This window comes from Catenuloplanes indicus, assembly GCF_030813715.1.
Lineage (GTDB): Bacteria > Actinomycetota > Actinomycetes > Mycobacteriales > Micromonosporaceae > Catenuloplanes > Catenuloplanes indicus.
In genome coordinates, this window is sequence record NZ_JAUSUZ010000001.1 from 1,470,208 (window position 1) to 1,585,550 (window position 115,343).

A 115,343-nucleotide genomic window follows, 5' to 3' on the forward strand; every position below is an offset into this window, starting at 1 on the left:
TTCAGCGTGTCCGCCGCGACGATCTCGCCCTGGGTGAGCAGATTCGTGACCTCGGTCGAGGAGCTGTAGAACTGGAGCACGCCGGGCTTCCACTCGGCGAGCTTCCGGTAGGCGGCGTCCACGTCGTACGGGCCGGAGCCGTAGCTGGCCGCCACGCCGGAGATCATCAGCTGGCCGGCGGTGACCGAGATGTCCGGCAGCGCGACCTTTCCCTTGTGCGCGCCCGCGAAGACGTCCCACGTCGCGGCCTCGTCGGCGTTCATCGCCTCGGTGCTGTAGACGATGCCGTTGAGCTGGTAGCTGTAGGCCGGGCCCTGGTAGGCGGCCTCCTTCGCGAACTCGGCCACGTCCGCCAGGTTCGGCACCTTCTCCGCGGGCACCGGCTGGAACAGCCTGTCCTGCTGGCCCAGCGCGGCGTAGTAGTCGGAGATCAGCATGACGTCCGCGCCGGGCTTGTCGCCGGCCACCTGGAGCTGGGACAGGCGGTCCGCGTTCGAGCCGGTCTCCACCTCGACCTCGATGCCGGTCGCCTTCGTGAACGGGTCGATGACCGCCTCGGTGAACTCCTCCACGCCGAACGGGAACGTGCTGAGGACCAGCGTGCCGGCGTCGGCGGAGTCGTCACCGCCTCCGGAACAGCCGGCCGCGGCCGCGACGACCGCGGCGGTGGCGGCCGCGATCAGCGCGTGGCGAAACGAGCGCATCAGTTATTCCTTTCCAGAATCATGCAGGGGTACGAGGTGGGCCGCGCCGGCCGAGACCGTGGTGCGCGTGCCGGGTGTGAGGCCGGCGCCGTCACCGGCCCGGACGTCGGCGAGCAGCCGGACCGTCTCGCCGGCGCCGTCGACCGCGTCCAGCGTGACCAGCAGGTCCACGCCCCGGAACGCGGTGGCGACCACGGTCGCGTCCAGGCCGAGTGCTCCGTCAGCAGCGGCTGAGCCGACGCTCAGGTGCTCCGGCCGTACCGTGACGAAGGTTTTCGACCGGTCGGTCAGGAAGTTCTCGTAGCCGAGGAAGTCGGCCACGAAACGGTTCGCCGGGCGGGCGAAGACCTCGCGCGGTGAGCCGGTCTGCATGATCTTCCCGCCGCGCATCAGCACCATCAGGTCGGACATCTCCAGCGCCTCGTCCTGGTCGTGCGTGACCAGGACGACGGTCAGGCCGGTCTCGGCCTGGATGCGGCGCAGCTCCGCGCGCATCTGCACGCGCAGCCGGGCGTCCAGGTTGGACAGCGGCTCGTCGAGCAGCAGCAGCCGCGGGCGGATCGCGATCGCGCGGGCCAGCGCGACGCGCTGCTGCTGGCCGCCGGACAGCTTCTTCGGCTTGCTGGCGGCGAGATGCGCGAGGCCGACCAGGTCCAGCGTCTCCCGCACCCGCCGGGCGATCTCGGCCTTGGCCGGCTTGCGCAGCTTGAGGCCGTAGGCCACGTTCTCGGCCACGGTCAGGTGCGGGAAGAGCGCGTACGACTGGAAGACCATGCCGAGGCCGCGCTTCTCCGGCGGCAGCGTCGTGCTGTCCACGCCGTGGATCCGGATCGTGCCGGCGGTGGGCCGGGCGTAGCCGGCGAGCATGCGCAGCGACGTGGTCTTGCCGCAGCCGGACGGGCCGAGCAGCGTGGTCAGCTTCCCCTCGGGGATCCGCAGGTCGATCGCGTCCACGGCGGTGAAGGAGCCGAACCGCTGGGTGACGCCGGCGAACTCGGCCGCCGGGGTCGCGCCGTCCGCCCGTACCGCCGGATTGTCGTTGCTCATCGGTTGATGCCTCCGAAGATCTTGGCGAAGCCGACCGTGCGCTCCGCGATGACGGCGACGACGACGGTCGCGGCGAGGATGAGCGTGGCCATCGCGGCGATCCGCGGGTTGTAGCTCTGCTGGACGTAGTCGAGCATCGTCACCGGCAGCGTGCGGAACTCGCGGTCCTGCAGCAGCAGCGACAGCGGCACGTTGTTGAACGAGGTGACGAAGCCGAGCAGCGCGGCGGAGAAGATGCCGGGGCGCAGCAGCGGCAGCGTGACCGTGACGAACGCGCGGACCGGTCCGGCGCCGAGGCCGCGGGCCGCCTCCTCCACGGCCGGGTCGGCGAGCGCGAGCGACGCGCCGGTGACCCGGACCGCGTACGGCAGCAGCAGCGCGGTGTGACCGAGCAGCAGCGTGGTCAGGTTGTCCAGGCCGAGCCCGATCATCAGCTGCTGGTAGAGCGCGAGCCCGACGACCAGCTCCGGCACGATCAACGGGCTCAGGAACAGCCCTTCCAGCAGCCCTTTACCGGGGATCCGGCCGCGGTGGATCGCGATCGTGGCCGGCACGCCGAGCAACAGCGCCAGCGCGGTCGCGCCGAGCGCCAGCCACAGGCTGGAGACCAGCGACTCCATGAACGGGTCGTAGGTGACCGCGGCCTCGAACCAGCGCAGCGAGAAGCCCTCGGGCGGGAACCGGAGGGTACGGCCGGCGCTGAACGCGGTCGCGACCACGAACAGGATCGGGACGATCATGATGAGGTAGCCGAGGACCGCGAGCGAGGCGGCGACCGGGCGCCTCACGTCGTCGCTCCCCGGCGGCCGGCCAGCGACGAGACGCCGGACACCGCGAACACCAGGATCGTCATGATCAGGGCGGTGGCGCTGGCCGCGGCCCAGTCCACGGAGACGGACGCGTAGCTGAACAGCTGGGTGGCGAGCATGCGCTGGCTCGAGCCGCCGAGCAGGTACGGCGTGGTGTACGCGGTCACCGAGCCGGCGAAGACCAGCGTGGCCGCGACCACGATGCCGGGGCCGGACAGCGGCACCACCACGCTCCAGAACGTCCGGGTGCGGCTCGCGCCGAGCCCGCGCGCCGCGTCGTCCAGCCCCGGGTCGACCTGCGCCACCGCGGAGTAGCACGAGATGATCGCGAGCGGCAGGAACAGCTGGGTCAGGCCGAGCACGATCGCCAGCGGCGTGTAGAGCAGCTGCGGCGGGTCGTCGGTCAGCCCGGTCGAGGTGAGCAGCCGGCCGATCGCGCCGTTCGCGCCGAGCAGCACCAGCCAGCCGAACGTGCGGACCACGTTGCTGAGCAACAACGGGAAGATCGCGAGCGCGAGCAGGATGCCGCCCCAGCGGCTCCGGCTGCGCGCCAGCAGGTACGCGATCGGGAAGCCGAGGCCGACGCAGAGGCCGGTCACGATCAGGCCGAGCGTGACCGTGCGGCCGATGATCCGCAACTCGTACGGGTCGGTGAGCATGGCGCCGAACCGGGCCAGGACCGCCGTGGGCTCCTCGCCCGGCGGCGCGACCAGCATCGCCACCGCGGGCACCAGGAACCCGGCGGCGAGGAACGCGAGCCCCGGCAGCAGAAGCAGGGCGGTTTTTCTGGACATTCTTCCGTTTCTTCGTTTTAAGCCGGATGCAACCGGTTGCACAACCGGTTGCACGCAGACTACGACGCCGAGGATGATGTAGCGGCATCAGCTTCGGTAAACAGCGTGTAACGAACCTGGAGGCCCCACATCGTGGCGACCCTGGCCGACGTAGCGGCACTGGCCGGTTACAACAAGTCGACGGTCTCCCGCGCGCTGACCCGCCCGGAGATGGTCGCCCCGGAGACGCTGACCCGCATCCTGACCGCGGCGGACCAGCTCGGATACGTGCTCAACCGGACCGCCAGCCAGCTCGCCCGCGGCCGTACCGGGCTCGCGGCGTTCGTCGTACCGACGCTGGAGAACGCGTTCTTCGCCCCGATCATCGGCGGCGCCCAGGCCCACGCGGCCGCCTCCGACCTTCACCTCACGGTGACGGTCGCGCCGCTGACGTCGGCCTCCGAGGTGGCCGCGCTGAGCCGGCTCGCCTCCCAGGTCGACGGGCTGATCCTGGCCGCGCCGCGCGGCGACGACACCCATGTGCGGGCGATCGGCGCGGTCAAGCCGGTGGTGCTGGTCGACCGGGAGATCCCCGGGCTGCCGTCCGTGGTCGCGGACACGGCGACCGCGATCGGTGCGGTGGTCTCCGGGCTGGCCGCCCGCGGGCACCGGCGAATCGCCTACCTGGGTGGGCCGAACGGGTCGTGGCAGGATCCCGGCCGGGCGGCGGCGGCGCTGTCCGCCGCGTCGCGCGCCGGAGCTGAGGTGAGCGTGCACGGCCCGTTCCCGGCCACGTTCGCGGCCGGCGTGGCGAGCGCCGAGGAGGTGCTGGCGGCCGGCGCCACCGCGGTCGTACCGTACGCGACCGCCCTTGCCCTGGGCTTGATGCTCGCGCTGCGCGGCCGCGGCGTGCACGTCCCGGACGACGTCGTGGTCAGCGCGGAGGCCACGGTCACCGACGCACTCGGCGCCCCCGGCATCCCCGCCATCGACGTGGACGGCGAGTCCCTCGGCCGCGCCGCCATGGACCTGCTCACCTCCGGCGGCCAGGACACCCTGCGCCTCCCGGTCCGCGTCACCTGGTCCGGCTGACCACCGCGACCTCGGCCGCGGCCCGGACGGGTGATTCGTCGGTGTACGGGTGTCCTTGCCCGGCGTGGGATCTGTCGTGGGTGGGACAGTCGGAACGGGGACGGTGGCGTGTGTCCGGCGCCTCGATGCTGACGGGCGACCGGGCCGGAATTTGCCATGGTACGGACCGTAGCGCCGGATTCGGCACGTTCGGCGGACGTACCGGGCGTGGGTACCTTGATCACGATGCTGAGGATCGACGTGCCCCGCCTGCGCCGTGGCGTGCTCGCCACCGGCCTGCTCGCCGCGCTGGCCGGGTGCACCGCGCCGCCCGCCGGGCACGCACCGGTCGGCCCACCGGCGCCGGGCGCGTCGTCCGCGCCGCCGGGGTTCGAGGCCGGGCTCGGCACCGGGCCGCCCGCTCCCCCGCCGTCACCGGCACCGTCCACCGCCGTGCCCCCGCGACCCTCGGACGGCGAATCCGTGCTGGTCACGGACTTCGAGCGGGCCGCGGCCGGCACCGCCTACGGCACGGAGCAGTGGCGGAGCGACGGCTGGGGCACGCCGTGGGAACTCGGGATGAGCGGCCGGACCGCTACGAGCGGCGCGGTGGCGCACTCGGGCGGGACGTCACTGCGGGTGAGCTATCCGGCCGGGAAGATCGGGCCGGCGGACTCGGGGGCGCAGGCGCCGTTCGCGCTGGAGCCGCGGCCGGAGTACCACGTGTCGCAGTGGATCCGGTTCGGCGAGGGGTTCAGCTTCGGGACCACGAGCTTCGCCGGGAAGGTCGGGCTCGGGCTGGCCGGTGGCGACTCGTGCTCCGGCGGGCAGGTCTGCGACGGGACCAACGGGTTCAGCTCGCGGCTGATCTGGGGGCGGGACGGCAAGGCCGCGGTCTACTACTACTCGATGGGCCACGCCGGTGCGTACGGCGACGCGGCGGACCTGGTCACGGACGGCGAGCAGGTGTTCTGGCCGGCCGACCGGTGGGTCAACGTGGTGCAGCGGCTGCGGGTCAACACGGTCACCGGCGGGCGGGCGAACCCGGACGGCGAGATCGAGGTCTGGGTCGACGGCGTGCGGGCCGCGCACGTGACCGGGCTGCGGTTCGTCAGCAACGGCGACCGGGTGGACACTGCGTACTTCTCGTCGTTCGCCGGTGGTGGGGACGCCTCGTTCGCGCCCCGCACCGACAGCGAGATCTTCTACGACGACCTGGAGGTCGCCACGGGCTGGCCCGGCACGGCCGCGCCAGCCCGGTGAGCGGGTGTTACAGGCGGGCGGCACCGGCGGCCGCGGCCTCGTCGACCGCGGCGTCGTGGCGCGCGTCCGTCCGGTCCTGGGCCGTGGCGTCCCGGTCGGCCGCGGCCGCGCGGGCCGCCTGACGCTGCGCGGACGGTGCCGCCGGGTCGCCGGCCACGCCGCCACGGATCCGGTTGTTCGCCGCGACCCGGGCCGCGGGCGTGTTGCGCTGCACGGTCAGCGCGCCGTTGATGATGGTGTCGTCGACCGTGACGCCGCCGGTGGTGTTGGTGATGCTGACGTCCGCGCCGAAATAGCCGCCGGACGCGCAGCTGTCCAGCGTGCCGTTCGGGCCGACCTGGACGCCGCCGACGTTGCCGGCGAACGTGCTGCGGCCGGCGACCGCGCTGCCGCAGATCACGCTGCCGGAGCCGCTGTTCAGCACGGAGAGCGCGCCGTCGACGAACGAGTCGTGCAGGTCGGTGTAGTAGCTGCCGTTCGTGCTGAGCGAGCCGGTGACCGTGGTGCCCCGGTCCAGGCGCACGTCGCCGGCGCTGGCGTTGACCGAGCCGGTGATGGTCGAGGCGTCCGCGAACAGGAACGTGTTGATCGTCGAGGAGCCCTTGGCCCGCACGGTGACCGAGCCGCTGTCCGTGTCCTGCAGGTAGACGCCGTAGCCGCCGGACGCGACCACCACGTCGCCGCGGACCGTGCTGTTCCGCGCGTCCAGGTAGCCGTCGGACGCGATCTCGACCAGGCCGTCGACCCGGCCGCCGTCGACGACCAGGTTCGCTCCGGCCGCGACGGCCACGTTGCCGGTGATGATCGTGCCGGTGAGCGCGCAGGACTCACCCGGCGGTACGTAGAGGTCGTTCGGGACGGTGACCGCGCCGCCGGTGCCGACGCAGTAGGTGGTCAGTCCGGCGCTGGCGCTCGGGGCGGCGCCGAGCACGGCGGCGGTGACGGCCGCGGCGGTGGCGGCGGCCAGGGTGACGGTTCGTCTCATCCTCGGTCTCCTGTCTATGCGCCGATGGCGGACCGCGCGGCGGCGCGCACGATCGTCCCGGCCTGTCGGGTGGTCAGGGTGCCGGCCGCGACGAGCCCGCTGGTCACGTTCTCGACGTGGCGGACGAACGCGGCGTGGGTGGGATATCCGGCGCGCTCGGCGATCCGGTCGTTGATCGTGCAGCCGTTGCCGGTGTCGGAGTTCGGGACCTTGGTGTCGTCACCGTCGATGATCACGGTGTCCCGCAGGTCGGAGTCGGCGCAGTCGTCGGTGCCGTCCGCGACCACGGTGAAGCTGGTGCTCTGCGCGGCCGCGGTGTTCCCGGACGTGTCCGTGGCCCGGAAGCCGACCGCGTGCACGCCGGGCGCGGTGATCCGCAGCGGCGCGGTGTACGGGGTCCACCCGCCACCGTCGAGCTGCGTCTCGATCGTGGCCACGCCGCCGTCGTCGGTCGCGGTGACCGTGACCGTGGCGGTGCCGACGTAGGCGCCCTCCGGGTTCCGGGTGCCGGTGACGGCCGCGGTCACCACCGGTGGCGTGGTGTCCTCCACCGGTGGATCGACGATGGTGAAGTGCGACATCTGCTCCGCCGAGACGTTCCCGGCGTTGTCGCTGGCCCGGTGGTGCAGCATGTGCGTGCCGACGCCGGAGACCACGACCGGCGTGGTGTAGATCGTCCAGGTGCCGCCGTCGAGCTGGTACTCGATCGTCGCCACGCCGGAGTCGTCGTCGGTCGCGCTGAGCGTGGCGGTGACCGGGCCGATGTAGTTGCCGGCACCGTCCCGGTCCCCGGCCAGCGCGATGCCGGCGACCGGCGGGGTGACGTCCTCGTCCGGCTCCGGGGCCACGACGGTGAACTGCACCGAGCCGGTGGCAGAGACGTTGCCGGACGTGTCGGTGGCGCGGAACTGCACCGAGTGGTCGCCGGGCGCGGTCACCGTGACCGGGGCCGAGTACGGCGTCCAGCTGGTGTCGTCGACCTGGTACTCGATACCGGCCACGCCCTGGTTGTCGGCCGCGGTGACGGTGACGGTGGCGCTGCCGACGTAGTCACCGGCCGGGTCCTGCGTGCCGGAGAGCGTGCCGGTGACCGTGGGCGGCGTGGTGTCCGGGTCGCCCGGCCCGTCCGTGACGGTGAGCTCGCCGGTCATCGTGCCGTGCCCCGGGATCGTGCAGAAGTAGCGGTACGTGCCGGGGGTCAGCGTCACGGTCGCGGTGTGCCGGCCGCCGGTCGCGTCGAACGGGTTGGCCAGGATGTTGAGGTTGACGTCGTGGTTGTAGCCGGGCGTGCTGGTGTCGAACGTCAGCGTGTGCGGCATCCCGACGTTGTTGCCGGTCGCGGTGCTGTTCTCGAACACGATGGTGGTCTCACCGGCGGCCGCGGTCGCCGGTGCGGTCTTGTACCGCGTGACGTCACCGTCCGCGGTCCAGGTGAGCGTCTGTGCTGCCTGAAAAGCGGACGCGGGCATCGGGGCGAGCACCAGCAGCAGCGCCGCCAGCCCCACCCCGGCACGCCGGAGCATCTTCCGTACGGACATGGCACCTTCCTGGATGAGCGGTGCGGGGCCGGCCACCCGGGCCGGCCCCGCGTCCGGTCAGAGCGACCGCACCCGGATGTTGCGGAACTCGATCACGTCGGCGTTGCCGTGGTTCTGCAGGCCGATGTGTCCGGTGAGGAACTGCCGCAGGTCGGTCGGTGGGTCACCGGCCCGCGACGACTGGATGCCCGGCGCGTTCTCGAACTCGTTGATCACGACGCCGTTGCGGATGATGGTGTAGTGCTGGCCGACCACCCTGACCTCGTAGTCGTTCCAGACGTTCTTCGGCGTGACCCCGGCGTCCGCCAGCGGCCGCGGGTCGAAGTTGTAGATCGACCCGGTCTTCTGCGGCTCGCCGGCCGTACCGTCGTAGATCTGGATCTCGTGCCCGCAGTAGATCGCCACCCAGGCCGGTGACGTCGCCGCCGAGCCGGTCCGGCCGCACTCCGGCCGTTGCGCGACCGGCGTGCGCGGGTCCGGGAACCGGGCGAACACGCCGCTGTTCGCGCGGGTGTCGCCGGTGCCGAGATCCCGGAACTGCAACCGGAGCGAGAAGTCGCCCAGTTCCTTGGTGTGCCACAGCATGCCCAGGCCGCCGGCGGAGCGCAGGTTGCCGTCCGGCTGGATGGTGAACTCGCCCGACGGCGCCATCTCCCAGCCGGCCAGCGACTCCGGCGTGCCGTCGAACAGCGGCTCGTACCCGGTCTGCCCGGGGCGCCCGATCGTCGACGACGCGGCCGCGCGGGTCAGCGCGCCCGCCTGCCGGCTGGTGATCGTGCCGTCCTTGACCAGCCGGTTCGTGATCGCGGTGACGTCCCGGACGAACGTGTCGTGGTCCGGCCAGACGCCCTCGTCGTCGATCAGGTCGTTGATCGTGCAGGCGCCGGTGGCCGTCCTGTTCGGCACGCCGGTGTCCGTGTCGCCGATGACCACGTTCGCGCGGGTGTCCGGTGCGGCGCAGTCCACGGTCACGGCCGACTGCGCGGTGACCACCTCACCGTCGGCGTACGTGACCGTGTGCGTGACCGGGTAGGTGCCGGCCTTCGCGTACGTGTGCCGCGGGTTCGTCTCGGTGGAGCTGGTCCCGTCGCCGAAGTCCCAGCGGTGGCCGACGCCGCCGGACCGGGTGCCGTCGAACGCGTACGCCAGCGCCTTGTTCTGGATCGCGACGGACGACGCCGCCGGCACCGGGGTGGCCGGCCCACCGGTGTACGACACCTTGATCAGCTTCTGCACCGGGCTGAGGCTGAAGAAGCCGGTGCCGTAGTCGAGCAGGTAGAGCGCGCCGTCCTGGCCGAACTTCGCGTCCATCCAGGAGTACAGCTGGTTGTCACCGGCGCCGGTCGGCAGGATCGCGCGCAGCGTCTCCGCGAACGGCGGCGGCGACTGCGCCGGCACCCCGGCCGGGTCCACGGTCACCGCGATCCGGTTGGCGCCGTTGGACTGGTCACCGATGAACCACTTGTCGTCCCAATACTTCGGCCAGGCCACGCCGCTGTTCGTGTTCACCCGGTCGTAGTGGTAGGTCGGCCCGGACATGACCGCCTGGCCGCCGCCCTTCAGGTACGGCTGGGTGTACGTGGCCTGACCGGCCACATAGGACGGCACGCCGTTGTCGCGCAGCGGGAAGACCGGGCCGCCGCCGTCCGGCGAGTACCAGATCATGTTGTCCCGGGCCGGCGGGATGTCCACCAGGCCGGTGTTGCGCGGCGACGTGTTCTTCAGGTTGTCGCAGTCGTACCAGCCGGTCAGCTGGGTGGCGTCGGTGTTGCTGCGGTCCCGGTACGGCTGCCGGTTGCCCATGCAGTACGGCCAGCCCTGGTTGCCCGCGGAGGTGAGGATGGTGGCCGTCTCGTACTTGGCCGGGCCCAGCTCCGGGCTCGGCGCGGACGCGTCCGGCCCGACCCAGCCCGCGGTCAGCCACTGCCGTTCCTCGTCGATCTGCAGCCGCGCGATGTTCCGCACGCCCATCACGTAGATCTCCGGGCGGGTCTGCGCGGTGCCGGGCGGGAACAGGTTGCCCGGCGGGATCGTGTACGTCCCGTCCGCCTCCGGGTGGATGCGGATGATCTTCCCGGCCAGGTCGTTGGTGTTGCCCGAGGTGCGCCGCGCGTCCTGGAACGAGATGCCCGCGTACTCCTGCGTCCAGTTGTTGCCGGAGTAGCCGCCGGAGCCGCCGGAGGAGTTGCTGTCGCCGGAGCCGACGTACAGGTTGCCCTGCGCGTCGAACGCCATGCCGCCGCCCGCGTGGCAGCAGCTGTGGATCTGCACGGTGAATTTCAGCAGGTCCTTGCGGGAGGCCATGTCCCACGTGCCGTTCTTGAAGGTGAACCGGCTGATCGTGCGCTCGCCGGTCCGCTTCTCCCGGTCGATCGACGCGTGCGGCATCCAGTACACGTAGACCCAGCCGTTCTCGGTGTACTTCGGGTCGGTGACGATGCCGAGCAGGCCCTCCTCGTTCTTGACCAGCTCGTCGCCGCTGCCCCGGTTGCCCATCACCGGCAGCGTGGTCACCAGCTTCACCGCCTCGGTCGACGGCGTGTACGTGTGGATCGTGCCGCAGCCCAGGCCCACGTTCGGGTTCGACCACTCGACGACCGGCCCGCTCGGGCAGGCCGCCTTGCCGACGTAGAAGATCGTCCCGTCCGGCGCCACCGTCATGCCGTGCGGCTCGCCGATCTGGTCGAGCTGGCCGGGCTGGTTCGGTGCGGTGATCCGCTCGATCTTGTAATTCGACGCGATCGTCGCCTGGCAGTCGCCGCGCACCCGGCCGGACGCCCAGTTCAGCGCGCCCGCGAGGTGCTTGCGGAACACGTCCTCGCCGTAGCTGGCCTCGGTGTGCCCCATGCCGGTGTAGAAGGACCGGCCGCCGTCGTAGTCGCGGCACCAGGAGATCGGGTGGAACGGCCCGTTCGGATTCGCGCCCGGGTTGTAGTGCCGCTCCTCGACCTGCGCGACCGTGTGCACGGTGCCGACCGGGTTCGGCTCCCAGTTGTACCAGCGGTCCGAACGCTTCACGGTCAGTGGCAGGCCCTCGGTCGACGGGTGGTCCCGGTCCAGAATGTTGATCACGGATTCGGCCACGGCCGGTGCGGGCGGGAACGCGGACGCACTGGAGAACAACTTCCAGTCGGCGAGCTGGGTGAGCGGCTCACCGCTGTTCGCCGTGATGTTCAACCGCCAGAACCGGTACGTGGCCGCGGTGGCCAGCTCGTACCGCTTCGGCAGGAACCGGCCGGCGAAGTCCTCGTCGGTGCGGCGGTCCACGTCGGTCCAGGCCTGGCCGTCCGCGGAACCCTGCAGCGTCCAGTCCCGCGGGTCGCGGCCCTCGAAGTCGTTGGCCGAGGTCAGCGCGTACGACTTGATGGTCCTCGCCGCGGCCAGCTCGTAGGTGACCGTGCCGGCCGGCGTGCGGACCAGCCACTTGGTGGCCGGGTCGCCGTCGGTGAGCTTGATGGCGGTCTCGCTCGGCGGGTTCTCCCCGCTCGCGGTGACCTTCGCGACCGCCTCGGAGCCGGCGCCGGCCGGGCGGGTGCCGATCAGGCCGGTGAACCAGGTCGAGTCCACCTGCGCCTTGGCGGCGTCACCGATGCCGACGAAGCCGTTGCCGGCCTTGACGTACGTGCGCAGCGCGGCTTCCTGGTCGCCGTTCAGCGCGGCGCCGGCCGAGGACAGGAACACGACCGCGCGGTACCGGGCCAGCTCCGCCGTGCTGAACACGGCCGGGTCCGTGCTCTCCGTGACGTCCACCCCGGCGATCTCCTTGATCGTCTGGGTGGCCCTGACGACCGGGTCCTCCTGCTGGGCCGCGGGCCCGTGGAAGACCAGGACCCGGTCCTGCTGGGGTTCCGCCGCCTGAGCCGGCTGCGCCGCGAGTGGGACTGGTCCGAGGACCAGGGCCAGGGCCAGGGCGGCTCTCAGCTTCCGTTTCATCCGGTGTGACCTCCGTGGTCGGACTGGATGTGCCTGTGTCCCTTGAAGCGGTCGATCGCCTCCTGCGCGCCGGCCGGCATGCTGCCGTCCGCGTTGCGCACCAGAAAGACACCGGACATGCCGGTGTCGGAGTGGCTCTGCACGTGGCAGTGGTACATCCAGGCCCCCGGCCCGCCACCGTCCCCGGCCAGCACCTGGAAGCCGAACGAGCTGCCCGGCCCGAGATCCTTGTTGTCGATCGACGCGGACGGGTCGGACGGGCCCTCGAGGTAGCCGGTCCGGTTGTCCGCCCAGCGGTGCGAGTGCAGGTGGAACGTGTGGTAGAGGTTGCCGTGCCCGATCGCGACCCACTCGACGCGCTGGCCGAGGTTCGCCTCGAAGATCGGCGTGTCCGGCGCGATCCGGTTGTTGATCGTGGTGTCGTGCAGCACGGCCACGAACTGCTTGTCCGGCAGGATGTCCCCGCGCCGCCGCACGATCAGCGCGCCGTAGAGCCCGCGCAGCACACCGGCGGTGCCGTGGTCGGTACCCATCGCGTGGTCGTGGTAGTGCCAGTAGCCCGCGCTGCCCGGCAGGAACCGCCGCCCGGCCGCGGCCGTCATCTCGTGCGAACGCCAGGTGTACGTCCGGGTCTCCCCCGGCGCGTTGAACGAGCCGTTGAACGGTGAGCCGTCCGAGGTCGTGTCGTAGTCGACGCCGTGCGGGTGGATCGACAGCCGCTGGTCGGTCGTGTTGACCAGCGTGATCTCCAGCGTGTCCCCTTCGTACATCTCCAGGATCGGCCCGGGGATGGTGGCCTTCCCGCGTTCGAGCCCGTAGCCGTACTGGTTGTTGCCCAGCGACTCGGCGTAGATCGTGATCTTCCGGGTCGCACCGGCGGCCCGCGCGGGCGTCCCGTTCGACGTGACCGCGGCGGTGAGCGTGGGCACGGCCAGCCCGAGCGCCCCGATCCCGAAGATCGACCGCCGCGAGAAGGCCCACCTCCGGCCCTTCCCCGCATCCCTGTCAGCGTTGTCCATGCGTCTCCGTTCGTGTCGGGACGGCGGCAGACCTCGGAAGCCGGTCGCGGAGCGTCACCGCACACCCGGCCTATCGACTCTCATGACTTTTGTCAGATGCCGACAAACCTAAGCACCGGATCGACAAAAGTAAAGGTCCCCTGTGGAAAAGCTGATTCCGCGCACGACCTCATCGCCGCAGCTCATCGCGGATGTCCGGGGTTACCGGACCGTACGTCACGGGGCCACGCAACGGCATGGGAGCGCTACCGGGCGCGATTACCAGGCCTTTAACCGACCGGCGCGGACGTAACCGGACGGCAACAAGCGGCACATTCGGTGACCTTGGGTGAGGTGACCCCCGTCACGTCCGGGTGGCACCGCTGATCGCGGTATCGATACCCGGCGACGGGGGCCGTTGCCGGCCGGGACCGCACCGGCGACCAGGCCGCCGGCGCCATGCTCACCTGCGGGTCCAACCTCTGACCGGCACGCCGGGGTGGCCGCACGGCCACCCCGGCCTCCGGCAGGATGAGCCGATGACCTCGCGCCCGTACGTCCTGCTGAGCTGCGCCGCGTCGATCGACGGCTACATCGACGACGCGAGCCCGGACCGGCTGCTGCTGTCGAACGACGCCGACTTCGACCGGGTCGACGACGAGCGGTCCCGCTGCGACGCGATCCTGGTCGGGCCCGCAACGATCAAGAACGACAACCCCCGCCTGATGGTACGGTCGCCCGCCCGCCGCGACGCGCGGGTGGCCCGCGGGCTGCCGCCGACACCGGTGAAGGTGACCGTCACCCGCAGCGGCGACCTCGACCCGGCCGCCCGGTTCTTCACCACCGGCGAGAAACTGGTCTACGCGGCCACGCCGGTGCTGGCGAAGACCCGGCGGGCCGTGGGCGCGCATGCCGCCGTGATCCCCGCGGACGATCTCGCCACCGTGTTGGCCGACCTCGCCGGGCGCGGCATCCGGACGCTCATGGTCGAGGGCGGCTCGACCATGCACACCTGGTTCCTGACCGCCGGCCTCGCGGACGAGCTACAGCTGGCCGTCGCACCGTTCTTCGTCGGCGACGCGCGGGCACCCCGGTTCACCGGCGACGGCGCGTTCCCGTGGAACGCGGCGCACCGGGCCCGGCTGGCGGACGTCACGCCGCTCGGCGACGTAGTCCTGCTCCGCTACGCGCTCTCCGACCGTACCCGGCCATGACCTGCGGTTAATGTCCTTCAGGCGGGTATCGTGCGCCGTGTGGAACTCGATCTGCCACCGGTGATCTTCGACATCGGCGGGGTGCTCACCGCGGCCGAGGGCGGCGTCACCCCGCTCTCCGGCCTGCTCGGCATCCCGCGTGAGCGGTTCGCGGAACCGTACTGGCGGCATCGCGCGGAGTACGACCGCGGCCGGCCCGCCGTCGACTACTGGCGAAAGGTGGCGGCCGACCTCGGCGTCACCTGGCCGGACGAGGAAATCACCCGGATCGACGAGTTCGACGCCCGCCGCTGGTCCGAGCTGGCCCCCGGCCGCCTCGAACTGATCCACTCGGTCCAGTCGGCCGGGGTGCCGACCGCACTGCTGTCCAACGCCCCCGCCTCGATGGCCCGGGTCGCCCGGGAGAGCCGCTGGTCGGCCGGCTTCACGCACCGGTTCTTCTCCTGCGACCTCGGCACGATCAAGCCGGAGCCGGAGATCTACGCCGAGGTGGAGAAAACATTCGGCACCCACGACCTGATCTTCTTCGACGACCGCCCGCCGAACGTGGCCGCCGCCCGCAACCGAGGCTGGCAGGCCCACATCTGGACCGGCATCCCCGCCGCCCGGGCAGTCCTCGGGCTCTGATCACCGAGATCCGCCACCCCCTGTTCGGCGCTGCCGACCTGGCCACCACCCACCTCGACCTGATCTCCCGCCAGGAGCCCCGGCTCCGCCCAGGCGACCAAGGAACCCACCATCGATTTGAGCGTCACGGACGTCCGTCCCGGCTCAGCCACACGCGGCACCCACTACCGATCGAGCAACCGCCGAATCGACACCAGCGCCCTTTTCGAGCCTCTCCCGCACATCGAGCCCGATGATCGAGCAGGGACACTCGCTCAAGCCATCGCCCGATGTTTTTCGCTTTCGTGCGCCAGCACAAAACCGGCACCGCCGGGATGCACCGTCTGCCGTCGACCGCCCTTGGGGTGCAGATCTTCGGCAGGGCCGCCACGAGCGACGCAGCCGCAGCATGGACGGCGCGCAGCGACGCCCCTGCCGACCGCGACGCAGGCTGGCGGCCCGGCCGAAGATCTGCTCGGCTTCGCCTGGGCGACGGCAGACGGAGCATCCCGGCCCACAGACGCAACCCATCCCACCCACGAAAAAACAGCCGGCCCCACGGACCCCGCAGCCGCCGGAAGCCTCGCCGTGCACCGGAGTCCCGAGACTCGCCGGAGGCACCGCCCTACAACGCAACCCACCACGCCACCGCACCCACAGACGCCACCAATATGCCGAAATATCGGGTGCGCAGCGCCCGATTGCTTGGGGGACGCCCACCGGACCGCCTACAGCGGACATAGCGGGCACCGCGAGCAAGGCGCACCGCAAGCAACGCGGACCGCAAGCGGCGACGGACCGCACGCAACGCGCACCGCAAGCGGCGACGCACACCAGGCAGGGTGAACCGCACACGGCCCTGCTGCGGCACCCCAGCTCCGTTGCGACAATCGGGCGCTCTGCGCCCGAAATATCACGATATCCCACCCCGCATGGGCGACACCGTCTGGCAGCGAACGACGCCGCCAGCCCTGTGTGATCAATCAGTGGAGCGAAAGGGATATCAACTTCGCTAAATGACCTCCTTTTCGCTCCACTGATTGATCACACAGGCGTCGAGCCCACGGCGAACGCGATCACCGGGCGCGGCAGGAGCAGCCTTTATCCGGAAATTTCGGGCGGGCCGGGCACCTGGCCGCGATGTAGGACGGTGCGGCACCGGTGGCCTGCGAGCCGCCTCGGCCGCCTGTGCGGCACGGACCGCGGGGACGGGGCGGACCGCACGGACCGCGGGGACGGCGCGGACCGCGGGGACGGCGCGGACCGCAGGGACGGCGCGGACCGCAGGGACGGCGCGGACCGCAGGGACGGCGCGGACCGCAGGGACGGCGCGGACCGCAGGGACGGCGCGGACCGCGGGGACGGCGCGGGCCGTAGGGACGGCGCGGACCGCACGGGACACCTGGACCAGGCCGGACACGTCGGCCGCACAGGACGCCCGGGCCGCCGGGACCCTGAGCCGCGCAGGACCAGGGCCGCGCAGGACCAGGGCCGCGCAGGATCAGGGCCGCGCAGGACCAGGGCCGCGCAGGACCAGGGCCGCGCAGGACCAGGGCCGCCCGAGACTGGGACGCCCAGACCGTTGGGCCACTCGGGACCCTTGCGCCACGCGGCCGGCCATACGCGGCCGGCGCCTCGCCGGGATTGGGCAACAGAATCGAAAGGATGCGGAAAACGCCCCCACCCGAAGCGGCTCCCCCGCTTCGCCGTCAGCGGCGCGGTTCCCAGCGGAACATCCGCGACGCCAGCGAGATCGACACGATCACCCAGCTCAGCGTCGGCGCCAGCAGGATCAGCGACTCGCTGACCGGAGCGCCGCCGTTCCACGCGTCCAGCACCAGTTCGGTCGCGGCGCCGCCGGGAAGGAGACGCTTGAGCAGCGTCAGGTCCGTGGTGCCGGTGATGCCCACCCAGCTGCTGACCGCGATCACGCCCAGGCTGACCGGCAGCGTGGTGACCTGGGCGTGTTCCGGTGAGTTGGTCAGGCCGGCGGTGGCCAGGCTGAGCGCGACCATCATGACCACCGTGGCCAGTACCGCGATGACCAGCAGCAGCGGGTTGGCGGGGAGGCCGGCGACGATCGCGAGGACGGTGAGGATCACGGTCATCTGGAGCAGGGCGAGGACGGTGACCGGGAGCAGCAGGCCGGTGAGGATGCCGGCGTCGCCGATGGCGGTGGAGCGGAGGCGTTTGAGGAAGAGGTTCTGGCGGCGGCCGGCGAGCGTGGTGACCGCGGTGCTGTAGAGGCCGAACGCGGCGACCGTGAACATCACGATCGCGGCGATGTAGCCGAGGCTGCCCAGGGACGCGAAGACCTCGTGCCGGTAGATGAAGAACCCGCTGACCACGGCCGGCACGATCAGGCTGGTCACCAGGACCAGGCGGTTGCGGAAGATTTGGACGAGTTCGCCGTACGCGATGGTGAGCATGGGGTTCTCCTCCGGAGAAGAAGCGGAACGTCAGTGGCCGATGGCGCGGAAGACGTCGTCGAGGCGGGTCTGGCCGGCCTCGATGTCGCGCAGCGCGATCGCGTTGTCGTGCGCCCAGCCGAGCAGGTAGTGGAGGTCCTTCTGCAGGTCCGTGGTCTCGATCGACCAGCGGTCCGCGTCGAGCGCGGTCGCGGGCAGCGGCAGCGTGGCCGTGCCGGCCGGCACCGTGACCCGGATGACGGACGGCAGCGTGCGGGTCAGTTCGGAGACCGTGCCCTCGCGGTGGAACGTGCCCTCGTGCATCAGGCCGATCCGGTTCGCGCGCTGCTGCGCCTCCTCCAGGTAGTGGGTGGTGAGCACGATGGTGGAGCCGTCCTCGCGGAGCCGGTCGACCGCGGCCCAGAGCGCATCGCGGGACTGGATGTCCAGGCCGGTGGTGGGCTCGTCCAGAAAGATCAGTTCGGGTGCGCCCCAGACCGCGGTGGCGAAGTCGAGCCGGCGTTTCTCGCCGCCGGACAGCTGGGACACCAGCGTGCCGGCCTTGGCGGTGAGGTCGACGATCGCGAGCACCCGGTCGACGGTGTCCTCGCGCCGGGTGAGCGCGCCGATCAGGCGGACCGACTCCCGTACGGTCAGGTCCGGGGTGAAGCCGCTCTCCTGGAGCATGATGCCCATCCGGGGGCGGACGGCGGCCCGGTCGCGCGGGCTGTGGCCGAAGACCGTGACCGTGCCGGACGTGGGCGTGCGGTGGCCTTCGATGATCTCCAGGGTCGATGTCTTGCCGGCGCCGTTCGTGCCGAGCAACGCGTAGAGCTCGCCGTGATCCACGTGGAAGGACAGGTCCTTGACGGCGTGGAAGTCGCCGTAGCGGAGGTTCAGGTTCTGCACGTCGATGACCATGCCGTCGATTTCACCGGTCCAGCGGCGTCGCGGGCAGTGTGCTCACGTCACCGGCCGGACATGACGTGGTGTCACTGCCGGGCATCGCGGCGGAGCGCCGATACTGAGCGATGACTCCGACACCGAGGGAAGCCGCATGCGCATCACGTTCGATCGCGCCACCGCGACCCGGGGACAGCTGCGCACGCTCAACCTGATCACCGGGCTGCCGCCGATCGTGGGCGCCGGGACGCTGACCCTGGCGCTGGACGCCACGTCCTGGTGGCAGGTGCTGATCCTGTCGACCGGGCTGGTCGCGGCCGTGGTGGCGTTCGAGCGGTGGGCCGCGTACGACCTGTTCCGGGTGGCGGTGCCGTGCCTGGTGGTGACCGTGGTGCTGTGGCCGCTCGGCGTGCTGTGGCTGGACAGCCCGAGCGCGTACTTCGGCCTGTGCGTCGTGGGTTCGCACCTGGTGCCGCGGCTGCCCCGGTTCCGGCGCGCGGCCGCGGTCGCGCTGCCGCTCTACATCGGCGTGGTCGGCGCCCTGTACCCGATCCTGTACGGCGGGGAGATGCCCGGCACGCTGATCCGGTACGTGCTGCTGCCGACCGTGGTGACCGCGGTGGTGGCCGGTTTCATGTTCCCGAACAAGCGGTTCTACGACGTGGTCGAGGAACTGGAGGAGTCACGTGAGCGGGACGCGGAACTGGCCGTGGCGCGGGAGCGGGTGCGGTTCGCCGGCGACCTGCACGACATCCAGGGACACACGCTGCACGTGGTGAAGCTGAAGACCGCGCTGGCGCGGAAGCTGGTCCGGACCGATCCGGCGCGGGCCGAGGAGGAACTGCGCGAGATCCACGCGCTGGTCAGCGACACGATCACGCAGACCCGGGAGCTGGTGTACGCGCAGCGCCGACTGAACCTGACGGTCGAGCTGCAGAACGCGAAGAACCTGTTCGAGGCGGCCGGTATCGCGGTCTCGGTGGACGGCGCGGTCTCGGCCGGCGCGCGACCGCTGCTCGGTCAGGTGCTCCGCGAGACGACCACGAACATCCTGCGGCACGCACAGGCCACCACGGTACGGATCACGCTCACCGGGTCCGGCATCGCGATCGTGAACGACGGTGCGCCGCGGGAGCCGGCCGAGCCGCGTGGCCTGGCCGCACTGCGGCAGCGGGTGGCGGACGACGGCGGCGTGCTGCGCGCGCAACAGCGGGACGGTGTCTTCACCACCGCCGCCACCTGGGAGGACACGCGGTGACGACCGTGGTGCTGGCCGACGACGAGGCGTTGCTGCGCAAGGCGATGGCCGCGCTGCTGCCGATGGAGGGCGACATCACCGTGCTCGCGGAGGCGTCCGACGGCGCGTCCGCGATCGAACAGACGCTGCGGCACCGGCCGGACGTACTGGTCATCGACCTGGAGATGCCGGGCGTGGACGGGCTCGGCGCGGTCGCGGAGATCCGCCGGGCCCGGCCGGAGCAGGTGATCCTGATGCTGACCCGGCACGCCCGGCCGGGCGTGCTGCGCAAGGCGCTGCGGTTGGGCGTGCAGGGGTTCGTCAGCAAGTCCGCGGAGCCGGCGCACATCACCTCGGTGATCGCCACGCTGCACGCCGGGCGGCGCTGGATCGACCCGGACGTGTCCGCGATCGCGGTGATCGACGACTGCCCGCTCACCGACCGGGAGCTGGACGTGCTGCGCGAGACCGGCGGCGGCTGGTCGGTGGTGGAGATCGCGGCGCGGCTGCACCTGGCGCCCGGCACGGTCCGCAACTACCTGTCCAGCGCGATGCAGAAGACGCAGACGCAGACCCGCCACGAGGCCGCACGGTACGCCCGGGAGCACGACTGGCTCTGAGATGATCTGCCGGGAAACGGCCGTTTCCGGTGGTCGGGATAGCGTCACCGGCCATGGAGACGTTTCCCACCAACTGGGGGCGCTGGGGCGAGCACGACCAGCTCGGCGCCGTCAATCTGATCACCGACGAGGCGCGGGCGCGCGGCGCGGCGGAGGCCCGGACCGGGCGGACCGTGTCGCTGGCCCGGGTGTCGCCGATCGCGCCGCTGCACGGCGGGCCGATGGCGTCGATGACCGCGGCCTCGACCGGCGTGCAGACGATCATGACGTTCACCGGGGACGCGCCGATGGCGATGGCCGAGGTCATGATCGTGACGACGCACCACCCGGAGATCACCCACCTGGACGGGCTGTCGCACATGGTCGCCGACGGCCAGGTGTACCCGGGGATGCCACGCGCGGAGAGCTCCGGCCCGGCCGGGGTGCGGCACGGCGCCGCGGACGCGTTCGGCGACGGCATCCTCACCCGCGGCGTGCTGCTCGACCTCGCGCCGGGCGGCGCGCTGCCGGACCACCACGCGGTGACCGCGGACGACCTGGACGCGGCCGCGAAGCGCGGCGGCGTCGAGGTGCGGTCCGGCGACGCGCTGATCGTCCGCGGCGGCTGGGACCGGGTGACCGCCGGCGACCGCGCGCTGCCCGGCATGACGTCCGGCGCGGTCCGCTGGATGCACGACCACGAGATCTCGCTGTACGGCGGCGACATCGGCGACGCGCGCCCGCCGCTGCCCGGCGACGTCCCGGGCGCGCTGCACCGCCTCGCGCTGACCCGGCTGGCCATCCCGCTGCTCGACGGCGTCGCCGCCGCCGAGCTGGCCCAGGTCTGCGCCGAGCTGGACCGCTACACGTTCATGCTGGTCGTCGCCGCCCCCCGGATCACCGGCACGACCGGCCTGCCGGTCAACCCGATCGCGGTCTTCTGAGTCGCTCCGGGCCGTGTGCGTGACCGTTAGCATCAGGGCATGCTGACGGCCACGAGGGCGAGCCTCTGGCGCGACCGGTACGAGATCGCTGCGGACGGCCGCGTGCTGACCACCTGGAGCGGCGCGTTCTGGCGGCAGGGCGGCGACTTCGAGCTGGACGGCCGGTCGTACCGGGTGCGCAGTTCCGTCCTGGGCCGCTCGTTCACGATGACCGACGGTGGCGGCGCGACGGTCGCCGAGGCGAGCCGGGTCGGCCGCAGACGCTGGACCGTCACGGCCGGCGGCCGCACCTACCGCTTCCGCCGCACCTCGTTCTGGAGCGGTGACCAGGAGCTGCACGACGACGCGGGTCATCGGGGCTCGATCCGCCGCACCGGCTTCTGGCGCACCGGCATCGTCGCCGACCTGCCCGGCCTGCCGCCCCCGGTCCAGGTCTTCGTGCTCGGCGTCGTCATCTCGATGTGGAACGCGGAACAGTCCGCCGCCGCGGCCGGCTCGGCCTGATCCGGCGACGGTTGCTCTCGCCCGCGCGGCGGCGACCCGGGCGGCGAGTTCGCGTCCCGGCGTCACAAGGGCCAGCGCGGCGATCACGAGTACGCGGCCGGGGTCGCCTTCACCCGCCGCATCGGCTCGTCCGGCGCACCGGCCGCGCTGTTCTGCCGGCCACTCCGCCGATCCGGCGCGGCTTACGGAACGATCGCACGCGGCCGGAGAGATCGAAGCAGGCCCGGAGCCGTACGCGGACGGTGAGCCCGCGGTTCGGTGAACGCGAGCCGGTCACGGCACCGCGAGCGCGCATACGGGCCGTCCGGCCCGCGGCCCATCCGTCGTACGGACATTTTCCGCGCGTTTCCCGGTGGCGCAGCGAGCGGCCGGGCTGAGCTGTGAGAGCCGGGCCGGCGGGCCCGGCGGTCATCTGCGACAGGGGGACGAGATGAGGGCCATCGCGGCAATCGCGGCGGGCGTACTGGCGGCATCATTGAGCGCTACGGCGGCGCAGGCGGTGCCGGTGCGGCCGCCGACCGCGAAGATCACCGAGCCGGCCGGGCCGCTGACCAGGCAGTCGCTGCACGGCAAGCCGGTCGAGATCGAGTTCGCGGGCAAGGGTGCGCAGGCCGGGAAGAAGGTGCCGGGCACCCGGTACCGGTGGACCGCGTACGGCACCGGCGGCGTCAAGAAGGTGCTGTGCACCGGCAGTTCGGTCCCACAGAAGGGACCGGTCAAGGACAAGATCGCCATCTATCGCGACTGCGCGGCGTTCACCGCGGAGCTCGGCATGCTGTACGGCGACATCACGTCGACGACCTGGACGGTACGGCTGGAGGTCTTCGGCACGTCCGCCGTGCCCGGTGTCGACAAGGAGACGGTGAAGCTGGTCTACGTGGCACTCTGACGGTAGAGACATCGAACATGATCGTCATTTAGCCTGTCCGAGGCGGTCCTCTGTGGCGCGCGCCACACCGCCGTACGGGGGTGATGGACGTGCGATTCCTACGCCGTCTCGCCGCGACAGCGGCGCTGGCACCACTTCCCGCGGTCACCGCGGATCCGGCCGCCGCGGTGCCGCGGGACTCCGGCGACTGGCCGGCCTGGCAGGGTGACCTCCGCGGCTCCCGGCACAATCCGGACGAGCGGCGGATCACCCCGGCCACCGCCGGGAAACTGAGGCTGAAGTGGGCGTTCGCCTAACCGGACAGCGAGATGCCGGCGAAGAGCCAGCCCGCGGTCGTAGACGGCGTCGTCTACTTCGGCGGGCCGGACGGCATGTTCTACGCGCTGGACGCGCGGACCGGCGCGACCCGGCGGTCATCGATCCGAGAACCGGCACGCTGTACGTCGGGACGGGCCAGAACTACACCGGCAGCGCGGGCGACTTCGACTCGCTGCTGGCGCTGAACGCGCGGACCGGCGCGGTGCGGTGGAAGCAGCAGGTGACGGACGCGGACACCTGGCGGACGCTGTGCAACGAGCCGGACGCGGCCGGGTACTGCCCGGGACTGGCCGACGGCACCGCGCTGGACTACGACATCGGTGCCACGCCGAACCTGTTCCGGGCCGGTGGGCGCACCATGGTCGGCGTCGGCCAGAAGAGCGGCGTCTACCACGTGTTCGACGCGGCGACCGGCGCGGTGTCCTGGCGACGGCAGCTGTCCGAGCCGTTCCCGAGCGGCGGCATCTCCGGCATCCAGTGGGGCAGCAGCCACGACGGCCAGCGGCTGTACGTAGCCACCTGGTTCGCGGATCCGGGCACGCTGTTCGCGCTGAACCCGGCGGACGGCGCGTTGCTGTGGCAGACGCCGAACCCGGCGGACGGCTGCACCACCGGCGGCTCGGCCGCCTTCCCGGACGTGTGCGCGCTCGCCCACACACCGGCCGTGACGACCAGCCCGGGGCTGGTGTACGAGGGCAGCCAGGACGGCAAGATGCGGATCTACTCGGCCCGGACCGGCGCGGTGCTGTGGCAGTTCGACACGGTCCGCGAGTTCGCCGGCGTGAACGGGCTGACCGGCTTCGGCGGCGGCGTCTCCGGCAACGGCGGTGCCGTGGTGTCCAACGGCATGCTGTACGTGCAGGTCGGCTACTACCCGGCCTACGCCAGCCCGCACGGTCACGTATTGCTGGCATTCGGGTTGTAGGTCGCATTCGCCGGTGATCGCAACCCGGACGGCCGAGAATCGTCCGGGTGAGCAACGCGCGGTGGGCCCTGCTCGCGGGGCTGCTCCTGGTCGCCGTCGCGCCATGGCTGCCCGCCTCCGGCCAGGAGGTGACGTACGCCGTGCTCGCCTCGGTCGCGTCCGGCACCGCGTTCCGCCGGGCACGCCGCGACCGAGCCCGCCCGGCCGCGTGGTGGCTGCTCGGTGCGGGCACGGCGATCGGCGCGGCGTGCGGTGCCGCCCGGGCGTTCGCGTTCCTGATCGGCGCGGAGCCGGCCGGGAAGTCCGTGCTCGACGCCGCGTACTTCGGCATGTACGGGCTGGTCGGCGCCGCGCTGCTGACGCTCGCCGCCGGGCGCGGCCCGCGGCTGGCCGGGGTGGTCGAAGCGGGCGTCGTGGTGTGCACCGCGGCGCTGCTCGGCTGGTTCGTGCTGTACGACCCACTGATCCACGAGGCGGGCAATTGGGACGGCATGCGCGCGGTCGTGGCGTACCCGCTGCTGGACCTGGTCCTGATCTTCTCGGTCGTGCGGCTGGTCACGGTCGTCGGCCGGATCACCGCGACACACGTGTTCCTGCTGGTCGCGATCGTGGCCGCGACGGTCGCGGACAGCGCGTACTTCATCTCGGTCTACCACGGCGGCGCGTGGCACGACCCGGCCATCAGCGCGGCCGGCTGGTCACTGTTCCACCTGATGCTGGGCACGGCCGCGGGCTACCCGGCGCCGCCGGACACCGGGCAGGGCCGGATCGCGCCCGGGCGCGGCGTCGGCGGGCTGTACGCCACGCTCGTGGTGATCAGCCCGGCCGTGACCGCGGTCGCGTTCCTGCTCGACATGAGCGAGCGGCAGTTCGACACGATCGACGTGGTGCTGCCGATGACGATCACCTCGGTGGTCGGCGCGCTGCTGGTGCTGCGGCTCAACCACACCCAGCACCGGATGACCCGGCTGGCGCTGCACGACCAGCTGACCGGCCTGCCGAACCGGGTCCAGCTGGAGCTGTGGCTGGCCCGTACCCGGCGCGGCAGCCTGCTGGTGCTCGACCTCGACGACTTCAAGCACGTCAACGACAGCCTCGGACACGCGGCCGGTGACGCGCTGCTGGTCACGCTGGCCGGCCGGCTGCGCGCGGTGGTGGACGGCCGCGGCCAGCTGGCCCGCCTCGGCGGCGACGAGTTCGCGATCCTGGCCGACGCGGCGGAGAGCGACCCGGCGGCGGGCGGGACCGGGCTCGCCGACCGGGTCCGGGACGCGGTGCGTGAGCCGGTCGACGTGGCCGGGCATCCGCTGCATCTCACGGCCAGCGTCGGCGTGCGGCGGCTGGACCGGTCCGCGGGCGCGCTCGGCGACGCCGATCTCGCGCTCTACGCGGCGAAGGCGGCCGGCAAGGACCGCGCGGTGGTGTACGAGGCCGCGCTGCGCGAGACCCGGCTGCGGCGGCTGGCCGTCGTGGAGCGGCTGCGCACCGCGCTGGTCACCGACGAGATCACGGTGCACTACCAGCCGATCGTGACGCTGCGGACCGGCTGCGTGGACGCGGTGGAGGCGCTGGTGCGCTGGCAGTCGACGCCGCCGGACGCGTTCATCCCGGCGGCCGAGGACAGCGGCCTCATCGTGCCGCTCGGTGACCGGGTGCTGCGCGCCGCCTGCCGCGCGGCCGCGCCCTGGCACGACCGGCACGGCACGTCCGTCACCGTGAACGTGTCGCCGCGCCAGCTGCGCGAGCCGGACTTCGCGGTCATGGTCCGGCGCGCGCTGCTCGACTCCGGGCTGCCCGCGACCGCGCTGATCCTGGAGATCACCGAGGGCGTGCTGGTCGGCTCCGCGCTCGCCATCGCGCACCTGCACGAGTTGCGCCAGGACGGGGTCCGGGTGGCGGTCGACGACTTCGGCACCGGCTACTCGTCGCTGGCCTACCTGCGCGACCTGCCGATCGACATCCTGAAGATCGACCGCTCGTTCCTGCGCTCCGGCCCGGCCTCGCGGCCGATGGTCCGTTCGGTGGTCGATCTGGCGCACGGCCTGGGTCTGGTGACGGTGACCGAGGGTGTGGAGACCGCGGCGCAGGCGGCCATGCTGGTCGAGCTGGGCTGTGACAAGGGCCAGGGCTGGCACTTCGGCCGCCCGTCCCCGGCCGGTCAGATGTCCGCGCTGCTGGAGAACCGCACCGGCGCCTGGCTCACCGACCGGGAGACGCCGTGACCCGGTGCGGGTGACGGCGTGGCGTGCCGGTCAGAACAGGGAGAGCTGGCCCGGGGTGGGCTCGCGGCGGTGGCGCACCGGGCGGCGGAAGACCGGCGGGTGCGGCTCAGCCGCGCGCGGCGCCGGTGTGCGGCGCGCGGTCAGCGACCAGAGCGCCGGGCCGAGCGTGAGCCCGCCACCGGTGCCGAGCGCGGTACGCACCCGCGCCGTGTCCAGCGGCAGCCGGGCGCCGTCCAGGTGCGGGATCGGCAGGTCCGCGCGCATGCGCATCAGGCGGCGGTTGCGGGCGACCACGTCGCGGGACTCCGGCGCCGCGAGCCGGTCCGCCGCCACGTCGCCCACGGCCGCGCGGACCGCCTGACCGCCGTCGCCGTCCAGGTCGGCCCAGGCCGCGTCGACCGTGCCGAGCGCCGCGAGCAGCCGGGCGGAGATCGCGGCACCGAACCCGCGCACGCCGGGCAGGTTGTCGGACGGGTCGCCACGTAGCGCCGCGTAGTCGAGGTACTGGTGCGGGTGCACGCCGCACAGCTCGTGCAGCGCGGCCGCGTCGATCAGCACGGCCTCGTCGAAGCCGCCGTTGCGCAACCGCAGCACCGACGTGGTGTCGTCGATCAGTGCGAACGCGTCCCGGTCGCTGGTCATCAGGATCGCGCGCCACCCGGCCCGGCGCGCGTGTGCGGCGGCGCTGGCCAGCACGTCGTCCGCCTCGAACCCGGCCGGGATCACGGTGCACAGCCCGGCCGCCGCGAGCAGCTCCGGCGCGGCCGCCAGCTGGGCGACGAGGTCACCCGGCTTGTCCGGCCGCTGCGCCTTGTAGGCCGGATAGTTCGCGCGGCGTTCCGAGGAGACCGGGCAGTCGAAGCCGACCACGATCGCGTCCGGCCGCAGCCGGGAGACGGCGCGTGCCGCGTACCGCGCGAAGCCGCGCAGCGCCCACGCCTCGAGGTCGCCGGGATCACCCGAGCCCGCGTGGTAGGTGCGGTGGATCAGACTGTTCCCGTCCAGCACGAGCAGCAGCGGGGACGGGTTCGGCACCCGAAGAGCCTAACCCCTTTGCGCGTGTACGGCCCCCCGCACTCACCCGGGCGGACGTAGGCTCGGCGGCATGACGACGCAGACGCGGACGCTCGCCGTGCCGGGCGCCGAACTGGCCTATGACGTGCGCGGGCCGCTGCCCACCGCGGACGGCCGGCCGGTACTGCTGATGATCGGCCAGCCGATGACGGCCGACGGCTTCGAGGCGCTTGCCGGTCACTTCCCGGACCGGACCGTGGTCACCTACGACCCGCGCGGGCTCGGCCGCAGCGTGCGCACCGACGGCGAGGTGACGCACACGCCGCAGCGGCAGGCGGCGGACCTGCACCTGCTGATCGAGGCGCTCGGCGCCGGGCCGGTCGAGATCTTCGCCAGCAGCGGCGGCGCGGTGACCGGGCTGGAGCTGGTCACCCGGTACCCCGGCGACGTGCGCACGCTGGTCGCCCACGAGCCACCGATCAACTCGGTGCTGCCGGACGCGGCCGCGGCCGAGCGGGCGCGGAACGGGTTCCACGACGCGTACCAGAAGAGCGGCTGGGGCGCCGGGATGGCCGCGTTCATACTGATGACGTCCTGGCAGGGCGAGTTCACCGAGGACTACTTCGCCCAGCCCGCGCCGGACCCGGCCGCGTTCGGCATGCCGGCCGAGGACGACGGCACCCGGGAGGACCCGCTGCTGTCCGCGGCGTCGTGGGCGATCACCGACTACCGGCCGGACGTGGCCGCGCTGACCGCCGCGCCGGCCCGGGTGGTGATCGCGGTCGGCGAGGAGACCGGTGACACGTACACCGGCCGGACCGCGCTGGCCACCGCGGCGCTGCTCGGCCAGGGCGCGACCGTGTTCCCGAGCCACCACGGCGGCTTCCTCGGCGGCGAGTTCGGCTACGCCGGCAAGCCACCGGAGTTCGCCGCCCGGCTGCGCGAGGTCCTCGACAACGCCTGACGTGCACGGACGGGTCGCGGCCTGCCCGCCACCGCGGGCAGGCCGGATGCCGGCTCAGCGGACCGGGTACAGCTCGCGGCGCCATTCGTCGTACTCCGCGTCGGTGGCCTGGCGTGCGCGGGCGAAGTCGTGCGCGTCCCCGCCCACCCGCCAGCGGAACCGGCCGGTGTCGTCCACGGCCGCCTCGTGCACCGCGGCGGCCACCTCGGCGTCCGTCGCGAGGTAGCCGGGCGGCGGCGCGACCTCGAAGGACGCCACCCGCTGCGCGACGTATCCGGCGTACGGCGGCGGGACCTCGGCGGCGCCGAACCGCGCGGTGGTCTGTGCCATGAAGCCGGTGGTGGTCACCATGCCCGGCTCGACCACGGTGACCACCACGTTCTGCGTGGCCAGCTCGTAGCTGACGCCCTCGGAGAACGCCTGCAGCGCGCTCTTGGACGCGCCGTACGCGGCCATCAGCGGGGTCGGGACGGTGGCGGCGCTGGAGGTGACGTTGACGACCCGGCCGCCGCCCTGCCGGCGGAAATGCGGCAGCGCGGCGCGGATGACACGCATCGGCCCGTACAGGTTCGTCGCGAAGACGTCCTCGATGACGGACTCCGGCGTGCCCTCGAAGACCGCGAACAGACCCGCGCCGGCGTTGTTGACCACGCAGTCCAGCCGGTCGAAACGGTCGACCGCCGCGGTCACGGCCGCCTCGGCCGAGGCGGCGTCGCGGACGTCGAGCGCGGTGACGAGCAGCCGCTCGTGCGGCGCCTCGTCCCACCGGGACGGGTCCCGCAGCGTGGCGACGACGTTCCACCCCTCGGCGAGGAACCGGCGGACCGCGGCGCGGCCGAAGCCGGACGAGCTGCCGGTGATGAGCACGGTCTGGGACATGGCTGACCTCCGTCGATAACTGTACGCCGTAAATGTACGGCGTACAGGAGAGGACTGTAGAGCACATTCCTGTACGGTGTAAAGTGATTCCGTGAGTCCACGACCGCCCGCCGCCGAACGCCTCGACCGCGGCCAGATCCTCAGCGGCGCGATGGCGATCGCCGACCGGGACGGCGTCGACGCGCTGTCCCTGCGCAAGCTCGCCGCCGACCTCAAGGTCACGCCGATGGCGCTCTACTGGCACTTCAAGGACAAGGACGCGCTGCTCGACGCGCTGGTCGAGGCGGTGCTCGCCGAGGTCGACACGCCGACCGGCGGCGATCTGCGGGCGACCGCGACCGCGCTGCTGCGAGGGCTGCGCGCGCACCCGGGACTGGCCGCGATCACCGCGATCCGGTTCATGCGGACGGACTCCGGGATCGCGCTGTCCGAGCGCACCATCGGCCTGCTCCGCGCCGCGGGCCACTCCCCGGTCGCGGCGGCACAGCTGAGCACGTTCCTGCTCAACGGCATCGTCGGGCTGGCCATGAACCGCCCCGGCGACCTGGCCGAGCCCGACCCGGTGATCCGGGAACGACTGATCACCGCGAAACGGGGCCGGCTCAAGTCGCTGGACCCGGCCGCCTTCCCGAATCTCACCGAGACCGCGGACCACTTCCTCGCCCTGGACGACGAGGAGGGCTACTACGCACGTGGCCTCGATTACGTGCTGGCCGGCACCCGGCGGTAGTCGGCGGCCGATACGGTGCTGCGCATGGATCTGGACGACATCGCGGGCCGGCTGGGCGTGCCGGCCGAGGAGATCGCACGGGTGGACCGGCTCGCCGGCGGCCGTCCGTCCGCGCCGCTGCCGGACCGAGCGGACGCGCCCGCGCTGCTGGACCGGCTCGCGGTGCGGCCGGACGACGCCGAGGAGATCATGGCGGGCTGGCCGGATCCCGGCTCGGAGCTGTGGACGCCGGAGCTGCGCTGGCTGCTGGACCGGTCGATCGCGCTGGTTCGCGCGGATCTCGGCGGCTACGAGTGGCTGACCCCCGGTCCGGAGCTGCCGCGCGACCGGGGCCCGGCCTGGCGGCACCTGTACGTGTACGCCTACCTGGCGCTGACCGGCGTCGTCCTGGACTACCACCGCGCGCACGGCGTACCCGAGGCGGTGTCCTGGGCGACGCTGGCCGACCTGGGCCGCAACCTCGCCGTCGACCGGCGGATGAACCGGGAGGGCTGGCCGGTGATGCAGGCCTGGCTGACGCTGCACGTGCGCGGCGGCCTCTACGAGCTGGGCCGGCTGCAGCACCACCGCGGCGACGGCACGATCGGCCTGCACATCCCGGACGCGGGACCGCTCACCCCGGAGGCGATCTCGGCGTCGCTGGACGAGGGCCGCGCGTTCTTCCCACGGCACTTCCCGGACGAGACGTACACCGCGTTCTCCTGCGGCTCCTGGCTGCTCGACCCGCAGCTGCGCGAGTACCTGCCGGCGGACTCGAACATCATCCGGTTCCAGGACCGGTTCACGCTCGACGCGTACGAGGAGCCGGAGGGCGTGGACGCGGATCTCGAGGTGCGCCGCTTCGTGTTCCGCACGCTGACCACGCCGCTGGACCGGCTGCCGCGCGACACCGTCCTGCAACGCGCGATCGTCGACCACCTGAGGTCCGGCCGGCACTGGCAGTGGCGCCGCGGCACCTTCCCGATCTGATCGGAAGGGTCGCTAGTCCGGATAAAATTTCGCACATGTCGGATTTGTCGGCACAGACGCCGCCGAAGATCGACTTTGAGTCGCTCTTCGGCGCGCTGCCCGCGCTGTTCCTGGTCCTCGATCCGCAGTTCCGGATCATCGCGGTCAACGACGCCTACCTGGCGGCCACACTGACCCAGCGGGCGAAGATCCTGGGCCGCTACATCTTCGACGCGTTCCCGGACAACCCCGGCGATCCGGAGGCGACCGGCGTCGCGAACCTCCGCGCCTCGCTGGAACGCGCCGCGCGGACGCTCCGGCCGGACAGCATGGCCGTGCAGAAGTACGACGTGGCCGACCCGGACGGGAACGGCTTCGTGGAACGCTACTGGAGCCCGCGCAACGTGCCGATCACCGACGCGCACGGCAGGCTCGCGTACATCGTCCACCAGGTCGAGGACGTAACCGAGTTCGTCCAGCTCCAGCGGCAGGGCGTGCGGCAGACCGTGGAGCTGGAGGAGTGGGCCGGGCAGATGCAGGCGGTGATCCTGCGCCGCTCGCAGGATCTGCACGAGGCGAACCGGCTGCTGCGCGCGGCCGACGACGCGAAGAACGACTTCCTGTCCCGGGTCAGCCACGAGCTGCGTACGGGTACGGCCAGCATCTCCATCGGCCGGCGCCCCGGCGGCACGCTGCGCATCCGGGTGGTGGACACCGGCCGCGGCATTCCGCCGGACGCGGTCGGCAAGCTGTTCACGCCGTTCGAGCGCCTGGACGCGGCCCGGGCCGGCTTCGAGGGCACCGGGCTCGGCCTCGCGCTCTCCCGCCACCTGGCCCTCGGCATGGGCGGCACGCTGGACGTGTCCAGCATCCCCGGGCGCGGCAGCACGTTCCGGATCGACCTGCCGATCACCACCGCGACCGGCCGCGAGGCCCAGCAGGTGAGCGCGGCGAGCCTGGAGACCCGGTCGTATGACGGCCCGTGCACCGTGCTCTACGTCGAGGACGTCGCGGAGAACCTGACCCTGGTCGAGCAGATGCTCGCCCGCCGCCCGTCGGTGACGCTGATCGGCGCGATGCTGGCGCAGACCGGGCTCGACCTGGCGCACGCGCACCGGCCGGACCTGATCCTGCTGGACCTGCATCTGCCGGACATGCCCGGCGAGGCGCTGCTGGAGCTGCTGCGCGCCGACCCGGCCACCCGCGACATCCCGGTCGTGGTGCTCAGCGCGGACGCCACCCAGCACCACGTCGACGCGCTGCACGCGTGCGGCGTCGCCGCCTACCTCACCAAGCCGATCGCGATGCGCGACCTGCTGGACACGCTCGACACGCTGCTCGCCGCGCCGACCGGTGCAGCGCCCGCGATCCCGGTGTGAGTCACTGACCGGTACGGCCGTCGACGCACTCGCGGAGCAGGTCCGCGTGGCCGCAGTGGCGGGCGTACTCCTCGATCATGTGGATCAGGACGTCGCGGACCGCGACCGGGTCGCCGTGCGCGGTGGTCTTCTCGGTGCCGAGGTCGGCCTCGGTGATCGCGTCCAGCCAGGCGTCCGCGTCGGCGACCTGCGCACGCCAGGACGCGAACGCGTCCGCGACCGCCTCCGGCGTGCCGGCCGCGTCGTTGAAGTCGAGGTCGTCGTCGTCCGGGCTCCAGTAGATCCGCGGTACGTCGCGGTGGCCGCGCAGCACCCGGTGGAACCAGTTGTGCTCCACCCGGGCCATGTGCCGGACCAGGCCGAGCAGGCTCATCGTGGACGGCGGCACGGAACGCGTGGCCAGCTGCTCCGGCGTCAGGTCGCGGCACTTGAGGTCCAGCGTGAGCCGGTAGTTCGTCAGGTACTCCCGGATCGTGGCCAGCTCACCGACCGGGTTGCCCTGGGTGCGCGGATCGTCCGCCGGCTCGGCCCACATCCCGCCGAAGCCCACCACATGCTGTTCCGCCATCCCGCCACGATGCCGCGTCCGTTCCGCGTACACAACGGGATTTCGCGGTCCTGGAAGCGACCACCCACCGGCCGGTGCCCGCGGGAGCACCGGAACTCAGCCACGCCGGAAGCGGGACCATGAATCAGAAGGCGGTTCTTCGCACCAGCGCCCACTCGTGGTCGTCGTCCGGCGTGCAGGGGAAGAGCGTGAGGCGCGGGCCGGCGCCGGAGACGTCGAGGCACATGCCGGTCGCGGTGTTGCGCAGCCAGTAGTGACGGCGCCCGCCCGAGTCCAGCCGCGGCTCCAACCGGAAGTGCTGGTTGTCCTGCTCGAAGCAGGTCATCTCGCTGACCTCGGCGCCCGGGTCGACCCCGCCGGCGCCGGGCACGTCGACGCACAGGTCGTCGGCCACGTTCTGGATCCAGTAGCGGTGGTAGCCGTCACCGTCGACGCCGCGCGGGACGAACCGCCACTCCTGGTTGTCGGCCTCGGCCGGCCGGCAGGTATAGCGTTCGACCGGCCCGTCCATCGCGCCGGGCCCGCCGAACGGGATGTCCACGCAGTCGCCGGTGCGCAGGTTGACGATGAAGTACGGACCGGAGACCATGGCCGGCCCGTCCGCCGCGGTGATCACCGGCTGATCGGCCGCCGCCTCCGTCGGCCGGGGCGGCGCGGACGTGGCCGGCTGCGGCGCGACCGCCAGCGGCCGCACCGCCAGCGTCGCGGACGGCGTGGGCGACGCGGCCGTCCCGATGGGCGCGGGCAGGCGCACCGGGCCGGCCTCGGTCCGCGACGGCGGTGGCGGCCCGGCCTGCGGTGTGTCGTCCGTTCCGGAACCCCGGCCGGACAGCAGCAACGTGCCGGCCGCTCCGCCGATCAGGGCCACCAGCACCACGGCCAGCACCGACTCCAGGATGCGGCCCCGATCGCGGCGCGGCGCACGCGCCCCGAGCGCGGCCGTGGCCCGGCGCGGCTCCGGCCCGGCCGGCACGGTAGTGGCACCGTCCTCGGCGTCCGGCGGAAGCTGAGCCAGCAGGTCCAGCAGTTCGGGCGCGGACGGGCGGGCGTCCGGGTCCTTGGCCAGCGCGCGGGCGACGACCGGGCGCAGCGACTCCGGCAGCGCGCGCAGGTCCGGCTCGCCGGTGAGGACGCGCGCCGCGACCACACCGGCGGGCCCGGCACCGAACACCGCCCGGCCGGTCGCCGCGTACGCGATCACCGCGCCCCAGGAGAACACGTCCGCGGCCGGCCCGGCCACCCGCCCGGTGCCGTCGAAGCGTTCCGGCGCCAGGTACGCAACCGACCCGGCGACCTGCCCGCTGCCGGTCTGGTCACCCGGCGCCCCGAGCGGCCGCGCGACCCCGAAGTCGATCACCCTGGGCGTACCGCGCGCGAAGAGCACATTGGACGGTTTCAGATCCCGGTGCACGACCCCGGCGCCGTGGATCGCCGCGAGCGCGGTGGCCACACCGACCGCGACGCCGTGCAGCTGCGCGCCGGTCAGCGGCCCGCGCCCGGCCACCACGCCGGCCAGGCTCGGCCCGTCCACGAACTCGACCACCAGGTACGGCGTGGTGTGCTCCGGATCCGCGTCCAGCACCGCCGCGGTGCAGAACGACGGCACCTGCCGCGCCCGCGCCACCTCACCGCGGAACCGCGCCCGGAACTCCTCCTGCCCCGCCAGCTCCGGCCGGATCACCTTCACCGCGACCGGCTCCCCCGCCGGGTCCCGCGCGAGGAAGACCGTGCCCATGCCACCCTCGCCGAGCCGCCCCTCGATCCGGTAGCCGCCCAGCTCCCGCGGGTCGTCGGGACGGAGCTGTCCGAGGCGGTCCGGCATGGAACGCGAGACTACCGGACGTCCCACTCCACGATCAGCCGGTCGAGCCCGCGGAAGTTGAGGCTGGGCCGCCAGGCCGGTTCTTCCCCGGATTCGGCCAGCCGTAGGCCGGGCAGGCGGTCGAACAGCGCGCGGAGCACGATGTCGCCCTCCAGCCGGGCCAGCCCGGAGCCGATGCAGAAATGCCGCCCGTGCCCGAACGCGAGGTGCCGGGCCTGGCCGGTGCGCGTGAGGTCGAGCGTGTGCGGGTCCGGGAACGCGGCCGCGTCGCGGTTCGCCGCGCCGCAGACCAGCAGGATCGGCTGCCCCTTCTCGATAGTCTTGCCGCCGAACTCCAGGTCCTCGGTGGCACGGCGCAGGATCATCGGGAGTGGGCTGTCGTACCGCAGCAGTTCCTCGATCGCGGTCGCCGGGTCCTTCTCCAGCTTCGGCACCTCGCCGGGATGCCGCAGCAGCGCGAGCAGCGCGTTGCCGAGGAAGTGCGTGGTGGTCTCGTGCCCGGCCAGCAGCAGCAGGATCGTGTTCGCGATCGCCTCGTCCCGATCCAGGTCGCCGGGCCGCAGCAGCGCCTCCGGCCGGTCGATCAGCGAGTCGAAGTAGGTGACCATGCCGGTCACCCCACGGTCCGTGGCCGCCTTCTCCGCCGCGGTCAGCCGCGCGTTGCCGAACGCCACGGCCACGTCGTTCGACCAGGCGAGCAACCGCTCACGATCCTCCACGGGTACGTGGACGAGCGCGCAGATCGCGTTGAACGGCAACGGCACCGCGAGGTCGGCCACCATGTCCATCCGGCCACGCGGCAGCACGTCGTCGATGATGTCGTGGACCGCCTGGGTGATCATCGGCCGCAACGCCTCGACGGACCGGGCCGTGAAGGTGCGGCTGGCCGCCTTGCGCAGGCGGGTGTGCTCCAGCGCGTCCCGGTAGAGCATGGTCCGGGAGATCACGGTGGCGAACCGCTGGAGGTCGCCGGTGACCGCGTCCGGGTCCGGGAAGCGGACGGAGGAGAGGCGGGGGTCACCGGCGCCGGCGCTGACCAGTTCGTGGCTGGTGACGACCCAGGCGCTGAGCGCACGATCCCAGTAGCACGGGTCTGCTTCACGCAGCCGGTCATAGAACCCGTAGATGTCCCGCTGCACCTCCGGCCGCACAGCGGCAAGCAACGTCCGGGGTCGGTCGGTCACCACAGAACCTGCTTTCCAATACTCGGACGGGCGGATGAACGCTATCGTATCGATCCGACAAAAACGGCCCGAGACCCCGCAGTAACGGACAACCGGCGACAGCCATCGATGCCTGGCCGAGGACTGCCGCTACATCAATTGCAAAATGCAATCACAAGCGGTTCAGAGTTCTCAGCCAGGTAAAAGTGACCGAGGGCCGGACGTACGGCCGATCTCGAGCACGGAGGCAAATCTACTATACGGGGCCGGATCCCTCGATTTCAAGATCGATACGCCCCTCGCCGCTTCGCAGCACCTCACCCAGTCCGAGCAATTCGGCCGAGGTACCGCCCAGTTCAATCTCGGCGAACAAATCCGACACCCGAACCCGCATCAACACCCCAATAACGCCGACACCAGAGCAAACAATTGCTATTCCGCATTGCAATCACACCGGCAACAACGATCACCACCTTTTCTTGGATCGTTCCAGTTGACACCCCCAATGGTCGACGAATCAGCAGGTGTGCGGATCGGCAAGCAGGCCAGAGCGAATCGGTCGGCCGCTCACTTTAGTCTCAAGGTTCATGCGAGCTATTGAAATTTATATCAAATCGCGCAAGCCCGAACGTATGGCCGGAGTTGCAATCGACCCTGCTTCCATCGGGGTCCAGGACGACACATCAGCGTACAACCATTACGAAACGTGAATCACCGACACACGTTACAAACGGCCGAGCTTGTGAATAACGATCGCGACCGAACCAAAAACCGACGCCAAATACGCCGACTACGAAGCCAGAGCCGAATGCATCGCGGCCGCATATTCCCTAAATCGCCGACTACCCCAGAATTGATAGCTCATCTCCACTGGAGTTCCAAATCCGCGACATCCGCCCACTCGGCTCGCTGACCGCAAGCCCGGTGGGCGAGTGCCTAATCGCACCTAACACCGACCCATCGACATCCGGCCATTCGACGATCATGTGATCACCGGGGTTGATCACATATTCGGCACCAGACGGCTCAAGGCAACAGAAACGGAAGCATCTTTATTAGCCAATCTCATAAACTTCAATCAGCTCAACCTCCCCAGCTCTCGAGATGGAAACTCATCAGTTCGGCTCTCGGCTGGGCGCTCGGACTGTTCGGCGAAATCTTCCGAACTTCATCGAGCCTTTTCATCCCGGCTTTGCAGGTGGCGGCGGGTATGACGGCCCCGGAGATCGATAGGCGCGAGGCTCCGGGCAAGACAGCAGCCGACCAAGATCCGACGGCCCGACCAGGGAAGCCCCACACGTGCTGTCTTACCCCGCCACGCTCTCGTTATGGGCCTCACCCGCCCCGCCCGGCAGCACCCACGACCTCGCCGCCGCGCGCACCCACGGCACCATCGACGCCCTGGCCAGTGCCAACATCACCGTTCTCGCCGACAAGGCCTGCCTCGGCGCCCCCGACAACGCACACGTCCCGTACCGCGGCAGCCGCTGGCGCGCACTCTCCACCGCAGAGAAAACCGCCGACAAAGCACACGCACGCCTACGAGCCATTGACCCGGAAGTCATTGCGACGTCCGGCGAACCAGCACCGTCCCATATGACGTAGTTGGAAGATGAGGAGCACCGACGGTCATGCACGGAGCGCTTCTCACGCCCATGCGGGCCAGCCAACTCCTGCCTCTACAACTCGAACGCAACCACACGGCCCCGAACACCTTCCAATACGGCTGCCGGCCCCAGAGAATCACCCTTGACGCAGCGCACGGAGTCATTAACGCCAGTGACGACCGACCGAGAAAAAACTACAGCCAGGAATTCGGAGGTTACAGCATTCGGACCACCTTGCCTAAATGGCATCAGCCGTTCGAACACCTCTACCTCATTGTCGCCCAGCCAGTCAATCTCTGCAGAGATGCAAATCCAGCCTTCCATGAGCCGAATTCGGACATCATTCGCCCCGCAAAGCATCGCCTCAAGCGCGACCATCGAACCCAACTCCGAAGGATCATATCGACCCCCTCGAAAGAATCGGGCCTGCCCTCTCAAAATAAATTCGCGAGAATCGATAGGATTGAGGGGATTGATATTTTCAGGGCGAGACACTGATTTCCCCACTCGCTCTCAAACTGTTGAAGAGGTCAAACGCCCCGGTCGGGACATGAAACTCGTGACCTACGAAAGCCGGCGACTTCGGACCGATCGGAATCGGGCCGGATACCGCACCGGCATCACGCAGTTGAGCCATCGCGGCATCCGATATCCTCACCTTGATCACCGCACCAGTACCATTGCGAACCGCGAAGAACTCGGCATCGTCAATGTGTGTCGCCATGAAAAAACCACCTGGACCGTCGGTATGCTTAGCAGCCGCAGCGCTGGCATCGAGACCATTATTTAGAACATTCACTAGAGACTCTATGTCCGCACCATGATACAGCTCCGTGATGCCACAACCACCCGTATTGTGTACGAGCACCGGAGCGTTACCGGCGAATACATAGTACGTGTGAAGGTGGTCGACGGTCAGGTTGTAAGCCATGGCGGTGCGCTTGGACCTGGCAACGGTGCCGATGACTTCTGATGTGCCACCGTCAGCGACTCGTAGGTGATCGCCCTGCGGGAGTTCGCCGGCGTGCCGCCACTGCTGATCGCGCTCGCTCCAGAAGGGATGATCCGCTGTCGTCGTGACCGTTCCGTCGGTGAGGCGGAGGTCCAGGAGATCGTCCTCGTGAGCCCAGACGCCGGTGACGGTGTACGCCCCTGCCTCCCCGGTTACCGGATCCTCCGCGTAGACGAGGTCTCCGACGCGAATCTCGGAGATCGGCTTACTGGAACCGTCCGCCATCAGGACCGGCGTCCCGGCAGAGAAGCTCCTCAGCACCGTGCAGGCCTCGCCGATTACGTCGGCAGCGTCATCTGCGACCTTGGTCGAGGCCTTCTCCCCGCCACGGAGCAGATCGAGGATTTTGCTGACCTTGGCAGCCTTGCCGACCGGAATCATGCCGGCGATCTCGAGGCCCGCGCCGACGTAGTTGCCGTTCTCTACCGCGTCCTTGGCGAGGGCGGCGCTGAACGGGATGCCGACGACCGGGATCCAGCTCATGAGTTCGGCGCCCTCGATGAAGGACTCATGGAGGATCTGGTCGCTGACTTCGCACTCGTTGTGGTACTGACAGAGCCAGAAGGCGACAGCCTCGACGATCTCCTCGGGCTCGCGGACGGAGATGTGGCACCGGTTGTAGATGCCGGGGTTCCACATCTCACAGTTGTAGGACTCGATGTACTCGACGACGGTGGGGACGCGGTTCTTGGCGTTGGTGCCGATCGGGGTGTAGCGGGCGCCGTTGTTGACGACGCGGCCGCCGCCGGGGCGGCCCCAGCCGAGGGCGGCGCCGTCGGTCTGCTGGTCGCCGTCCCGGTCGCCCTTGCTCTCGCCGCCGCTGCCGCAGTCTGCGTAGTCGCAGTCGCGCAGGCCGGTGGGGTCGCTGAACGAGATCGGGTTGTTGTGGGCGTAGGCGTACGCGTTCCACTGCTGCGGGTCGGTCAGGTCCATGATCGGGTCGACGGAGATAAACCGGCCCAGTGCCGGGTCGTACTCGCGGGCGCCGATGTGGGTCAGGCCGGTCGGGTCGATGTCGCCGCCGACGAAGCCCTTGCCGTTCGGCCAGGTGACCGCCGCGCCACGGGTGCCGCCGTAGGGGTTCTGGCGGCGGACCGTCACGGCCTGGCTGCCGGCCGCGATCGCGATGCTCTGGGTGCCTTGGTGGTCGCTGAACAGCCAGGTCAGGCCGCTGATTTCATTCGTGGTGCGGGACGCGACGGTCTGGCCGCCGAACGAGTAGTACCGGGTGGCGACCTTGGTGTTGTCCGGGTTGAGGCGGACCTCCATGCCCGGGAGGTAAAGCGTTCGGCCGGTGCCGTCGCGACGGATCAGGCGGGTGCCGTCCGCGTCGTAGACGTACGACGTGGTGGTGTTGCCCTCGATCGTGGTGTACGCGCGGTTCTCCGCGTCCCAGGTGACGGTCTGGGTCCCGGCCACGCCCGGCCGGCTGGTGGTGTTACCGGCCTGGTCGTAGCCGTAGGCGCGGTTGACCGGTGCCGCCACTCCGGAGGTGACCGTGCTGCTGCCGGTCACCGCGTGCGGGCGGACCGATTCCGGGCCGGACGGCGGGATCGCGTACGTGGTGGTGGCGTCGCCCGCGGCGGAGTGGTTCGTCTCGGTCTTGCGGTTGCCGATCGCGTCGAACGTCCAGTCGGTCCAGTACGGTGCCGGGCCGCCGAGGTTCGCCAGGCTCGGTGCGGTGCCGCACGCGACGCCGGCCTTCGGGGTCCAGGCGGAGGTGAGCCGGCGCAGCTTGTCGTACCCGAAGCACTGGGTGTCACCCTTGTCCGATATGGACTGGACGTTGCCGGCCGCGTCCCAGACGTAGGTGCTGTCCGAGACGGTACCGGTGCCGGTCTCCGTGAGGATTTTCGAGCCCTGGAAACGCCGGGTGCCGTCCTCATAGTACGAGTTCGTGCTCTCGACGTAGACACCGGATCCGGTCTTGCGCCGGGTCAGGGTCGGCTCGCCCAGTGCCGTGTACTCCTGCAGCGTGACGTAGCTGCTGGCGGTCAGCTCGATGTTCGTCGTCAGCCCGGACGGCAGGCCGTTCACGGCGTCGTACACCGTCGTGACCTGCTCCGTGGTGAGGCTGCCCGCCTCCGGGTACGTCACCGTGGTCGGCGAGCCGTCCGCGCCCGCGTACCCGTAGACGAAGTTGTACGACCCGGCGAGCGCGCCCTCGGCGGCCGGGATGACGTAGTTGACCGACAGCGGCTGGTAGCGCACGTTGTAGGTGCGCATCTGCACCCGGTATTCGCTGCCGTTGTCGTACCGGATCGCTTGCGACAGCACGCCGCGCAGCGTGGGTCCGCCGGCCAGCCGGTCGTAGATCCACTCCGCGCGCTTGTTGCCGCTGGTGGAATCGTCGTACGTGGCCGTCTTCCGGCCGAGTACGTCGTACGAGTACGCGAGCACCTCACCGCGCGCGTCGGTCGTCTCGACAACGTCGCCGTATGCGTTGTACTTCGTGGTCATCGGCCCGCGGTCCGGGTCGTCGGCGCTGGTCTGGCGGCCCTTGATGTCGTAGCCGTAGGTCCACTCGTTCCCGGCCGGGTCGGTGACCTTCGCCAGGTGGCCCTTGCGGTCGTACGCGTACTTCGTGGCCAGGTAGTCACCGGCGACGCCCGCGTCCGTGGTGTGCTGCCGCAACTCGACCGGGCGGCCGCGGAAGTCGTTGATCGTGGTGGTCGGCACGTCACCGCGCGGCGGCGTCACGATCTTGCGGTCGCCGCCGTAGACGATGGTGCTGCGCCACTTCTCGACCTGGTTCGTCTGCCCCTCACCGGCCAGGAAAATCGTGTCCGTGCCCCGGCCGGCCAGGTCGTAGACGGTACGGGTGACCGCCGGCACCGACCACTGCGGCTCACCCCACAGCACACCGGACGGATCGCCGAGCTCCGCGTGCGCGCCGTAGACGGTGGAGACCCGGCCCCACTCGTCGTAGTTCGTGTCCGCGACCACCCGATCGGCGCCGGTCGCGGTGCTCGTCTGGATCTGCCGGGCGCGCAGAAAACCGTCAAGGATCTCGTACGAGGCCAGGTAGTTGCCGCGGGCGTTCAGCGTCTCCGTCTTCGTGTACGGGTACGCGTTGCGGCCCGACGCGAAGCCGTACGTGTAGCGGGCGGACGGCTTGTCCTTCTTGTCCGCGTCCGCCTCGGCCCAGCCGACCTCCCACACCTTCGACACCCGGCCGAGCGCGTCGTACCTGATCGTCGCAACGCGTCCGTTGGGGTCCGTGGTCTTGGTCGTGACACCCCAGTACGGGCTCTTCTCCGTGGTCGTCGACCAGCCGAGCACGTTCGTGGTCTTCTCGGCGGTGATCGGGCCACCGGAGGCCGGGGTGTACACAGTCGTGATCGCGTTACCGCGCGAGTCGGTGACGCTGAGCGCCCGGCCGAACGCGTCCAGCGTGCCGATGGTGCCACTGACCTGCCACTGGGTGCCACCGGCGGCGGTCCAGCCATCGAGCACCTCGGTCTTCGTGATAGCACCGTAGGTGGGAACCGTATCCGGACTGCTTGCGCCGTCATAGTAGGTACGCGTGTCCGACACGATGTCGTCCGCGGAGGCCGGGTTCTTGCCGCACGCCAGAGCCGTCTTCGTGATCTGCTTCGGCAGCGCCACGATGTGCTTGACCGTGTTCCGGTTGTACGTGTTCACCGTGCACGACTCGTCGCCGGTCACCGCGGTGTCGCCGTCGTCCTGCACCTGGGTGATCGACCCGTAGGTGCCCTCGATCGTCGACTCGACCCGCCCGACCCGCCAGCCCGTGCCGACCGCCTCGCCACTGTGCACGACCCGGATGCCGGTGAACCGCGCGTGGACGGTGTCGGTGCCGATGGTCCGGGACGCGGTCGGCTCCGACTGCCACGGCACGTTGACCGTCTTGGCCAGCGGCTTGTCCTCGGTCCCGTTGTACATGACCGACTCGCGGATCATCCCGGCGAACGCCTTCTGATCGGTGACGTCCTCACCGAGGCTGGCCTTCGAGACCCGGCCTTCGATACCCCGCAGATACGTGGTCCGGGACAGCGTCATCGCCGCGCCACTGCCGACGCGCGTCTCGACCGTCTCGTACCCCCGGAACTGGCTCCAAGTCCGGCGCTTCGGCTTCGTGAAGCCGTTGTCGTCCGCGAACGCCCAGTACGGATCGCCCTTGTACGCGTACCGGGTCACCATCGACGGCGACCGGTGGTCCGCGAGCGGTGTGTCGTTCTCGACGACCTTGGTGACCAGGTACTTGTGCCAATACTCGGTGATGTCCGCCCCGTCCGGATCCAGCGGGTTCGGGCCGATCACCGGATAGCACAGCTTCGTGTTCGACTGCGGCGACGCGGGCAGGTTGCCGGCCTTGCACTCCGGCAGCGTGTACTCGATGTCGGTGGACGCGCCGGTCTCCGTGGTCAGCCGGGTCAGCCGCTGCCACGAGTTGGTCTGGTTGACGTCGGTCAGCACCCGGTTCGGCATCGGCGCCGGCGTGAACGTGATCGGCGGCATCGCGATCGCCTCACCGACCAGGCCGGTCTTCACGATCGAGTCCAGCCACAGGCCCGCGTTCGTGCCGTCGTGCGGGCTCGGGAACGAGTGCGCGAACGTCCACGACGTGACCGGCTGGTACTTCGCCGGCGACACCGTCGTGTCCCACACCTGCGTCGTGATCGACGCCAAACGCTTCGTCGACCAGAACGTCGGCGCGTAGTTCGTGCCGCAGTCGGTCGCGTCGAGCTTGCACTCGCTGTCCCACGGCACGTCCGGCCAGCGCTCCGCGTTGTGGGTGCCGCAGTCGGCCAGGCACCGGTCCGCAGTGGCGAACAGCACCTGCCCGACCGGCTTGACCGACCGGTCAGACGTGCCGCGGTCCCAGGTGCCGTAGTCGATGCGCGCCAGCGTGCCGCCGCGCACGTAGTCGACGTTCTCGCTGCTCGTCGCCCGCGTGGCGTACTGGTTCTTCTCCTGCTCGTACCAGTAGGAGAGCGTGTTGCCCCGGGTGTCGACGACGTAGTCGAGGTTCCACCGCCACGCCTGGTCACAACTCGACGCCGCGAACGTGGCCTGGTGGCACTCCTCACCGGAGTGGTTGCCGTACACCGGCACCGTGTAGACCGAGTTCGTCGCCGCACTCTGGCCCGGCAGATTGTTCTGGCCGAAGTAGTAGCGGGTGCCGTCGGTGCCGGTCAGCTCCCAGTATTCGCCGTTGTTGTCGCCGTTCGTGCCGTTGTTGAGACGCTTGATGGTCCAGCCGGCCTCGGACCGGCCGTGCCAGCCCTTGCCCTCCTGGTAGATCAGCTCCGTCGACGAACCCTGGAAACTGATCGTCGCGTTGTCCGACCGCCAGCACAGATCCCCGGTCCGCATCGACTCCGGGTTGTTCGCCCCGTTCTCGGTATCCGCGTTACAGCCGATGTACTGCCGCTCGATATAGCCGGTCTCCAGGTCGAAACCCTCACCCAGCCACGACGGCTGATTGTTCGACGCCGACGTACGGCCGTCCACACTCGACGACGAGTAACCCAGCTCCAGCTTCGGCGCCGGACCGGCGTGCACCGGCGGCGTACCCATCCCGTACGACCAGGAAAACCCACCCGAATTCCCGCCCGCGCTCCACGTCGACGTCGCGGCCAGCGACGTCGCGCCGAAGTCACCCGACGAACCCTTGTTGTCCGCGGCCAGCAGCAGCAGCGTCCCGCTCGTCCTCGCGGTCGGCACGTCACCGGCCAGCTCTGCCCGGCTGTTCGCCGCCTGCGCCACACCCACCGGCTGCACCTCGGCCAGCGCACTCACCGTGCCGGCGACCCCGTCGTTCACCGACTCCAGCGGCACCGCGGAACAACCGGCACGCTCCGGCGTGGTCAACGCGCACTCGGGCAGCCGCCACAACCGCAGCCGGGAGGCCCAGTCACCGCCGTAGGCGTACTCGAACGAGGTGTAGTCCACCGTGACCGTCGCCCTACCGGCGACCGAGGTCTGCTTACCACCGACGCGCAGCACCACACCGTCACGCAACGCCTCCGGCACCGCCGCCCGGTCCAGAACCTCGACCCCGACCTTCGTCGGAAGCGCATCGTCCGCGCGGGCCACGGACATCGACAGACCTGCCGCGGAGACCGTGCCGGCCCCGGTCGCGGGTACCGTCGCGGTGACCGCACCGGCACCCGGCCACACCGGATCGGGCAGCTCCACCGCGGGCGCGCTGACCGTGGGAGCCGTGCCGGGCGCGACCTCCGCGCCGGTCCGGCCGATCTCGACCTGCTGGCCGGTCAGGTGCGGCGGGGACGCGGGCACGGCCGCGGCCGGTGGGACCGCGAGCAGCGGGCCGCACACCGCGGCGGCCAACGCCACCGCGAGGACGCGGGCCTGCCGTTTCGCGAGCCGGGCGGGAATGACGGACGCGCGTCGCCGGTCCACTGAGTCCTCCGCGTTCACGCATCGACGTCCGCCACCGGCGGCGCCGGAAGGGCATCGATGATCAGGGTGAGCCGGCGGAACTCTATGGGCCGGCGACCCACCGTGTAAAGCACGCACACGAGATGTGAGCGAATCGCTTTACGTGTGCGGGCCGGATCTCTAGAGTGCGGCGCGGCCATCACATGTCAATCACGGGAGCCCCTGGTGACATCACCGTCCTGGCCGCGTGCGCACCGCAGATCGCGCCGCGGCACGGCATCATCCATAGTTCTGCTGGTCACGGCCGGCGTCCTGCCACTGTGGACGCCACCGGCCGCCGCCGCGCCGACGGCGCCGGCGGCGTATCCGCGCTCGGAGGAGGCGACCGCGCTGGCCACGGCCGTGAAGTCCGGGCAGCGGGTCGAGGTGGCGTCGGAGCGGACCGCGTACGCGCAGGTGTTCGCGGACCCGTCGGGGAAGCTGGTGATGGAGTCGTCCGCGGTGCCGCAGCGGGTGCGCAACGACGACGGCAGCTGGTCCGCGCGGGATCTCGCGCTGGCACCGGCGGCCGACGGCACGCTGCGGCCGGCCGCGTCGGTCGCCGATGTGCGGTTCTCCCCCGGTGGTACGGGACCGGCCGTGACCGCGGTCGCGGACGGCAAGCGCCTGGAGCTGTCCTGGCCCGGCGCGCTGCCGAAGCCGGCCGTCACCGGCGACTCGGCCGTCTACGCCGGTGTGCTGTCCGGTGTGGACCTGGTGCTGCGCGCCACGCCGACCGGGTTCACGCACGTGCTGGTGGTCAGGACGCCGGAGGCCGCGGACGACGCGCGGGTGCGGCAGGTGGGCTTCACGGTCGGCGGTGACGCACGGCTGGTCGAGGACCCGGACGGCGGCCTGCGGGCGATCGCGGGGGACGTGGAGATCGCGTCCGCGGACAAGCCGATCATGTGGGACTCGGCCGCACCGGCCGCCGCCGCGACCGCGCGCGCGGCCCGGTCGAACACGCCGGCCGGGTCGACGCACGCGCAGCCCGGTGAGGCGGCGACGGTCCGGGAGATGGCGGCGGAGGTCACCGCCGGCGGTGACCTCCGGCTGGTGCCGGACGCGAGCCTGCTGGACGCGCCGAAGGAGCGGTTCCCGCTCTACATCGACCCGGCGTGGAGCACCGGCAAGTCCCGGTGGGCGTACGCGACGAGCAACAACTCGAACAACAACGTGCACAACGTCTGGGTGGGGCTGAACCCGTCCACCGGCGTGACCCACAGGTCGTTCTTCGTCTTCCCGACGAGCGCGATCAAGGGCAAGCACATCGAGTCCGCGTACGTGCAGATGAAGCTGGAGCACTCCTGGTCCTGCTCGGACGAGCCGACCAGCATGTACTGGGCCGGCGGGCTGAGCGGCGCGCCGCGTACCGCGTGGGCGACCGGCCTGAAGGGCTGGATGGCGACGGTCTCCTCGCATGCGAACGAGGCGGGCGGCTGCGGCACGATCCAGCCGGACCCGTGGAACAACTTCCAGGGCAGCGCGGTCACCAGCCGCATCCAGGCGATCGCGTCCGGCGGCGCGTCGGACATCACGATCGCGTTCACCGGCCAGGCACAGAACGGCACGCTGGAGCACGCGCAGGCGCGGTGGAAGCGCTTCTCGATGAACGACGCGAAGCTGATCGTCGACTTCGACACGCCACCGGCTGAGCCGACCGGCCTGCGACCGGCCGGCAACGGTTCCGGCTGCGGCACGATCGGCACGCTCAACGCCACGTTCCAGGCCGTCCCGCAGGACGCGGACGGGCACGCGCAGTCGGTCGAGTGGGAGTGGGCGGAGGTCAGCGCGTCCGGTGCGTACACCACGCAGCCCGCGCCGGGACGGACGACCGCGTCCGCCGGCGGCCTGGCCCAGGCCGCATCGGTCCGGCTCACCGAGGGCCGCAAGTACGCGTTCCGGGCCCGGTCGACCGACCCGGCGCCGTACAGCATCACCGGACCGTGGTCGGCATGGTGCGAGTTCGTCGCGGACATCAGCCGGCCGGCGCAGCCGACGATCACCATGACCACGCCGCCGACCGGGCCGGGCACACCGGTCGTCTACACGATCACCAGCACCGAGAGCGACGTGACGAAGTTCCGGTTCGGCTGGGCGCAGACCGCGGTCGCGGAGGTCACGGCGACCACGTCGGGCGCGCTGAAGACCGCCACGGTCAAGCTGACCGCGCCGAAGTACGGGCTGATCAACCTGTACGCGTACGCGGTCGACGCCACGCTGAACGACGGTGTGCTCGGCAAGAGCGAGGACTTCATCGTCGACCGGAAGCGGCCCGCGGTCGCCCGGTTCGGCCTCGAGACGTACCCGGGCATCAACGAGTCGGCCGCGCTCGCCGACCAGCAGGCCGCGCTCGCCGGTGACACGCCGCTGACCACCGTGAACACCACGTGGACCGACAACGGCCGGCTGGTCAACGGCCGTACGCTGACGTTCGGCAACACGGCCGCGCAGGCGACCGCGCCCGGGCTGGTCCCGGACATGACCAAGTCGTTCTCCGTCGCCGCCTGGGTGAAGCTCAACGACCTCAACGGTTTCCAGACCGTCGTGGCCAAGGACGCCGCGGCCGGTCAGTGGAGTCCGTTCCGGTTGCAGATGCGCACCGACACCGGCGGGCCGTCGTGGTGCATGACGCTGAACGCGCGCGTCGACCACGGCTCCGCACTGAGCGTGTGCTCACCGGTCAAGCCGGTCGCGGCCCGCTGGATGCACGTCGCCGGTGCCTGGGACGCGACCGACGGCAAGATCCGCGTCTGGGTCGACGGCTCCGAGACGAACGACACGTTCCTGACGCCGGTCAGCACCACGGGCGCACTGGTGGTCGGCCGGGCCACGAACGCCGGTGCCGCCGCGGACCAGCTGCGCGGCAGCGTCGCCGACGTGCAGTTCTTCGACCGGGTACTGGTCAAGGGCGACTTCACCGGCGTGCTCCCGGACGACCCCGAGTCCGGCGGCGTCGCCGAGCCGGGCATGCTGACCCCGCTCGAGGTCGGTAACTGGGACTTCGAGGGCGCCGGCTGGTGCTACGAGGAGGGGGCCTACCAGTCCGCCGACCGAGCCTGCCAGGCTCCGGACGCCACCGCGTTCAACCGCCGGCTGTCCATGACCACCGGTGCGGGCCTGGTCGCCGGCCGGGACGGCAGCAACGCGCTTCAGCTCAACGACGTGCACTTCGTCGACGACCCGTCCGACCCGCGGTACGGCACCGGCACGGCGGAACGGGCGCACGCGCAGTGGAACACCGCGGCCGCCGGGCAGCCGGAGACCTGGGTGCACAGCCCGGTCGCCCGCACCGACCAGTCGTTCACGGTCGCCGCGTGGCTGCGGCCGGACCAGCTGCCGTACGGCACGCACACCGCCATCTCGCTCCCCGGTAACGTCCAGGCGACCGGATACATCGGTATCCGCACCTACACCGTCGACGGCGTCACCCAGCGCCGCTGGGCGATCTCGACCCAGGACGCGGACGCGGTCACCGGCCGGAGCGGCGGCGTGTCCGCGACCACCAACCTGATCGACGAGGACGACCTGGGCGCGGTCTGGACCCACGTCACCGCGGTCTTCGACGCGTCCACGAAGACGGTCCGGCTGTACCTCAACGGCGACCTCGCCGGCACCGGCACGTGGGCCGGCCCGTGGCCCACCGCCGGCCCGTTCACGCTCGGCGCCGGCCGGTACTCGGCCACCGCCGGGGCCACCACCGGCCAGTGGGTCGACCAGTGGCGCGGCGCCATCGACGACGTCCACGTCTTCCAGGGCGCGGCGACGGACAGTGCGGTGCGGACGCTCTTCGACGCGGAGAGCTGACGTCCGGGACAGATCCGGCCTCCGCACCGGGGGCCGGATCTGTCCTACGGCGGGGGCGTTCCCTTACCAAAGTCGCATCCGCCGGGGCGGGGCCGCCCCATAGCGTCATCGCCCGTGAACATCCTCGAAGCGATCCTGCTCGGTGCCGTCGAAGGCTTCACCGAGTTCCTGCCCGTCTCCAGCACCGGGCATCTGACCATCCTGGAGAAGCTGCTCGGCTACCGGATCGACGCGCCGGACGTGACCGCGTTCACGGCGATCATCCAGTTCGGTGCGGTACTGGCCACGGTCATCTATCTGCGGGCGGACATCGCGCGGATCGTGCCGGCCTGGTGCCGTGGGCTGAGCGATCCGGCGCGGCGCGGGGGCGACTACCGGTTCGGGTGGGCGGTGATCCTCGGGTCGGTGCCGATCGCGATCGTCGGGCCGCTGTTCAAGGATCAGGTCGAGACGACGCTGCGCAGCCTGTGGTTCGTCGGGGGCGCCCTGATCGTGTGGAGCGGGGTGCTGTGGTTCGCCGACCGGGCGGCCACCCAGCGCCGACACGAGGGCGACGTGACCTGGAAGGACACCCTGATCATCGGTACGGCGCAGTGCCTGGCGCTGATCCCGGGCGTGTCCCGGTCCGGCGCCACCATGTCCGCCGGTCTGCTGCGTGACCTGGACCGGGTGACCGTGACCCGGCTGTCGTTCTTCCTGTCCGTCCCGGCGCTGACCGCGGCCAGCATCCTGCAGGGCGTCACCCGGTACGACACGATCGCGGCCGGGATCGGCTGGGTGCCGACGCTGGTCGCCACCGTGGTCAGCTTCGCCGTGGCGTACGCGTCGGTGACCTGGCTGTTGCGGTTCGTCGCCCGGCACACGTACACGGTGTTCATCGTCTACCGCGTCGTCCTCGGCGTGGTCGTGCTCACGCTGGTCGCGACGAACACGATCCCGGCCACGTAGGCGGGCCGTTCAGCTGCGTTTCAGCGGCGAGGCGGGACAATGGCGGGCGTGCGTGTGCTGGTCGTCGACGATGAGGTGCGGTTCACCCGGACGCTGCGGGCCGGGCTGGAGGCCGCGGGGTTCGCGGTCGACGTGGCCCACGACGGCGTGGACGCGCTGTGGCTGGCGCGGGAGAACACGTACGACGCGATCGTTCTTGATCTGATGCTGCCGAAGCTGAACGGCTACCGGGTGTGCGCCACGCTGCGCGAGGAGCGGAACTGGACGCCGATCCTGATGCTGACCGCGAAGGACGGCGAGTGGGACCAGGTCGAGGGCCTGGACACCGGCGCGGACGACTACCTGACCAAGCCGTTCTCGTTCCCGGTGCTGGTCGCGCGGCTGCGCGCGGTGACCCGGCGCGGACCCCGGGAGCGGCCGGTGCTGATCGAGGCGGGCGACGTGCGGCTCGATCCGGCCGCGCACCGGGTGTGGCGTGGCGACGCCGAGGTGGAGCTGACCGCGCGGGAGTTCGCACTGCTCAGCCACCTGGCCCGACACAAGGGGGACGTGCTGTCCAAACGCGACATCCTGGACACCGTGTGGGGTTTCGACTTCGACGGCGACCCGAACATCGTCGAGGTCTACGTCCGCCACCTCAGGAACAAGATCGGCCGAGACACCATCCAGACGGTACGCGGTGCGGGTTACCGACTCGGGACCGACGGTGGCTGACGACCGGCCGGCCCGGGATCCGGCGTCGCGGCCGGCGCGGGACTCGACGTCGCGGCCGACTCAGGATCCGGCGTCGCGGCCGGCCCGGGGTCCGGCTGGGAGGCCGGCCGCCTCCGTGAAGGTGCGGGCGACCGCCGGTGCGGTGCTGGTGGTGGCGGTCGCGCTGATCGCCGGCGCGGCCGCGCTGGTCCTGATGGTCCGGGAGTCGCTGCGCGACGGCCTGGAGACCCGGGCGGAGCAGCAGATCGCCACGCTGATCACCCAGCTCGGCCCGGCCGCGCCCGGCACGCCGGGCCCGGCCCCGTCGCAGACGCCCGGCCGGACGGCGCCGCCGGCACCGGACGGCACAGCAGCGCAGACGCCCGACGGCACAGCATCGCCGGACGCCACAGCAGCGCGGGCCCCGGACACCACGGCAGCGCGGGCGCCGGACGAGGACGACGACGAGGACGAGCCCGAGGACGTCGTCTGGCAGGTGATCGACGCGAGCGGCGCCGTGGCCGGCGCGTCCCAGCCGCTCGCGCGGGCGCTGCCGGCCGAGGACACCGCCCGGTTCACGCTGCCCGGCGCCGACCACGCCTACCTGGTGCGCACCGAGCGGGACGACGGGCGCACGATCGCGGTCGCCGTCTCGCTGGAGGAGGTCGACAACGGCACCGAGGCGCTGGTCACGCCGCTGGTCACCGGCATCCCGCTGCTGCTGATCGTCTGCGCGGCCGTCACCTGGATCGTGGTCGCGCGGGCGCTGGCGCCGATCGAGCGGATCCGCCGCGAGGCCGAGGAGATCACCGGTGACCGGCTGGACCGCCGGGTGCCGGAGCCTGCGTCGCGCGACGAGGTGCACCGGATGGCCCGCACGATGAACCGCATGCTGGCCCGGCTGCAGGCCTCGCGGGAACGGCAGCAGCGGTTCGTCGCGGACGCGTCGCACGAGCTGCGGTCGCCGCTGACCAGCATGCGGCAGGCCGCGGAGGTGGCGGACGCGCTGCCGGACGGCTACCTTGCGGAGACCGTGCTGGAGGAGTCGGCCCGGATGTCCCGGCTCGTCGACCAGCTGCTGCTGCTGACCCGGGCCGGGGAGGGCGCGGTCACCCGTACCCGCGAGGACGTTGATCTTGATGATCTGCTCCTGGCCGAGGCCGCGCGCGTGCGCCGCGCCGGGCTCACCGTCGACACCACCGGCGTGGCCGCCGGACGGGTGCGCGCGGACCGGGTGGCGATGGGCCAGGTGGTCCGGAACCTGGCCGACAACGCGGCCCGGCACGCCACCTCGCGCGTCGCGGTCGCGTTGCGTGAGACCCCCGGCGGCGTCACGCTGACGGTCGACGACGACGGCCACGGCATCCCCGCGGACCAGCGGGAACGCGTCTTCGATCGATTCGTCCGCCTGGACGAGGCGCGGGCCCGCGACGACGGCGGCAGCGGCCTCGGCCTGGCGATCGTCAAGGAGATCATCAACGGGTACGGCGGGAGCGTAACCGCCACGGACTCGCCGCTGGGCGGCGCCCGCCTGGTCGTGCACCTGCCCGCCTGATTCTTCTTCAGCCAGGATTCAGGCGGCCCGGCGCACGATGTGTCCGGTAACCACACCGGAAGGGCACATCACATGAACATCGCCAGGCTCCGCAGCAAGCGCGTGATCGTCTCCACCGTCGCGGTGGTCGCCGCCCTCGGCATCGGTGGCGGCGTCTGGGCCACCGCGGCCGGTGCCGACGTCGGCCAGGCCGAACGGGACCGTGCGGGCACCGCGGCCGTCCAGGCCGTCGGCGGCGGCACCGTGGTCGACGTGGAGGGCGACGACGAGGACGGCGCCGCCTTCGAGGTCGAGGTCCGCAAGGACGACGGCACCGAGGTGGACGTCGCACTGGACAAGAACTTCGCGGTCCTGACCCAGGAGACCGATACGCCCGGCACCGACGAAGACCCGGACGGGACCGGCGCGGACGGCACCGACGCGGGCGACCGTGCGCTGACCGGCGCCGAGCGCACCTCGGCCGAGCAGGCCGCGATCGCCGCGGTCGGCGCCGGCAGCACGGTCCTCTCCGTCGAGGCGAGCGACGGCACCGGTGACGACGCCGGTGTCGCCTACGAGGCCGACGTGCGCGACAGCGCCGGAGCCGAGTGGGACGTCGCCCTGGACGCGTCGTTCAAGGTCCTCACCAAGACCGAGGACAGGTAACCGGCATTCTCGTGATCGGGGCGTTCCGGCGCATGCGGCATGCCCTGATCGCGGTTGATGCCCCCTCGATCGCGGCGGATTCTGCGAGAATGCGGGCATGGGCGACTCCGAGGAGAAGATCGGCCGGCGTGCGCTGTTCGGCCGGACCACGCTGCTGGCCGCGGGTGCCGCGGTCGCGCTGCTCGGGCTGACCGGCTGTCCCGGCGGCGAGCAGGACGACGATGACGGTGACGACGACGGCGGCGATGACGACTGACGCGACGACGCGGCCCCCGGCCTGAGCCGGGGGCCGCGTCCCGCCTCAGCGCGTGACGGTGAACTGTGAGCCGGGCTGGATGACGATGTCGCCGTCCGCCGAGTTCGTGATGGTCACGTTCGTCAGCACCGCGTTGCCGCGCGCGCCGCTCATCGCGAGGATGCCGGCGCCGTTGTTCGAACGGTCGATCCGGACGTTCGTGATCGCCACGTTAGGCATGGTCCCGCCGCCGGTCTTGAACTGGATGCCGTCGTAGGTGGAGTCGGTGATCTCGGTGTCCCGGATGACCACGCCGGTGATGTCGCGCCCCTGCGGGAAGAGCGTGATCGCGCCGAACTCCTGGTCCTCGTTCCAGAACGCGCCGCCCGTACGGTGCAGGCCGTTGTTCGCGATCAGCGTGGTGCCGCCGAACGGCAGCGGATTGTGGTCGGTGGCCAGCATGATCCCCGGGTAGTTGGCCGTATCGGAGATCAGGTTGCCCTCGATCGCGTTGTTCGCGCCGCCGTAGATGGCGATGCCGTTCGCCCGCCACGGCAGCTGAACCGTGTTGTTCAGGAAGCGGTTGCCGGACCCGATGTCCACGCTCTGGTCGCGCACGTACGGGTTCGCCCACACCGCCAGCGCGTCGTCGCCCGTGGTCCGGAACGACGAGTTGACCACGCGCGAGTTCCTCGTACCGTTGCTGAGGTTGATGCCGTCCGCGTACGTGTTCCGGATCCGCATGTTCTCGAAGGAGACGTTGGTGCCCGGGTTCCAGTAGGCGGGCGTGTCCGAATAGTCGCGGCCGACCCAGGCGCCCACGTTGACGTGCTCGATCCACACGTTGCTGATCCGGGTGTCCCGCCCGAACCGCCCGTTGAGCCCGTGCCCACGGTTCGCCCGGTTCTGCGTGTTGCCGAAGATCGCCAGGTCGGAGATCTGCGTGTTGTCGTCGATCTCGAAGCCGACGTTGCCCTCGTGCGGGTGGTTGATGCCGCCCACCGCCTGGTGCGGCTGGGTGTCGGAGTAGAGCACGGTGTGCCACATGCCGGCGCCGCGGACCACCACGTTGCGAAGGCCGCGCTGGTTGTACTGGCCGCGGTTCGGGTCCGGTGAGAGGATCTTGGCTTCCTGCCGCCAGCGACCGGCCGGGATCCAGACGCACGGGATCACGCCGTTCTCGTCGTCGGTGACCGCGCGCTGGATCGCCGCGGTGTCGTCCTGCCCGTCGTCCGGCACCGCGCCGTACGCGGTGATCGAGGTGCAGCCGGCCGGTGCGGACGCGGCCGGTGCGACCTGCTCCAGATCGATCAGATCGATGACGTGGAACGCCGCGGTGTCACCGGCGTCGCGTTACAGCCGGAACCGGGTGCCGGCCGGGTACGACGTGCCGAGCAGCGCGCTGGTCTCGTCGAAGAGCCGGCGGGCGTCCGCGGACGGCGTGTTCGACAGGCTCTCCGTGTCGTCCGTGGTGCCGTAGAGCCAGCTGTTCCGCGACGACAGTGTCAGCTTGCGGTGGAACTGGTCGTTGACGTACAGGCTGATGGTGTGGTCCTGCCCGCCGCCGCCGGGCGCGTCCGGCACCGAGTTGCGGACCACGATCGAGTTCGCCGGGGCCGTGGACGTGAACTCGACGAACTGGCCGGTGCCGGTCAGCCGCACCGACCTGCGGCCGGAGGACTCGGAGCCGAAGTTGGTGTGCCCGAACGTACGCAGCGGGTCCGCCTCCAGCAGCGTGCCGTTGTGCCGCGCGGCCTCGGCCTCGTACTCGGTGTACGGCAGGGCGGCGCCGCGGCCGACCGCGACCGGTACGGACAGCGCGTTGTCGGTCTCGTCCAGCTCGGTGACCACGCCGGTCGCGTCCGCGGTGGCGGTCGCGGTGGCGGGTCTCCGTTTCGTCAACGGGGGGGGTGCGCTGCACCCAGGCCGGTCCGCACGATCCGGCCTACAGTGATCACATGGCTTCCTCACCGCTCGGCGACTTCCTGCGGCGCAGCCGGGACCAGGTCTCCCCCGCCGACGTCGGCCTGCACAGCACCGGTACGCGCCGGGTGGCCGGCCTGCGCCGCGAGGAGGTCGCGATGCTGGCCGGCGTCAGCGTGGACTACTACGTGCGCCTGGAGCAGGGCCGCGAGCGCACGCCGTCCGCGCAGATGCTGGACGCGCTGAGCAGCGCGCTGCTGCTCGGCGAGGACGCCCGCATGCACCTGTTCCGGCTGGCCGGCCTGGCACCGCGCGGCGGCGTCGACGCCGGTCCGGAGCGCGCCGACCCGTCGCTGCTCGCGCTGATGGACGCGTGGCCGGGCAACCCCGCGCTGCTGTACGGCCGCGCCTACGACGTGCTCGCCGCGAACCCGCTGGCCGAGGCGCTGTTCGACGGCTTCCCCTTCTCCCGCAACCTGATGCTGACGCTGTTCCTCGCGCCCGGCGCGCGCACGTTCTACCGCGACTGGCCCACGGCCGCCGCGAACGCGGTCGCCGGGTTCCGGCTCGCGTTCGGCGCCGCGCCGCACCACCCGCGGGTCCGCGACGTGCTGGCCACGCTCACCGAGCACAGCCCGGACTTCCGCACGCTGTGGGCCGACCACCGGGCCCGCGGCAAGTCGATGGACGTCAAGGCGTTCCACCACGCCGAGGTCGGCGACCTCACGCTGCGCATGCACACGTTCGACGTGCGTGCCGCGCCCGGGCAGGAGCTGGTCGTCTACCACGCCGACCCGGGCACGCCGTCCGCCGACGCGCTGCGCCTGCTCACCATGGTCAAGGACGCAGCGGGTACGGAATGAACGTGCTGCGGTTCTCGTCCAGGTCGAGCCGGCCGTTGATCGGGGCCGCGGCGCGCTGCGGGCAGTTCGACCGCGCGCACGTCTTGCAGCCGGGGCCGATCGGCGTCGCCGCGGCCACGTCGTGCAGGTCCGTCCCGGCCGAGTAGACCAGCCGGCCCGCGTGCCGGATCTCGCAGCCCAGCCCGATCGCGTAGACCTTGCCGGGCTGGCCGTACCCGCCGTGGTGCCGGGTGATGGTCCGGGCGATCCACAGGTAGCGCTGCCCGTCCGGCATCGCGGCCACCTGCGTCACCACCCGGCCCGGGGCGCCGAACGCCTCGTAGACGTTCCACAGCGGACAGGTGCCGCCGGTGCGGGAGAACGGGAAGCCGGTCGCGGACTGCCGTTTGGACAGGTTGCCGGCCCGGTCGACGCGCACGAACGAGAACGGCACGCCCCGGGCCCGCGGCCGTTGCAGCGTGCTCAGCCGGTGGCAGATGCTCTCCCACCCCATGCCGAAGTGCTCGGTGAGCAGCTCGATGTCGTACCGGCGCTGCTCCGCCGCGGCCAGGAACCGCTCGTAGGGCAGGATCAGCGCGGCCGCGAAGTAGTTGGCCAGCCCGACCCGGGTGAGGATCTGCGTCTGCACGTCGTCGAAGCGCTCCTCCTCGACGATCTCGTCGATCACGTCCGCGTACTCCAGCAGCGCCAGCTGGGCCGCCATCCGCATCGCCTCCTGCCCGGCCCGCAGCGATGTGGACAGGTGCAGCGTGCGGGTCTGCGGCCGGTACCGGTGCAGGTCGCCGCCGAGCGCACCGGCGTCGTCGTGCGCGATGCCGATGCCGTGCCGCTCGGCCAGGTGCTCGCGCAGCCGGGTGCGGACCTCGCCGCGGCGCAGTCCCATCGCGCCGGCCAGCCGCTCGGCCGCCTCGTCCAGGTCCGGCACGTAGTTCTGCCGCCGGTAGAAGAACTCGGTCACCTGGTCGTGCGGGGTCCGGCCGAGCTGCTCCCGGTCGCCGACCAGCTCGGTCAGCTGATCCGCGACCTGCCGATAGCGGCGGTGCAGGTCGATCACGGCCTCCGCGACGTCCGGCAGCCGGCCGGCGAACTCGGTCAGCGCCGCGACGCCACCCGCGCCGTCCAGCGCCTCGCGCAGCGCCGCGGCCAGCTGCGGCGTGGCGTGCGGGGAGAACACGCCCGGGTCGACGCCGAACAGCTCGGTCGCGCGGATCAGCACCGGCGCGGTCAGCGGCCGCACGTCGTGCTCGATCTGGTTCAGGTAGCTGGGCGAGATGCCGAGGTGCCGGGCCAGCTCGGTCTGGCTCAGCCCGCGGTCCTCCCGCAGCCGGCGCAGCCGCGCCCCGGCGAAGATCTTCGTCATCGACGGCCTCCGAGCGTTGGCAGTGCTGTAAATATGCCGGTTAACAAGTTGGCAAGCCACCGCCGAAACTTCGCAGTAATTGGCTTCTTGCGTGCCTCGACCGCCGGTCCGCGACCGTGTGACCGTGTGCTTCCGGCCTTCGACGAAGGAGTGGCGTGATGACGGCGGAAGACCTACGGCGCGAATGGGACACCGACCCGCGATGGAACGGCGTCGAGCGCTCGTACACCGCGGCGGACGTGATCCGGCTGCGCGGCGTGGTGCGCGAGGAGCACACGCTCGCCCGGCGCGGCGCGCAGCGGCTGTGGCAACTGTTGCACGACGAGGACTACGTGCCCGCGCTCGGCGCGCTGACCGGCAACCAGGCGGTGCAGATGGTCCGCGCCGGGCTGAAGGCGATCTACCTGTCCGGCTGGCAGGTCGCGGCGGACGCGAACCTGGCCGGGCACACCTACCCCGACCAGAGCCTCTACCCGGCCAACTCGGTGCCCGCGGTGGTCCGCCGGATCAACAACGCGTTGCTGCGGGCCGGGCAGATCTCCGCGGCCGAGGGCGACCAGGGCACCGACTGGCTCGCGCCGATCGTCGCGGACGCGGAGGCCGGGTTCGGCGGCGTGCTCAACGCGTACGAGCTGATGACCGCGATGATCGTGGCGGGCGCGGCCGGCGTGCACTGGGAGGACCAGCTCGCCGCCGAGAAGAAGTGCGGTCACCTCGGCGGCAAGGTGCTGGTCCCGACCGGTCAGCACGTGCGGACGCTGGAGGCGGCCCGGCTCGCCGCGGACGTCGCCGGTGTGCCGTCGGTGATCATCGCGCGGACCGACGCGCAGGCCGCCACGTTGCTGACCACGGACGTCGACGAGCGGGACGCGCCGTTCGTCACCGGCGACCGTACCGCCGAGGGTTTCTACCGGTTCCGCAACGGCATCGACGCGTGCGTGGCCCGCGGGCTCGCCTACGCGCCGCACGCGGATCTGCTGTGGATGGAGACCAGCACGCCGGACCTGGAGGTCGCGCGCCGGTTCGCCACCGCGATCAAGGAGCGGTACCCGGACCAGCTGCTGGCCTACAACTGCTCGCCGTCGTTCAACTGGCGCCGGCACCTGGACGAGACCACGATCGCGAAGTTCCAGCGCGAGCTCGGCCACATGGGCTACCGGTTCCAGTTCATCACGCTGGCCGGTTTCCACGCGCTGAACTACTCGATGTTCGACCTCGCGCACGGCTACGCCGCCGACGGCATGCCCGCCTACGTGGAGCTGCAGGAACGCGAGTTCGCCGCGGAGGCGCGCGGCTACACCGCGGTCAAGCACCAGCGAGAGGTCGGCACCGGCTACTTCGACCTGATCAGCACCGTGCTCAACCCGGCCGCGGAGACCACGGCGCTGCACGGCTCGACCGAGGCGGAGCAGTTCGCATGAGACACCGGATCAAAGGCACGATCGGCGCACGGTACGACGAGGTGCTCACGCCCGCGGCGCTGGACTTCCTGGTCGCGCTGGACAGCCGGTTCGCCGGTCGCCGGACCGTGCTGCTGGACGCCCGCCGGGTGCGCCGCGCCCGGTGGGCCGGCGGCCAGGTGCCCGGCTTCCGGCCGGAGACCGCGCACATCCGGGAGGGTTCGTGGCAGGTCGCGCCGGCCGCAGCCGGGCTGCGCGACCGGCGGGTCGAGATCACCGGCCCGCCGGAGCCGAAGATGGCGGTGAACGCGCTGAACTCCGGCGCGGACGTGTGGATGGCCGACTTCGAGGACGCCACCGCCCCGACCTGGGACAACCTGATCTCCGGGCAGCTGACGCTGATCGACGCGCGGGACCGCCGCCTGGACTTCACCGACGCGCGCGGCAAGCGCTACGTGCTCGGCGACCGGACCGCGACGATCGTGGTGCGGCCGCGCGGCTGGCATCTCGCGGAGAAGCACGTGGTGGTCGACGGCCGGCCGATCCCGGCGAGCCTGTTCGACTTCGGGCTCGCGCTGTTTCACGGCAGCCACTACTTCTACCTGCCGAAACTCGAGGACCACCACGAGGCGCGGCTGTGGAACGACGTGTTCGTCTTCGCCCAGCACTACCTCGGCCTGCCCGCCGGGACGATCCGGGCGACCGTGCTGATCGAGACCATCACCGCGGCGTTCGAGATGGACGAGATCCTGTACGAGCTGCGCGAGCACGCGGCCGGGTTGAACGCGGGCCGCTGGGACTACATCTTCAGCATCATCAAGAATCTCGGGCAGCGGCAGGAGTTCGTGCTGCCGGACCGGTCCGCCGTCACCATGACGGTGCCGTTCATGCGCGCCTACACCGAGCTGCTGGTCCGCACCTGCCACCGGCGCGGCGCGTACGCGATCGGCGGCATGTCCGCGTTCATCCCCGGCCCGGCCGTGCCGGACGCGCTCGACCGGGTCCGGGCGGACAAACAGCGCGAGGCCGCCGACGGCTTCGACGGCTCCTGGGTCGCGCACCCCGGCCTGGTCGGCGTGTGCCGGGCCGCGTTCGCCGGCCGGGTGCATCAGCTGGACCGTACCCGGGACGACGTGGACGTCACCGAGGCGGACCTGCTCGCCGTCGACAAGACACCCGGTCAGGTCACCGCGGCCGGCCTGCGCGCGAACGTGTCCGTGGCGCTGCGCTACGTCGACGCGTGGCTCGGCGGCACCGGCGCGGTGGCGCTGGACCACCTGATGGAGGACGCCGCGACCGCGGAGATCGCGCGCTGCCAGGTGTGGCAGTGGCTCCACCACCGCACGCCCCTGGCGGACGGCGGCACGGTCACCCCGGAGCTGGTCGAGTCGATCGTCGCGGCGGAGCTGACGTCGCTGTCCGCCGGCCGGGCCGGGGCGGCCGCGGACGTGTTCCGGCACGCCGCGCTGGGCGAGGAGCTGCCGGCGTTCTTCACCGGTTACGCGTACGCGCACCACCTCACAGCGGGCCCAGCACCGACCGCGGATCGGTGTCCAGCGCCAGCGTCTCCAGGACCGTCAGCAGCTGCCGTTCCTCGAACCTGAAGTGCGACTCCATGATCGCGGCCACCCCCTCCAGGTGCCGGTCCAGCTCCGCGGACGGGGCGGCCCGGTCCACGGCGGCCTGAAGACCAGCCAGCAGGTAGGCGATCATGGAGTGGTCCTGTCCCAGCGACCGCAGCGTGTCACGCAGGCCCGGGTGCTGCTCCGCGATCGCCGGGAACAGCAGGCGGTCCTCACCCTCGTGACGGGCGGTCAGCGCGGCGCAGAACCCTGCCTCCATGCCTGACACGGTCTGCCACCGGCACGCGACGCTGCACCGAAGCCTGCGCGACCCCGGCCCGGCGCCGGAAGCCACGGGGACCGTGGCGTCAGGGGGTGCGGCCGGTGGCGTAGCGGAGACCGCCGAGCAGGTGGGCGCGCATGGCGGGCTCGGCGTAGGAGGCGTCGGTGTGGCCGAGCGCGGTGTAGAACGAGCGGCCGCCGAGCGTGTCGTGGCACCAGGCCAGCGGGTGGTCGGCGCCCATCCTCCCGCCGGAGTAGGACGTCTCGTCGGCGCGCAGCAGCACGTGCACGGCGTCGCGCGGGTTGGTGCGGAAGTCGTACCACTCGTCGGTCCGGGGCCACGTCTCCGGCAGGTGCGCGGTGGCCGGGTGGGTGCGATCCTCGACCAGGACCCGGGCCGGCTGCACCTCGGGGTGGGTGTCGAACCGGGCGCCGACCAGCGTGCCGAAGAACGGCCAGTCGTACTCGGTGGTGGCGGCCGCGTGGATGCCGGCGAAACCGCCGCCGCCGCGCACGTAGCCCTCCAGGGCGTCGCGCGCGGCGGGGTCGTCGGAGATCGTGCCGCTCGTGCTGAGGAACGTGACGGCGGCGAAACCGGCCAGCTCCGCCCGGGTCAGCACCGCGGGGTCCTCGGTCGCCACGACCTCGAAACCGTGCTCCCGGCCGAGCGCGGTCAGCGCCGCCACCCCGGCCGGGATCGAGTCGTGCCGGAAGCCCGTCGTCCGGCTGTACACCAGGATTCGCACCCGGCGAGCCTAACCGGGGGTGCCGCCGGCCGGCGGTCCGGCAGCGACACACGAGGTCGTCCGGGCTGCGGGTCTCCGGCGTCGTCGCCGCGTGTCCGGAGCCGCGGGCGAGCCGCTGATCAGGTCGTTGCCGGTGCCGCCGCGGATGAGCGGGCCGGGCCCGGCACGGACATGGATCCGTGCCGGGCCCGGCCGCAGGGGGAACGTGCGGTTACTGCACCGACGCCACGGTCACCACCGCGGTGCCGACGACCGCGCCCTGATCCGTGACCACCTGCATCTCACCGGTCAGCGAGCGGCCCGCCGGCGGCACGGTGGCCGCCGTGACGGTGCCGTTCACCGTCAGCGTCGCGCCGTTGGCCAGCGTCGTGAACGCCTGCGGCGCCGCGAGCGAGCCGAGCGCCGGCGAGTAGTACGCGTCCCGGTAGTCGAACGTGGTCGTGCCGGCCGGGACCGCGTACCCGTCGATCTCCACCCGGTAGGTGCCGGCCGGCGGGTTCGCCAACGACACCGACTCCTCCGAGTCACCGTCCGCGCTGCGGGCGATGTACGTGGTGGAGCTGCCCAGGTAGAGGAACAGGTCCAGGTCCGCGATCGGGTCGCTGGTGCCGCCGATCGCCACGTCCAGGCGGGTGGTGCCGGCCGGGACCTCGATCGTGTACTCCAGCGTCTCGCCGTTCGCGATGGTCGGCCGGGTCTGGAGCACGCTACCCAGCGCACCGCCCTGCCCGCTCGCCTTGATCGGCCCGAACGTGTTCTTCGCGGTCCAGGTCAGCGGCGTGCCGACACCGGCCTTGACCGAGGCCAGCTCGGTGAGCGCCGGGGTCAGCGTGACGCCCTGCGCCGCCGCCGTGATCGTGTACGGGTTGGACAGCATCGGCGACGTGCGCCGCGACTCGACCTCGATCTCCCAGATGCCCGGCGCCGGGTTCCGGTAGTCGCGCTCGATGCCCTTGCACGGCGAGACCGGCTCGTAGTTGGTGTAGCAGTCGACCGACGACGTCGAGTCGCGCGGCACACCGGACGGGTCGATCGCGATGAACCGGGTCTGCGAACCGGCCGCCAGACCGGACAGGTTGACCTGCAGCGCACCGGCACCGGCCGGCACGTTGACGAAGTACGACTGGGTGTCGTTCCGGTCGACCTTGCCGGAGGCGGAGAACGAGTAGTTCTTCGCCGGCAGCTCGGCCGCGGCGACCACGGTGGTCATCACCTCGTAGTCGATGACCGGGGTCGCCGGGTCGTCGACCTTCAGCAGCGCCGCGTGCGCACCGGCGGACGGCTTCGCCGTGACCGACACCGTGATCGTCTTGTTCAGCGGCACGGAGACGAACGTCGGCGCGTTGAACGTACCGTCGTTGCCGACCCAGCTGAGCTTGTGCGTGATCGCCCGGGCCGGCCCGGACGTCCGCGTGATCTTGATCTGGTAGGTCTTCGCCTGGCCCGGCTTGTGGCCACCCTCGGACGCGGCGCACCGGTTGTAGATGCCCGGGCCCTGGTGCGGCGTCGGCTCGTCGTCGATGCCGATCAGGCCGGACAGCGGCGTGCAGACCGGCGCCGTGGACGTGTACGTCCGCGTCTCCAGGTCGGTCTTCAGCAGCTTCCAGGCCGCCTGCACGTCGAACAGGCCGTAGCCCTGCTCGTACGCGGTGACGCCCTTGATGAACGACGCCGTGGTGTAGATGCCGCGGCGCAGCTGCGCCGGGGTCAGCCCGCGGTCGTTCGCGCGAGCCGCGGAGAGCAGCAGCGCGGCCGCACCGGCGGCCTGCGGGGACGCCATCGACGTACCGTTGAACATGGCGTAGCCCGGCGGCAGCGAGTAGCCGGCCTGCGCGCCCGGCTGGCCCGGCTGCCAGGTCGGCACCGAGGAGATGGCGGAGCCCGGCGCCACGATGTTCGGCTTGAAGCCGCCGTCCTCACGCGGCCCGCGGGAGGAGTACGGGTGCATGCCGTACGCCGTGTTCACGACCGAGCCGTAGTTGGCCAGCCAGGTCTCCTTGCTGATGCTGGAGCCGACCGAGATCACGTCCGCCGCGGTCGACGGGTCGCCGAGCGTGTTCAGGCCGGGGCCGGAGTTGCCCGCGGAGATGAACATCTGCACGCCGTAGTCGTTGATCAGGCGGTTGTAGAGCATGGTCCACGCGTTCCGGCCGTCGTTCAGGCCGGAGAGCCCGCCGATCGACATGTTGATCACGTCGACCCGGCGGTTGACCACCATGTCCACCATGCCGTCGGTCAGCGCGGCGTAGGTGCAACCACCGCCCCAGTTGCAGGCGCGGCCGGAGACGATCTTCGCACCCGGCGCCTGGCCGTCGAAGGCCTCGTTGCCGAACATGTTGCTGCCCGCGGCGATGCCGGCCACGTGCGTGCCGTGCGCGCTCTCCACGATGCCGACGTTCACCCAGTCGTAGCCCTGGTAGTCCTCGCGGTACTCCACGACGAACGGCATGTGCTCGGCGATCGCGGTGGCCGGGTTGTCCGTACCGAAGTGGCCGACCTGGAACTTCTCCTTGTACGGCCGCATCACGGTCTCGTCGGTGAAGCTGCGGTCGAGGTCGGTGTCGACCCGGACGTCGTGCGTCACCGGGTCGTAGAGCACGCCGAACGCGTCCGTGGTGTCGCCGTCGCGGTTGACGTCGCCGGCCGGCTCGCTACCGGCGGTGACCGACTCACGGAACACGCTGATGTAGTGGTTGCCCGCCGGCAGCGTCCAGGTGACGCCGAGGTAGGCGACGCTCGGCCCGGCGGCCGGCTGCACCATCGGGCGCCAGGTCGCGTCCTCCAGCGGGTCGGTCGCGGTGAACCAGTCGACGATCTTGCGTTCGCCGGTGGACGTGGTCTGCAGCGCCGGGTGGTCCAGGTCCACGCCGGAGTCCATCACGCCGATCGTGATGCCGCGGCCGTCGTACGCCGGATTCTTCTTCTTGAAGTCCACCGACCCGGTGTCGCCGGTCGGCATGTACGGGTTCTTGGCCGGCGTGGTGGCCCCGGGACCGGCGGCCGCCTTCGCCGCCGCGCCCGCGGACAGCCCTTCGGCCGGGTCCGGCAGCGTGAGCGTCCGGTCCAGGTCGAGCGCGGCGACGCTCGGCAGCTGGGCCGCGCGCACCACCGCGCCGGTGGGGACCTTGGCCAGCACGTAGCCGAGCTTGTCGACGCTGCGCGAGACGGTGGCGCCGAGTGCCGTCAGCTCACCGGCGACTGCGCCGGCCCGCCCGGTGTCGGTGGCGACCAGCACGGTCACCGTGGGCTTGCCGCTGGCCTCGGCCTCGGCGAGCAGCTTCGCGTCCTCGGCGCCGAGCGCCTCGGCCGGTGAGGCCTTGGGTATCTCGGTCTCTATCGGATCCGCGCTGGCCGGGCTCGCGCCCGGCAGCATGACGGCGCCGGCCGTGAGGCCGGACGCCAGGAGTGTGGCGAGACTCCGCCGCCCCCTGCTGGAGAGGTGACTCACGAAGGTCCTCCGTGAACGGGGCCCTGGGGTACAGGGCTCGACATGAATCTTCTAGTGGCTTGAAGATCCATATGTCAATGCGATCACCATCGTTTTCTGAAGTGGATTTCAACACCGATTCACATTCGCTTACGAACCGGTTTCCCTCCTGTTTCGCCTGTGAGCAGCAACAATGCGAAAGAGGGGGTACGTCACACGAAGTTGCACCGAGTGCAACGGTGCACTTAGTGTAAGGATCGTGCTGCCCACCGACCGTCGCGCCGCACTCAAGGCGCGCCACCGCCGCGCGATCATCGAGGCGGCCACCGCGCTGATCTCGGAGAGCGGCGCGGCCCGGTTCAGCGTGGACCAGCTGGCCGCGCGCGCGGACGTCTCCCGGCGCACGGTCTTCAACCACTTCGCCTCGATCGACGACATCGTCACCACCGCGTGCACCGACGTGCTCCGCGTCGTGGTCGACAACTTCCGCGCGGTCTTCACCGCCAGCCCGATAGAGCCCGGCAACCGCGCGTCGATGTTCGCCGCGGTCGCCGCCGCGCTGCGCGCCTCCGACGTGCCGAGCGTGATCGCGTTCATCTGGCAGGCGCTCGGCGGCTTCGGTCCCGGCGACCCACGACCGCAGCAGATCTTCCAGGCCACGTTCTCCCGTACCACCGACGAATTGGCTCGTGAACTGGCCGAGCGCAACGCGGCCGAGGATTCTCTCGACGCGGAATTGCTGGTCAGCTCCCTCATGCACGGCGTCGAGGTGATCGCGCACCACTGGATCGCCGAGACCGGCGCCGCGACCGACGAGGCCGCGCTCGCGCTCTGGGCCCGGCTGCTCGACCGGCTCATCGACAACATCCGCACCGGCTACTGACCGTACGATCGGAAAGCAAAGGGACCATGGCAGAGATGCTGTATCGCCTGGGACGCTTCAGCGCCCGGCGAGCGTGGGCAGTCCTGATCACCTGGCTGGTGATCCTGGGCCTGTCCGTCACCGCCTACTTCGTCGCGGGCGGCGCGCTGTCGTCGCAGGTGACCATCCCGGGCACGGAGACCGCCAAGGTCACCGACCAGCTCGCGGAGCGGTTCCCGGTGGCCAGCGGCGGCACCGGCACTATCGTCTTCCACACCGCGGACGGCTCGCCGTTCACCGCGGAGCAGCAGGCCGCGATCGGCGCGCTGCTGACCTCCACCGGTGAGCTGGACGGCGTCTCCGCCACCCGCGACCCGTTCGCCACCGCACAGCAGATCGCGGCGCAGAGCCAGCAGCTCGCCGCGGGCCAGCAGCAGATCGACACCGAGCGCGGCAAGCTCGACGCCGGCCAGGCGCAGCTGGACGCGGGCCGCCAGCAGCTGGAGTCCGCGAAGGCGCAGGCACCGCCCGCGGCCGCGGCCCAGTTCGCCGCGCAGGAGGCGCAGCTGGCCGAGCAGCAGGCCCAGCTGGACGCGGGCCGCACCCGGCTGGACGCGGAGGCCGCGAAGCTCGACATCGGCCGCCAGCTGCTGGAGATGTCGTCCGGGATCCGCACGGTCTCCGAGGACAACACCACCGCGGTCGCCGCGGTCGTCTTCGCCGAGGCGCAGATGGACGTCACGCCGGAGACCAAGGAGCGCGTGGTCGACCACGTCACCGAGGGCGTCCCGGCCGGTGTCGAGGCGGACTTCTCCAACGAGATCACCCAGACCGTGCCGCAGGTCTTCGGCGTCGGCGAGGCGGTCGGCCTGGTGGTCGCCGCGATCACGCTGATCGTCATGCTCGGCACGCTGATCGCGGCCGCGCTGCCGCTGATCGGCGCGCTGGTCGGCGTGGGCGTCGGCGTCACCGTGTCGCTGGCCATGTCCGGCGTCATCGACATGCTCTCCATCACGCCGGTGCTCGGCGTGATGCTCGGCCTCGCGGTCGGCATCGACTACAGCCTGTTCATCCTGAACCGGCACCGCCGCCAGTTGCTGGCCGGCATGGACGTGCACGAGTCGATCGGCCTGGCCAACGGCACCTCCGGCAACGCGGTCGTGTTCGCCGGCTCCACCGTGCTGGTCGCGCTGCTCGCGCTGAACATCACCGGCATCGGCTTCCTCGGCCTGATGGGCACGGTCGGCGCGATCTGCGTCGCGGTTGCCGTGATCATCGCGGTCACGCTCACCCCGGCGCTGCTCGGACTGCTCGGCCTGCGCGTGCTCACCAGGAAGGCGCGCGCCACGATCGGGCAGCCGCACCACGACACCACCCCGACCGCGCCGATGGGCACCGGGCGCGCGATCCTGACCGTGATCGCGTCGCTGGCCGTGCTGATCGTGGTCGCGATCCCGGCACTGTCCATGCGGCTCGGCCTGCCGGACGGCTCGTCGGAGTCCGAGGACTCCACCCAGTACCAGGCGTACACCATCACCGAGCGCGCGTTCGGCGCCGGCGTCAACGGCCCGCTGCTGGTCGTGGCGGAGCTGCCGGCCGCGGTCGCGGACGAGGAGGCCGCCCGCCCCGAGCAGGTCCGGATCGGCAACCTGCTGCTCGGCCACGCGGACGTCACCGCGGTCGCGCCGATCGGCCTCTCCGACGACAAGCAGCTGCTCGCGTTCCAGGTCATCCCGGCCGAGGGCCCGAACAGCGTCTCCACCGGCCAGCTCGTCCGCGACCTGCGCGCCATGTCCCCGATCGAGGGCGACGTGACGCTCGGCGTGGCCGGCAGCGCCAGCGGCAACATCGACGTCTCCGAGCAGCTCTCCGACGCGCTCCCGCGCTACCTCGCGGTCGTCGTCGGCCTGTCCCTGATCATCCTGATCTTCGTGTTCCGCTCGATCCTGGTCCCGGTCACCGCCACGCTCGGCTTCGTGCTGTCGCTGTTCGCCACGTTCGGCGGCATCACCGCGATCTTCCAGTGGGGCTGGCTCGGCCAGATCTTCGACGTGCACGACCCGGGCCCGATCCTGAGCTTCCTGCCCACCATCCTGATCGGCATCCTGTTCGGCCTCGCCATGGACTACCAGCTCTTCCTGGTCTCCGGCATGCGCGAGGCCTACGCGCACGGCGCTCCCGCCCGGCTCGCCGTCCGCCAGGGCGTACACGCCGGCCGCGTCGTGGTCACCGCCGCCGCGATCATCATGATCTCCGTCTTCGGCGGCTTCATCTTCAGCCACACCACGATGATCCGCTCGATCGGCTTCGGCCTCGCCTTCGGCGTCCTCGCCGACGCGTTTCTGGTCCGCATGCTGCTCATCCCGGCCGTCATGCACCTGCTCGGCACGTCCGCCTGGTGGATCCCGCGCTGGCTCGACCGCATCCTGCCCAACGTCGACGTCGAGGGTGCCGCCCTCGAACGCCGCCACCCCACCGCACCGCACGAGACCCCGGAGAACACGGCCAGCACGGCCGAGGAGACTCCCGCCGCGAAACCGATCTGACCTCGCCCGGCCGGAAGCGCGGAGCCCTTGATGCTCGCGCTTCCGGCGTGGTCACCGTCCGTACGCTCCCGCGGCACCGGTCGTCGCCGGTGCTCCTCCCCGCGGGAGCCGAGGGTGGCATGGACGCACAACCCGCGATGCCCGCCGCTTCCAGCGGCGGGCATCGCCGTTCACCACCGCACCCGTGGCCGCCGCGCGACGCGGGGAGTGACCGCCGGGCCCCGGACGAGCCGCTCGGCAGCGGGAAGGCGGGCATGGGAATCCACGCCTCCCCCCGTCCCGCGGGAACGCACCCCGGCGGCTCGGCGAACGGAGCCGTGGCCGCGCCCGGACCGGCGGGCTGACGGGCCGCGGCGTCCGGCCGGCACTCCGCGCATGACGAGCTGGGCGATCGCGATTTCAAATATTCGCGCCCGGCGGATTACCTTTCAAATTGGCGCCAATTCAAATTGGCGCTATTCTCGATCTCCGCAACGCGCCTTTCAGCGGCTGGACGCATCGGCTTAATACCGCGCGCCGCACATGGGATTTTCGCGTCGATCGAAAGCCGTTTCGCACAAGCCGGCACGTATCCCATCGGTGCGTCATCCGCAATACTTCGACCCACTCCAATACGCGCCCCATCTGTCAACTTCCTGACGGCCGGAACCGAACGCGAGGTATTCCGATCTTGGGAACGCTTCCGGTTGACTGTGCGTCGTGTTTTCGTCACGCCGAGGAGTGGCGTAATCCGTACGGGGCGGATTCGCTGAGACGACCCGGGTGACACCCCTTTTTGCCGTCGGCAGTAGAGAAAGTGGGATTCGGCCAACCGGGAAACACGCCCCAATTCATAAGCATCGCCGCCGCTCTGAGCCAACGGCTCACTGCGCCATTCGGCCTGCCCCGGATCTGTATTCACGTCGCTAATGGAGGCGATATGGACACCTCAGCTCAGCCCGGCCCGGCACCCGTCGTGGCCGCGCCGGCGATCCTCGCCACCGGGGCCGGCGCGGCCCTGCGCGTGCTGGCCTACCCCGTGCTCCTCGCGGCCATGGTGGTGACCGGTGTGGCAGCCCCGAGGCTCGGGTGGGACCTCGGCATCGCGAACTTCCTCTTCCTGCTCGGCACGATCGCCTACTTCGCCACCCTCGAACGCCTGATCCCGTACGAACCGGCCTGGCATCCGAGCCGGCGGGAGTGGCGCTCGTACGGCATCTACTTCCTGCTCACCCTGCTCGGCGGCGGCATCGCCCAGTTCGGGGTGTCCTGGCTGGTGAACGCGGTAGCGGCGCCCGTGCCGGCCCTGCCGCCGGCCGCCGAGATCCCGCTGGCCCTGCTCGCCGGATCGCTGGGCAGCTACGTGATGCACCGCCTCGGGCACACCAACCGCTGGCTGTGGAAACTGCACGGCATCCACCACCTGCCGGACAAGGTCAACGTCGGCAACAACGGCGTCTCGCACGTCCTCGACATCGTGCTGGCCCAGGGCGCGGTGCAACTGGCACTCGCGCTGGCCGGGTTCTCCGAGCCGTCCGTCTTCCTCGTCGGCCTGTTCGTGGTCGTGCAGGGCTACTTCACGCACGCCAACATCGACGTGCGCATCGGCTGGCTGAACCGCGTGCTGGCCAGCCCGGAACAGCACCGGCTGCACCACAGCACGGATCTCGCCGAGGCCGGCAACTACGGCTCCGACCTGTCCATCTGGGACCAGCTGTTCGGCAGTTTCACCTGGCGGCCGGGCCGCCGCCCGGCCGGGATCGGCGTGACCGACCCGGGCTCGTTCCCGCCGGTCGGCGCGATCGGCGCGACCCTGCTGCACCCCCTGCGCGGCGACCGCCGCTACTAGCGCCCGCGCCCCGACCTCACCCCCAAGGATGACAATGAGCCACTCCCTTGACGCCACGTCCCCGGAGCAGGCCGAGAAGATCGCCATCGTCGGCATCGGCTGCCGGCTGCCGGGCGGGGCCTCGGACCACCGGTCGTTCTGGAGCAACCTGATCGACGGAAAGGACTGCATCACCGACACTCCCGCGGACCGGTACGACGTCGGCACGCTCGGCAGCCGGGACAAGACCAAACCGGGCCGGCTGGTCGGCGGGCGAGGCGGCTACATCGACGGGATGGCCGAGTTCGACCCGGCCTTCTTCGGGATCAGCCCGCGCGAGGCCGAGCACATGGATCCGCAGCAGCGCAAGCTGCTGGAGGTCGCCTGGGAGGCGCTGGAGGACGGCGGGCAGATCCCGGGCGAGCTGGCCGGCACGGACGTGGGCGTCTTCGTCGGCGCGTTCACGCTGGACTACAAGATCCTCCAGTTCGCCGACCTCAGCTTCGAGACGCTGGCGGCGCACACCGCGACCGGCACGATGATGACGATGGTCTCGAACCGGATCTCGTACTGCTTCGACTTCCGCGGGCCCAGCCTGTCGATCGACACCGCGTGCAGCTCCTCCCTCGTCGCGGTGCACCTGGCCCGGCAGAGCCTGCTGCGCGGCGAGAGCCGGGTCGCGCTGGCCGGCGGCACGCTGCTGCACCTGACTCCGCAGTACACGATCGCCGAGACCAAGGGCGGATTCCTGTCACCGGAGGGCCGCTCGCGCACCTTCGACGCGTCCGCGAACGGCTACGTACGGGCGGAGGGGGTCGGGGTCGTGGTGCTGAAACGACTGTCCGACGCGCTGCGTGACGGCGACCCGATCCACGCGGTGATCACCGGCAGCGGCGTCAACCAGGACGGCCACAGCAACGGCATCACGGTCCCGAACGCGGACGCCCAGACCGCGCTGATCGAGCGGGTCTGCGCCGAGGCCGGCATCACCCCGGGAAACCTGCAGTACATCGAGGCGCACGGCACCTCCACCCCGGTCGGTGATCCGATCGAGGCGAACGCGCTCAGCCGCGCGCTGTCCATCGGCCGGGCCCCGGGCGAGCGCTGCTACGTGGGCTCGGTCAAGACGAACATCGGGCACACCGAGTCGGCCGCGGGCGTCGCCGGTCTGATCAAGACCGCACTGGCGCTCAAGCACCGGGTCATCCCGCCGCACATCAACCTCGAGCGGCTCAACCCCGCGATCGACGAGGCGTCCCTGTCGTTCGAGATCCCCACCGCGCCGGTCCCCTGGCCGGCGCACACGGGACCGGCCCGCGCCGGGGTCAACTCGTTCGGCTTCGGCGGCACCAATGCGCACGTGCTGCTGGAGGAGGCCCCGGAGCGCGCCGTCCCCGCCCCGGCCGCGGTGCCGCCGGGCCACACGATCCTGCCGCTGACCGCCCGCGACCCGGCCGTGCTGCCGCGACTCGCCGCCGACATCCACGCAGAACTGGCCGGCGGCACCGACCTGGCCGGCCTCGGCTACACGCTGGCCCGCCGCCGTCAGCACCACGACGCCCGGCTGTCGATCGTCTACTCCTCCCGCGAGTCGCTGGACGAGGCGCTGGGCGCGTACGTGCGCGGCGAGCCGCATCCCCGGGTCCTCACCGGCCAGCGCCGCGACCCGGCGGACCAGCGCCTGGTGTGGGTGTTCACCGGCATGGGCCCGCAGTGGTGGGCGATGGGCCGCGAGCTGTTCGAGACCGAGTCCGTCTACCGGGCCACCGTCGAGCGGTGCGACTGGGTGTTCCGGCGGCTGACCGGCTGGTCGCTGGTGGACGAGCTGAACGCGGACGAGGCCGACTCGAACATGGCGGAGACCTGGCTGGCCCAGCCGGCGAACTTCGCGGTCCAGATCGGGCTCGCCGCGCTGTGGCGCAGCTACGGCATCCGCCCGGACGCCGTCGTCGGGCACAGCACCGGCGAGGTGGCCGCGTTCTACGAGGCCGGCGTCTACTCGCTGGAGGACGCGGTGCGGGTGGTCGTGCACCGCAGCCGGCTGCAGCAGAAGCTGGTCGGCACCGGCACCATGCTCGCGGCCGGCCTGACCGAGGCGGAGGCGCGGGCGCGGGTGCTGCCCTACGGCGACCGGATCTCGGTGGCCGCGGTCAACAGCCCCGGCGCGGTCACGCTCGCCGGCGACGAGGACGCCCTGGCCGAGCTGGCCGGCGCGCTCCAGGCGGAGCAGACCTTCGCCAAGTTCCTCTCGGTCCGGGTGCCGTACCACAGCGCGCGGATGGAGGCGATCAAGGACGAGCTGCTCTCCTCGCTCGCCGGGCTGGCACCGCGCCCGGCCCGGGTGCCGCTCTACCTGACCGGGACGGACGGCATCGCCGACGGCCCGGAGCTCGACGCCGATTACTGGTGGCGGAACGTGCGCGACACCGTTCGCTTCGGCGCCGCGGCCGACCGGCTGATCGGCGACGGGTACCGGCTCTTCCTGGAGATCGGCCCGCATCCGGTGCTCGGCCACTCGATCCAGGAGTGCCTGGCCGCGCGCGACACCCACGGCCGGACGCTGCCGTCGATCCGGCGTGCCGAGAACGAGCCGGAACGGATGCTCACGTCACTGGCCGCGCTGCACAACGAGGGTTTCCCGATCGCCTGGGACGTCCTCCAGCCGGCCGGCACGCAGGTGCCGCTGCCCCGGTACCCGTTCAAGACCGACCGCTACTGGGTGGAGCCGGCCCCGGTCGCCCAGATCCGGCTCGGCCGGCGCGACCACCAGCTGCTCGGCCGGCGGATGGCCACCACCGGTCCGGTCTGGGAGGCGAAGCTGGACACCGAGGCCGCGCCCTACCTCGACGATCACCGTATCCAGGGCAACGTCGTCTTCCCGGCCGCCGGCTACCTGGAGATGGCGGTGCAGGCGGCCCGCGCGATCACCGGCGGGGGCCGGGCCACGCTGACCGGCGTCGAGCTGCGCAAGGCGCTGTTCCTGCCCGGCGGCGAGACCCGGACCGTGCAGACCAGCGTCGCCGCGGAGGACGGCGGATTCACGGTGGCCTCGCTCACCGCGGACGGCGCCGAACCCGCGGTGCACGCCACCGGGGTGCTGACCGCCGGCCGGCCGCACGACGGCACACCGCCGCTGGACGTCGCGGCCGTCCGCGGGCGCACCACGACGCACCTGCACGCCGCGGAGTGCTACGCCGGGCTCGCCGCGCACGGTTACCAGTACGGCCCGGCGTTCCAGGCCATCGCGGAGGTGTGGATCGGCCCGGACGAGGCGTTGGCACGGCTCCGGCCACCCGCCGCGCTGGACGGCACCGCGGCGGATTTCCACGCACATCCGGCGCTGCTCGACGCCGCGTTCCAGACGCTGCTGACCCCGCAACTGCTGGAGTCCGGCGCGGACGGCGAGCGGCGGACCGGCATCCGGCTGCCGTTGTCCATCGGCGAGGTCAGCCTGGACGCGTTCGGCGACCGCGAGCTGTGGGTGCACGCCACGATCGTCCGGCATGACGCCGACGAGCTGGTCGGCGACCTGGGGATCTACGCGGCGGACGGCACGCCGCTGGGCACGGTCGGCGCCTTCCGGGCCGCGGACGTGGAGAAGGCGTCGTCGGCGGTGAGCGTCGCCACGATCGACGGCTGGCTGACCGAACCGGTGTGGCTGCCGCTGCCGGAGCTGCCCGACGCGGCACCGGTGACCGGCGACCGGTGGCTGGTCCTGGCCGACGGCACCGGCCTGGCGGAGGAGTTCGCCGGCCTGGTCACCGCGCGGGGCGGGCACTGCCACCTGGTCCGGCCCGGCACCGCCTTCCGGACCGATCACGATCATTCGGTGGTACGGCCGGACTCCGCCGAGGACCTGCGCCGCGTGCTCGACGGCCTGCGTGCCGGCGGCGGACCGGCCGGGCACGTCCTGCACCTGTGGAACCTGGACCTGCCGGACTTCGGCACGAGCACCGCCGCGGACCTGCCCGGCGGCGGCGCGCTCGGCGCCTACTCGCTCGTCGCGCTCGCCCAGGCACTGTCCGGCGAGGAGCCCGGTGGCCGGTTGCACGTCGTGACCCGGGGCAGCCAGCCGGTGGACGGCACCGGCGTGACGCAGCCGGCCGGCGCGCCGGCCTGGGGCGTCGCCCGGGTCCTGCGGGATCAGGAGCTGACCGGGCACCGCGGGAAGCTCGTGGATCTCGGCGCCGCGGGTGCGGGCCCGCGCGCCGAGGCGGCGGCGCTGCTGCGCGAGCTCGCCCACGACGACGAGGACGAGGTCGCGCTGCGCGGCGAGCACCGGTTCACCAGCCGGCTGCGGCCGGCGGACGGGCTGCACCGCCCGCTGCCGCTACGACTGCGCCCGGACGGCGCCTACCTGGTCACCGGCGCGTTCGGTGCGCTCGGCCGGCTGCTGTGCCGGACGCTCGTCCGCCGCGGCGCCCGCCGCCTCGTCCTGGCCGGCCGCACGCCGGTGCCGCCCCGCGAGCAGTGGGACGACGCCGGGTGGGACGACGCGACCCGGGACCGGATCGCGTTCCTGACCGGCCTGGAGGAGCTCGGCTGCCAGCCGGTGGTGGCCCGGGTGGACGTCACCGACGAGCGGGCGCTGACCGGCTGGCTGGACGAGTACCGGCGGCGGCGATCCGCACCGATCCGCGGCGTGTTCCACCTCGCCGGCCAGGTCCGCGACGTCCGCGTCGGGCAGATGGACCGGGACGCGTTCGACGCCGCGTACGACCCGAAGGTGATCGGCGCCTACCTGCTGCACCGGCACCTCGGCGACGAGCCGCTCGACCACTTCGTGCTGTTCGCGTCCGTCGCGTCGCTGCTGACCACGGCCGGCCAGACGAACTACGCCGCCGGCAACGCGTTCCTCGACGCGCTCGCCCACCACCGGCGGGCGACCGGCCGCCCGGCGCTGAGCCTGGACTGGGGGCCGTGGGCCACCGGCATGATCGAGGAGCTGGGCCTCGTCGACCACTACCGGAACAGCCGCGGCATGCACTCGCTGTCGCCGGCCGCCGGGATGGCGGTGCTCGAGCGGGTCGCGGGAGCGGACCGCGCGCAGTTGCTGGTCGCGACGGTGGTCAACTGGCCGGTCTTCCTGTCCTGGTACGACCGCCCGCCCGCGCTCGTGGCCGAGCTGGCCGCGAGCGCCGCCCAGACGCCGGCCACCGACCACGGCGGCTTCCTGGAGGAGTTCCGCGACGCAGGCGACGAGGACCGGCGGCGGATGCTCACCGAGCGGTTCGTCGCGGTGGTGGCCGACGTGCTCCGCACCCCCGCGGACGCGATCGACCTGTCGGCCGGCGTCACCGCGCTCGGCCTCGACTCGCTGCTCGCGATGGAGCTGCGCGCCCGGATCACGGCCGAGCTGCACGTCGCCCTGCCGGTGGTCGCGCTGCTCAGCGGCGCCTCGGTCACCGACCTGATCGGGCAGGCGCACCAGGGCCTGATCGAGGTGCTGGACGCCGGGGACGTCACCGCCGCGGACGTGACCGTCCACGCGGACGAGGCCAGATATCCGCTCACGCAGAACCAGAACGCGCTGTGGTTCCTCAAGCAGCTCGACCCGGACGGTTTCGCCTACAACATCGGCGGGGCGGTCGAGGTCCGGGTGGCGATCGAGCCGGACCTGATGTTCGAGGCGGTGCGGGTGCTCATCGCCCGGCACCCCAGCCTGCGGGCGAACTTCCTGATGGAGCAGGGCCGGCCGGTGCAGCGCATCTCCGTGGAGCCGCGGGCCGACGTGGCCCTGTTCGACGTACGGGACGCGGAGTGGGACGACGTCTACCAGGCGATCATCCGGGAGTACCGGCGCCCGTACGACCTGGAGCACGACCCGCTGCTGCGCTTCCGGCTGTTCCGGCGCGACGACGACCGGTGGATCATCATGAAGGCCGTCCACCACATCATCTCGGACGCCATCTCCACGTTCACGTTCATCGAGGAGCTGCTGGCCGTCTACGAGGGACTGCGCCGCAAGGAGCCGGTGACGCTGCCGCCGGTGCGGTCCTCGTACCTCGGCTTCCTGAACTGGCAGTCCCGGTTCCTGGCGAGCCCGCAGGCGAAGCGCTCGCTCGACTACTGGACGGCGCACCTGCCGGCCGAGGTGCCGGCGCTCAACCTGACCACCGACCATCCGCGGCCGGCCGTGCAGACCCACAACGGCGCGTCCGAGTTCTTCACGCTCGACCCGGAGCTCAGCGCGCGGGTGCACGCCACCGCGCGGGAGCACAACGTCACGCCGTTCATGGTGCTGCTCTCCGCCTACTACGTGCTGCTGCACCGGTACAGCGGGCAGGACGACGTGATCGTGGGCAGCCCGGTGACCGGCCGTACCCAGGAGGAGTTCGCCTCGGTCTACGGCTACTTCGTCAACCCGCTGCCGCTGCGGGCGAATCTGGCCGGTGACCCGTCCGTCGGTGAGCTGCTGGCCCAGGTGCGCTCGACCGTCCTCAACGGACTGGACAATCAGGAGTACCCGTTCGTGCTGCTGGTGGAGCAGCTCGGCCTGCAGCACGACCCGAGCCGGTCGGCCGTCTTCCAGGCGATGTTCATCCTGCTCACGCACAAGGTCGCGACGGAGAAGTACGGATACCGGCTGGAGTACATCGAGCTGCCGGAGGAGGAGGGCCAGTTCGACCTGACGCTGTCCGTCTACGAGGAGGAGGCGGACGGGCGGTTCCACTGCGTGTTCAAGTACAACACCGACCTGTTCCGGCCGGAGACGATCGCGCGGATCTCCGGGCACTACGTGCGGCTGCTGGACTCGCTGACCGCCGCGCCCGCGGGCACGCCGATCACCGCGCTGGACATGCTCGCGGACGACGAACGGGAGCGGATCCTCGACCGCTGGAGCGGCGCCGGCCGGCGGGCCGGGTACGACCGGCCGGTGCACGAGCTGGTGGTCGCGGCCGCCGCGGCCCGGCCCGAGGCGGAGGCGGTCGTGTCCGGTCCGGCGGAGCGGCTGACCTACGCGGCGCTGGAGCGCCGGTCCCGGGCGCTCGCCCATCGGCTGCGCGACCTCGGCGTCCGGACCGGCACGGTGGTCGCGCTGTGCCAGGACAAGTCCGCGGACCTGATCACGTCGATCCTCGCGGTTCTCCGGGCCGGCGGCGCCTACCTGCCGCTGGACCCCGGATACCCGGCGGAGCGCCTCGCCTACATGGTGGAGCACGCCGGTGCGGCGCTCGTGCTCGCCGACGAGGCCGGCCGGGAGCACCTGACCGGCCCGGCGCTGGACGTGTCCGCGCTGCTGGCCGAGGCGGAGACCGGCGCACCACTCGACGTGCGGGTGGGACTGGACGATCCGGCCTACGTCATCTACACCTCCGGGTCGACGGGCGTGCCGAAACCGGTCCGGGTCACCCACCGCAACCTGGCCGCCGTGTACGCCGGCTGGCGCGACGAGTACCGGCTGGCCGACGACGTCCGGGTGCACCTGCAGATGGCCGGCGTCGCGTTCGACGTCTTCACCGGCGACCTGGTCCGCGCGCTCTGCTCCGGCGGCAGCCTGGTGCTGGCCGGCCGGGATCTGCTGCTCGACACCGCCCGCCTGTACCGCACGATGACCGAGGAACGGGTCGACTGCGGCGAGTTCGTGCCCGCGGTCGTCCGCGGCCTGCTCGCCCACTGCGAGCGGGAGGGGCTGCGGCTGGACTTCATGCGCCTGCTGGTGGTCGGCTCGGACGTCTGGAAGGTGGAGGAGTACGAGCGGCTGCGCGCGGTCTGCGGTACCGGCACCCGGGTGGTCAACTCGTACGGGCTGACCGAGGCGACGATCGACACCACCTGCTTTGAGGGCCCGGCGGACGGGCTGGAGCCGGGCCGGATGGTGCCGATCGGCCGCCCCTTCCCGAACAGCGCGGTCTACCTGCTCGACCCGCACGGTGAGCCGGTGCCGCCCGGCGTCCCCGGTGAGCTCTGGGTCGGCGGGGACGGCGTGTCGGACGGCTATCCGGGCGACCAGGAGCAGACCGCGCGGCGCTTCGTCACCCGGACGCTGAGCCGTCGCCCGGGCGCGGCCGCGGTGCGCCTCTACCGCACCGGTGACCTGGGCCGGTGGGACGCCGACGGGGTCCTGCACCTGCTCGGCCGCGCCGACAACCAGGTGAAGGTGCGCGGCCACCGGATCGAGACCGGCGAGGTGGAGTCACACCTGCTGAGCCGGCCGGAGGTGGCGGACGCGGTGGTCGTGGTCCGGCCGGACGCCACCGGCGAGCCCGCGCTGTGCGCCTACTGGGTGCCGGCGGCCGGCGGGTCCGTGGCCGGCGCGCGGCAGGTGCGGCGATGGCTCGCCGACCGGCTGCCGAACTTCATGATCCCCACGCACGTCATGGCGCTGGACGTGCTGCCGCTGACCCCGAACGGCAAGGTCGACACGGCCGCGCTGCCGGCACCGCGCGCGGAGATCGGGGACGGCGAGCCGGAGCCGCCGGTCACGCTGTACGAGGTGCGGATGGCCGCGCACTGGCGGGAGATGCTCGGCTGCGAGCCCGATCTGCGGCTGGACTTCTTCGAGGCCGGCGGCACGTCGATCAAGCTCGTCGAGCTGATCTACCGGCTCCGGCAGGAGTTCAACATCGAGATCCAGGTGAGCCGGCTGTTCCGGATCACCACGCTGCGCGGCATGGCCGGCACGGTCGAGCAGATCGTCACCGGGCGGCTCAGCGGCGGGCAGCCGTACCTGACGTTCAATCCCGAGGCCGGCCCGGCGCTGTTCTGCTTCCCGCCGGCCGGTGGGCACGGGCTGGTGTACCGCCAGCTCGCGGCGCAGTTGCCGGAACTGGGCATCGTCGGGTTCAACCACCTGGGCGGGGACGACCGGGTGGCCCGCTACGCGGATCTGGTGGAGCGGCTCCGGCCGGACGGCCCGTGCCCGCTCCTCGGCTACTCGCTCGGCGGGAACCTGGCCTTCGAGGTGGCGAAGGAGCTGGAGGGCCGGGGCCGGACCGTACCGCACGTGATCATCGTCGACTCGTACCGGGTCGCGGAGACGTTCGAGTTCGGGCCGGAACAGTTCGCGGCGTTCGAGCGCGAGCTCGCCGAGCACCTGTTCCGGCACACCGGGTCGGAGATCGTGGCGCGCGAGACCCGGGAGCAGGCCCGCGAGTACATCGAGTTCTGCAGCCGCACGCCGAACACCGGCACGGTGGCGGCGACCGTCACGGTGCTCAGCGACCAGGACAAGACCGCGTTCTACGCGGCCGGCGAGCGGGGTAGCTGGGCCGGCGCGTCGGCACACCGGGACGAGTTGCTGACCGGGTCCGGTACGCACGCCGAGATGCTCGACCTGGAGCACGCCGCCCGCAACGCCGCACTGATCCGCCAGGTCCTGGGCGCCCCCAGCTGACCGGCCCGACTTCGAGGGGATGTCGACGCACATGTCAGAAGAGGTTTCCCGGCGGGAAACAATGATCATCATCGGCGGTGGCCTGGCCGGTCTCGCCACGGGCAGCTATGCCCGGATGAACGGGTACCGGACCCGGATCCTGGAGATGCACGAACTGCCCGGCGGCTGCTGCACCTCGTGGGAGCAGGGCAGGTTCACCTTCGACTGGTGCGTGAGCTGGCTGCTCGGCAGCGGGCCGGGCAACGACATGTACCAGATCTGGCTCGAACTGGGCGCGTTGCAGGGCAAGCAGATGCGTACCTTCGAGACGTTCAACAACGTACGGGGACGGGACGGCCGGACCGTCTACTTCTACTCCGACCCGGACCGGCTGGAGGCGCACCTGCTGGAGCACTCGCCCGCGGACGCGCGGCTGATCCGCGAGTTCTGCGATGGCGTGCGCACGTTCAAGAAGCTGCTCAACGCGTACCCGTTCCTCAAGCCCCCGGGTCTGATGGGCCGGCTGGAACGCTGGCGGATGCTCGCCGTCTTCCTCCCGCACTGGAACACCGTGCGCAAGGCGCTCACCACGCTGATGACCGACTACTCCGCGAGGTTCAAGGACCCGCTGCTGCGCGAGGCGTTCAACTTCATCCTGTACGAGCGGCACCCCGCCTTCCCGCTGCTGCCGTTCTACTTCCAGCTCGGCGCGCACGCCGGGCAGACCGCCGGCGTGCCCGAGGGCGGGTCGCTGGAACTGGCCCGCTCGATCGAACGGCGCTACCAGCGGCTCGGCGGCGAGATCACCTACAACGCGAAGGTGGAGGAGATCCTGGTCGAGGACGACCGGGCGGTCGGGGTGCGGCTCAGCGACGGGCGCGAGTACCACGCGGACATCGTGGTCGCGGCCTGCGACGGCCACACCGCGGTGACCCGGATGCTGAAGGGCCGCTACGTCAACGAGACCTACCGGCGGCTCTACGAGGAGACGATCAACGAGCCCGGGCAGACCTACCCCGGTTACGTCAGCGCGTTCTTCGCCCTCGACCGGCCGTTCCCGGACGAGGACCCGTGCACCACGCACCTGCTCACCGCGGAGGAGTCCACCGGCCTGCTGGGGATGGGCGAGCATCCCAGCATCAACGTGCAGTTCCGCAGCAAGCACTACCCCGAGCACTCGCCGGACCGGACCACCGTCGTCTTCGTGACGTACTTCTCCGACGTCGCGGCCTGGCGGGCGCTGGCCGACGGCCCCGAGCAGGCCAGCCGGGTCCGCAAGGGCGAAGAGCTGCACACCCTGCGGGTACGCCGGGGCCGCGCCTACTACACGGCCAAGCGCGAGATCCGGGACGCGCTGATGGAGCTGCTGGACAAGCGTTTCCCCGGGTTCCGCGACGCGGTCGTGACCTACGACGTCTCCACGCCGCTCACCCAGATCCGCTACACCGCGAACCACGACGGCTCGATCGCCGGCTGGCTGCCGTTCGTCGACGGTGGCGAGGACATGGAGAAGGAGCTGGAGAAGAACGGGCCGGTGCTGCCCGGACTGTCCAACTTCTACCTCGCCGGCGTCTGGACCACGATCGGCGGCCTGATCCGCGCGGTCGCCAGCGGGCGGCACGTCGTCCAGTTCATCTGCCGTGACGACGGCCGGCCGTTCACCGCGAGCATCGACGACACCGCACCGGAGCCGACGCAACTCATGGTTCCCGTGCCCCCCGCGCGTACATCCGCCCTCACCAGCCAAGGAGCATGACATGAGGATCGAGAAGTGGGTCGTCCGCCGGCACCTGGACGGGCTGCCGAACACCGAGAAGATCTACGAGAAGGTCGTCGAGGACGTGCCGGTCACGCTCCGGGCCGACGAGATGCTGTTCCGGACGAGGTACGTGTCGGTCGACCCGTACCTGCACGGGCTCGCGCTGGAGACCCCGATCGGCGAGCACATGATCGCCGACTCGATCATGGAGGTGGTCGAGGCCGGGCCGGACGCCGCGTTCCGGGCCGGCGACCTCGTCCAGGGCTACGGCGGGTGGCGCAGCCACGTCATCGGCACCGGCGGCGAGGTGCTCTGGCAGGGCGAGTCCTTCCCGATGGTGTTCCCGGCGTACCGCCTGCTGAACCCGGCGCACTACGACGACGTGCTGCCGGTGGCGACCGCCCTCGGCGTGATGGGCGGCCCGGGGATCACGGCCTGGGGTACGCTCGCGCACTTCATGACGATCCGGCCGGACGACACGCTGGTGATCAGCGGTGCCTCGGGCGCGGTCGGCACGATCGTCGGCCAGCTGGCGAAGCGGGCCGGTGCCCGGGTGGTGGGGACGACCTCGTCGCCGGAGAAGGCCGGCTTCCTCACCGACCTCGGGTTCGACGCGGTGGTGCCGTTCCGGCACGGCGACGACCCGGACCGGGTCCGGGAGGAGCTGCTCAAGGCCGCGCCGAACGGTGTCGACCGGTACTTCGACAACCTGGGGGGCACGATCACCGACGTGGTCTTCGGCATGCTCACCGTGCACAGTCAGGTCGCCGTCTGCTGGCAGTGGGCGACCCAGGTGAACCGCGACTACACCGGGCCGCGGCTGCTGCCGTACATCATGCAGCCGCGCACCACCATCCGCGGCATCTTCGCGCACGAGTGGTTCACGGAGGAGAACCTCACGGCGATGCGGGACGAGCTGGGCGGCATGATCCGCCGGGGCGAGCTGCGCTTCCGGCAGACGATCTACCGCGGTTTCGACGAGATCCCGGCCGCGTACCAGAGCCTCTACGTGGACCGCTCCGGCAATCGCGGCAAGGTCCTGGTGGAACTCTGATCGCCGGCTCCCGGGCCACGGGACGGGGGTGCCCGGCCGGACTGGCGGCCGGGCACCCCGCGGGTCAGCGGCGTCCGGCGGTGACGAGCGCGGCCACCTCGGCCTCGGTGAGGGCGCGGCCGTAGGCGTGGACGTCGTCGATGCTGCCGGACCACCAGTCGGTCTCGGTGCCGGCGTACTTCGCTCGGCCGACCGCCAGTGCGCCGGTGCTGACCGTGACCGGGCCGGCCGTGGTGGTGGCGACCCGGACGCCGTCGACGTAGAGGTGGATCTGGTTGCCGTCGCGGACGCCGGCCAGGTGGTACCAGCGGTGCAGGTCCGGCGTGACGACGTGCCGGGCCCGGTTGCCGCCGGGGGTGCTGAACGCGAACGCGCCCTGGCCGTACTGCAGGTAGAACGGGCTCTCCGTGCGGCGCCCGTCCTGGCTGAGCGCCGAGGCGTAGTTGCCGGGCAGCTCGTCCAGGGAGACCCAGGCCGCGACCGTGTACGAACCGGAGGTGTCCAGGACCGGGCCGGCGGTCTCGGCCGCGTCGCCGTCGCCGTCGAACGCGAGCGCGGAGCCGGACACGCCCGGCACCCACCGGGTGTCGCCGGTCAGCGTCAGGTCGGCCCGGCTGCCGCTGGTGTCGCGGGCGACCGTGCCGGTGTTCTCGTCCAGCGCCCAGTCACCCCGTCCGGGGAACGTGGCGTCGTCGCCCGCGGCGGCACCGGCCGCGATCACCTTCTGGTTGATCGCCCGGACCGCGGCCGCGTCCACCTTGAGGTCCCGCCGGTCGTACGTCCACAGGCCGTTGAGCTCGTTCTCCAGGTCGGTGATCTGGGTGTAGACCGAACCGGACAGCTCCGCGCCCGCGGCCTCGAGGTAGAAGCGGCCGGTGTTGTCCACGTACTTCGCGGTGAGCGCGGCCTTGTCCGCGACGCCGCTGTAGATCACGGTGGGCACGCCGGGCCACATGTGACCGGGCGTGCGGAGCGTGAAGCCGCCGTGCTCGCCGTCCATCGCGACGCGGGTCGCGTCCGGGAACGCCGGGTCGGTGTTGTTGTAGTCGTGGTGGTCGATGACGTCGCCGCGGCCGGAGTCGCCCTTGGAGTCGCAGCAGTTCACGCCGGAGTGCGCGTTCACGATCCGGGACGGGTCGGCGGCCTTGACCTGGTCGGCGATCTGCCCGGTGGCGGTGCGGTCCCACTCGCCCCAGCCCTCGTTGAAGACCACCCAGCCGATGATCGACGGGAAGTTGTGGAACTGGCTCATCATCTCCCGGCCCTGGCGCAGGAACGCGTCCTGGCCGGCCGTGGTGCGGATGGTCGCGGAGACGAAGTCCTGCCAGACCAGCAGGCCGAGTTCGTCGGCGTGCCGGTACCAGCGGGCCGGTTCGGCCTTGATGTGCTTGCGGACCGCGTTGAAGCCGAGCCGCTTGGTCTCCTCCAGGTCGAAGCGCAGCGCCTGGTCGGTCGGCGCGGTGTACAGGCCGTCCGGGAAGAAGCCCTGGTCCAGCGTGGCCAGCGAGAAGACCGGCTTGCCGTTCAGCACCAGCTTCGGGAAGCCGCCGACCGTGCTCACCTCGATCTGCCGCATGCCGAAGTAGCCGCGGACCCGGTCGGTGCTGCGGCCCTGGGTGAGCGTGACGTCGAGGTCGTAGAGGTACGGGTCGTCCGGGCTCCACAGCCGCGGGTTGGTGATCTTCAGGGTGAGCGGCGTGTTGGCGGTACCGCTCACCGTGCCGACGCGGCGGCCCTGCCGGTCCAGCGCGGTCGCGGTGACCGCGGCATTCGTCCTGGCACGGACCGTGACGGTCAGCGCCGAGTTCGGCACGTCCGGCGTGGTGACCAGGTCGTCGATCGCGGTCGTGGCGACCGGCTCCAGCCACACCGTCTGCCAGATGCCGGACGACGGCGTGTAGACGATGCCGCCCGGGTTCAGCGACTGCTTGCCCTTCGGCTGGTCGTTGCCGGTGGTGTCGGTGACCGCGACGATGATCTCCTGCGGGCCGCGGCCGCGCAGCGCGTCCGTGATGTCCGCGGTGAACGCGGTGTACCCGCCGGTGTGCTCGGTGACCGGCGTGCCGTTCACCCAGACCTTCGCGTGGTAGTCGACCGCGCCGAAGTTCAGCTTGATCCGCTTGCCGGACCAGTCACTCGGGACGGTGACGAGCTTGCGGTAGAACATGTGGTCCTCGCGCCGCTCGATGCCGGACAACAGCGACTCCACCGGGTACGGCACGATGATCCGCTCGTCCAGCCGCTTGCCGAAGACCGGCGCCGCACCGGCCTCCGCGCCCGCGAACTCCCACGGGCCGTTCAGGTTCAGCCAGTCCTTGCGGATCAGCTGCGGACGCGGGTACTCCGGCAGCGGCTTGTTCCGGTCGACCCTGTCACCCCACGGCGTGGTCAGGCGCTGCGTCGAGGCGTTCGCCGCTGAGCGGATCACCAGCGGTACGGTCTCGCCGCCCACGACCAGGCCGCCCGCGCCGTCGTAGGTGACCCGGACGCGCTGGTCCTTGAGCACCTTCTCGGCGAGCGTGACGGTGAGGCGGTCGTTCCTGGCGCTCACCGCCGCGATCGGCATCGGCACGGTGTCGACCTCGACCTTGAGGCTGGCGGCCGACGGCGCGGTCTCCACCCGGCCCTGGAAGTCGGCGGTCAGCGTGCGGCCGTCCTTCGCCACGGCGAACGTCACCGGGAAGACCTGGAAGCCGTCCGGCGGCGTGAAAGCGCTCTCCGGAACGATCTGCTTCGAGAGCCCGGCGCCCGACCAGCGCAGGTACAGGTTCGCGCCGCCGATGTCCTGGAACATCTCGATCCGCACGTCGTGCGCCTCACCCGCGGTCAGCCGGACCGGCGCGCTGGTCTGCTCCACGTCCCAGTCGCCGACCCAGTGGTCGATCACCGGCTGCCCGTCCAGGAAGAACCGGAAGCCGTTGTCGCCGATCAGGTGGAACGTGTAGTCACCGGTGGCCGGCGCGGTGAGCTTGCCGGTCCAGCGGGCCGTGGTGTGCTCGGTCCGCCCGGTCAGCGACTGGAAGGTGCCGGCCAGGCCGGGCAGGTCGATGTTCGGGTCGAGCAGCACGCCGCCCGGCTCGGCGAAGTCCCGCGCGCCGGGCGCGGACATCCGGAAGTATTCGCCCTTCAGACCGTGCACAGTGGCCGCCGCGGCGGACGCCGGGCCGGAGGGGACGACGAAAATCGATAGGACCAGCAGGGCGGCCAGCAGAAACGGCCCCAGAGGCGGACGCGGCATCGGTGCTCCCATCACGGGCGACGACGTTGCCGATCCACATTGACTGATCTTTATTCCAGATGTCAACAGAACGAAACATAACCGTGCACGAGACGGCACGAAGCGAACATCGAGCGGCGGCTCCCGGCTCCGGCCGCCGTCAGCGGCGGCGGTTCAGGCGGCGGGTCAGACGGCGGGTGGTCAGTGGCATCAGGAGCAGCAGGCCGGCGGTGATCGCGGCCGCCGCCATCCCTACCCGCAGCACCATGGCCAGCAGCAGCGCCCACGCCACCACGACCAGCAGCGCGGCCAGCGCGTAGATCCGCAGCACCTGCGGTCCCGGCGGCGGGTCCTGGGTCAGGCCGGCAACGATCTCGTCGAACCGGCGGCGCTCGTCACTCGAGAGGGGCTCGTCTCGCATGTGACCCCACACTGCGCCGCCGGATTGACGAACCACACCCAGGATCATGACGGTACGGTGACGGTGTCAGCGCCCGCCACGCGCCTTCCGGGTGCTGGCGTCGTTCGCCTTCTGGATCGCGTCGACCAGTTCCGGCTTCGTCATCCGCGACCGCCCTCGGATCTCCAGCCGCTTCGCGACGTCCATCAGGTGCGCCTTGCTGGCGTTCGCGTCCACCCCGCCGGCCGTCCTCGCCCGCGTGGCCCGCCCGCCCGCCGCCTTCGCGTCACTCGGCCCCTTCTTCTCCTTCGGCTCCCAGTGGTCGCCCACCTTCTCGAACGAGTGTTTGACCGCGGAGAACGCGGTCCGGTGCGCGCGCTCACCCTCCCCGTACTGCTCCACGGCCGAGTCGTGCGTCTTCGCGTACGTGTCCTGTGCCTTCTTCGGCGAGCGCTTCAGCGTGCTCGGCATGTCCTCACGGGCCGGCATGGTGAACCTCCTTCATCGGGTTCTCCCTCCCCTACCCGGCGCCGTGCGCATCATGCGAGCGTTTACCGGGCCGCCGGCCGGGAAGCCGCCCCTCATGACTCCCCCCGACAAGCTGCCACCGCTCGGCCAGCCCGCCGGCGACCTGACCGACCCCGACCCGGACTTCGCCGCCGAGCACGAGGACACCGCGGTCGGCAAGGACATCACCGCGGGTACGGACGACTCCGCCGAACCCGAGTCGCCGGCCGGCTGGTCCGGTCTGGAGGGCGACGACTGACCACCGTGTGGTTTCCGGGACCGGCACCCCGGGTAGCCGGAACAGTGAACGGCCCGGAACCGATTCGGGCCTGCACCACACGGAGGTCGTCATGGGCACCGATGACAAGATCGACAACAAGGTCGAGGAAGCCGGCGGCAAGGTCAAGGAGCACGTCGGCCGCGCTACCGACGACCGCGACCTCGAGGCCGAGGGCAAGGCCGACCAGAGCAGCTCCCACGTCAAGCAGGCCGTCGAGCACGTCAAGGACGCCTTCAAGTCCTGACGTCCCCCGACGACGACGCTCACGGGTGGCCAGCGGATTCCCGCCGCTGGGCCACCCGCTGTCGTTTCCGGGGCCCGCCGACCCGGGGCTGAGGAGACCCGAGCTCCGCGGTCAGGATCGGGCGATGAACTGTGGGTTCTCGATCAGGAACGTGCTCAGCGTTCCCGACTTCGCCGCCGCGAGCATCTGCAGGGACTTGGCGTCGAGGTCCTCGTAGGCGATCCCGTCGACCAGCACCGTGTTCACGTTCCCGGCGTTCGTCTTGATCAGTGTCAGGTCGCTGGCGGCCACGCCCTTGAACGTGAAGAGGAAGTCCGCGGGCGGCACCCCGCCGGTGTCCAGGACGAACGCGTCGCCGGCCGCCTTGACCAGGCTGTCCAGCTTGCCGAGGTCGGTGAGGACGCCGCGTGAGGTCGCCTGCTTCACGATCGCCTTGATGAGCTGCTGCTGGTGGCGCTGGCGGCCGTAGTCGCCGTCGCTGAGGCTCTTGCGGATGCGGGCGTAGTCCAGGGCCTCGGTGGCGTTCATCTTCCGGCAGCCCTTCTTGTGGACCAGCGGCGTGACGCCGGCCGGCAGCTGGATGCCGTAGTCCTCGGAGTACCAGCCCTGGACGAGTTTGCCGGCGGCGTCGACGCCGAGGTGGGCGGATTCGGCCTCCTCGTCGACGCACATGTCGACGCCGCCGAGCGCGTGGATGACGCCGGCGAAGCCGGCGAAGTCGATGATCGCGGCGCCGTTGAAGCGGATGCCGGTGGCCTTGTTGAGCGTGGTGGAGAGCAGCGTCATGCCGCTGGAGCGTTTCTCCAGTTCCGTCCCTTCGACCTGATATCCGTACGAGAAGGCGGAATTGATTTTGTACGCGCCACCCGCGAAATCGGCCTTCCCGTACGGCGGGATCTCCACCAGCCAGTCCCGCGGTATGGAGATCAGGTACGCCTGGTCATGCGTCTGCGGAATGTGCAGGACAATGATGGTGTCGGACAGCACGGCGGTCTCCGAGGAGCCCTCCGGCCGGGCGTCGATGCCGACCAGCAGCAGGTTGACGGCGCCGTCGATGTCGTTGCCGGCCGGGCCGTCCTGCGCGTCCGCGGCGCCCTCAAGCAGCGAACCCGGCGTGAACGACCCGGTCACCCGGTTGATCACGGTGTGTGCCGCGACCAGCGTGCCACCGCTCAGGACGATCAGCACCGCGCCGAATATCACGAGCAGTCGCGCCCACAGCGGGTCCGTGCGAACCATGTGCACACTCCCGAAAGCCGGAGAACGCCGGAAGACGCCACGCTAGTCATTTACGGTTGACGATGGCAAGGGTGTGACGTGCGTCGCTTTGCGGATCGATTTAGGCTCCAGACGACTTCCCGAGATGTCAACAGGGAACAGGAACGTCACACCGAGGGGGGAGCACCGGGGATGGCATTCGGGCGAAAGATTCCGTTCTGGGCGCGGATCGTGCTCATTCTCGCCGCGGTGCTGGTCGTGGCGAGCGCCGGAACGGTGATCGGCGCGCGGGTGCTGATCAATCAGGCGACCGAGTCGATCCCGCAGACCACGCTGATCGAGGGGGACGCCAGGGCGCCGAAGCGCGAGCCGGGTGAGGCGATCGACGGCGCGATAAACCTGCTGCTGGTCGGCATCGACGCCCGGGCGGACGGCGGCGGCAGCGACGGTGACTCGGTGCGCTCCGACACGATCATCATCCTGCACATCCCGGAGACGCACGACAAGGCGTACCTGATCTCGATCCCGCGGGACTGGCTGGTCGACGTCCCGGCGTACCCGAAGAACAACTTCGCCGGGCTCAGCGACAAGGTCAATACCGCGTTCTCGGCCGGGTACGCGGGCGGCGGTGACCGGCTGACCAAGCTCGGCCGGGGCATGGAGTTGCTGGCGACCACGCTCAACAAGGCGACCGGCATCCAGTTCAACGGTGCCGCGATCATCGACTTCAACGGGTTCGCCAGCGTGATCCACGCGCTCGGCGGCGTGGAGATGTGCGTCGCGGAGCCGGCCGAGTCCGCGCACCTGGGCGTCGACTCCGAGGGCAAGCTCGTGCAGGGCTGGTACTCCGAGGCGTACGGCATTCAGCTCCCGTACGGCGTGCAGCCCTTCGTACACCGGGCCGGCTGCCGCACGATGAGCTCGACCGAGGCGCTGGACTACTCGCGCATCCGGAAGAGCCTGCCGAACGGCGACTACGACCGCCAGCAGCACCAGCAGCAGCTGATCAAGGCGATCGTCGAGAAGGCGACCACCCGCGGCGTGCTCACCGACCTGAGCCGGCTCAACGACCTGGTCGCCGCGGCCGGTGACGCGTTCGTGCTGGACACCGGCGACGCCGCGGTCGCGGACTACGTCTTCACGCTCCGCGGCCTGCGCGCCGACGACATGGTGCTGCTCAAGACGAACGCCGGCAAGACCAACACCCAGATCATCAACGGTACGTACTTCGAGGTGCTGGACCCGACGTCGATGGACATGCTGCGGGCCGCGAAGGACGGCACGCTCGCCGCGTTCCTGACCGACCACCCGGAGTTCGCCGCGGAGCCCGCACCGTCCGCATCGGCCACGGCGAAGGCGAACTGAGGGCGGTGGGCGCGGCCCGAAGCCGCGCCCACCGCTCGCGTCACTCCTCGGTCTCCTCCGCCCGGTCCGGGTCCGGCTCGCTCGGCGGCTTCTGATGCGCCCGCTCCTCGGTCTCCGTCTCGGGCACGCCGTAGCCGTCCTCGGCGGCACCGCGTTCCGGTCGATCACTCATGACTCCTCCTCTCCTTCGGACTGATGTCTCAGGTCAGGGAGCTGGCCGCGTCCGGGTGCGCGTCCTCGTGCACGCCGATGCCGAGCCGGTCGACCAGCTCGCCGCCGAACCAGGCCGCGATGCTGCCCGCGACCAGCGCGAGCACCTCGAGCGTGAACGGCAGCGCGCCCGGCTGGTGCGTGCCGTCGAGGCGCAGCAGCCAGGAGATCGCGAAGAGCACCAGCACCAGGCCGTTCAGCGTGCCGTGCAGCAGCCCGATCCGTTTGGCCCGGGTGCCGGCCGGGATGCTGGTCCAGTCCAGCCAGCCGGTGACGGCCGCGACGATCGCGCCGACCAGCCCGGCGGTGATGTTCCAGAAGCCGACCTGGCCGAAGATCTCGTTGCCGGTGACCAGCCGGACCAGGTCGAAGATCGCGCCGGTCACCAATAGACCGAGCGGGAAGACGATGACCATCTGGTGCACCGGGTGGCCCAGTGCGCGCACTCGTGTCTGCATGCGACGGCGCGTACCCACGTGGATGCCGTCGAACCGCGTCGTTTGAAGCAGAACTCCGGGGGCACGCGCTCTGCTCGGCGTCGAGAGGAGACAGCAGATGAGACGCGCGGTTGTCACGATCGCGGTGGGCGGTGCGGCCGGGGTGGCCGCGGTCGCCGCCACGCGGCGGATACGGCGGGCCCGGGCCACCGATGACCGCTGGCACAGCGTCACGGTCAACCGGGAGCCGGAGGAGGTCGGGCCGCAGCCGCAGCCGCTGCACGACCTGGGCGAGGCGATCCAGGTCCGGGTGCGCCCGGCGCCCGGCGGACGCGGCACCGAGATCGCCGCACGCTGCGTGGAGGCCGGCCCGGACGCGGTGCGGGCGCTGCGCCGCGCGCTGCGTGAGACGCGGACGCTGGTGGAGACCGGTGAGGTGCTGCTGCCGGACGCACCGCCGACCACGCGCCGCACCCCGCTGGGTGCGCCGCTGGCGTACGCGACCCGGCACGGACGTCAGGAGGGACGGCTGTGAAGGCACTGTGCTGGGAAGGCGTGAACAAGCTCGCGGTCCGGGACGTGCCCGACCCGCAGCTGCGCAACGAGCAGGACATCGTGGTGAAGGTGCGCAAGACCGTCACGTGCGGCTCGGACCTGCACCTGATCGGCGGCTACATCCCGTTCATGAGCCGCGGCGACGTGCTCGGCCACGAGTTCGTCGGCGAGGTCGTCGAGGTCGGCGCGCAGGTCCGCAAGCACCGGGTCGGCGACCGGGTGGTGGTCAGCTCGTTCATCTCCTGCGGTAAGTGCTGGTACTGCTCCCAGGAGCTCTACTCGCTGTGCGACAACGGCAACACGAACCCGGCGATCACCGAGGCGCTGTGGGGCTTCTCCCCCGGCGGCTGCTTCGGCTATTCGCACGCGATGGGCGGCTTCGCCGGCAGCCACGCCGAGTACATCCGGGTGCCGTTCGGCGACGTCGGCGCGTTCACCATCCCGGACGAGGTCGACGACCTGCGCGCGTTGTTCGCCTCCGACTCCGCCTCGACCGGCTGGATGGGTGCGGACCTCGGCGGCGTGCGGCCGGGTGACGTGGTCGCGATCTGGGGCGCCGGCGCGGTCGGGCAGATGGCCGCGCGCGCGTCCGTGCTGCTCGGCGCGGAACGGGTGCTGATCATCGACCGGTACGACAACCGGCTCGACCAGGCCGCGAAGTTCGCCGGCGCGGAGCCGCTGAACTACCTGCGCGACGACACCGGGTCCGCGCTGCTGGAGGCGACCGGCGGCCGCGGCCCGGACGTGTGCATCGAGGCGGTCGGCATGGAGGCGCACACGCCCGGCCCACAGCACGCGTACGACCAGGTCAAGCAGCAGCTGCGGTTGCAGACCGACCGGCCGGCCGCGGTCCGGGACGCGATCTACCAGGCCCGCAAGGGCGGCAGCGTGTTCGTGCTCGGCGTCTACGCCGGGTTCGTCGACAAGTTCCCGCTCGGCGCGATGATGAACAAGGGCCTGACCGTCCGCGGCGCGCAGATGCACGGCCAGCGCTACATCCCGATGCTGCTGGACCGGATGGCGCGCGGCGAGCTGGTGACCGAGCACCTGGCCACCCACGTGATGCCGCTGGATCAGGGCCCGGAGGGCTACCGGATGTTCAAGGACAAGGAGGACGGCTGCGTGCGCGCGGTCTTCGAGCCGTGACCCGGCCGGCCGGCGCGTGTCCCCCCGGGGTCACGCGTCGGCCCACGCGGGCCGCCCCTGCCGGGAAGTCGGTCCCGCGAGGAGAGGGGGCACGACATGCCGATCGCGATGCTCGGCCGTACCGCCGTCATCGGCCTTTATCTGATCGCGCTGCTGGCCACGCCCGGACCGGCCGCGGTCGCACCGGCCGCGCTGCTCGGCGTCGTCTGGCTCGCCGCCGGCGCGAGGGACGCCAGCCGCGCCGCCGGATTCGTCCGCGTCGCCGGTGCGGCACGGAACACCGGCCGGGCCGCCGGCCCGACCCGGAACATCGGCCGTGCCGGAGCCGGCGATGGCCGTTGAGCAGGCCGTCGCCGTAGCACCGGGCACGCTGCGGACCCGGGTCGCACGGGCCGCGCCGTGGTTCGGGCCCGCGTTCGTGGCCGCGGTCGCGTACGTGGACCCGGGCAACTTCGCCACCAACTTCACCGGCGGCGCCGCGTTCGGCTACCAGCTGGTCTGGGTGATCGTCGCGGCGAACCTGATGGCGATGCTGGTCCAGTCGCTGTCCGCGAAGCTCGGTCTGGTCACCGGCCGCGACCTGCCGGAACTGTGCCGCGCGCACCTGCCGCGCCCGGTCAGCCGCGGCCTGTGGGTGCAGGCCGAGCTGGTGGCGATGGCGACCGACCTGGCCGAGGTGATCGGCGGTGCGCTGGCGCTGGCGCTGCTGTTCGGCGTCCCGCTGCCGGTCGGTGGCGCGATCACCTGCGTGGTCTCGTTCGCGCTGCTCAGCCTGCAACAGCGCGGCTACCGTACGTTCGAGTCGGTGATCGCCGGCATGCTCGGCGTGATCCTGGCCGGTTTCCTCTACACCGTGCTGCGCTCCGGCGCGGAGGGCTCGGCGCTGGCCGCCGGGATGGTTCCGTCGTTCTCCGGCGCGGACAGCCTGCTGCTGGCCACCGGCATCCTCGGCGCGACCGTGATGCCGCACGTGATCTACCTGCACTCCGCGCTGGCCAAGACGCGCACGCCGGGCATCTCCGGACCGCGCGAGCTGCGCCGCGCGCTGGGCTTCCAGCGGGTCGACATCCTGCTGGCGCTGGGCGCGGCCGGGCTGGTCAACCTGGCCATGCTGGTGATCGCGGCGCGGCTGTTCCACGGGCGGGCGGTCGGCGACACCGGCACGCTGGAGGGCATCCACGCGGCGCTCGGCAGCACGCTGGACTCGGCCGCCGCGCTCGCGTTCGCACTCGCGCTGCTGGCGTCCGGGTTCGCGTCGTCGAGCGTGGGCACGTACGCCGGTCAGGTGGTCATGCAGGGTTTCATCCGCCGGCGGATCCCGCTGACCGTGCGCCGCGGGCTGACCATGGCGCCCGCGATGGTGGTGCTGATGCTCGGCGTCGACCCGACGACCGCGCTGGTGCTGTCCCAGGTGGTGCTGTCGTTCGGCGTGCCGTTCGCGCTGGTCCCGCTGGTGCTGCTGACCCGGCGCCGGGACGTGCTCGGCGAGCACGTCAACCGGCCGGTCACCACGGCCGCGGCCTGGCTGGTCGCCGGTCTGATCATCGCGCTCAACGTGTTCCTGCTGATCCGCACGTTCACCGGTTGATCCCTGTTTGCATCCCTTCGTGGCGGGCACCCGCTCGCCGCTCGCTACGAAGGGATGGGTCCGGATGCGCCCTCAGATCAGGCCGGTGCTCCCGGCCAGCGCCGCGGCCTCGGTCCGGCTCGTCACCCGCAGCCGGCGCAGCAGCGCCGCGGTCAGCCGCTTCACCGTGCGCTCGGACACGTGCAGCTCCTCGGCGATCTCGGTGGTGGTCGCACCGGCCGCTATCGACCGCAGCAGGCGCCGCTCCGCCTCGTCCAGCCGCACCGGCACCGGCCGGTTCGCCGGCGCGGGCGTGATCAGCGAGCCGAGCAGCCAGGAGGGCAGCACGCTCCAGCCGTCCAGCACGGACAGCAACGGGGTGAGCAGCGCCTCCGCGTCCGTGGTCTTCGGCAGGAAGCCCTCCGCCCCGGCCCGCAGCGCCTCGATCACCGGCTCCGGGTGCTCGTCGCCGGACATCGCCACGATCCGCGTCCGCGGCACCGTCCGCCGGATGGCCGCGATCGCCCGGACACCGCCCGGCGGCGGCATGTGCAGATCCACCAGGGCCAGATCCGCCACGGTACGGAGGACGAGCCCGGCCGCGGCGGCCGCGTCCTGGGTCGCGGCGACCACGGTCGCCCGCCCGTCGGTGATCTTCGGCAGCAACAGCTCCATTCCCTGCAGGAACATCGGATGGTCATCGATCAGCACGACACGCACGGCGGGGGATGACATACCGGGCGCATTCCCGCCCGCGGCGCGGACATGCGGGCGGATCCGGTGAGCCCGCTGCTGCGCCTTGCGCGCCGGCTCGTCCCGCCGCGCGGCCGGGCGGCCGATGCCGGCTCCGGTGCCGCGACCGATCCCGCGACCGATCCCGGCGCCCGGCCGGCGGCCGACCCCGGCGACCGGTCGATGGAGGCCGGGCCACCGGGCGAGATGCTGGTGCTCCGCGCGCTCTGTCACGAGCTGCGCCCGCCGGTCACCATGCTGGGCTCGCTGCTGCGCGCCCTCGACCGCGAGGACGGCGCGGACGATGGCGACGACGTCGGCCGGGAGACCGGTCACCGGCGGGCCGCGACCGCGGGTCCCGGCCGCTCAGGACCGGTGCACCGGCCGGGAGACGGCCCGGAAGCCGGGACCGGACCGGATCCGAGGGCTGGTGACGACCGGCGGGCGCTGGCGCGGCTCGCCGTCGCGCACACCCGGCACCTGGACGAGCTGCTGCGGCACGCGGCGGCGATCGTGGAAGGGCTCAGCGAGCCGCCGGACGACACCACGACCGCCGCGCTCGGCCGGATCGTGCCCGCCGTCGCCGCCACCGTGCCGGACGGGCGGCTGTCGGTGCGGGTCAGTGCGTCGGCGGCGCGCACCCGCGTGCATCCCCGGCACACCCGGCAGATCCTGACCAACCTGCTCGGCAACGCGGTCCGGCACGGGCCGGCGGACGGCCGGATCACGCTGCACGCCCGTACCCGCGGCCGGTCGTTGTTGTTGATCGTCTGCGACGAGGGCTCGCCCACGCCGGAGCTGGCCCGGGCGCTGCGCCGGGACGCGCCGCCGGCCGGCATGCACGGGCTCGGACTGTGGCTGGTCCGGCAGCTGGCGCAGCGGCACGGCGGCCGGGCGTTCGCGCGCCGGACCGTACCCGCCGGGGTCGCGGTCGGCGTGCTCCTGCCCCGTCCCGGCGGGCTGTCACGGCGGGGCCACCGGTTGGCCCGGTGAGGCCCGGCACCCGGGCACTCGTCCTCCCGTAACCACTCGACAGGGAGGATCCACCGTGTTCAGTCACGTCAAAGATCTGCAGTTCGAGGCGAAGCCGGACGGTCCCGACGCGCTCTTCGCCCGGCGGCTGCAGGAGGTGCTCGGCGGCAAGTGGGGCGAGCTGACCGTGGCCAACCAGTACCTGTTCCAGGGCTGGACCTGCCGGCTGCCCGGCAAGTACAAGGACCTGCTGCTCGACGTCGGCACCGAGGAGATGGGCCACGTCGAGATGATCTGCACGATGATCGCCCGCCTGCTGGAGGGCGCGCCGCAGAATCTGCACGAGGCCGCGGCCGAGGACAACCCGATGCTGTCCGCGATCTACAGCGGACAGAACCCGGCCCAGTTCATCCACGCCGGTGGCGGGCCGCTGCCGGTGGACAGCAACGGCGTGCCGTGGAACGGCTCCTACATCACGGCCAGCGGCAACCTGATGGCGGACTTCCAGCTCAACGTGACCGCCGAGGCGCAGGGCCGGCTGCAGGTGGCCCGGCTGTACCACATGACCGACGACCCGGGCGTCAAGCAGATGCTGCGCTTCCTGCTGGCCCGCGACCACATGCACCAGAACATGTGGTCGGCCGCGATCGAGCAGCTCAAGGCAGACGGCCTGGAGGACATGCCGGTTCCGGAGGCGTACCCGGACGCGGAGCAGGAGAACGAGTTCGCGTACCGGATGCTCAACTTCTCGGCCGGTGAGGAGTCCGCGGAGGGCCGCTGGGCGAGCGGGCCGGCCCCGGACGGCAAGGGCACGTTCTCGTACGAGCCGCAGCCGCGGGCGCACGCACCCGAGCCGATCCTGCCGCCGGGCGACCCGCGCCTCTACGGCACGCCGCCGCCCACCGGTGGCGGCCTCATCGGCACCATCAAGGACGCTCTGACCTGAGCATCGCTCTCCGCGCCAGGGGCCGGGACCGCCACGTTCGGCGGTCCCGGCCCCTGGCGTTCCGGCTCACGATGCCTGCATATGGCTCCTCAGCGTGGTGAGCGCGCGCTGCAGCAACCGGGACACGTGCATCTGGGAGATGCCCAGGTGCGCGCCGATCCGGGCCTGCGTCCACTCCTGGTAGAAGCGCAGTGAGATGATCTCGCGTTCCCGCGGGGTGAGCGCGCGCAGCGCCGGCCCGAGGTCGAGCAGCGACTCGGTCAGCTCGAAGCCCGGGTCGTCGCCGCCGAGCAGGTCACCGAGCTCCTTGCTGTCGCCGTCGTCGGCGACCGGGCGGGAGAGCGAGACCGCGGAGTACGCCTGCGCACCCTCGATGCCCTCGATCACCTGCTCCTCGGTGACCCGCAGGTGGGCGGCCAGCTCCGGCACGGTCGGGCTGCGGCCGAGCGACTGGGTGAGCGTCGTGGCCGCGTCGATGATGGCCAGCCGCATCTCCTGCACCCGGCGCGGCACCCGGACCGACCAGGTGCGGTCCCGGAAGTAGCGGCGCAGCTCACCGAGCACGGTCGGGACCGCGAAACCGACGAACTCGCCGGCCTCCGGGTCGTACCGGTCGATCGCCTTGATCAGGCCGACGGCCGCGACCTGGCGCAGGTCCTCGTCGGCCGCGCCACGGCCGGAGAAACGCCGGGCCAGCCGGTTCGCCATCGGCAGCCACGCCTCGATCGCCCGCTGCCGGGCCTGCGGGCGTCGCCGGTCGCCGTCCTGGAGCGCGGTGAACGCGGCGAGGGCCTGGGTGGCCCGGGTGTCCTCGTCGAGGGCGAGGTCTTCCACGATTACGGTGCTGCTCACGGCAGTCCTCCGAATGGGATCATGAACGGGGGAAAGCCTGGCTTCCCCGGTACGGCGCTCCCAACCGGGTCATTTTTCACCGAATCTCACGGAACGCAGGCGGGCAGGCCCTCCAGTGTGCCGTCGCGGAACTCGGCGATCCGGTCGAACGCGCCCGCACTCGCGTTCTGCGCCGACCGGCCGAGCGTGAGCAGCGCGGTGACCGCCTCGTCCAGGTCGCCCGGGGAGAGCCTGACGTCGCTGTCCGCGCCGCGGGTCAGCAGGTCGTTCGTCCAGGTCCCGGCCAGGCAGTCCGTGGTCAGCCGGCCGTCCCGGTCGGTGCTGGACCCGCCGCGGCGCTCCTGCGCGGCCTGCGCGAACAGGCCGCCGAGCAGCATGCCGAGCGCGTTGTCGCCGATCCGCTGGTGCAGCGCCGGGCCGAGCCGGGTGTCGTCGAACGCCACGAACGCGCCGGACGGGCAGTAGAACGCCTGGCCGTCGAGGCTGCCGGCGCCGTCCGGCGCGGTCCGGCCGTCGCAGGCCGGCGCCTCGCCGTCGAACGGCACGATGCGCAGCGGCGTCCAGGCCGCGCCACCGGCGATCCGCGGGTACGCGCGCGCCCAGTACTCCTGCACGTCCGTGCCGAGCAGCTCGATCGTCTGGGTGTACGGCAGGTCGCCGCCGGTCGCCGCCTCCTGCGCGCTGGTGAACGGCACCTCGGTGATCGGCAGGTTCTCCGCGTCGTACGCCGCGCACCGGCGCACGCCCTCCTCCACGCCGTCCTGGAACGCGCGGATCCGGTCGAACGCGTTGCCGTGCGCCTGCGGGTTCGTCGCGGACGTGCCCGGCTCGTCGCGCAGCTGGAGGATCCCGGCGACGGTGTCGTCCAGCTGCTGCGCGGACGGCGCCGCGAAGCCGGTGGACCGCCCGGCGATCACGTCGGCGACCCAGGCACCGGCGTAGCAGTCGGCCTGCTGCTCGAGCACCACGGTCGGCGCATCGGTGACGCCGAGCCGGGCCTGGACGCCGTGGCCGTACTCGTGGGCCAGCACCACGCCGGTCAGCAGCGCGCCGAAGTCCGCGTGCAGCTGCGGCAGCAGCACCTCGGCGTCCCACGCGATGAAGTCACCGGCCGGGCAGTAGAACGCGTTCGGCTGGTACTCCCCCGGCGCGTCCCCGCAGGCCGGCGGCGGGTCGTTGCGGGTGTACGGGTGGTGGCCGCCGCGCACGGGCTGGAACGCGGCACCGCCGGCCAGCTGCGGGTACGCGCCGCTCCAGAAGCGCTCGACGTCGGTCAGCGCGCTCTCGGCGGTGCGGTTCGCCTCGTCCGGGGAGACCGGTGCGCCGGTCGCGCCGAACCCGTCCCCGGCGTTGCCCGGCTGCCGCGGCGGCTCCTCGAACCCACCGGAGGTGACCACCACACAGCCGCTCAGCAGCGTCAGCACCGTCGCGGTCAGCAGCGCGCGTACGGTCGTGCCAGCGAGGTCCATGTGGTACCGGATGCCCCGGCGGACCGGCGGCAAACCGGAGCGCAAAACACACGATTGAACGGGGCATCGTGGGGCATCCCGGGCCGATGACCAAGCCCGAACACCTGCTGAGCCTCGGGGCCGCGCTGAAGGCGGCCGGATACGCGTTCACCACCGTCACGCCCGCCACGCACGAGCGGGTCAATCGCCGCCCGGAGAACGCGCGCGCCACGGACCTGCGCGGCGTCTTCGGCTGGAGCCGGCCGTTCGGCCCGGGCGTGCTGCCGGACGACATCGTGGACCTGATGGACGCGGCGGACGTGCTGGACCGGGACGGCGACGAGTGGCGCAGCCGGGTGCGCTTCTCCACGTACGACGACGAGCTGTTCGTGCACTCCGCGTTCCCGACCACGGACGCGGAGTCGGTGTTCTTCGGCCCGGACACGTACCGGATGGCGGAGGCCGCGGCCGCGCACGTCATGCACCGGCGCCGGCCGGTGCGGCGGGCCGTGGACATCGGCTGCGGCACCGGTGCCGGCGCGATCACGGTGGCGAAGCGGGCACCGGCCGCGGAGGTGTTCGCGGTCGACATCAACGACACCGCGCTGGAGTACACCCGGGTGAACACCGCGCTCGCGGACGCGCGCAGCGTCCGCGCCTGCCACAGCAACCTGCTCAAGGACATCGACGGTACGTTCGACCTGATCATCTCGAACCCGCCGTTCATGATCGACCCGGCCGGGCGGGCGTACCGGGACGGCGGCGGCTCCGGCGGACACGACCTGTCCCTGTCGATCATCGACGCGGCCGTGGAGCGCCTCGACCCGGGCGGCTCGCTGGTGCTGTTCAGCGGCGCCGGCATCGTCGACGGTCAGGACCCGCTGCGGGCCGCGGCCGCGGAACGCCTGGAGAACACCGACCTGACCTGGTCCTACCGGGAGGTGGACCCGGACGTGTACGACGAGGAGCTGGACGGCGAGGCGTACCGGCACGCGGAGCGCCTGGCCGTGGTCGTGCTGACCGCCTCCCGCTCGGAATGGTCCTGACCATGACCATCCAGGCGAGCGTGACGTACATCGGCAACGCCACGACGCTGCTGCGGCTCGGCGGCTTCACGCTGCTGACCGACCCGGCGTTCCGGCCGGCCGGCAGTCGCTACCACCTCGGCTACGGCGCGTGGACCAAGCGCGTACTGGACCCGGCCATCGGGCTGGGCGAACTGCCGCCGCTGCACGCCGTGCTGCTGTCGCACCTGCACTCCGACCACTTCGACAGCGCGGCCGGCCGCGGGCTGGCACCTGACCTGCCGATCCTCACCACGCCGCAGGCCGGGAAGAAGCTGCGCCGCAAGCGGTTCCCGGCCGCGCACGGGCTGCCGACCTGGGAGAACCACGACATGTCACAGGGCCGGCAGCGGCTGCGGGTGACCGCGGTGCCCGGCCGGCACGGTCCCGGCGTGGTCGACCGGCTGCTGCCGGACGTGATGGGCTCGGTGGTCGAATTGTTCGAGGACGAGGTCTGCCGGCTGCGCCTCTACGTCACCGGGGACACGCTGCACCGCCCGATGCTGGCCGAGGTGCCGCGGCGGTGCGGTGACATCGACGCGATGCTGATCCACCTGGGCGGCACCCGGCTGCTCGGCATGCTGCTGACCATGGACGCCCGGCAGGGCGCGGACCTGACCGAGGTGATCCGGCCGCGGCTGACGCTGCCGATCCACCACGAGGACTTCACCGTCTTCACCTCACCGGCCAGCGACTACTTCGCGGCGGCCCGGGACCGTGGCCTGGCCGGGGTACAGCCGATCGGCCGCGGCGCCACGGTCACGCTGCCCCTTCGCACCGGGGCCGGCACCTGATGAGCGACACGCTGCCGGGCGCCGCGCCCGGCATGCTGACCGCCGAGCCGGTCACGCCCACGCTCGGCGTGGAGGAGGAGTTCCTGCTGCTCGACCCGCACACCGGCGAGAACGCGCCGATCGCGGACCTGGTGCGGGCAGCGCTGCCGGACACCGTGCGCGCGTTCGGCCAGCCGGAGTTCCGGCGCAGCATGGTGGAGATGGTCACGCCGGTCTGCACCCAGCTCGCCGAGCTCTCCTACCACCTGCGGCGGCACCGGCGGGCGGCCGCGCTGGCCGCGCGCGGGCTCGGCGCGCAGCTGACCGCGATCGGCGCCACGCCGGTCCGCGAGCCGGACCTGTCGGTCCCGGAGGGCGAGCGCTACCGGACCATGGCGGCGCGGTTCGGCGCGATCGCCCGCGAACCGGCGCTGTGCGGCCTGCACGTGCACGTCGGCGTGCCGGATCGAGAGGTGGCCGTGCGGGTCTGCGCGCACCTGCGCGTCTGGCTGCCGCTGATCCAGGCGATAACCGCGAACTCGCCGTTCTTCGACGGCGCGGACACCGGGCATGCGAGCTGGCGCGGCGTGCGGATCCAGCGCTGGCCGACGATCGGGCCGACCCCGGTGTTCGGCTCGGCCGCGGAGTACGACGCGACCGTGGCCGCCCTGGTCGAGTCCGGCGCGATGATCGACCGCGGGATGGTCTTCTGGTACGCCCGGCTCTCCGACCGCTACCCCACGGTGGAGATCCGGGTCGGCGACGTCTGCGCCACCGCGCGGGACACCGTGCTGATCGCCGCGCTGCTGCGGGCGCTGGTCGCCACGATCGTGGCGGGTCCGGAGGAGGACGTGCCGGACATCGCGGACTGCGTGGTGCACGCGGCGCACTGGCGGGCCGCCCGGGAAGGCCTGGACGGCGACCTCTTCGACCTGCGGACCGGGCGTGCCCGCCCGGCCTGGGAACTCGTCGACGACCTGGTCGCGGCCGTGACGCCGGCGCTGATCCGGCACGGCGACCTGCAGTGGGTACTGACCGCGCTGTCCGGCCTGCGGCGCTTCGGCACCGGGGCCGCCCGGCAGCGCCTGCTGCTGGGCACCACCGGGAGCCTGCCGGAGACGCTGACCGCGCTGGCCCGGCTGACCGTGAACGGATGAGGGAGAACGCGATGCACGCGCACGTGAACCGGGACGCGCTCGTCGCGAACCTGATGGAGTGGATCCGGCTGCCGTCCGTGCACGGCACGCCGGAGAACGCGATCGACCTGGAGCGGTCCGCGCGCTGGCTGGCCGGTGCGCTCCGGGAGATCGGCTTCCCGGAGGTGGAGGTCGCCGACCCGGGCGGCGCACCGGCCGTGATCGCACGCTGGTGCGCGGCGCCGGGTGCGCCGACCGTGCTGGTCTACAGCCACCACGACGTGCGCGCCGCCAAGGAGGAGACCTGGGCGGAGACGCCGGCGTACCGGCCGGTGCTGCGCGACGGGTACGTCTACGGCCGGGGCGCCTCGGACGCGAAGGGGCAGGTGATCGCGCATCTGTGGGGCCTGCGTGCGCATCTGGCCGACCGAGACGTACCCGCGGTGAATCTGATCTGGCTCGTCGAGGGCGAGGAGGAGACCGGCTCGGCGCACCTGGCCGAGCTGCTGGAGCAGCACCGGATCGAGGCCGACCTGATCGTCTACTCGGACACGCTGCTGTGGCACCGGGACCACCCGGCGATCTGCATGACCATGCGCGGCGGGGTGAACGCGCAGATCGAGGTGTTCGGGCCGTTGCGCGACGTGCACAGCGGCGCGGTCTCCGGCCCGGCACCGAACCCGCTGGTCGCGCTGGCCCGGCTGATCGGCCGGCTGCACGACGACAAGGGCCGGGTGACGCTGCCCGGCTTCTACGACACGGTGGCCGCGCACCCCGCCGCCGCGTTCGCCGCGCTGCCGTACTCGGACCGGGACTGGCTGGACCGCACGGAGACGCGCAGCATCGGCGGCGAGGAGGGGTTCACGGTGCTGGAGCGGCTGTGGGCACGCCCGGCCGTGGAGGTGCTGACCGCGATCGCCGGTGACCCGGACGGGCCGGCCCGCGGTGCGGTGCCGGCCGTGGCGACCGCGAGCATCACGGTCCGTACCGCGCCGGGCCAGGTCTGCGCCGAGGTCGCCGATCAGCTGCGCCGGTGGGTGCGGGACACGATCGACGAGGGCGTGGAGTACGAGCTGACCATCGCGGAGGAGCTGGCGCAGGAGCCGTACCGGACGCCGGAGGACCACCCGGCCGTGGCGATGCTGGCGGACGCGATGCGGGACGGCTTCGGCACGCCGGAGGTCGGCCGGATGGGCAACGCCGGTGGCGGGCCCGCGGAGCTGCTGTCCCGGTCCACCGGCGCACCGGTGCTGTTCTTCGGCACCGGGCTGCCGGAGGACCGCTGGCACGACGGCGACGAACGCGCCTCGGTGGACGTGCTCGTCGCCGGCGCGGCCACGCTCGCCTCGCTGTGGACCCGCCTGGGTCAGTGGTCCCGGTAGGCCTCGGCCGGGCCTACCGGCCTCAGTGGTCCTTGTAGGACGCGCCGCCGTGGGACTCCGGAGTCCCCGGCGTCGCGCCGCCCTCCGGCGGGCCCTCGACCGACTGGTGACCGGCGGCCAGCTCCGGGAACTTCGCGTCGAACGCCGGCCGCTCGGACCGGATGCGCGGCATGCGGTCGAAGTTGCGCAGCGGCGGCGGGCTGCTGGTCGCCCACTCCAGGCTGTTGCCGTGCCCCCACGGGTCGTCCACGGTGGCGAGCTTGCCCGCCCGGTAGGAGTGCCAGCAGTTGTACAGGAACGGCAGCGTGGACAGGCCGAGCACGAACGAGCCGACGGTGGAGAACGTGTTCAGCGCCGTGAAGCCGTCCTGGATCTGGTAGTCCGCGTACCGCCGGGGCATGCCCTCGTTGCCGAGCCAGTGGTGCACCAGGAAGGTGGCGTGGAAGCCGAGGAAGGTCAGCCAGAAGTGCAGCTTGCCGAGCCGCTCGTCGAGCATCCGGCCGAACATCTTCGGGAACCAGAAATAGATCCCGGAGAACACCGCGAACACGATCGTGCCGAACAGCACGTAGTGGAAGTGCGCGACCACGAAGTACGTGTCGTGCGTGTGGAAGTCCACCGGCGGGCTCGCCAGCAGCACCCCGGACAGGCCGCCGAACAGGAACGTGACCAGGAACCCGATCGCGAACAGCATCGGCGACTCGAACGTGAGCTGGCCGCGCCACATCGTGCCGATCCAGGAGAAGAACTTCAGACCGGTCGGTACGGCGATCAGGTAGCTGAGGAAGCTGAAGAACGGCAGCAGCACCTGCCCGGTGGCGAACATGTGGTGCGCCCAGACGCTCATCGACAGCGCCGCGATCACCAGCGTGGCACCGACCAGTCCCTTGTAGCCGAACACCGGCTTGCGGCTGAACACCGGGATGACCTCGGTGATGATCCCGAAGAACGGCAGCGCGATGATGTACACCTCGGGGTGCCCGAAGAACCAGAACAGGTGCTGCCACAGCATCGGCCCGTTCGTCGCCGGGTCGTAGACGTGCGCGCCCAGCGTCCGGTCCGCCGCCAGTGCCAGCAGCGCCGCCGCCAGGAACGGGAAGACCAGCACCACCAGCAGGCTGGTGACCAGGATGTTCCACGTGAAGATCGGCATGCGGAACATGGTCATGCCGGGGGCGCGCAGCGTCAGGATCGTGGTGATCATGTTGACGCCGCCGAGGATCGTGCCGAGGCCGGACAGCACCAGGCCGGTGATCCACAGGTTCGCGCCGACCCCCGGCGAGTGCGAGCCGTCGGACAGCGGCGTGTACGCGGTCCAGCCGTAGTCGGCCGTGCCGCCCGGCGTGATGAACCCGCCCATCACGATGATGCCGCCGAACAGGTAGAGCCAGTACGCGAACGAGTTCAGCCGCGGGAACGCCACGTCGGGCGCGCCGATCTGGATCGGCACCACGTAGTTCGCGAACGCGAACACCACCGGCGTCGCGAAGAACAGCAGCATGATCGTGCCGTGCATGGTGAACAGCTGGTTGTACTGCTCCGGGCTGAGGAACTGCATCTCCGGCCGGGCCAGCTCGGCCCGCATGATCAGCGCCATCAGGCCGCCGAGCATGAAGAACACGAACGACGTGACCAGGTACATGATGCCGATCTGCTTCGCGTCCGTGGTGCGCAGCAGCCGGGACAGCGCCGACCCGCGCACCGCCGGGCGGACCGGGCCCGGCCGGGCCTGGATCGTGGTGGGCTTCGGGACGAGGGTCGTCACGGGATCACTCCAATACGTCGGGGCGCGGCCCCGCGTGCCCAGCATCGACCCGGATAAACCCGCTGTCCAGCGGTCACTTGCGGTTACCAGGGAGCTGATGGAGAGTAAGCCGGTGGGAAACCGACACGAGATCGCCGCCCTGCCGCCCGAATCCGACCTTGCCCGGGCCGACTCGCTCGCGCGCGAGATCTTCTCCGACATCGCGAACAAGTGGGCGCTGCTGATCATCGAGTTCCTCGGCATGCGTGGCACCATGCGCTTCGGCGAGCTGCGCGACGAGATCGGCGGCATCAGCCACAAGATGCTCACCCAGAACCTGCGCACGCTGGAGCGCAACGGCCTGGTCACCCGCACCGTCCACCCGACGATCCCGCCCCGCGTCGACTACACGCTCACCGACGCCGGCGACGCCCTCCGCGCGGTCGTCGACGGCATGTGCGACTGGACCCAGCGCTTCATCTCACACATCGAGAATTCCCGTACCCGGTACGACGCGTGAGCGTCCCCTTTCGGCGGATCATCGTTCTCCGGTCTTGAGTAATTCCATTTGATTTGCTTTTGCCGCGCAATTTCCACGGCGCTCCACCATGGAATGAACAGGCGCCGGCCTCATTGCCACACCCATTCGCCACCGATAACGTTTTCGCAGTCGGAAGCGGTGGCACCGCTGAAATCCGACGATATCGGGGCCGCCGGCGCATCCGGTGGCACCGAATCCATTGCATCGGCCGATGCGATTCGTACGTCCACGGCGAAAGCCATTACCGAAAGGTGGCGTCATGCCTTCCTACGAGAAGCCCACGCTGACCCCGCAGGGCGACTTCCGCACCGAGACCGGCATCGGGAACAAGGGCCCGAAGGACCTGCTGGGCGGCAAGCAGCTCCTCTGATCACGGTGCACACCGGGCGGCGGCTCCGTGCCGCCGCCCGGCCCCTGCGGAGGAAGGACCAGCGCCATGTTTCGTCCCCGTCACATCGCCGGACTGCCCGACTGGTTCCTCGTGATCCCGGACGGCCCGGCCACCGCGGCCGCGGCCGAGCGGTTGCGGCCGTTCGCCGGCCGGATCGTCGGCCATCCCGGTGAGCGGCCCTGGTTGCTCGGCAGGTGGACCGTCGAGCGGCTGACCGTCGGCACGGCCGGCGACGTCACCGTTGCGGTCTCCGGCACCCACCTCGTCCCCGTCGAGGACGCGCGCCGGGCCGCCGAGCGGGTACGGGCGACCGGCCGGGTCGACGGCACGCTGCTCGACGCGCCCGGCAGCTATCACGTGATCGTGCGTGCCGGGTCCGGGACGTACCTGCGCGGCGGCGCGACCGAGGTGCGCCGCGCGTTCGTGACCCGATCCGGTCCGGCCCCGCTCGCCGCCGACCGGGCCGACGTGCTCGCCGCGCTGTACGACGCGGACCTAGACCTCACCCGGCTGGCTCTGCACCTGCTCGACCCGCAGACGCTCCACCCGCTGGCCGGCACGCCCGTGTGGGCCGGGATCGACGCGGTCCCGGCCGGGTCGTGGGCGCGGATCGACACCGCCGGCCGCGTCGGATTCCGGCGCTGGTGGAATCCGCCGGAGCCGGTGACCCCGATGGCGGCGGCCGCGGACGGGCTGCGTGACGCGCTGACCGACGCGGTGCGGGTGCGTACCGCCGGGCGCCCGCTGGTCACCACCGATCTGGGCGGCCTGGACTCGACCGCGGTGTGCAGCGTCGCCGTCACCCGCGGCGGGACCGCGGTCGCGGCGTACACGGTCGACGTGCACGACCCGCTCGGCGACGACGTGCGGTGGGCCGAGCGCACCGTCGCGGCGCTCGGGATCGAGCACCACCTGGTGCCCGCCGCACGCATGCCGATGACCTACGACGGGCTCACCGGGCCGGGCGAGAACTGGGACGAGCCGTGCCTGACCACGGTGGACCGGAACCGCTGGAAGACGCTCATGCGGATGGCCGTGGACCGTGGCTCCACGCTGCACCTGACCGGGATCGGCGGCGACGAACTGCTCTACGGCTCCGTCGCTCACCTGCACACGCTGCTGCGCCGACGGCCCCGGCTCTCCTGGCGCGCGCTGCGCGGCTTCGAGGCCAAGTACCGCTGGCCGCGCGGCGAGATGCTGCGCCAGCTCGCGGACCGGCGGCCGTACCGGGCCTGGCTCGCCCGCACCGGGGACGAGCTCACCGCACCGCCGCCGTCGCTGCGTGAGCCGCTGCTCGACTGGGGCAGCCCGCCGCGGCTGCCGCCGTGGACCACGCCGGACGCCGCCGCCGCCGTCCGTGCGCTGCTGCGCGCGGAGGCCACGGACGCGGAGCCGCTCGCGCCGTCCCGGGGCCGGCACCGGGAACTGGAGGCCATCCGGTCACTGTCCCGCACCACCCGGCAGCTGCGCCAGATGGCCGCGCCGCTGGGGCTGGACTACGCGGCGCCGTACTACGACGACCGGGTGGCCGAGGCCGCGCTGCGCACCGATCCGGCGGACCGGATCACGCCCTGGCGGTACAAACCACTGATCGTCGAGGCGATGCGCGGGGTGGTGCCGGAGGCCAGCCGTGACCGCGCCACCAAGGCGAACGCGATGGTGGAGGAGGAGAGCGGCCTGCGCCGGTACCGCGGCGACCTGCTGGCGCTCTGCGACGACTCCCGCCTGGCCCGGCTCGGGCTGATCGACGCGGCCGCGTTCCGGGCGGCGTGCGCCCGCCCGCCCGCCGGCGACCTGCAGATCGGCGTGCTGCACCAGACTCTCGCCTGCGAGGTCTGGCTGCGCTCGCTGGAGGAATCGGCCGTTCCGGCCGGAGGAGGACCGAGATGACGACCACGTTGCGCAGCGGCGTCCTGATGACCGAGACCGACTACGGCGTCGTGCTGCTGGACGAGCGCACCGGCGCCTACTACACGCTCAACCCGACGGCCGCGCTGGTGGTGCGGACGCTGGACTCCGGCGGTGACGGCGCGGCCGCGGCCGCGGCACTCGTCGCGCAGTTCGGCGCGGACCCGGCTACCGCGAGCGCGGACGTGGCCGAACTCGTCGGCTCCCTCCGCACGGCCGGGCTGCTGCGCCGATGAGCATGCCGGAGACCATCCCGTACAACCCGGGGTCGTTGCCCTTCGTCACGCGATGGGCGGCGCGCGCGGCCGTGACCGTGGCCCGGATGCTGGCCCGCTGCCGCCCGGACCGGGTCCGGTGGGTGATGGGCCGGCTGCATCGCGGCGCCCGCCCGGCCGGCACCGCCCAGGCGCTGGCCGCGCACCGGGCGGTGACCACGGCGAGCCTGTACTGCGCCGGGCGCGAGGGCTGCCTGCCCCGGTCGATCGCGGTCGCGCTGCTCTGCCGCGCCCGCGGCACCTGGCCGACCTGGTGCGTGGGTGTCCGGCGGCTGCCGCCGTTCGCCGCGCACGCCTGGGTGCAGGTGGACGGTGAGCCGGTCGGCGAGGAGTTCCCCGCCGACTACTTCCGGCTGCTCTACTCGGTCGGATAGCGCCCGTGCGTGCCGATCTGGCCCGCTGGCGGGACGTGCGGCGGCTCACCGAGGGGCACCGGCGCGCGATCGCGGCCGCGGCCACGCTCAGCCTGGCCGGTTCCGCGCTCGCGCTGGCGCAGCCGGTCCTGGCCCGGGACGCGGTCGACACGGCCGCGTCCGGCACCGTGCCGTGGCCGGTGCTCGGCGCGCTCGTGCTGCTGTTCGCGGCGCAGGCCGGCACGATGGCGCTCGGCCGGTACGTGCAGGCGCACACCGGCGAGGCCATGATGCTGCGGCTTCGCCGTACTCTGATCGGTCATCTGCTGCGGGTACGGATCCGTGACCTGGACCGGCACCGGATCGGTGACCTGATCGCACGCGCCGGTGGCGACACGGCCGTGGTCCGCACGCTCATCGCGCAGAGCCTGGGCTCCGGTATCGCCGGCGTGGCCGGCCTGGCCGGGACCGTGGCGCTGCTGGCCTGGCTGGATCCGTGGCTGCTGGTCGCGGTCAGCCTGATGTTCGGGATCGCGGTGGCGGCGCTGCTGGCGATCGTGCGGCGGCTGCGGACCGCCTCGCGCGGCGCGCAGGAGGCGGAGGGAGCGCTGGTCGCGGACCTGGAGCGGGCGCTCGGCGCGATGCGCACGGTCCGGGCCGCCCGCGCCGAGGCGTGCGAGAGCGCGCGAGCCGCCGCGGTCGCGCGCCGCGCCCGGGACGCGAACGTGCGGATGGCCCGCCTCGCCGCGGTGAGCGGACCGGCGAACGACCTCGCGGTCAGTGGCGCGTTCCTGGTGGTGCTGTTGATCGGCGCGACCCGGGTCGCGGCCGGGCAGACCAGCCTCGGTCAGCTGGTGGCGTTCACGCTGGCGATGACATACCTGGCCGCGCCGATCGGGGAGATCTTCCTGGCGGTGACCGCCATCCAGCAGGGTTCGGGCGCGCTGCACCGGATCAACGAGGTGCTGGCGCTGCCCCGGGAGAACGACCCGGCGCCGGGCCGGCCGCACGCGCCGTCCGGGCCGGTGCTGGAGCTGCGCGGCGTCTGGTTCGGCTATCACCCGGACCGGCCGGTGCTGCGCGGCGTCGACCTGGTGGTGCCGGCGCGTGGCCACCTGGCACTGATCGGACCCTCCGGAGCCGGCAAGTCCACGATCTTCGCACTGGTCGAGCGGTTCTACGACCCGGACCGTGGCGCGGTGCTGCTGCACGGGCAGAGCGTCGCGTCCATACCGTACGGCCGGCTGCGCGCCACCGTCGGCCTGGTGGAACAGGACTGCCCGCTGCTGCACGGCACGCTGCGCGACAACCTGCTCTACGGCAGCGGCCCGGTCGGCGACGACGAGCTGCACCGCATGCTGGCGCTGACCAGCCTGACCGACGTGGTCGCGGCGCTGCCCCGGGGGCTGGACACCGACGTCGGTGAGCACGGCCGGCTGCTCTCCGGCGGGCAGCGGCAGCGCGTCGCGATCGCCCGCTGCCTGCTGACCCGCCCCCGCCTCATCCTGCTCGACGAGCCCACCGCCCACCTGGACCCGGACAGCGAGCGCGCGCTGGCCGACACGATTCGGGACGTCTCCCGGGTCTGCGCGCTGATCGTCATCGCACACCGCTTCTCCACCGTGCGCGGCGCCGACCGGGTCGTGGTGCTGGACGGCGGCCGGGTCGTCGCCGGTGGCACCCATGAGGACCTGCTGCGCCGCAACGCGTACTACCGCCGGCTGGCCGCCTCCGCGGCCCTGCCGGTCAGTCCGTGATCGCGGTGGCCTCGATCTCGACCAGGTGCTCCGGTACGTCGAGCGTGGCGACGCCGAACAGGGACGCGGGCGGCGTGGCGGTGATGCCGAGGCGGGCGGTGGCGCGGGCGATGCCGTCGAGCAGCAGCGGCATCTTGTCCGGGGTCCAGTCGACGACGTGCACGACGAGCTTGACGACGTCGTCGAAGGTGGCGCCGGCGGCGGTGAGCGCGGTGGCGACGTTGACGTAGGCCTGCTCGACCTGGCCGGTCAGGTCGCCGACCGCGATGTTCGTGCCGTCGGCGTCCCAGGAGACCTGGCCGGCGATGTGGACGAAGCGGGAGCCGGTGGCCACGGAGACGTGGTGGTAGACGGGGATCTCCGGCAGGCCAGCCGGGTTGATCAGGGTGACAGCCATCGGAAGCTCACTCTCTTTCGGTTACCGGGAAACCGTAAGAGATCGGCGTGGAGCTGGGAAGAAGGTACTTTTTCCCGCTCAAGGCACCTTTTGGTAACCGGCGGCACGCGGCGTCGCGGTCCGCACGGCACGCCGGGTGGCGAGCAGCGTGAGGCGGCCGTCGTGGCGGGGCTGCCAGCCCAGTTCGGTACGGGCGCGCGTGCAGTCCAGCAGCGGGCTGTCGATCAGCAGGTCGGCCCAGGACGGGTCGAGCGGTTGCAGACGCAGCCGCCAGGCCACGCCGAGCAGGCGCCGGAGCGTGCCGCGGGAGATCGGGACGTGCCGGCCACCCATCAGCCGGGCCAGCACGGGCGCGCGCATCGCGGGCTCGTCGGTCACGTTGAACGCGCCGGTGGCGCGGGCCAGCAGGATTCGCCCGACCAGATCCGCGACGTCCTGGGCGGCGGACACCTGGGTGATCGTTGCGCGCGGCAGCGGCAGCACCGGCAGGCGGCCGACCAGCGGGGCCAGCGGCGCGGACCGGCCCAGCGCCAGGCGGGCCAGGTCACGGGCCGCGGCCGGCTGCACCACCGCGAGCGGCCGGACCCGGGCCACCCGCAGCTGTGGATGATCCCGCTCGTGCCGGTCGAGCAGGTCCTCCACCGCGACCTTGTCCTGGCTGTACGTGGAACCGGGCACGCCGCGGCGCGGCCAGTCCTCGGTGACCCGCGTGCCGCCGTCGCCGCGCGAGTAGACCGCGGCCGACGACAGGTGGACCAGGTGCGGCACCCGCGCGCGCCGCAGCGCGGTGAGCACGGCCCGCGACCCGTCCAGGTTCGTGCGTGCCTGCGCCGCCCGGTCGTGACCGGCCACGATGTGCCAGGCCAGGTGCACGACCGCGTCCGCTCCGGTGAACGCGCCGGTCAGCGCGCCGGCCGCGCCGGGCGTGCCCACGTCCACCGCGCGCCAGTCGATGCCGTGCCGGTCCGCCGGGACGCGCCGGGCGATGCCGGTCACGTGCCGGATCTCCGGCCGGGCGGTGAGCCACTCCACCACCGCGGACCCGATGTTGCCGCTCGCACCCGTCACCACGATCCGCACTCCGCGGAGCTTTCCCCGGATCCGGCGGGCTACACCCGGGGTGGCGGCAGCGCGCCCGTCTCGAGCAGGAAGCGGGCGACCTCGGCGACCTTGCGCCGCCGGCCGCGGGCGGTGCCGCGGAGCAGTTCGAACGCGGCGGCCGGGCCGAGGCGGCGCTGGGCCATCAGGTAACCGACCGCACGCTCGATCACGATCCGGTAGTCCAGCGCGTACTGCAGCTGCCCGGCCAGGTCACCGGCCTGCTGAGCGGCGAGCGCGGTGGCGAGCGTGGCGCCGATGACGTCCGCGTAGCGGGACAGCGCCGCGGCCTCGGAGTCGTCCCACTCGTGCGGCCCGGTGACGAAGACGTCGAGCGTGCCGACCGGCGTGCGGTCCAGCCGGACCGGGACGCCGAGCACCGCGACCACGTCGTGGCGCAGGAACTCGTCGCGGACGCCGGGCCAGCGCGGATCCGTGCGCATGTCGGCCGCCCGGATCACCTGGTTGTCCACGAACGCGGCCACGCACGGCCCCTCGCCGGTCTTGCTCTGCACCTCCTCCATCGCCTTGCTCGCCGTATTGCTCGCGGCGACGTAGTGCAGCGTGTTCTCCTCGTCGGCGATCATCAGGCCGCTGCCCGCGACCCGGAACAGCGTCACGACCGCGTCGACGGTCTCGCCGACGGCGGCGGTGAGGTCGGTGCCGGCGCTTCCGCTGAGGCGGCGCAGGCTGTCGGTGAGTCGTTCGGAGTCGATGTTCGGCACGGCCCCATCCTTGCCGTAGCGGACCCGGACGGCGAGGTCAGTCCCCTGATCGGGGGCGAGGGAAACCGGCGGGTTTGAGAACGTTCACCACTGGTGACATTACGGCGCAGCCGACCGTCTCCGCCCTGTGTCCGCGGACCGATCTCGTGAGGATGCCTCATGCCCGCGGACACCCGTACCCACGCCGCACCCGCCCGCATCCCGGCGCTGGTCCGGCGGCTACCGGCCCAGCAGCGGCGTCTGCTGGCGCTGCGCTGCCGGGAGCAGCTGACCGAGGCGGAGATCGCCGGCCGGCTGCACGTCCCGCCGGCGACCGTGTCGCGTGCGCTGACCCGTACGTTCGGCTGGCTGCGTCACGGTGTGCTGACCGGGTACGCGCCGGACGGCGCCCGTCCGGGCATCACGTCGTGCACGCTCGGCTCCGGTGAGGTACGGGTGCGGGTGACCGGCGAGATCGACCGGGACAACGCGGCCGAGCTGCGGCACCGCCTGCGCGACGCGCTCGGCGGGAACCCGCCGGTGCTGACGCTGGACCTGGCCGGCGTGCCGCTGCTGGACGCGGCCGGTGCCCGGGCGTTCCGGGACGTGCTCGCGGCGGCGCGGGCGCGGGGCGTCCGGGCCGCTCTGGTACGGGTCCAGCCGGCGGTCCGGACCGTGCTGGAGCTGTGCGAGGTGTGCTGAGCCGGGGGCACCGGTCCGGTGCCCCCGGCCGCGCGCTATCCGTTCGTGTCGCCGGCGCCGGTGCGCTTCTGCGCCTCGTCGACGCCCCGGTCGATCTGGTCGGAGTGCTTGCCGCCGGTGCGCTGGTCGACCGCGTCACCGGCCTTCTCCAGCCCCTGGTCGACCTGCTCGTCGTGCTTGTCGGCGAAGTCGCCGGCCTTGCTCAGGAAGTCGCTCATGATCTGGCTCCTAATCCTCGTGCTCCGCGTATCGGCTACCCGGGCCGGCCGTCGTCACACGTGTGACCGGCCGCCGGCTCACGAAGGCACGCGGACGTGACGCGCCGCCGCGACCGGACCAGGACCGGGATCGGACCACCGGCACCGAGGCGGCCCGCCAGACGTTGATGCGTTTCATCGGTTCGCCCCCTTTCACGGACGTAGGCGCATACCCGCTGACCGCAGGCCCATGCACGCAGCGGCGCGTCTCACACGTAGCGCCGGGCGGTGGACGCGCGCTGGGCGGCGTCGAGCGGGGCCAGCCGAACCTCCACGTGGTGCGGGCGGGTGCGCCGCCGGGCCAGCACCCAGGGCAGGCCGCGGACCGCGTCCCAGCAGGCCAGCGCGGATACGCTGTCGCGCGGCACGGTGCCGGCCAGGAACGCGGTCCGGCGCAGCGCGGGCAGCACCGGCCGGCGCAGCCAGGTGAACCACAGCGTGTTGCGCAGGCCGATGCGGCGCCGCAGCACCGAGTCCCGCACCACGGACGCGTGATGGTGCACCACCAGATTCTCCAGGTAGCAGATCTCCCAGCCCGCGGTGATCAGGTCGGTGGCCAGCAGCTCCTCCTCGCCGCCGAGCCACAGCCGCGGGCTGAAGCCGCCGGCGGCCAGGAACGCGTCCCGGCGTACCACGGACGCACCGGCCAGGAAGCTGCCGAGTGCCGGCCCGGGCAGCCAGTCGGGGCCGGGCACCGGGGAGTCGCGCAGCTCGGCCACGATCGGGTCGTCGTGCCCGCCCGGCTCGACCACGATCCGCGCGTTGACCACCGCGATCGCCGGGCACGCGTCCAGCGCGTCCGCGGCCGCGCGCAGACTGCCCGGCTCCCACCAGGTGTCGTCGTCGCAGAACGCCACGTACGGCGTGTGCAGCCGGGCCACGCCCGCGTTGCGCCCGGCCGCGCCGCGGTTCTCCCGCAGCGCGAGCACCTCGATCTGCGGGAATCGCGCCCGGAGCGACTCGGCCGTACCGTCCGTCGAGCCGTTGTCGACCACCACGACCGCGGGCCGTTCCGGCAGGCTCACCAGGCGCGCGACCGCGTCCAGCACTTCAGGCCGCCGCTGATGGGTGACCACCACGACGCCGATGCGGGAATCCGTCATGCGGCCGCGGGTACCCGCTCCGGCGCCGTGATCACCCGCTCGTTCGTGGGATGTGCGCGGGTCAGTGGAAGCGCCGGACGAACGCGAGCGCGGTGTCGCACACCTCGCGCCAGCCGCTGTCGATGGTCAGCGAGTGGCCGCGGTCCTCGATCTCGACGATCTCGGTGACGCCCGCGTTGTCCTTCTGCTGCTTGTACGAGGCGTTCGCGATGGCCCACGGCACGGTGTGGTCCTTCTCGCCGGACACGATCAGCAGCGGCCCGCGTCCCGGGTTGCCGGTGTCGACCTTCGCCTCGGTCCACGGGTTGAGGTTCGCGGCCGCGGCCTGGAACAGCGGTTCACCCGGCGCCGGTACGGCGTAGGTCCGGTACAGCTCGCGCGCCTCCTCCTCCGGGACCGCGTTCGCGAACCCGTACCGGAACTGCGCGAACGTCAGCGGCACCGCGCGGTGATAGTTGGCCGGGTTGCCCAGCACCGCACCGGCCACCCGCAGCGCGGAGACCGGCAGCGGCAGCACGCCGCGGAACGGCGCCGGGTCGATCGCGACCGTGGCGGCGGACAGCCCACGGCCCGCGCTGAGCTGCGCTATCAGGCCGCCGAACGAGTGCCCGATCACCGCCGGCCGGCGGTCGAGCCGGCCGATCAGGTCGCAGAAGTGGTCGGCGACCTGGCCGACGCGCTTGCCGGCGAACACCGCCGGGTGCGTATTCGCCTCCTCGACCGTGTCCGGGTCGTCCGGCCAGCCGGGCACCACCGGCGCGTACCCGGCCTCGGCGAACACGCCGGCCCACCGCTGCCAGCTGGTCGGCAGCAGCCGGAGCCCGTGGATGAACACCACCGGCGGACGGCCACCGGCGTTGGCGGCCTCGATCTGTCGCAGATCACCGTGCATGGTCACGGCGACGCGGTCGCGGCGCCGACCGTGGAGCTGATCCGGGCCGCGCTCACCGTGCAGCTCGGCGACGACCGCGCCGGGCGCGTGCCGCTGGACGGCACGCTCGCGGTCCGGATCCTGGCGGACATGCGCGCGCACCTGGCCGACCCGCAGCTGTGCCCGGCCGCGGCCGCGGCACGGCAGCACGTCTCGGTGCGCTACCTGCACCGCGTGCTGCAGCGCGAGGGCGTCCGGTTCGGTGCCTGGGTACGGCACCGGCGGCTGGAGGACACCCGCCGCGACCTGGCCGATCCGGCGTTCGGCACGGCCACGGTCGCGGCGGTCGCCCGGCGCTGGGGGTTCACCGACGCGGCACAGTACAGCCGGACGTTCCGGGCCGCGTACGGGATGAGCCCGCGCGAGTGGCGGGCGGCGGGCCGGCCGCGCTGAGCCTCACTTCGTGGCGGGGCCGGTGAGCTTGTCGCGGAGGCGGTCGACCAGGCCGACGCCGGCGCCGACCGTCTTGTGGAACAGCTCGCTGTTCGGCGCGCTCGGGTGCGGACGGGTCGGTGCCAGCCGCTTCGCGGTCTCCACCTTGCCCGCGAGCTCCACCAGCTCCTCCGCGGGTACGCGACGGCGCAGTTCGGGGAACTGCTCCGCCTCCTCGTCCGTGACGTGGTCGGCGAGGATCGCCTCCAGCCGGCTCAGTTCCTGGTCGAAGCGCGGGTCGGAGACGTCCAGGTCCTCGAGCCGCTTCATCGCCTGCTCCAGTTCCTTGTGCTCCTCGACGTCGTGTGCGACCGCCTTGTCGCCGTCGTCGAGGTACCGGCGCATGGCCGGGTAGACGTACATCTCCTCGGCCACGGCGTGCCGCACCAGCTCGCTGATCGCGGTGTCGGTCAGGTCCCGGCGGATCATCGGGTCGGCGACGGTACGGATCTCGCCGATCAGCGCGGTCACGTCGCGGTGGTCGGCCGTCAGCACGTCGACGACGTCCCGGCCGGTTCCGGTACTGCTCATGAGCCCTCCAGTAATAGGCACTTCGCCGGCCGCGTACCCAGCTGGGACCGCGGTAAGCGGCTCGATTTGTTCACGCACCCGACCGGTGAAGATCATCTTTCGTGGCCTGCGGGATCCGCGCGGACATCACCACACTGAGCGCCGTTGTGTAGTACCGCACCACCCAGGAAGACAATCCATTGAGCTTCATGAGTGCCCGCACGCTGGTGACGCTGGCCGTCATCGGTGTCGCGGCCGGGACCGCCGTGTTCACGCCACGGCCGGCGGCAGCCCATCCGTTCGGCGACCCGCAGACCGTGGTCGTCACGCCCGACCCGAGACGCGCCGACGTGGTGCACGTCAAGTGGCGGGTCGGCGGACCGGACGACCTGACCGTGCTCGGCGTCTCGCTCGGGCTGCTGCCCGCGGACCGGGTGCGCGCGGACGGGACGGTCGACTACCGGTACGACGACCCCGGCGTGGTCGGCGCGTCACCCGCGTTCACCGGCTACCTGCTCGACCGGATCACGGTCACCGGCGGCGGCCGGCCGTGCACCGGCGCGGTCGAGCCGATCGCGGCGCTCGCGCTGAAGGGCGCGACCGCCGGTTTCACCT

At 71.8% G+C, this 115,343-nt stretch carries 94 protein-coding genes (2 of these 94 only partly in view); 54 read left to right on the plus strand and 40 right to left on the minus strand.

Going from position 1 to position 115,343, the window contains the following annotated elements:
• The 4 genes in view from J2S42_RS06990 to J2S42_RS07005 are tightly spaced (at most 3 nt apart) and all read right to left on the minus strand, a layout consistent with a single transcriptional unit that may run on beyond the window.
• Window positions 1–704: the 5' portion of an ABC transporter substrate-binding protein gene (locus J2S42_RS06990; protein WP_307236384.1), read on the minus strand. 358 nt of this gene lie to the left of the window's left edge; only the first 704 of its 1,062 coding nucleotides appear in the window; its start codon is at window positions 702–704; its stop codon lies off the left edge, out of view.
• A 3-nt stretch (window positions 705–707) separates the two neighbouring features.
• Window positions 708–1,751, minus strand: a complete 1,044-nt coding sequence (locus J2S42_RS06995; protein WP_307236386.1) for an ABC transporter ATP-binding protein — start codon at window positions 1,749–1,751, stop codon at window positions 708–710.
• Window positions 1,748–2,539, minus strand: a complete 792-nt coding sequence (locus tag J2S42_RS07000) for an ABC transporter permease (protein ID WP_307236388.1) — start codon at window positions 2,537–2,539, stop codon at window positions 1,748–1,750. Before J2S42_RS07000 ends, J2S42_RS06995 begins: the two co-directional genes overlap by 4 nt.
• Window positions 2,536–3,354, minus strand: coding sequence for an ABC transporter permease (locus J2S42_RS07005; protein ID WP_307236390.1), 819 nt, complete (start codon window positions 3,352–3,354; stop codon window positions 2,536–2,538). Before J2S42_RS07005 ends, J2S42_RS07000 begins: the two co-directional genes overlap by 4 nt.
• Window positions 3,355–3,486: 132 nt before the next feature.
• Here J2S42_RS07005 and J2S42_RS07010 point away from each other — a divergent pair, with 132 nt between their 5' ends.
• Window positions 3,487–4,425: a LacI family DNA-binding transcriptional regulator gene (locus J2S42_RS07010; RefSeq protein WP_307236392.1), complete on the plus strand. Its 939-nt coding sequence runs from the start codon at window positions 3,487–3,489 to the stop codon at window positions 4,423–4,425.
• A gap of 225 nt (window positions 4,426–4,650) precedes the next feature.
• Window positions 4,651–5,667, plus strand: coding sequence for a polysaccharide lyase (locus tag J2S42_RS07015; RefSeq protein ID WP_307236394.1), 1,017 nt, complete (start codon window positions 4,651–4,653; stop codon window positions 5,665–5,667).
• A gap of 7 nt (window positions 5,668–5,674) precedes the next feature.
• Here the strand turns inward: J2S42_RS07015 and J2S42_RS07020 are convergent, their stop codons facing one another.
• From J2S42_RS07020 to J2S42_RS07035, 4 genes are read right to left on the minus strand one after another with little or no spacing between them, the layout of a single operon-like run.
• Window positions 5,675–6,652, minus strand: a complete 978-nt coding sequence (locus tag J2S42_RS07020; RefSeq protein WP_307236396.1) for a hypothetical protein — start codon at window positions 6,650–6,652, stop codon at window positions 5,675–5,677.
• Window positions 6,653–6,666: 14 nt separating this feature from the next.
• Window positions 6,667–8,190 carry an OmpL47-type beta-barrel domain-containing protein gene (locus J2S42_RS07025; protein ID WP_307236398.1) on the minus strand — a complete coding sequence of 508 codons (1,524 nt, stop codon included), beginning with the start codon at window positions 8,188–8,190 and terminating at the stop codon, window positions 6,667–6,669.
• Window positions 8,191–8,247: 57 nt separating this feature from the next.
• A complete protein-coding gene (locus tag J2S42_RS07030) occupies window positions 8,248–12,123 on the minus strand; it encodes a ThuA domain-containing protein (RefSeq protein ID WP_307236400.1) in 3,876 nt (1,291 codons plus the stop codon).
• Complete coding sequence (locus J2S42_RS07035) at window positions 12,120–13,142, minus strand: multicopper oxidase domain-containing protein (RefSeq protein WP_307236402.1); 1,023 nt, start codon at window positions 13,140–13,142, stop codon at window positions 12,120–12,122. The genes J2S42_RS07030 and J2S42_RS07035 overlap by 4 nt, the downstream gene beginning before the upstream one ends.
• A 518-nt stretch (window positions 13,143–13,660) precedes the next feature.
• On the opposite strand from J2S42_RS07035, the gene J2S42_RS07040 reads away from it, so the two are divergent.
• Both J2S42_RS07040 and J2S42_RS07045 read left to right on the plus strand, forming a co-directional pair.
• On the plus strand, window positions 13,661–14,335 hold the full coding sequence (locus tag J2S42_RS07040; RefSeq protein WP_307236403.1) for a RibD family protein: 675 nt from the start codon (window positions 13,661–13,663) through the stop codon (window positions 14,333–14,335).
• A 39-nt stretch (window positions 14,336–14,374) separates the two neighbouring features.
• Window positions 14,375–14,962, plus strand: a complete 588-nt coding sequence (locus tag J2S42_RS07045; RefSeq protein ID WP_307236405.1) for an HAD-IA family hydrolase — start codon at window positions 14,375–14,377, stop codon at window positions 14,960–14,962.
• A 1,688-nt stretch (window positions 14,963–16,650) separates the two neighbouring features.
• Here J2S42_RS07045 and J2S42_RS07050 read toward each other — a convergent pair.
• Together J2S42_RS07050 and J2S42_RS07055 are read right to left on the minus strand one after the other, a co-directional pair.
• Window positions 16,651–17,370, minus strand: coding sequence for an ABC transporter permease (locus J2S42_RS07050; protein ID WP_307236407.1), 720 nt, complete (start codon window positions 17,368–17,370; stop codon window positions 16,651–16,653).
• Between the two features lie 30 nt (window positions 17,371–17,400).
• Entirely contained in the window at window positions 17,401–18,270 is an 870-nt protein-coding gene (locus tag J2S42_RS07055) for an ABC transporter ATP-binding protein (protein ID WP_307236408.1), read from the minus strand.
• A gap of 136 nt (window positions 18,271–18,406) precedes the next feature.
• Between J2S42_RS07055 and J2S42_RS07060 the strand changes: the two genes are divergently transcribed.
• The 8 genes from J2S42_RS07060 to J2S42_RS07095 all read left to right on the plus strand — a co-directional run bounded on the left by J2S42_RS07060 (window position 18,407) and on the right by J2S42_RS07095 (window position 25,890).
• The gene (locus J2S42_RS07060) at window positions 18,407–19,510 is read left to right on the plus strand and encodes a sensor histidine kinase (protein ID WP_307236410.1); all 1,104 of its coding nucleotides are present in this window, start codon (window positions 18,407–18,409) and stop codon (window positions 19,508–19,510) included.
• Window positions 19,507–20,109, plus strand: coding sequence for a response regulator transcription factor (locus J2S42_RS07065; protein ID WP_307236412.1), 603 nt, complete (start codon window positions 19,507–19,509; stop codon window positions 20,107–20,109). Before J2S42_RS07060 ends, J2S42_RS07065 begins: the two co-directional genes overlap by 4 nt.
• A 53-nt stretch (window positions 20,110–20,162) precedes the next feature.
• Window positions 20,163–21,032, plus strand: a complete 870-nt coding sequence (locus J2S42_RS07070; RefSeq protein WP_307236414.1) for a cyclase family protein — start codon at window positions 20,163–20,165, stop codon at window positions 21,030–21,032.
• 39 nt (window positions 21,033–21,071) lie between these two features.
• Window positions 21,072–21,536, plus strand: a complete 465-nt coding sequence (locus J2S42_RS07075) for an LURP-one-related/scramblase family protein (RefSeq protein ID WP_307236416.1) — start codon at window positions 21,072–21,074, stop codon at window positions 21,534–21,536.
• Window positions 21,537–21,966: 430 nt separating this feature from the next.
• Window positions 21,967–22,425 (plus strand): hypothetical protein, encoded by a 459-nt coding sequence (locus tag J2S42_RS07080; RefSeq protein ID WP_307236418.1) that lies wholly within the window; start codon window positions 21,967–21,969, stop codon window positions 22,423–22,425.
• A gap of 89 nt (window positions 22,426–22,514) precedes the next feature.
• Window positions 22,515–22,721 (plus strand): hypothetical protein, encoded by a 207-nt coding sequence (locus J2S42_RS07085; protein ID WP_307236420.1) that lies wholly within the window; start codon window positions 22,515–22,517, stop codon window positions 22,719–22,721.
• A 242-nt stretch (window positions 22,722–22,963) separates the two neighbouring features.
• Window positions 22,964–23,668, plus strand: a complete 705-nt coding sequence (locus J2S42_RS07090) for an outer membrane protein assembly factor BamB family protein (protein WP_307236422.1) — start codon at window positions 22,964–22,966, stop codon at window positions 23,666–23,668.
• Between the two features lie 47 nt (window positions 23,669–23,715).
• The gene (locus J2S42_RS07095) at window positions 23,716–25,890 is read left to right on the plus strand and encodes a putative bifunctional diguanylate cyclase/phosphodiesterase (RefSeq protein ID WP_307236423.1); all 2,175 of its coding nucleotides are present in this window, start codon (window positions 23,716–23,718) and stop codon (window positions 25,888–25,890) included.
• Between the two features lie 30 nt (window positions 25,891–25,920).
• On the opposite strand, the gene J2S42_RS07100 is transcribed toward J2S42_RS07095, so the two are convergent.
• On the minus strand, window positions 25,921–26,925 hold the full coding sequence (locus J2S42_RS07100) for a 5'-3' exonuclease (RefSeq protein WP_307236425.1): 1,005 nt from the start codon (window positions 26,923–26,925) through the stop codon (window positions 25,921–25,923).
• Between the two features lie 70 nt (window positions 26,926–26,995).
• Between J2S42_RS07100 and J2S42_RS07105 the strand changes: the two genes are divergently transcribed.
• Window positions 26,996–27,868, plus strand: coding sequence for an alpha/beta fold hydrolase (locus J2S42_RS07105; RefSeq protein WP_307236428.1), 873 nt, complete (start codon window positions 26,996–26,998; stop codon window positions 27,866–27,868).
• 54 nt (window positions 27,869–27,922) lie between these two features.
• Here the strand turns inward: J2S42_RS07105 and J2S42_RS07110 are convergent, their stop codons facing one another.
• A complete protein-coding gene (locus J2S42_RS07110; protein WP_307236430.1) occupies window positions 27,923–28,747 on the minus strand; it encodes an SDR family NAD(P)-dependent oxidoreductase in 825 nt (274 codons plus the stop codon).
• 91 nt (window positions 28,748–28,838) lie between these two features.
• On the opposite strand from J2S42_RS07110, the gene J2S42_RS07115 reads away from it, so the two are divergent.
• The 3 genes from J2S42_RS07115 to J2S42_RS07125 are packed head-to-tail and all read left to right on the plus strand — an operon-like array spanning window position 28,839 to window position 31,804.
• Window positions 28,839–29,477 (plus strand): TetR family transcriptional regulator, encoded by a 639-nt coding sequence (locus tag J2S42_RS07115; RefSeq protein WP_307236432.1) that lies wholly within the window; start codon window positions 28,839–28,841, stop codon window positions 29,475–29,477.
• Window positions 29,478–29,501: 24 nt separating this feature from the next.
• Window positions 29,502–30,446 (plus strand): acyltransferase domain-containing protein, encoded by a 945-nt coding sequence (locus tag J2S42_RS07120; RefSeq protein ID WP_307236434.1) that lies wholly within the window; start codon window positions 29,502–29,504, stop codon window positions 30,444–30,446.
• A gap of 35 nt (window positions 30,447–30,481) precedes the next feature.
• On the plus strand, window positions 30,482–31,804 hold the full coding sequence (locus tag J2S42_RS07125) for an ATP-binding protein (protein ID WP_307236436.1): 1,323 nt from the start codon (window positions 30,482–30,484) through the stop codon (window positions 31,802–31,804).
• A 1-nt stretch (window position 31,805) separates the two neighbouring features.
• On the opposite strand, the gene J2S42_RS07130 is transcribed toward J2S42_RS07125, so the two are convergent.
• The 3 genes from J2S42_RS07130 to J2S42_RS07140 form a co-directional block, all read right to left on the minus strand.
• On the minus strand, window positions 31,806–32,372 hold the full coding sequence (locus J2S42_RS07130) for a DinB family protein (protein WP_307236438.1): 567 nt from the start codon (window positions 32,370–32,372) through the stop codon (window positions 31,806–31,808).
• Window positions 32,373–32,496: 124 nt separating this feature from the next.
• Window positions 32,497–34,194: a protein kinase domain-containing protein gene (locus tag J2S42_RS07135; protein ID WP_307236440.1), complete on the minus strand. Its 1,698-nt coding sequence runs from the start codon at window positions 34,192–34,194 to the stop codon at window positions 32,497–32,499.
• A gap of 11 nt (window positions 34,195–34,205) precedes the next feature.
• Window positions 34,206–35,378 (minus strand): cytochrome P450, encoded by a 1,173-nt coding sequence (locus J2S42_RS07140; protein WP_307236442.1) that lies wholly within the window; start codon window positions 35,376–35,378, stop codon window positions 34,206–34,208.
• 1,278 nt (window positions 35,379–36,656) lie between these two features.
• Here J2S42_RS07140 and J2S42_RS07145 point away from each other — a divergent pair.
• Window positions 36,657–36,962, plus strand: coding sequence for a transposase family protein (locus J2S42_RS07145; RefSeq protein ID WP_307236444.1), 306 nt, complete (start codon window positions 36,657–36,659; stop codon window positions 36,960–36,962).
• Window positions 36,963–37,036: 74 nt separating this feature from the next.
• On the opposite strand, the gene J2S42_RS07150 is transcribed toward J2S42_RS07145, so the two are convergent.
• Both J2S42_RS07150 and J2S42_RS07155 read right to left on the minus strand, forming a co-directional pair.
• Window positions 37,037–37,342: a hypothetical protein gene (locus tag J2S42_RS07150; protein WP_307236446.1), complete on the minus strand. Its 306-nt coding sequence runs from the start codon at window positions 37,340–37,342 to the stop codon at window positions 37,037–37,039.
• Between the two features lie 103 nt (window positions 37,343–37,445).
• Window positions 37,446–44,366 (minus strand): RHS repeat-associated core domain-containing protein, encoded by a 6,921-nt coding sequence (locus tag J2S42_RS07155; RefSeq protein ID WP_307236448.1) that lies wholly within the window; start codon window positions 44,364–44,366, stop codon window positions 37,446–37,448.
• Window positions 44,367–44,570: 204 nt separating this feature from the next.
• Between J2S42_RS07155 and J2S42_RS07160 the strand changes: the two genes are divergently transcribed.
• The 6 genes from J2S42_RS07160 (at window position 44,571) to J2S42_RS07185 (ending at window position 52,288) form a co-directional block, all read left to right on the plus strand.
• Entirely contained in the window at window positions 44,571–48,191 is a 3,621-nt protein-coding gene (locus J2S42_RS07160) for a LamG domain-containing protein (RefSeq protein WP_307236450.1), read from the plus strand.
• A 114-nt stretch (window positions 48,192–48,305) separates the two neighbouring features.
• Complete coding sequence (locus tag J2S42_RS07165; protein ID WP_307236452.1) at window positions 48,306–49,139, plus strand: undecaprenyl-diphosphate phosphatase; 834 nt, start codon at window positions 48,306–48,308, stop codon at window positions 49,137–49,139.
• Between the two features lie 48 nt (window positions 49,140–49,187).
• A complete protein-coding gene (locus tag J2S42_RS07170; RefSeq protein WP_307236454.1) occupies window positions 49,188–49,853 on the plus strand; it encodes a response regulator transcription factor in 666 nt (221 codons plus the stop codon).
• A gap of 115 nt (window positions 49,854–49,968) precedes the next feature.
• On the plus strand, window positions 49,969–51,387 hold the full coding sequence (locus J2S42_RS07175) for a sensor histidine kinase (RefSeq protein ID WP_307236456.1): 1,419 nt from the start codon (window positions 49,969–49,971) through the stop codon (window positions 51,385–51,387).
• Window positions 51,388–51,459: 72 nt separating this feature from the next.
• Window positions 51,460–52,032, plus strand: coding sequence for a PepSY domain-containing protein (locus J2S42_RS07180; protein ID WP_307236459.1), 573 nt, complete (start codon window positions 51,460–51,462; stop codon window positions 52,030–52,032).
• A 97-nt stretch (window positions 52,033–52,129) separates the two neighbouring features.
• The gene (locus J2S42_RS07185; protein ID WP_307236462.1) at window positions 52,130–52,288 is read left to right on the plus strand and encodes a hypothetical protein; all 159 of its coding nucleotides are present in this window, start codon (window positions 52,130–52,132) and stop codon (window positions 52,286–52,288) included.
• 45 nt (window positions 52,289–52,333) lie between these two features.
• Here the strand turns inward: J2S42_RS07185 and J2S42_RS07190 are convergent, their stop codons facing one another.
• Both J2S42_RS07190 and J2S42_RS07195 read right to left on the minus strand, forming a co-directional pair.
• Window positions 52,334–53,587: a right-handed parallel beta-helix repeat-containing protein gene (locus tag J2S42_RS07190; RefSeq protein ID WP_307248649.1), complete on the minus strand. Its 1,254-nt coding sequence runs from the start codon at window positions 53,585–53,587 to the stop codon at window positions 52,334–52,336.
• Between the two features lie 33 nt (window positions 53,588–53,620).
• Window positions 53,621–54,169, minus strand: a complete 549-nt coding sequence (locus tag J2S42_RS07195; RefSeq protein ID WP_307236465.1) for a carbohydrate-binding protein — start codon at window positions 54,167–54,169, stop codon at window positions 53,621–53,623.
• A gap of 56 nt (window positions 54,170–54,225) precedes the next feature.
• Between J2S42_RS07195 and J2S42_RS07200 the strand changes: the two genes are divergently transcribed.
• A complete protein-coding gene (locus tag J2S42_RS07200; RefSeq protein ID WP_307236468.1) occupies window positions 54,226–55,053 on the plus strand; it encodes a helix-turn-helix domain-containing protein in 828 nt (275 codons plus the stop codon).
• Here J2S42_RS07200 and J2S42_RS07205 read toward each other — a convergent pair.
• A complete protein-coding gene (locus tag J2S42_RS07205; protein WP_307236472.1) occupies window positions 55,028–56,413 on the minus strand; it encodes a short-chain fatty acyl-CoA regulator family protein in 1,386 nt (461 codons plus the stop codon). The two genes, J2S42_RS07200 and J2S42_RS07205, sit on opposite strands and share 26 nt — an antisense overlap.
• A 158-nt stretch (window positions 56,414–56,571) precedes the next feature.
• Between J2S42_RS07205 and aceA the strand changes: the two genes are divergently transcribed.
• The gene (gene aceA / locus J2S42_RS07210) at window positions 56,572–57,834 is read left to right on the plus strand and encodes an isocitrate lyase (protein WP_307236476.1); all 1,263 of its coding nucleotides are present in this window, start codon (window positions 56,572–56,574) and stop codon (window positions 57,832–57,834) included.
• The gene (gene aceB, locus J2S42_RS07215; protein WP_307236481.1) at window positions 57,831–59,417 is read left to right on the plus strand and encodes a malate synthase A; all 1,587 of its coding nucleotides are present in this window, start codon (window positions 57,831–57,833) and stop codon (window positions 59,415–59,417) included. Before aceA ends, aceB begins: the two co-directional genes overlap by 4 nt.
• On the opposite strand, the gene J2S42_RS07220 is transcribed toward aceB, so the two are convergent.
• The 3 genes from J2S42_RS07220 to J2S42_RS07230 form a co-directional block, all read right to left on the minus strand.
• Entirely contained in the window at window positions 59,332–59,655 is a 324-nt protein-coding gene (locus J2S42_RS07220; protein ID WP_307236484.1) for a hemerythrin domain-containing protein, read from the minus strand. The two genes, aceB and J2S42_RS07220, sit on opposite strands and share 86 nt — an antisense overlap.
• A gap of 88 nt (window positions 59,656–59,743) precedes the next feature.
• Window positions 59,744–60,403 carry a ThuA domain-containing protein gene (locus tag J2S42_RS07225; RefSeq protein WP_307236486.1) on the minus strand — a complete coding sequence of 220 codons (660 nt, stop codon included), beginning with the start codon at window positions 60,401–60,403 and terminating at the stop codon, window positions 59,744–59,746.
• 211 nt (window positions 60,404–60,614) lie between these two features.
• On the minus strand, window positions 60,615–63,851 hold the full coding sequence (locus J2S42_RS07230; protein WP_307236489.1) for a S8 family serine peptidase: 3,237 nt from the start codon (window positions 63,849–63,851) through the stop codon (window positions 60,615–60,617).
• A 238-nt stretch (window positions 63,852–64,089) separates the two neighbouring features.
• On the opposite strand from J2S42_RS07230, the gene J2S42_RS07235 reads away from it, so the two are divergent.
• The 6 genes from J2S42_RS07235 to J2S42_RS07260 all read left to right on the plus strand — a co-directional run bounded on the left by J2S42_RS07235 (window position 64,090) and on the right by J2S42_RS07260 (window position 81,174).
• A complete protein-coding gene (locus tag J2S42_RS07235; RefSeq protein ID WP_307236492.1) occupies window positions 64,090–64,713 on the plus strand; it encodes a TetR/AcrR family transcriptional regulator in 624 nt (207 codons plus the stop codon).
• 35 nt (window positions 64,714–64,748) lie between these two features.
• Window positions 64,749–67,238: an MMPL family transporter gene (locus J2S42_RS07240; RefSeq protein ID WP_307236495.1), complete on the plus strand. Its 2,490-nt coding sequence runs from the start codon at window positions 64,749–64,751 to the stop codon at window positions 67,236–67,238.
• Window positions 67,239–68,157: 919 nt separating this feature from the next.
• On the plus strand, window positions 68,158–69,066 hold the full coding sequence (locus J2S42_RS07245) for a sterol desaturase family protein (RefSeq protein WP_307236498.1): 909 nt from the start codon (window positions 68,158–68,160) through the stop codon (window positions 69,064–69,066).
• 34 nt (window positions 69,067–69,100) lie between these two features.
• The gene (locus J2S42_RS07250) at window positions 69,101–78,382 is read left to right on the plus strand and encodes a non-ribosomal peptide synthetase/type I polyketide synthase (protein WP_307236501.1); all 9,282 of its coding nucleotides are present in this window, start codon (window positions 69,101–69,103) and stop codon (window positions 78,380–78,382) included.
• A 31-nt stretch (window positions 78,383–78,413) separates the two neighbouring features.
• Window positions 78,414–80,117 (plus strand): phytoene desaturase family protein, encoded by a 1,704-nt coding sequence (locus J2S42_RS07255; RefSeq protein WP_307236504.1) that lies wholly within the window; start codon window positions 78,414–78,416, stop codon window positions 80,115–80,117.
• 1 nt (window position 80,118) lies between these two features.
• The gene (locus tag J2S42_RS07260) at window positions 80,119–81,174 is read left to right on the plus strand and encodes an MDR family NADP-dependent oxidoreductase (RefSeq protein WP_307236506.1); all 1,056 of its coding nucleotides are present in this window, start codon (window positions 80,119–80,121) and stop codon (window positions 81,172–81,174) included.
• 64 nt (window positions 81,175–81,238) lie between these two features.
• On the opposite strand, the gene J2S42_RS07265 is transcribed toward J2S42_RS07260, so the two are convergent.
• The 3 genes from J2S42_RS07265 to J2S42_RS07275 form a co-directional block, all read right to left on the minus strand.
• Window positions 81,239–84,412: a LamG-like jellyroll fold domain-containing protein gene (locus J2S42_RS07265; RefSeq protein WP_307236509.1), complete on the minus strand. Its 3,174-nt coding sequence runs from the start codon at window positions 84,410–84,412 to the stop codon at window positions 81,239–81,241.
• Window positions 84,413–84,551: 139 nt separating this feature from the next.
• Window positions 84,552–84,812, minus strand: coding sequence for a hypothetical protein (locus tag J2S42_RS07270; RefSeq protein WP_307236512.1), 261 nt, complete (start codon window positions 84,810–84,812; stop codon window positions 84,552–84,554).
• Between the two features lie 66 nt (window positions 84,813–84,878).
• The gene (locus J2S42_RS07275) at window positions 84,879–85,280 is read right to left on the minus strand and encodes a ChaB family protein (protein ID WP_307236515.1); all 402 of its coding nucleotides are present in this window, start codon (window positions 85,278–85,280) and stop codon (window positions 84,879–84,881) included.
• Window positions 85,281–85,374: 94 nt separating this feature from the next.
• On the opposite strand from J2S42_RS07275, the gene J2S42_RS07280 reads away from it, so the two are divergent.
• Window positions 85,375–85,557, plus strand: coding sequence for a hypothetical protein (locus J2S42_RS07280; RefSeq protein WP_307236517.1), 183 nt, complete (start codon window positions 85,375–85,377; stop codon window positions 85,555–85,557).
• 91 nt (window positions 85,558–85,648) lie between these two features.
• Window positions 85,649–85,822, plus strand: coding sequence for a CsbD family protein (locus tag J2S42_RS07285; RefSeq protein WP_307236520.1), 174 nt, complete (start codon window positions 85,649–85,651; stop codon window positions 85,820–85,822).
• 111 nt (window positions 85,823–85,933) lie between these two features.
• Here the strand turns inward: J2S42_RS07285 and J2S42_RS07290 are convergent, their stop codons facing one another.
• Window positions 85,934–87,061, minus strand: a complete 1,128-nt coding sequence (locus J2S42_RS07290) for an LCP family protein (protein ID WP_307236523.1) — start codon at window positions 87,059–87,061, stop codon at window positions 85,934–85,936.
• 171 nt (window positions 87,062–87,232) lie between these two features.
• Here J2S42_RS07290 and J2S42_RS07295 point away from each other — a divergent pair, with 171 nt between their 5' ends.
• Window positions 87,233–88,405, plus strand: coding sequence for an LCP family protein (locus J2S42_RS07295; protein WP_307236526.1), 1,173 nt, complete (start codon window positions 87,233–87,235; stop codon window positions 88,403–88,405).
• A 40-nt stretch (window positions 88,406–88,445) separates the two neighbouring features.
• Here the strand turns inward: J2S42_RS07295 and J2S42_RS07300 are convergent, their stop codons facing one another.
• Window positions 88,446–88,577: a hypothetical protein gene (locus tag J2S42_RS07300; RefSeq protein WP_307236528.1), complete on the minus strand. Its 132-nt coding sequence runs from the start codon at window positions 88,575–88,577 to the stop codon at window positions 88,446–88,448.
• A 28-nt stretch (window positions 88,578–88,605) separates the two neighbouring features.
• Complete coding sequence (locus tag J2S42_RS07305; RefSeq protein WP_307236530.1) at window positions 88,606–89,073, minus strand: DUF2231 domain-containing protein; 468 nt, start codon at window positions 89,071–89,073, stop codon at window positions 88,606–88,608.
• A gap of 97 nt (window positions 89,074–89,170) precedes the next feature.
• On the opposite strand from J2S42_RS07305, the gene J2S42_RS07310 reads away from it, so the two are divergent.
• The 4 genes from J2S42_RS07310 to J2S42_RS07325 all read left to right on the plus strand — a co-directional run bounded on the left by J2S42_RS07310 (window position 89,171) and on the right by J2S42_RS07325 (window position 92,341).
• Window positions 89,171–89,587: a hypothetical protein gene (locus J2S42_RS07310; protein ID WP_307236533.1), complete on the plus strand. Its 417-nt coding sequence runs from the start codon at window positions 89,171–89,173 to the stop codon at window positions 89,585–89,587.
• Window positions 89,584–90,753: a zinc-dependent alcohol dehydrogenase gene (locus tag J2S42_RS07315; protein WP_307236536.1), complete on the plus strand. Its 1,170-nt coding sequence runs from the start codon at window positions 89,584–89,586 to the stop codon at window positions 90,751–90,753. The genes J2S42_RS07310 and J2S42_RS07315 overlap by 4 nt, the downstream gene beginning before the upstream one ends.
• A gap of 96 nt (window positions 90,754–90,849) precedes the next feature.
• Window positions 90,850–91,095: a hypothetical protein gene (locus J2S42_RS07320; protein ID WP_307236539.1), complete on the plus strand. Its 246-nt coding sequence runs from the start codon at window positions 90,850–90,852 to the stop codon at window positions 91,093–91,095.
• The gene (locus J2S42_RS07325; RefSeq protein WP_307236542.1) at window positions 91,085–92,341 is read left to right on the plus strand and encodes an Nramp family divalent metal transporter; all 1,257 of its coding nucleotides are present in this window, start codon (window positions 91,085–91,087) and stop codon (window positions 92,339–92,341) included. Before J2S42_RS07320 ends, J2S42_RS07325 begins: the two co-directional genes overlap by 11 nt.
• A gap of 72 nt (window positions 92,342–92,413) precedes the next feature.
• On the opposite strand, the gene J2S42_RS07330 is transcribed toward J2S42_RS07325, so the two are convergent.
• Entirely contained in the window at window positions 92,414–93,040 is a 627-nt protein-coding gene (locus J2S42_RS07330; RefSeq protein WP_307236545.1) for a response regulator, read from the minus strand.
• A 45-nt stretch (window positions 93,041–93,085) separates the two neighbouring features.
• On the opposite strand from J2S42_RS07330, the gene J2S42_RS07335 reads away from it, so the two are divergent.
• On the plus strand, window positions 93,086–94,045 hold the full coding sequence (locus tag J2S42_RS07335; RefSeq protein WP_307236548.1) for a sensor histidine kinase: 960 nt from the start codon (window positions 93,086–93,088) through the stop codon (window positions 94,043–94,045).
• A 55-nt stretch (window positions 94,046–94,100) separates the two neighbouring features.
• A complete protein-coding gene (locus J2S42_RS07340) occupies window positions 94,101–94,970 on the plus strand; it encodes a manganese catalase (protein WP_307236551.1) in 870 nt (289 codons plus the stop codon).
• 66 nt (window positions 94,971–95,036) lie between these two features.
• Here the strand turns inward: J2S42_RS07340 and J2S42_RS07345 are convergent, their stop codons facing one another.
• A complete protein-coding gene (locus tag J2S42_RS07345; RefSeq protein WP_307236555.1) occupies window positions 95,037–95,822 on the minus strand; it encodes a SigB/SigF/SigG family RNA polymerase sigma factor in 786 nt (261 codons plus the stop codon).
• A gap of 86 nt (window positions 95,823–95,908) precedes the next feature.
• Window positions 95,909–97,291, minus strand: coding sequence for a neutral zinc metallopeptidase (locus tag J2S42_RS07350; RefSeq protein ID WP_307236560.1), 1,383 nt, complete (start codon window positions 97,289–97,291; stop codon window positions 95,909–95,911).
• A gap of 86 nt (window positions 97,292–97,377) precedes the next feature.
• Between J2S42_RS07350 and J2S42_RS07355 the strand changes: the two genes are divergently transcribed.
• Genes J2S42_RS07355 through J2S42_RS07370 form a run of 4 tightly spaced genes read left to right on the plus strand, consistent with a single transcriptional unit; the run spans window position 97,378 to window position 101,625 of the window.
• Entirely contained in the window at window positions 97,378–98,316 is a 939-nt protein-coding gene (locus tag J2S42_RS07355; protein WP_307236562.1) for a methyltransferase, read from the plus strand.
• A gap of 2 nt (window positions 98,317–98,318) precedes the next feature.
• A complete protein-coding gene (locus J2S42_RS07360; protein WP_307236567.1) occupies window positions 98,319–99,128 on the plus strand; it encodes an MBL fold metallo-hydrolase in 810 nt (269 codons plus the stop codon).
• A 32-nt stretch (window positions 99,129–99,160) separates the two neighbouring features.
• Window positions 99,161–100,264, plus strand: a complete 1,104-nt coding sequence (locus J2S42_RS07365) for a carboxylate-amine ligase (RefSeq protein WP_307248651.1) — start codon at window positions 99,161–99,163, stop codon at window positions 100,262–100,264.
• Window positions 100,261–101,625: a M20/M25/M40 family metallo-hydrolase gene (locus J2S42_RS07370; RefSeq protein WP_307236570.1), complete on the plus strand. Its 1,365-nt coding sequence runs from the start codon at window positions 100,261–100,263 to the stop codon at window positions 101,623–101,625. The genes J2S42_RS07365 and J2S42_RS07370 overlap by 4 nt, the downstream gene beginning before the upstream one ends.
• Window positions 101,626–101,647: 22 nt before the next feature.
• Here J2S42_RS07370 and ctaD read toward each other — a convergent pair whose 3' ends face one another.
• The gene (gene ctaD, locus J2S42_RS07375; protein ID WP_307236572.1) at window positions 101,648–103,390 is read right to left on the minus strand and encodes an aa3-type cytochrome oxidase subunit I; all 1,743 of its coding nucleotides are present in this window, start codon (window positions 103,388–103,390) and stop codon (window positions 101,648–101,650) included.
• 112 nt (window positions 103,391–103,502) lie between these two features.
• Here ctaD and J2S42_RS07380 point away from each other — a divergent pair, with 112 nt between their 5' ends.
• The 6 genes from J2S42_RS07380 (at window position 103,503) to J2S42_RS07405 (ending at window position 108,594) form a co-directional block, all read left to right on the plus strand.
• Window positions 103,503–103,889, plus strand: a complete 387-nt coding sequence (locus J2S42_RS07380) for a winged helix-turn-helix transcriptional regulator (RefSeq protein WP_307236575.1) — start codon at window positions 103,503–103,505, stop codon at window positions 103,887–103,889.
• 280 nt (window positions 103,890–104,169) lie between these two features.
• Window positions 104,170–104,280: a keywimysin-related RiPP gene (locus J2S42_RS07385; RefSeq protein WP_307236579.1), complete on the plus strand. Its 111-nt coding sequence runs from the start codon at window positions 104,170–104,172 to the stop codon at window positions 104,278–104,280.
• Between the two features lie 66 nt (window positions 104,281–104,346).
• The gene (locus tag J2S42_RS07390; protein WP_307236582.1) at window positions 104,347–106,191 is read left to right on the plus strand and encodes an asparagine synthase-related protein; all 1,845 of its coding nucleotides are present in this window, start codon (window positions 104,347–104,349) and stop codon (window positions 106,189–106,191) included.
• The gene (locus tag J2S42_RS07395; protein ID WP_307236585.1) at window positions 106,188–106,445 is read left to right on the plus strand and encodes a lasso peptide biosynthesis PqqD family chaperone; all 258 of its coding nucleotides are present in this window, start codon (window positions 106,188–106,190) and stop codon (window positions 106,443–106,445) included. The genes J2S42_RS07390 and J2S42_RS07395 overlap by 4 nt, the downstream gene beginning before the upstream one ends.
• The gene (locus J2S42_RS07400; protein WP_307236588.1) at window positions 106,442–106,858 is read left to right on the plus strand and encodes a lasso peptide biosynthesis B2 protein; all 417 of its coding nucleotides are present in this window, start codon (window positions 106,442–106,444) and stop codon (window positions 106,856–106,858) included. The genes J2S42_RS07395 and J2S42_RS07400 overlap by 4 nt, the downstream gene beginning before the upstream one ends.
• Window positions 106,859–106,863: 5 nt before the next feature.
• Window positions 106,864–108,594: an ABC transporter ATP-binding protein gene (locus J2S42_RS07405; protein ID WP_307236591.1), complete on the plus strand. Its 1,731-nt coding sequence runs from the start codon at window positions 106,864–106,866 to the stop codon at window positions 108,592–108,594.
• Here J2S42_RS07405 and J2S42_RS07410 read toward each other — a convergent pair.
• The 3 genes from J2S42_RS07410 to J2S42_RS07420 all read right to left on the minus strand — a co-directional run bounded on the left by J2S42_RS07410 (window position 108,584) and on the right by J2S42_RS07420 (window position 110,814).
• The gene (locus J2S42_RS07410; protein WP_307236594.1) at window positions 108,584–108,991 is read right to left on the minus strand and encodes a Rid family hydrolase; all 408 of its coding nucleotides are present in this window, start codon (window positions 108,989–108,991) and stop codon (window positions 108,584–108,586) included. The two genes, J2S42_RS07405 and J2S42_RS07410, sit on opposite strands and share 11 nt — an antisense overlap.
• 78 nt (window positions 108,992–109,069) lie before the next feature.
• The gene (locus tag J2S42_RS07415; protein WP_307236597.1) at window positions 109,070–110,062 is read right to left on the minus strand and encodes an NAD-dependent epimerase/dehydratase family protein; all 993 of its coding nucleotides are present in this window, start codon (window positions 110,060–110,062) and stop codon (window positions 109,070–109,072) included.
• 38 nt (window positions 110,063–110,100) lie between these two features.
• Window positions 110,101–110,814 (minus strand): GAF and ANTAR domain-containing protein, encoded by a 714-nt coding sequence (locus J2S42_RS07420; protein ID WP_307236599.1) that lies wholly within the window; start codon window positions 110,812–110,814, stop codon window positions 110,101–110,103.
• 159 nt (window positions 110,815–110,973) lie between these two features.
• Here J2S42_RS07420 and J2S42_RS07425 point away from each other — a divergent pair, with 159 nt between their 5' ends.
• On the plus strand, window positions 110,974–111,495 hold the full coding sequence (locus J2S42_RS07425) for an STAS domain-containing protein (protein WP_307236602.1): 522 nt from the start codon (window positions 110,974–110,976) through the stop codon (window positions 111,493–111,495).
• 35 nt (window positions 111,496–111,530) lie between these two features.
• On the opposite strand, the gene J2S42_RS07430 is transcribed toward J2S42_RS07425, so the two are convergent.
• The 3 genes from J2S42_RS07430 to J2S42_RS07440 form a co-directional block, all read right to left on the minus strand.
• Window positions 111,531–111,713 (minus strand): antitoxin, encoded by a 183-nt coding sequence (locus tag J2S42_RS07430; RefSeq protein WP_307236605.1) that lies wholly within the window; start codon window positions 111,711–111,713, stop codon window positions 111,531–111,533.
• Between the two features lie 248 nt (window positions 111,714–111,961).
• A complete protein-coding gene (locus J2S42_RS07435) occupies window positions 111,962–112,855 on the minus strand; it encodes a glycosyltransferase family 2 protein (protein ID WP_307236608.1) in 894 nt (297 codons plus the stop codon).
• Window positions 112,856–112,916: 61 nt separating this feature from the next.
• The gene (locus tag J2S42_RS07440) at window positions 112,917–113,747 is read right to left on the minus strand and encodes an alpha/beta hydrolase (protein ID WP_307248653.1); all 831 of its coding nucleotides are present in this window, start codon (window positions 113,745–113,747) and stop codon (window positions 112,917–112,919) included.
• Here J2S42_RS07440 and J2S42_RS07445 point away from each other — a divergent pair.
• Complete coding sequence (locus J2S42_RS07445) at window positions 113,742–114,179, plus strand: helix-turn-helix transcriptional regulator (RefSeq protein ID WP_307236611.1); 438 nt, start codon at window positions 113,742–113,744, stop codon at window positions 114,177–114,179. The two genes, J2S42_RS07440 and J2S42_RS07445, sit on opposite strands and share 6 nt — an antisense overlap.
• Before the next feature lie 3 nt (window positions 114,180–114,182).
• Here J2S42_RS07445 and J2S42_RS07450 read toward each other — a convergent pair whose 3' ends face one another.
• The gene (locus J2S42_RS07450) at window positions 114,183–114,749 is read right to left on the minus strand and encodes a hemerythrin domain-containing protein (protein ID WP_307236613.1); all 567 of its coding nucleotides are present in this window, start codon (window positions 114,747–114,749) and stop codon (window positions 114,183–114,185) included.
• Window positions 114,750–114,937: 188 nt separating this feature from the next.
• On the opposite strand from J2S42_RS07450, the gene J2S42_RS07455 reads away from it, so the two are divergent.
• Window positions 114,938–115,343, plus strand: partial view of a hypothetical protein gene (locus J2S42_RS07455; protein ID WP_307236617.1) — the 5' portion only. It continues 281 nt past the right edge of the window; the window shows 406 of its 687 coding nt (coding positions 1–406); its start codon is at window positions 114,938–114,940; its stop codon lies beyond the right edge, outside the window.

Excerpts from the sequence above, each read along its gene's own strand:
- J2S42_RS06995 (WP_307236386.1), bottom strand. The coding sequence starts at position 1,751 with ATGAGCAACGACAATCCGGCGGTACGGGCGGACGGCGCGACCCCGGCG.
- J2S42_RS07005 (WP_307236390.1), bottom strand. The coding sequence starts at position 3,354 with ATGTCCAGAAAAACCGCCCTGCTTCTGCTGCCGGGGCTCGCGTTCCTC.
- J2S42_RS07015 (WP_307236394.1), top strand. The coding sequence starts at position 4,651 with ATGCTGAGGATCGACGTGCCCCGCCTGCGCCGTGGCGTGCTCGCCACC.
- J2S42_RS07020 (WP_307236396.1), bottom strand. The coding sequence starts at position 6,652 with ATGAGACGAACCGTCACCCTGGCCGCCGCCACCGCCGCGGCCGTCACC.
- J2S42_RS07025 (WP_307236398.1), bottom strand. The coding sequence starts at position 8,190 with ATGTCCGTACGGAAGATGCTCCGGCGTGCCGGGGTGGGGCTGGCGGCG.
- J2S42_RS07030 (WP_307236400.1), bottom strand. The coding sequence starts at position 12,123 with ATGAAACGGAAGCTGAGAGCCGCCCTGGCCCTGGCCCTGGTCCTCGGA.
- J2S42_RS07035 (WP_307236402.1), bottom strand. The coding sequence starts at position 13,142 with ATGGACAACGCTGACAGGGATGCGGGGAAGGGCCGGAGGTGGGCCTTC.
- J2S42_RS07040 (WP_307236403.1), top strand. The coding sequence starts at position 13,661 with ATGACCTCGCGCCCGTACGTCCTGCTGAGCTGCGCCGCGTCGATCGAC.
- J2S42_RS07050 (WP_307236407.1), bottom strand. The coding sequence starts at position 17,370 with ATGCTCACCATCGCGTACGGCGAACTCGTCCAAATCTTCCGCAACCGC.
- J2S42_RS07055 (WP_307236408.1), bottom strand. The coding sequence starts at position 18,270 with ATGGTCATCGACGTGCAGAACCTGAACCTCCGCTACGGCGACTTCCAC.
- J2S42_RS07060 (WP_307236410.1), top strand. The coding sequence starts at position 18,407 with ATGCGCATCACGTTCGATCGCGCCACCGCGACCCGGGGACAGCTGCGC.
- J2S42_RS07070 (WP_307236414.1), top strand. The coding sequence starts at position 20,163 with ATGGAGACGTTTCCCACCAACTGGGGGCGCTGGGGCGAGCACGACCAG.
- J2S42_RS07075 (WP_307236416.1), top strand. The coding sequence starts at position 21,072 with ATGCTGACGGCCACGAGGGCGAGCCTCTGGCGCGACCGGTACGAGATC.
- J2S42_RS07080 (WP_307236418.1), top strand. The coding sequence starts at position 21,967 with ATGAGGGCCATCGCGGCAATCGCGGCGGGCGTACTGGCGGCATCATTG.
- J2S42_RS07105 (WP_307236428.1), top strand. The coding sequence starts at position 26,996 with ATGACGACGCAGACGCGGACGCTCGCCGTGCCGGGCGCCGAACTGGCC.
- J2S42_RS07110 (WP_307236430.1), bottom strand. The coding sequence starts at position 28,747 with ATGTCCCAGACCGTGCTCATCACCGGCAGCTCGTCCGGCTTCGGCCGC.
- J2S42_RS07120 (WP_307236434.1), top strand. The coding sequence starts at position 29,502 with ATGGATCTGGACGACATCGCGGGCCGGCTGGGCGTGCCGGCCGAGGAG.
- J2S42_RS07125 (WP_307236436.1), top strand. The coding sequence starts at position 30,482 with ATGTCGGATTTGTCGGCACAGACGCCGCCGAAGATCGACTTTGAGTCG.
- J2S42_RS07130 (WP_307236438.1), bottom strand. The coding sequence starts at position 32,372 with ATGGCGGAACAGCATGTGGTGGGCTTCGGCGGGATGTGGGCCGAGCCG.
- J2S42_RS07135 (WP_307236440.1), bottom strand. The coding sequence starts at position 34,194 with ATGCCGGACCGCCTCGGACAGCTCCGTCCCGACGACCCGCGGGAGCTG.
- J2S42_RS07150 (WP_307236446.1), bottom strand. The coding sequence starts at position 37,342 with ATGGTCGCGCTTGAGGCGATGCTTTGCGGGGCGAATGATGTCCGAATT.
- J2S42_RS07180 (WP_307236459.1), top strand. The coding sequence starts at position 51,460 with ATGAACATCGCCAGGCTCCGCAGCAAGCGCGTGATCGTCTCCACCGTC.
- J2S42_RS07185 (WP_307236462.1), top strand. The coding sequence starts at position 52,130 with ATGGGCGACTCCGAGGAGAAGATCGGCCGGCGTGCGCTGTTCGGCCGG.
- J2S42_RS07200 (WP_307236468.1), top strand. The coding sequence starts at position 54,226 with ATGGCTTCCTCACCGCTCGGCGACTTCCTGCGGCGCAGCCGGGACCAG.
- J2S42_RS07205 (WP_307236472.1), bottom strand. The coding sequence starts at position 56,413 with ATGACGAAGATCTTCGCCGGGGCGCGGCTGCGCCGGCTGCGGGAGGAC.
- aceA (WP_307236476.1), top strand. The coding sequence starts at position 56,572 with ATGACGGCGGAAGACCTACGGCGCGAATGGGACACCGACCCGCGATGG.
- aceB (WP_307236481.1), top strand. The coding sequence starts at position 57,831 with ATGAGACACCGGATCAAAGGCACGATCGGCGCACGGTACGACGAGGTG.
- J2S42_RS07220 (WP_307236484.1), bottom strand. The coding sequence starts at position 59,655 with ATGGAGGCAGGGTTCTGCGCCGCGCTGACCGCCCGTCACGAGGGTGAG.
- J2S42_RS07240 (WP_307236495.1), top strand. The coding sequence starts at position 64,749 with ATGCTGTATCGCCTGGGACGCTTCAGCGCCCGGCGAGCGTGGGCAGTC.
- J2S42_RS07245 (WP_307236498.1), top strand. The coding sequence starts at position 68,158 with ATGGACACCTCAGCTCAGCCCGGCCCGGCACCCGTCGTGGCCGCGCCG.
- J2S42_RS07250 (WP_307236501.1), top strand. The coding sequence starts at position 69,101 with ATGAGCCACTCCCTTGACGCCACGTCCCCGGAGCAGGCCGAGAAGATC.
- J2S42_RS07255 (WP_307236504.1), top strand. The coding sequence starts at position 78,414 with ATGTCAGAAGAGGTTTCCCGGCGGGAAACAATGATCATCATCGGCGGT.
- J2S42_RS07260 (WP_307236506.1), top strand. The coding sequence starts at position 80,119 with ATGAGGATCGAGAAGTGGGTCGTCCGCCGGCACCTGGACGGGCTGCCG.
- J2S42_RS07265 (WP_307236509.1), bottom strand. The coding sequence starts at position 84,412 with ATGCCGCGTCCGCCTCTGGGGCCGTTTCTGCTGGCCGCCCTGCTGGTC.
- J2S42_RS07270 (WP_307236512.1), bottom strand. The coding sequence starts at position 84,812 with ATGCGAGACGAGCCCCTCTCGAGTGACGAGCGCCGCCGGTTCGACGAG.
- J2S42_RS07275 (WP_307236515.1), bottom strand. The coding sequence starts at position 85,280 with ATGCCGGCCCGTGAGGACATGCCGAGCACGCTGAAGCGCTCGCCGAAG.
- J2S42_RS07280 (WP_307236517.1), top strand. The coding sequence starts at position 85,375 with ATGACTCCCCCCGACAAGCTGCCACCGCTCGGCCAGCCCGCCGGCGAC.
- J2S42_RS07285 (WP_307236520.1), top strand. The coding sequence starts at position 85,649 with ATGGGCACCGATGACAAGATCGACAACAAGGTCGAGGAAGCCGGCGGC.
- J2S42_RS07290 (WP_307236523.1), bottom strand. The coding sequence starts at position 87,061 with ATGGTTCGCACGGACCCGCTGTGGGCGCGACTGCTCGTGATATTCGGC.
- J2S42_RS07295 (WP_307236526.1), top strand. The coding sequence starts at position 87,233 with ATGGCATTCGGGCGAAAGATTCCGTTCTGGGCGCGGATCGTGCTCATT.
- J2S42_RS07300 (WP_307236528.1), bottom strand. The coding sequence starts at position 88,577 with ATGAGTGATCGACCGGAACGCGGTGCCGCCGAGGACGGCTACGGCGTG.
- J2S42_RS07305 (WP_307236530.1), bottom strand. The coding sequence starts at position 89,073 with ATGCAGACACGAGTGCGCGCACTGGGCCACCCGGTGCACCAGATGGTC.
- J2S42_RS07310 (WP_307236533.1), top strand. The coding sequence starts at position 89,171 with ATGAGACGCGCGGTTGTCACGATCGCGGTGGGCGGTGCGGCCGGGGTG.
- J2S42_RS07320 (WP_307236539.1), top strand. The coding sequence starts at position 90,850 with ATGCCGATCGCGATGCTCGGCCGTACCGCCGTCATCGGCCTTTATCTG.
- J2S42_RS07325 (WP_307236542.1), top strand. The coding sequence starts at position 91,085 with ATGGCCGTTGAGCAGGCCGTCGCCGTAGCACCGGGCACGCTGCGGACC.
- J2S42_RS07335 (WP_307236548.1), top strand. The coding sequence starts at position 93,086 with ATGCGGGCGGATCCGGTGAGCCCGCTGCTGCGCCTTGCGCGCCGGCTC.
- J2S42_RS07350 (WP_307236560.1), bottom strand. The coding sequence starts at position 97,291 with ATGGACCTCGCTGGCACGACCGTACGCGCGCTGCTGACCGCGACGGTG.
- J2S42_RS07355 (WP_307236562.1), top strand. The coding sequence starts at position 97,378 with ATGACCAAGCCCGAACACCTGCTGAGCCTCGGGGCCGCGCTGAAGGCG.
- J2S42_RS07360 (WP_307236567.1), top strand. The coding sequence starts at position 98,319 with ATGACCATCCAGGCGAGCGTGACGTACATCGGCAACGCCACGACGCTG.
- J2S42_RS07365 (WP_307248651.1), top strand. The coding sequence starts at position 99,161 with ATGCTGACCGCCGAGCCGGTCACGCCCACGCTCGGCGTGGAGGAGGAG.
- J2S42_RS07370 (WP_307236570.1), top strand. The coding sequence starts at position 100,261 with ATGAGGGAGAACGCGATGCACGCGCACGTGAACCGGGACGCGCTCGTC.
- J2S42_RS07385 (WP_307236579.1), top strand. The coding sequence starts at position 104,170 with ATGCCTTCCTACGAGAAGCCCACGCTGACCCCGCAGGGCGACTTCCGC.
- J2S42_RS07390 (WP_307236582.1), top strand. The coding sequence starts at position 104,347 with ATGTTTCGTCCCCGTCACATCGCCGGACTGCCCGACTGGTTCCTCGTG.
- J2S42_RS07395 (WP_307236585.1), top strand. The coding sequence starts at position 106,188 with ATGACGACCACGTTGCGCAGCGGCGTCCTGATGACCGAGACCGACTAC.
- J2S42_RS07400 (WP_307236588.1), top strand. The coding sequence starts at position 106,442 with ATGAGCATGCCGGAGACCATCCCGTACAACCCGGGGTCGTTGCCCTTC.
- J2S42_RS07410 (WP_307236594.1), bottom strand. The coding sequence starts at position 108,991 with ATGGCTGTCACCCTGATCAACCCGGCTGGCCTGCCGGAGATCCCCGTC.
- J2S42_RS07425 (WP_307236602.1), top strand. The coding sequence starts at position 110,974 with ATGCCCGCGGACACCCGTACCCACGCCGCACCCGCCCGCATCCCGGCG.
- J2S42_RS07430 (WP_307236605.1), bottom strand. The coding sequence starts at position 111,713 with ATGAGCGACTTCCTGAGCAAGGCCGGCGACTTCGCCGACAAGCACGAC.
- J2S42_RS07435 (WP_307236608.1), bottom strand. The coding sequence starts at position 112,855 with ATGACGGATTCCCGCATCGGCGTCGTGGTGGTCACCCATCAGCGGCGG.
- J2S42_RS07440 (WP_307248653.1), bottom strand. The coding sequence starts at position 113,747 with ATGCACGGTGATCTGCGACAGATCGAGGCCGCCAACGCCGGTGGCCGT.
- J2S42_RS07450 (WP_307236613.1), bottom strand. The coding sequence starts at position 114,749 with ATGAGCAGTACCGGAACCGGCCGGGACGTCGTCGACGTGCTGACGGCC.